This is a genomic window from Halomonas sp. MES3-P3E (assembly GCF_002836035.1).
GTDB lineage: Bacteria > Pseudomonadota > Gammaproteobacteria > Pseudomonadales > Halomonadaceae > Vreelandella > Vreelandella arctica.
In genome coordinates, this window is record NZ_PJBT01000185.1 from 57,343 (window position 1) to 172,685 (window position 115,343).

Sequence of the window (115,343 nt, forward strand, 5' to 3'; positions counted from 1 at the left end):
CCAGAGTCGTCCACCCAGATGAGCGATAATTCCACGGCTAATGGGTAGTCCCAAGCCGCTCCCTCTGGGCCGTCCTCTTGGTATATCATCGTCTTGCTGTATCTGATGAAATTTTTCAAATACCCGTTCACGCTCATCCGCGCTAATCCCGGCGCCGTTATCCTCCACGCTTAAACGGAAATGGTGGCGATGGCGGTAGAGCGACAGGCGCACTTTAGGCTGGTGGCGATCGGCAAACTTACTTGCGTTATCAAGCAGGTTAATAATCACCTGTTCTAAACGATCATGGTCACCAACCACCATTGCTGGGTCTGCTTCTAAATCAACCTCTAGTTGGATGCCCCGCTCTTGATGCAGGTGCGCGATGGCGTCAATGCTGTGTCGGGTAAGCGCGGCAAGATCCAGCGGCACCGGGTTAAGCGTTAAACGGCCACTTTCCAGACGGGCAAGGTCCAGTATTTCTTCGATTAAGCGTGAGAGCCGTTGGCTTTCGAGAACGATGACACCCAGAAAATGCTGGCGCTTTTCATCGGGTAGCTGGCCGCTATCGCGCAAAATTTCAGCAAAAGCGCGGATGGAGGTTAGTGGCGTACGGAGTTCGTGGCTGACCATGGCGACAAACTCATCTTTTAAACGATCCAGCTCCCGCAACCGTTCATTAGCGCTGCGTAACTCTTCGCCGATTTGGACGAGCTCTTGGGATTTCTGCTCTAAGCGGCGGTTGTACTCAAGGGTTTGCGAGGTGGTATCCAGAATACTAAGGATCGACTCAATATCCAGCGCCTCGCCGCGAACCACTGAGTTGATCAACACCCGCGCTGAAGAGCTGCCAAGGGCCCCCGCCAATGCCTGCTCTGCACGTGTAATCAACTCAGCGGCAGCGGGCTCGTCTGCCACAAATGCGTTTTTGATACTGCTATGGCTGAACACCCGTCGGGTAGTGTGGGCACCGAGATAGCGAACCAACAGCTCTTTGAGTGCCCCCTGGGTGGTTTGCCCGCGCCATAGTGACGTCGATAGTGATGTTGTTTGTAGATTGGGGTTCATCGCTTCGGTGAACAGCGCCGCCTGGGTTTGCTCCAGGGGCGTTGGGCGGGTAAACAGCGAAACACCGACCAGCAACCCGACGTTGACCAGCATGCTCCACAGCAACGAGTGGGTGTAAATATCCCAATTTTCGAGTCCAAACAACGCATAGGGTTTCAACCAGCCGATTCCCCATGGCCCTTCGGTAAGTAGCGTGGCGTCCAACCAGCCCGACTGGGCAAACCCCGGCAGCAGTAGTGTATAGCACCACACCAAAAAGCCAGCGATTAAGCCTGCCGTGGCGCCTTGGCGAGTCGCACCACGCCAGTAAAGGCCTATCAATAGCGCCGGTGCGAACTGTGCTGCACCTGCAAAAGAGACCAGCCCGATTGTGACCAGACTGTAGGAATCGCCAATCAGCGCATGGTAAAGATAACCCAGCAGCAGAATCAGCACGATAGCGACCCGACGAATTCCCAGTAGCCAGCCGGCAAGTTCGCCTTTGGTGCTGAGGTGCAAACGCCGTGAGCGCAGCAGCAGTGGCATCACCAGCTGGTTACTGACCATTGTGGAGAGGGCGATTGTCTCGACGATCACCATGCCAGTTGCCGCTGAAAGCCCCCCAATAAAGACCAGTAGCGGCAGCCCTTCTAAGCCTGCCGAAAGCGGTAGCGTCAGAACAAAACTATCGGGGTCGCCTGCGCTCGCACCTAGCAGCAGGCCCGCCAGGGCGATAGGGATTACGAACAGGTTGATCAACAGCATGTAAAGGGGAAATAGCCAGCTTGCTCTGGCTAAATGCTGCTCGTCGACATTCTCTACCACCAATACCTGAAACTGGCGGGGAAGCGTTAAAAAGGCCAGGAAGGCGAGCACCAGCATGCCCACCCAACCAGTGACGCCACCAGGAACGCTGTCCAACCGCATGCTATCGACCAGCGCTGGCGTGGCTGCTACCTGAGCAAACAGCGCCGCGGGGCCTTCAAACATCACAAAGACCACGAAAACACCGACGGCCATGAAGGCGACCAGCTTCACCAGGGATTCCAGCGCGATGGCGGCCACCATACCCTCGTGGCGTTCGCTGGCATCCAGGTGGCGAGTGCCAAATAGAATAATAAACACCGCCAGTACCAGAGCCACCCAGAGCGACTTATCCATCCAGAAGTGTTCATCCACCAGCGTGGTGTCGGCCGCTTGTGGGTAGTTAATGAGCACTGCATGGCTAACGGTAATGGCCTTTAACTGCAGGGCAATATAAGGCGTGATACTGATCAGCGCCATTAAGGCCACCAGGGCGCCTAAGCTGGTACTTTTGCCGTAGCGGGCACTGATAAAATCGGCAATGGAAGTAATGCGCTGGCGGGCGGCAATGCGCACCATCTTGCGGACCACGAAGGGTGCCAGCAGCATGGCGAGTGTGGGGCCAAGATAGATGAGCAAAAAGCTGGGGCCATACTCCGCAGCGCGGCCTACGCTGCCGTAGAAGGTCCAGGCAGTGCAGTAAACGGCAATGGAGAGGGCGTATACCGTGGGCGAGCCGATCAGCGATCGCCCCTGCTCGGCCCGCCGGTCGCCCCAGGCCGCGACCACAAACAGCAGTGCTAAATAGCCAAAGGCAGTGCCTAGGATGACGGCGTCAGTACGCATCATCAGCGATCCGCACGGTGTTCCATTAGCCAAGCCGTCAAACCGATGACGACTGCCCAAGCGCAAAACAGATAGAGCGGTAACCAGCCGACGTTAAAGGAGGGTAGACGGTCTACCACGATAATCAGTGGTGGGCAGAACAGCAGTAAGGCGACCGCTACCAGGGCCATTAAGCGTTCGGTTTGTCGCGATTTAGTGCCTGTCTTTTTCATGAGGCGAAATTTTTCATAAGACTAAGCCTTTCATAAGGCACTCGCATCCTGTCGGTCAAAAGCATTGGCTTGTAGCGTTAAAAGCTGTTCCAGGGTATCGACGCCGCGGGCCTCTAAGCGTGGCAGCAGGGCTAGCCAGAGTTCTGCGGTCACCCGAGCATCGCCTAAGGCAGTGTGGCGGGTGCCGGGGGGGAATGCCAGGTCGTAGCGCTGGGCAAGACTATCCAGGTCATGCCCGTCCAAGGCTTCGTCCAGTGCCCGAGAAATCAGCAGGGTGTCGATGACGGGAATATCAAAAACGACGCCTTTGTGGCTGATGGCGAGCAGATCAAACGCGGCGTTATGTGCCAGTAATACCGCTTCTCCTACAAAGTCACGAAAGCGGGTAAGTACGATATCCAGCGGTGGTGCACCTATGACATCGGCATCGGTAAGACCATGAATGGCCGTGCTGGCGGCAGGAATAGGTCGCTGTGGGTCGACTTTTTGATCGAAAGCCTCGCTTGCCAATAGCCGCGCGTTGACCACGCGGCAGGCACCAAGACTGATCACCGTGTCACCTCGACGCAGCTCAAGCCCGGTGGTTTCGGTATCAAACGCCACGACTTCCAAGCTGCGCAGGGAACGACTCGCAAGCGCTTCATCCGGCGGGGGCAGGTCGGCAATCCCAAAATCATGAAACTCGGGGCGTGGTGGTGCGGTTTCCCGCGGGGCACCGACGCGTTCAACGGCAGGGAGCGGAAGGCGCAGGCGGGCATGCACACCATCATCGTCGACCAAGCTCCAGAGGTCGCTGGCGTGTTGGCGCAATACATCGGCCACGCTGGGTGTTAGGGGCAGTGAGTTGAGCGGCTGCTGGCGCCATTCAGCCAGTTCATGTTCGGGGATCGCTTTGCCACGCCAAATTAGGTCTAAATAGACACGCTTATTGCCTAGACATATTTCACCTTCAAAGCCGCTCTCAGGAAGGTGGGTATTCAGATGCTTTACTAATGAGTCGAACAGCGCAATCAGGGCGGGGGCATCGCCTTTAAACCAAGCGGGCATGCCCACCGGGGTAATCAAACGATGCTCTGGGTCTAGGCGTTCATCCAGTGCTTGCCAGAAATCGTTAGACCACATCGGCGTTAAACGCTCGCCCTGATGCTGCATATCGTCGAGCAGTTGGCCGATTTTAGCCACGTTGTCGCCTAACGTGATGCCTTCCTCATGAATAACCCGCTCAAACCGTTGGCGTAACAATGACGTGCTATCGTCGTTTTGATGGCGCAGTTGGATCAGCGCATCGGCAGCGCTGGTTAGGCTGGCGGTATGCTGACGGAGAGGCGTCAACATATTGGCCAATTCGGCTCTTACGCCCATTTCACTCGACCACGATGCCGTTGCATCACCAAACGTCAGCAATGTTTCGCCATCGCTACCCGGCACGCGACGCAGAATAACTTTTAGCCACCGGTTATCACAGGGGGCAAGCAGTTCTCGTGGGGAGCCATCGTTAGGCAGTTGGCTAAGTGCTTGCTGTAAGCTAGCAACTGGAAGCAGCGCTTCAAGACGTTTACCTAAGCCTAGCCCGGTATTGCCGACAAAAAAGTCTTCAGCCGCCTGGTTAAACAGCATTACACGCCGGTGGTGGTCACATAAAAGTAGGGGTGTTTCGAGTACCTGCAGCAGTGTTTCCAGTTCCTGGCGGATGCGTGCCGCGCTGCGGGCGCCATCGGCGTGGGCGGTAGCGAGGCGGCTGCGATCTTCGCGCCAGCTTTCGCGCACACGGCGTAAATCTGGCCCCAGCCCTTTTAGCCAACCCTCGGGCGGGTGTTCGTCACGGGCGTCAGGATTGGCAACCAAGCGTGCCAGCTGCACCTGTAAATGGCGTAGCGGTGTAAACAGCATGCGTTCAAGCACTAAGCCCACCATAAATAGGGTCGCGCCGCCGGAAAAGCTGCCTAGCCATAGCGCTATTCGTGTTACGCCCGTGGGTGCGAGCTGAGCATCCAGCCAGGCGGCAAAAATAGCGCCACCCAATAGGCTGATGCCGCTTAGCGAGAGCCATAAGCCAATCAGGCGCTGGCGTTTGGGCAGCCCACCACGGGTCATGGCTGCTCCTTAATGAGTAGCGCTTTGACTTTTTCCACCAAGGATTGGGTGGAAAAAGGCTTGGTAATATAGTCATCAGCGCCCAGCGCCATGCCTTTTTCACGCTCGACATCGCGGCCGTGGGCAGTGAGCATAATAATCGGTAGTTGGGCGGTGCTTTCTTCGTTACGCAGGCGCTCTAAAACGTCAAAACCGCTAATCCCTGGCAGGCTGATATCAAGCAGGAGTAAATCGGGCTGGCTATCCTGGACACGTGCTAACGCCTGTTCACCATCTTCGGCAGTCACTACCTCAAATCCTGCTTGCTCCATCAAGAACTCAAGCGATAGCACAATGTTGGGTTCGTCATCGACGACGAGCACTTTGGCCATGGTGTTCTCCAGCTTTTATTTGTTTTAACGACGCATACTTGCAGTCTAGATAGATCGAGACAGTCAGCCAAGACGACCTTGGCCGAATGTACTAGCAATCCGCTAGCAGCGAGCAAATGCGATTGGTTTGGTACACTGGTGTCTCTATGCCATGGCATAACAAGCGATGGCTTACTACTGATCTGCTTGCTAAGGCTGTGAATGCGCGTACTACTGTTATCCGCCTACGAAGCGGTGAGTCATCGCTATTGGGCGCAAAGTTTAATGGCGCAGCTTGATGAAGTATCGTGGGCGATGTTGAGCCTGCCACCGCGTCATTTTGCCTGGCGAATTCGCGGCAACCCACTGAGCTGGATGTTGAAAGAGCAGGATACCCTTAGCCAGTCGTATGAGGTGGTGCTTGCCACGTCAATGGTGGATCTGGCGACGCTAATAGGGCTGTTTCCACACCTTGGCCGAGCCAAAAAGATCGTCTATTTTCACGAAAACCAGTTTGCCTATCCTGAGTCTAGCGATCAGATACCCCAGGTAGAGGCCAAAATGGTCAACCTCTACACGGCGCTAGCGGCGGATTGTGTGGTGTTTAACAGCGCTTACAACCGCGACTCTTTTATCGATGGCGCGCGAGCCTTTCTGAAAAAAATGCCTGAAAACCTACCTGCAGCGAAGCCATTGGAAGCGCTGCGCGAGCGGTCTCAGGTTTTACCCGTGCCCATTTCTGATAGCTCAATTTCTCACCAGCAAACGGCTGTGCAAAAAACAGTGCCACAGCGTATTGTTTGGAATCACCGCTGGGAGTATGACAAAAATCCTGATGACTTCTTTGCCGTGCTGTTCGCGTTAAGCGATGCCGGAGTGGCATTTGAGCTGGCCGTGCTAGGGCAGCGCTTCCGCCAAGCTCCGGCCATTTTTGACGAAGCCGAGCAGCGCTTAGCCAAGCATATTGTGGCTTGGGGGCCCCAGCCCGAGGGGAGGTATCGCGAATTGCTGGACAGCGCAGGCATCGTGGTATCGACCACCTGGCATGAGTTTCAAGGCTTGGCGATCATGGAGGCAGCTCAGCGCGGGGCGCTGCCCCTAGTGCCGGATCGGCTTTGCTTCCCGGCTTTATATCCACCTGACTACCGTTACGATGGCACTCAGGAAGGGCTTTATAAGCGACTCCATGCTTGGCTGACAAATCCAACTGCGCGTCCTATGAGCCTTGATACTGCGGCTTGGGAGTGGGCCGCTTGGCGCGAGGCCTATCGCCAGCTTCTTTCAGTCGAGCCGGTCTAATCGTCGTGTCGGCCAGTGCACCACGGCGGTATGGCGACGCATCTTTTGCGCAAGCATCGGGTGCTCACGGCGAATCACCTGCTCGGCAAAATCTGACAGAAAGTGGGATTTAAGCTCCGCGCGGGCGCGGTCGACGCCGCTGTGCTGGTAGGGGGTCGAAGCCAGCAGCATAAAGCCATCATCTGGGATGCGTCCGGCGCGCATATTGGTGTCAATGATGGTGGCTGCCGTGCCAATGGGCACTGCTAAGTCCGGCCCGTAAGGGCCAATAATCAGGGCGGTATTGGGTAGGTGCAGAAAATCAAAGCCCCGGCCGATGCAGATCACCCATTCGCGGTGCTCGATATCGAGCTCCCGCTCGACGCCATGCAATTCGCTAACGTGGGCAAGGTTACCTTCCAGCAGAGGCAACAAATCGCGCTGCATGTCATGGGGCATATCGGGGCAAAGGGCATTCAGTTGACTGCTTAGTCCTTCTGGGGCCCGGCCAATCCACTCGCTGACATCAAGGGTGGTGCCGTCTTGGCCATGAATCACCAGCGCATCGCTGTCGGTTTCAAAGCCGCACACCAGCGGGTAAACCTGCTGGTGGTCGTGGCCAAATAGCTTTCCAGCCTGTTCGGCAATGGCATAGGCGTGGGCTTTCGCGGCTTGGGTATCGCAGTTAAACCCGGCGCAGCCGCGGGCTGGGTTGCCATGGGAAAAGTGGTAGGTGATCAGCATTAGCGTGCTGCGCCCCGCCTGAGCGGCGTCGACTACCGTCTCGGTCAGCAGTTCCCCCAGGTAGGGCCAGCCTAGATCAAAAATGCCGCCCAGGTTACGAAACGGCGTAATGATACCTAACGGCGTGCGCGTGGCGTGGGGTATATGTATGCGCCCATCCATGCACTTCATGACGACGATGGATGTCGGGTGCTGTGCCGTATAACGCTGCCGCGCTAGCCATGCCCCTGGGCTACAGAAATGCTCGGCGTGTTGCCGTGACAGATCCAGTAGCGCATCAATACGCTGCTCAATGGGCTGATCATGCAGAAGCGTGGCAGGGGTAGGCATGGAGGACTCCGTCTAGGCGATTTCGGTTTTGTCTTTATAGTCGCACAGATCCTCAATAATGCAGCTACCGCAGCGCGGTTTGCGGGCAATGCAAGTATAGCGACCGTGCAGAATCAACCAGTGATGAGCATCTTGCAGAAATGCTTTGGGCACATGGCGCAGCAGTTTTTGCTCCACCTCCACAACATCTTTACCTTTGGCGATGCCAGTGCGATTAGAGACCCTGAAAATATGCGTATCCACGGCCATGGTGGGCTGGCCAAACGCCGTATTGAGAATCACATTGGCAGTTTTGCGGCCTACGCCAGGCAGGGCTTCTAACGCTTGGCGGGTGTTGGGCACTTCGCCGCCATGCAGGTTGACCAGCATATGGCAGGTTTTCATCAGGTTTTCGGCTTTGGTGTTGTATAAGCCGATGGTTTTGATGTGCTCTTTAAGTTCGTCGATGCCCAAATCAATGATCGCTTGGGGAGTATTCGCTACCGGGTAGAGCCGTGCTGTGGCTTTATTGACGCCCACATCGGTGGCTTGAGCAGAAAGCAGTACGGCAGCAAGCAGCTCAAAAGGTGAGCTCCAGTTAAGCTCGGTAGTGGGATGCGGGTTCTCTGCCTGAAGGCGAGCAAAAATTTCATGACGCTTTTGGGCATTCATGGCTGGTCTCGTTATTTAAAAGACAATGTTTTAAAAGACAGTGGTTAAAAACAGTATTTAAAAAAAAACAGTGACTTATGCGCAGTGATTAAAAACGCTATTTAATCGTACCGGTTACCCGCACACGGCGATCAACTCGGGTTTCAATGGCTGCCGGACGAGCGCGTGCTGCACTGCGTTGATCGATGGCATTTTTCAATGCGATCAACATGCCCGCCACAAAGAAAGCGCCCGGGGGCAGCACAAAAAACAGAAACTGGTAATCGTCGGCAATCGTCAGTTGCCAATTAGCGGCTTGGGGTCCAAACAGCAGCGCCATGTCGCTGAACAGCGTGCCCTGACCGAGTAGCTCGCGTAGGGCGCCCAGGAGTACCAGCACGGCGCCAAACCCCAGCCCCATCATCAAGCCATCGATAGCCGCTGGAATGACCGGTTGGCGGGAGGCAAAGGCATCGGCGCGGCCTAAAATAGCGCAGTTGGTGACAATCAGTGGAATAAAAATCCCTAGCACCTGATAGAGCGGGTAAGCATAGGCGGCCATCAGCAGTTCGGCGCAAGTCACAAAGGCGGCAATCACCATCACGAAAGCGGGCAAGCGCACCGCGCTGGGGACTTGGTGGCGAATCAGCGAGATCGCCGTGCTGGCGCCTACCATTACCAAAAGCGTGGCAAGTGCCAAGCCCAGCGCATTCACCACGCTGCCGCTAACGGCTAACAGCGGGCAAAGCCCCAGCAGTTGAACCAGCGCAGGGTTGTTTGACCACAGCCCATCACGGGCCAGTTGGCGCCATTGGCTCATCTGCTTGTTTTTCACGAGCGTGGCTCCTCAAATGTTATCGGTAATGGTGTATTAGCGGCGTACTCCAAGGCTTTATGAACGGCGTTAACCACGGCTCTGGGGGTGATCGTTGCGCCGGTAAACGCATCAAACTGGCCACCATCTTTAGTTACCGCCCAGCCCTCTGGTGGCAAACTATTTAGCCCCAGGCCATCAAAGTGAGTGATCCAGTCGCTGCGGCTGCGCTCAATATCATCGCCTAGCCCGGGCGTTTCCTGGTGTTGGGTGACGCGCACACCGCTAATGCGCTGCTGCTCATCAATCCCGATCAGTAGGCGAATTTCGCCGTTATAGCCTTGCCGGGTGACCACCGGAAAAATGACGGCACTGTGTTTATTACTGTTGTCGTTGTCGTTGTCGCTGCCGCTTACCCACCAGCCTTGGCTATCGCTTTTCAACCCCAGTGCTTCTGGGTTAGGAAGCGTAAAGGTGCTTTCTAGCACGCGTGCAACGGGCGTGTTGGCAAGCGTCTGAGGCAGTACTTCTTGAAGCTGACGGTGCTGGTAAGCCAACTGATGGGTCGCTATGCGCTCGGCGGTTAATGCGCGCGTGAGCGCAACGCTACCCGCGGTCACCAGAGCAAAAGTGCCCAATGCGAGAGCACCCCGCTGCATGGCTTGAAAGAGCGTCATGGCTGCTCACCCCGGGAGCTTTTTGGCTGCCCCGTCGGGCGTGGCACGCTGTACAGGTCTAGCAGCGGCACGCACAGATTCATCAGCAACACCGCAAACGCCACTGCATCCGGGTAACCGCCAAAGGTGCGAATAATGATAACCAAGGTGCCGATACCGGCTCCATAAAGTAGTTTGCCGCGGCGGCTGGTGGCGGCGGAAACCGGGTCGGTGGCGATAAAAAATGCCCCAAACAGCGTCGCCCCGGTAAGTAGGTGAAAAAGCGGTGAGGCAAAGTGGCTGGGGTCGCTGAGATAAAACAGCGTGGCCAGCACCACTAGGCTACCCAGCATAGCGGCAGGAATGTGCCAACTGATAATCCGCTTTGCCAGCAACAATACGCCACCTGCTAACCAAGCAAGGGCGACCCAGCGCCAAGCACTCAATGTGCTCTCGGGCAGTGGGTGGGTGGCCCAGAATTCGCTGGCAAGCACGGCCTCGCCTTTGTGCTTAAAGGCATCGAGCGGTGTGGCGCCACTTAGGCCATCTAGCTGGCCAGCTGGCAGCGTTCCTGTGATTTGTGCCCACAAGCCCTCCGGTAGTAGTTCTTGGGGGGGAGCCCAAAGCGTCATATAGGTTGGGAACGACACCAAAAGCAGCGCATAACCTACCATGGCGGGGTTAAACGGATTGTGGCCCAAGCCACCGTATAACTGTTTAGCGACGATGATCGCCGCGATCATCCCGACACCGATCAGCCACCAAGGGCTTGCGGGGGGCAGCGAAACGCCCAGTAAAACGCCGGTGAGTAGGGCACTTGAGTCATTCAACGTAATACGAACGGGGCGATTACGTAACTTAAGAATGGCGGCTTCTAGCCCAAGGCCAAACGCTGCCGCTAGCATTACATTGCTGAGTACCCCAAGGCCAAAGAAATAGCTCATAGTGGCGATGCCCGGCAGCGTGGCGATGATCACCCAGCGCATTAAATTTGCCGTGGGTGGCACGATAGTAGCGTTTGCACTGGTCACCTGTGAGGCGTGCATCATGCTCATGGTGATTCCTTGCTGGGCTGTTGTTCGCGTGCTTGGGTAAGCTGGACCTCGGTGGCGCGTAAATTTTCCTGGGCGGTGGCAAGCTGCATTTCGAGATCATCAAGAGGCTGTTTGGGGTCTTCCTGGGCAACGCGTGCCAGGGTTTTTTCAGCTTTTTTGACTGACGCCTTGGCGGCGGCATGGGCAATTCGTAGCCCGCGCAAGTCGACCTTTTCACTACTGGCTGCTGCACTAGTGGGCGTTTGACGCTGTTGCGATTTGCGGGCCTCTTTACGTGCCTGTTTCTCCGCCTCTTCCCGCGCCAACCGCGCTTGACGAAACTCAAAGCGGTGCTTGGCATGCTCTGCTTTTACCGTCTCGATTCGCTGCAGGCGGATTCGACTTTTTGCTTCACGATAATCGTCAACCAGGGGGATATGGCTGGGGCAGACGTAGCTGCAAGCGCCGCACTCAATGCAGTCGAAAAGATGATAACGCTCCATCTTGGCATCATCGTTGGCGCGAGCGTACCAGTGGAGCTGTTGGGGTAGCAGCGACACCGGGCAAACGCTTTCACACTCACCACAGCGTATGCAGGGGGATTCCACCGGGGCAGGTGGTAGTTCGGCAATAGTTGCAGCTATTAAACAGTTGGTAAGTTTGGTAACTGGCGTATCAAGTGTCAGCAGCGGCGCTCCCATCATGGGGCCGCCCTGAATCACTTGATTGAGCATGGGCTGATTAAGGCCTGCCTGTTCCAGCAGTGCTTTCACGGAGGTGCCTAGTCGCACCCAGCGATTGCCGGGCTGACTGATCGCTTCGCCCGTTAGCGTGACAACCCTGGACACCAGCGGCTGACCATCACGCACTGCATGTAATATTGCCAGCAGTGTGCCAGGGTTATGGCACAGCACGCCTACGTCAGCGGGTAAGCCGCCGCTGGGTACCGTTAGATCCAGCAGTTTTTTGATCAGTTGGCGCTCGCCGCCGCTGGGGTAGCGGGTAGAAATCACCTTGAGCTCAACGGTAATCGGGTGGCTATTCTGTATCGCCTGCCGCAGCGCTTCAATTGCCTCGGGTTTGTTATCTTCAATGCCGATAACGATATGCTGCGCGCCGCACAGTTTGGCGCTTATCTGGGCGCCTTCGAGTACGTCGTTAGCGTAGTGGCGTAGCGTGATATCGTCGGCGGTGATATAAGGCTCACATTCGGCGGCGTTGATCACCAAAGTATGAATGTCATGCTGTTCCACTACCCGCGCTTTAATATGGGTAGGGAAACCAGCTCCGCCGAGTCCGACAACCCCGCTCTCATTCAAGCGCTCAAGTAGCGCATTGAGTTCGCCGCGTTGCCAGTCGAGGCTGGGTAACCGGAGCCACTCATCCTGACCATCGCTATCAATGATGATTTGGATAGCGCTCACCTCGCTCACCGTGCCGCTAATGCTGGCGTGCAGATTACTGGAGATCATGCCTTCGCGCTTGGCAATGACGCTACCTACTTTGACTGTATCGCCCGGCGCGACACAGGGCGTGGCGGGCTGGCCGCTGTGCTGTTGCAGCGGCAGTGTCACTCGGCCAGGTAATGGCGCGTCAATCAGCTCGGCCTGATTCGATCGCTGTTTGCGCTCGGGCGGGTGAATTCCACCGGGGAAATCAAAGGTGTTCGACATCAAGACACCCCTGGTGCGGGTTGGCGGTCACTGGCAATCATGTTTGAAGAGTGCGCTGTTACCGGTTGCCATTGGGTGAGCGGTGCCGTGCGTGGCAGCATATCGATACAGTCTACGGGGCAAGGGTCAAGGCACAGATCACAGCCGGTACACTCATCTTCAATCACCGTATGCATTAACTTAGCCGCACCAATAATCGCATCGACCGGGCAAGCTTGGATGCATTTTGTGCAGCCGATGCACTCTGCTTCGCGAATAAACGCTACTTTGGGCTCACTTTGGGCTTCGCCATCGAGGGGCTCTGATTCGCGGCCGAGTAGATCGGCGAGGGCGTGAATCGTCGACTCGCCACCGGGTGGGCACTTATTCAGTGCATCGCCCTGGTTAATCGCTTCGGCGTAAGGGCGGCAGCCTGGGTAGCCGCACTGGCCGCACTGAGTTTGCGGCAGCAGGGCATCAATTTGTTCCACTAGCGGGTTATCTTCCCGCTTGAAGCGTTCGCTCACCACGCCCAGCAGGGCACCAAAACCCAGGCCTAAGCCGGTTAATACCGCAACGGCGCTAAGCATGCTGATAGCATCGAATGTGTCACTCATTATGCGCTACCTTCACCCTTGTACTAATCCGGAAAAGCCGAGAAACGCTAGCGACATAAGGCTAGCGGTCACCATGGCAATCGCCGCACCTTGAAATGGTTTAGGAATATCCGCTCCTGCCAAACGCTCACGCATGGCAGCAAATAGTACCAAAATAAACGAAAAACCCAGCGCCGCGCCCAAACCATAGAGGGTGGTATGAAAAAAGCTCAGTTCGCGGTTCAGCGACAGTAGCGCTACGCCCAATACCGCGCAGTTGGTGGTAATAAGCGGTAAGAATATTCCCAGTACTTGATGTAGTAGTGGGCTTAATTGACGCACCATAATTTCTGTAAATTGAACCACCGCGGCGATCACCACAATAAAGCTGATGGTGCGCAGGTATGTCACATCCAGCGGCACTAGCAGCCCGTGATAAACCACGAAGCTAGCAGCCGATGCCAGGGTTAACACAAAAGTGGTTGCCAGGGACATGCCCATGGCCGACTCCAATTTATTAGAGACGCCCATAAATGGGCATAGACCCAAAAATTGAACCAGCACGAAGTTATTGACCAGCGCCGTGCTGATCAAAATGATAAATAGCTCACTCATGATGGCGCATTGTGCGAAGAAATTGTGGCGTTGGCGAGCGAAGGTGTATAAACCTTGGCGCAGTGTCTGCCAGCTGCTTTAGCAGCGTAAAGCGCTTGGTCAGCGGCGGTCATTAATCCACTGAATGTCTGAATGCCTGCTATACCCAACTGGCTAATACCGATGCTTACGGTAACATGCGGTGCTACGGGCGACATATAGTGTAGATGCTGCAATTGATCAATAGCGTCACTAAGTGCTTGGCTTTTTTCCAATGCCTGGGTAGCTGATGTTGCGGACATCATGGCACTAAACTCCTCGCCGCCTGTACGCGCGATAAAGAAGCCATGCGCAGTGGCGACGTCATGCATGGTTTGTGCTACCCGCTGCAAACATATATCACCCTCGGGATGCCCATAATGATCATTAAACATTTTGAAGTGATCGATATCGAGCATCATGACCGACAACGGTTGGCCTGACGCCAAGGCGCTATTAACCACCTCTTGCAGGCGCTGATCGAATAATCGGCGATTGGGTAGACCGGTCAAGGGGTCGTGGGTAGAGAGTTCGATGAGCTCAGCGTTGAGCTGTTGTTGATGCTTGAACTGCTCTTGAAAGGCCCGCGCTAGGATGCCGATTTCATCTCCACGCCCTAATAGATGGCTTGATCCCTTTAAATCCACGCTGGCTTGCTGTGTAAACTGGGTCAGAGTTCTGAGTGGCTTCAGAATAATACGCTCCAGTAGCAGCAGAACAAAGCCAATCACTAATAGCATCAAGCAAGCTGTCCATAAAAGTACGTAGCGAAACGTTTCTAGACTAGCCAAATAACTGGTGCGATTAAGCTGGGTTCCCAATGCTAACTGCTCGTTATGCGGGTAGGTAGTCAAATAGCGCTGCGCCTGGATCGTATTGCCTGAGATGGTGACGGCTGTGTCATTATTGATACTGCCTTCCACCATCGAAAGCGTCGTTGGTAGCCCCGTATAGTCTTCTATGATCGTCAACCATTCATCGTCCATTGGCCTCACTTTGAATAGCCATCCTTGGGGGGGACCGCTCTCATCGGTTCTCACAATGGGGTTGGATGCTACCATTAGCGGCGTTGTGCCCGCATACAGGCTGCTTTTACCCTGTTCTGGAGCTTCTTTAATGGAAGCCTGCATCGTGCGAATAAGCCCCGACATCCAGCGGCACTCACGCTCTGCGGTATAGCAAGTGTGGTATTGGCCGGTAGCAGGATTGAGACCTGCCAAAAAATGTACATCGCCCTCCGCGTTGAAAAAGGCCATTAGTTGGTAGCGCATTTCTTCAAACATCTGTTGGCTAAAATTGGTATCCGTATAGCCAGGGTAGTTACCCTGAATAAATTCATAAGTATCGTCCCAGATCGCCCAGTCTCGCGCTTGCGCTAGTAGCTCCTGTTGGCTGATATTGAGGCTGCGTTCAATTTGCGCTAGCTCCTGGATTACTACCGCACGCTCTTCCTTATGAAGTGCGGGAAATATTACCCACTTGCTCAAGGCCGCTAAGGAAATAAGGGCTAGTAATAACACCCCGCCCAAGGCGGCCAGAAAACGAAAGCGCAAAGATCGAGAGAAGCGATGAACCATAGGGGTGCCTAAGCGAAACGGTGACGATGTACGACAGCTGCAAAAAATAAAAGGGGCAAAGGCGTTTAGCCTCTGCCCCTTTGACATGGCTTTTTAGTGATTAAGTGACCCGCTGGCCCGGTTCAGCACCGGTGTCTGGGGAGAGCAAATAGATGCCGTCTTCATTTGCTGAGGCTAGCACCATGCCTTCCGATACGCCAAAACGCATTTTGCGCGGCGCCAGGTTGGCGACCATGACCGTTAAGCGGCCTTCTAATGCTTCTGGCGCGTAGGCGGAGCGAATGCCTGAAAAGACATTGCGTGTTTCGCCGCCCAGGTCGAGGGTCAGTTGCAGCAACTTATCAGCGCCTTCCACGTATTGGGCCTTGGTGATACGCGCAATGCGTAGGTCGACCTTGGCAAAGGCCGCAAAGTCGATTTCAGCGGCAATGGGGTCTTCCGCCAGTGGGCCTTTGGGCGCTTCTTTCAGTTTTTGCTCTTCCACAAGATCTTCCTTCGACGCTTCAATCATCGCATCGATTTTATCTCGGTCAACGCGGGTCATTAGGGGCTTGAATTTATTGATCGAGTGATCGGTCAGAACCGTTTGGCTAGTGTGCCAGTCAAGAGACACGACATTCAAGAACTCACGCGCTTCTTCGGCCATCGTGGGAACGACGGGGGCTAGATACACCATCAACTGCCGGAACAGGTTAATACCGACCGAACATATCTCAAGCACTTCAGCGTCGCGGCCATCTTGCTTGGCCAATGCCCAGGGTTCTTTATCTGCAATATAGGTGTTGGCCTCGTCTGCCAATTCCATAATTTTACGCATTGCCCGGCTAAACTCACGAGCTTCAAAGTCTTCGGCAATATCATCACCGGCGGCAATAAAGCGGGCGACCATTTGCGGTTCTGCGCAGTGAGCCGAGAGAGTGCCACCGCCAATTTTTTTAACAAAACCAGCGCAGCGGCTCGCAATGTTGACTACTTTGCCGACTAAATCTGAGTTTACCCGTGCGGCAAAGTCTTCCAGGTTTAAATCCAAATCATCAACTTTGGAGGTAAGCTTTGCGGCAAAATAGTAGCGCAAGTATTCCGGGTTGAGGTGATCGGCGTAGGTGGCGGCTTTAATAAACGTGCCGCGGGATTTCGACATCTTGGCGCCGTCTACCGTGAGGAAACCGTGGCAGTTAACGGCGGTAGGTGTGCGCAGGTCAGCGCCATGCAGCATGGCAGGCCAGAACAACGCGTGAAAATAGACGATATCTTTGCCGATAAAGTGGTACACCTCGGCATCAGAGCCTTTCTTCCAATAGCTGTCGAAGTCGATACCTTCACGGTCACACAGATTTTTGAAGCTGGCTAAATAGCCTATCGGCGCATCCAGCCAGACATAGAAATATTTGCCAGGTGCATCAGGAATTTCAAAGCCGAAATAGGGCGCGTCACGGGAAATATCCCACTCATTAAAGCCGGACTCAAACCACTCCATCAACTTATTACGGATTTGCGGCTGAACGTGGCCGTCGTCAATCCAGCGCTGTAGGAAGTCGGCAAAGTCGGGCAGCTTAAAGAAGTAGTGGGTTGAGGTGCGTACTTCGGGCGTTGCGCCTGAAATTGCTGAGACGGGATTAATCAAGTCAGCGGGAGTGTAGGTAGCACCGCACTTTTCACAGTTGTCGCCGTACTGGTCCTCTGAACCGCATTTAGGGCAGGTACCTTTAATAAAGCGGTCGGCTAAAAACAAGCCTTTCTGGGGATCAAACATCTGCTCAATATCACGCGTGGCAATATGGCCTTTATCGCGCAAGCGCTTATAAATCATTTCGCTGAAGTGGCGATTCTCAGTGGAATGAGTCGAGTGATAATTATCGAACCCAACACCAAAACGGGAAAAATCGGTTTGGTGATCCTGGGAAACCCGCTCAATAAGCGCTTCGGGGGTTATGCCTTCTTGCTCGGCGCGCAGCATAATGGCGGTGCCATGGGCATCATCAGCACATACGTAGTAGCACTGTTGGCCACGGCTTTTCTGGAAACGAACCCAGATATCCGTCTGAATATATTCAAGCAGGTGGCCGAGGTGAATAGCTCCGTTGGCGTAAGGGAGCGCGCTAGTCACCAAAATATTGCGCGTGGCGGTAGTAGACATGGTGAAGGTTAATTCCGAGTGAATAAGGGTGCCGATCAGGCGGTAACTAAAAACACGGCGAAGTCACTGTAGGCTTCGCCGGTGGCTTTCCTTAGCAACGATTAATACGATGCTTTATACAACATTTAATACAGGGCTTGCTCTTCTTGAACCACTTCGCGCAGCAGTTCTAAAAAGAGCTTATCAGCCTCAGAGTGCTCAGCCGGATCTTCCGGAATATGCACGCTGGTAGTATCGGAAATTTCGTTAGCAATGCGTGCCATCGCCGCTGGGCTGTTGCCTTCGGTTAGCTGCTGCCGAGCAATCGCTAGGGATTGTTCAAGGATTTTTGGGTCTTGTAGCAATTTGCGAATAAAATCTCGTAGCTCATTGATGACACGTGTTTTCTGAATTTCTGAACCGGACATGGAAGTCTCCTTAGGATCGCGGTCGACGGCAGCGCCAAGCGGAACCAGTCAATGCTTTGACCATAGCATTTTTTACGCTAATGGGCATGAGTTGCCCGGTTAAAGCATTAGATTAAAGTGTCAATCGACCGGCCTTGTGTTTAACGGGATTTGCGTACTGGGCGAGCCAGTAGGGGCGCAATGCCTCAGGCACTTCAGCAAGCCGTGCATTGAAGCGCTCTCTGTCCTGTCGCGTAATGGCTTTGCGTGCGACTAATTCAGGTGCTTCACCCAGTGCCTCAAGGGCCAAATAGTGGCTGGGGAAAAGGCGATAACCGCCGATCACTTGGCGATCAATTTCAGCGGCCACTTCATCGGGCGTTGCCATATCAGCACCCACTGGCGTGCCAAAATGCAGCCGCACGCGTCCCTTAGAGCCGGTAATGCCCGCCACAATGGAGCGAATATCTTCAAACTCACCTTTGGCGTAACTGCCTTGGGTGTCAATATCGTACAGCTCCTGGGCTTTTTGCACGTCGCAGGGGTCATATTCATAGCTAATCGACACCGGCACCAGTTTTAGCTCAGCGATGGCCTCACCAAACACCATGTCGCGCTCTGAAGCACGTCTCGCCATGATTAGCATTTTGATGATCGCGGGCTCGGTATGGTCGATGCCATTCTTTGCCCGACCTTCACGTTGTGCCATCCAGATGGAGTGCTGGTCTTCGGTAATCGTGTGGCGAATATAGGCTGAAAGCTGTTGATACGCTGCCAGCATTGCCCGCTTGCCCCGTGCACTCCGTGGGACAATAAAGCTTTTATTGAGTCGCATTAGGTCGGTGACGTAGGGCTTTTTGAGCAGATTGTCACCGATGGCGATACGCACAGTATCGCGGTCCGCTTGATAGAGCGCATAGTTGACGAACGCTGGGTCAAGCGAAATATCGCGATGGTTGCCTATGAATAGGTAAGCGCCTTTGGGGTCGAGCTTATCAAGCCCCGTGACTTCAAACTCATCGGTGGTGGTGCGAATCATGCGCTCCATATAATGAGCAATACGCATTTGAAATTCGTAGATCGATGTAACACCTTTCACTTCACGCCGGACCGCGCGGCTGGCAAAGCCACGCGCCAGCGACGGCGCCCAGCGCGCCAAGCGGGGAAGCCGAAAGCGGGTGAGGGCATCGAGCAATTCGTTGTCCCGTGAGAGCCTAGCAAGAACATCGGCTACTTCATGATCCATAAAGGGCCGAATGTCGGCCCACGGGTCTGTCGCGGTAGAGACGTTGGTAGCGTTATTGTGATGAGTCATGCGAACCGTTGGATAATAAAAAAAAAGTATCGATTAATAGCATCGAGGTCGTAGGTCTATAGAGCCCTTACTGCGCCGCGGGTTCCCGCTGCGTTTCGCCCCCAAGCCACTCTATTAAGCGTGGAATATCGGTAGATAGCGCCTGCGCCATTAAAATAAAGTCTGTTTCCAGGCGGGCGAGCGCATCGTCACCATCGTCCGCATGGTCGGCCTCTTCAATGAGGGCATCGCCAAAGCGCAACGATTTCAGCGCCAAATCATCGTGCAGCACGAAGCTTAACCGGCCTTCTAAGCTCACAGCGAGTTTGCTGGCCTGGCGGCCGCTTTCGAGTAACTGCTGAATTTCATCACTGTCTAAATCGACTTGGCGCGCGCGAAGTACACCGTCATCGCCTTTCGCTTTGAGCTCGACTTGATCACCCAGCTGCAGATCGGCAGGGCGGCTAGCCACATCGCCCAGCCAAGTGGTCATGGCGCGAATAGGCAGCGTTTGCGAACTCAGCGGGGTGACTTTCAAGCTGCCCAGCGTCTCGCGCAGCAAGTCCAGGATATCCTCGGCACGGGTGCGCGAACTGGCATTGATGCCAATCATTTGGCCTTTTGTGTCCCACCAAAGGTCGACTTTCTGGCTACGTACAAAGGCGCGAGGCAGCAAATTTTCAGTGACCTGCTCTTTAAACGCGGTTTTCTCTTTGCGGGTAACTTTACGGCTTTCGCTGGCTTCGATGTCGGCGACGAGCTCGTCGACCTCTTCTTTTACAACCGAGGCAGGCAGTAGCCGCTCTTGGCGAAGGGCGGAAAGCAGGCGGTGCGATTGAATTTCGTGCACTAACTGCCCGCCGCCCATACGTCCAGCCGGGGCTGTCCAGCCCAGGCGGCGTGCATCAGCGTTACCGAGTGGTTTGGCGGCATGCTCTTGTAAAGCGCTAGCGAGCGCATCGCTGGATAACTCGGGCGCGTCGTGCAGGCGGTATAAATGCAAGTGCTTAAACCACATGAGGCCAATCCTGTTCAAAAGGTGGCACATTATGGCGAAAGAGGGGCATTCCTACCAGCGGCTGCCACCAATCGTCTCTGTTGCACGTGTTTCAAACTTGTGTTTGATTGAGAGTTTGCCAGCTAAATACTATCCGCCAATTAATTGCATTGTTTGACTGAACAGTAGGAGTGGTTATGAGTACATCGCTATCGCGGGTTCAATTGCGTGTTCGTGGCTATCACTTGGATGGCTATGGTCATGTGAATAACGCTCGCTACCTGGAGTTTATGGAAGAGGGGCGTTGGGATTACTTCGATCAACACCCAGCGATGATCAAAGAGCTCCATCAGGCTGGCCGGGCGTTTGTGGTGGTTAACTTGAATATTGATTATTTGGCCGCGGCGCGTCATGGAGATGATTTAGAAATTATGACGGGTATTGTCGACGTCGGTGAACGCAGCGGCCTCTGCCACCACCGTATCGTGCGTAAAGACGGTACCGTCATCGCCCAGGCAGATTTGACCTTCGTCCTTCTGGATATGCGGGCTAACAAGGCCGCTGCCATTGAGGGGGAGGTGCGTGACGCGTTGGCCGCATTAACGTTGGCGAAAGAGGCATTTACCCCCTAAACGGCTTTGGTGAGCTCCCTGGCTGCCCTTGCTGCTTTTGCAGTGGTATGATGGCGAAGTATTTGCGCGCCGTTCCACTAAGTTTTTCGGGGCGGTGTTTTTAAGCGCTTTCAACTCTCGCAGTGCCAATGCAGTGCAAAGGATCTGACTTTCATGGGTGACATCGCCAGAGAAATCTTGCCCGTCAATATTGAAGACGAGCTTAAACAGTCGTATCTCGACTATGCGATGAGCGTCATTATCGGCCGCGCGCTTCCAGATGTGCGGGATGGCCTTAAACCGGTTCACCGGCGTGTGCTGTTTGCCATGCATGAACTGGGTAATGACTGGAATAAACCGTACAAGAAGTCGGCGCGTGTCGTCGGCGATGTCATCGGTAAATACCATCCGCACGGCGATAGCGCGGTTTACGACACCATCGTACGTATGGCTCAGCACTTTTCGATGCGTCATGTGCTGGTCGACGGCCAGGGTAACTTCGGTTCTATCGATGGGGATAACGCGGCTGCCATGCGTTATACCGAGGTGCGTATGTCGCGCCTTGCCCACGAACTGCTCGCTGACCTGGAAAAAGATACCGTCGACTGGGTCGATAACTACGACGGTACCGAACGTATTCCCGCGGTATTGCCTACCAAAACGCCCAATTTGCTGATCAACGGCTCCTCGGGCATTGCGGTAGGTATGGCAACCAATATTCCACCGCATAATATGCGTGAAGTGATTGATGGCTGCTTAGCCTTAATCGACGACTACACGCTGACCGTTGATGACCTGATGGAGTATATCCCCGGGCCTGATTTCCCCACTGGGGCGATTATCAATGGTCGCGCGGGCATCTTGTCGGCATACCGTACCGGCCGTGGGCGTATTTATGTTCGCGCCTGCCACACCATTGAGCATCATGACAAAACCGGTCGCGATCACATTATTATTAGTGAGCTGCCGTATCAGGTAAACAAAGCGCGATTGATCGAGAAGATTGCCGAGCTGGTAAAAGAGAAGAAGATCGAAGGCATCGCCGAGCTGCGCGATGAGTCGGACAAAGATGGTTTGCGCGTGGTCATTGAAGTTAAGCGTGGCGAGTCCGGCGAAGTGGTGGTCAATAACCTGTTTGCTCAGACACAGCTGCAGAACGTGTTTGGGATTAACATGGTGGCGCTGGAGAATGGCCAGCCCCGTACGCTGAATCTTAAAGAGATGCTGGAAGCCTTTATTCGCCACCGGCGCGAAGTGGTGACCCGGCGTACGCTGTACGAGCTGAAAAAAGCCCGTGAGCGTGGGCATTTGTTGGAAGGTTTGGCCGTCGCTATTTCGAATATCGACGAAGTGATCGAGCTGATTAAAGCCTCGCCCAATGCGGCAGAGGCGCGTGAAAAGCTGCTTGCCAAGACGTGGCAACCCGGCCAAGTAACCGCCATGTTGGAGCGGGCGGGTGCTACTTCTTGCAAGCCAGAAGAGCTGGAAGAGGGCTTTGGTCTAAACACCGCGGCCACGTCGTATCGGCTATCGCCTGCCCAGGCACAAGCGATTCTTGAGTTACGTCTGCACCGTTTGACGGGCCTTGAGACCGAGAAGCTGCTCGATGAATACCTGACGATTCTTGAAAAAATTGCTGAGCTTACTGAGATTCTGGCATCGCCTGATCGGTTGATGGAAGTGATCCGGGAAGAGCTGCACGCCGTGCGTGATCAGTTTGGCGATGATCGCCGCACTGAGATCCAGGCCAGCCATTTGGATCTGTCGATTGAAGACTTGATCGCTGAAGAAGACATGGTGGTGACCGTGTCGCGCTCTGGTTACGCCAAGACCCAGCCGCTGTCGGATTATCAGGCCCAGCGCCGTGGTGGTCGCGGTAAGTCTGCCACCGCGATGAAAGATGAAGATGTGATTGAGCACTTGCTGGTAGCGTCTACACACGACACCGTGCTGCTGTTCTCCAATCGCGGCAAAGTGTACTGGCTGAAAGTGTATGAAATGCCCAACGCCAGCCGCGGCTCGCGTGGCAAGCCGCTGGTCAATATGCTGCCGCTGGAAGAGGGTGAGGCGGTTAATGCCATCCTGCCTGTACGTGACTACGATCCTGAGCACTATATCTTCTTTGCGACGGCTAAAGGCACCGTCAAGCGCACCAGTCTTGAACAGTTCTCGCGCCCGCGTAGCGTAGGCCTTATCGCCATTGACCTTGAAGAGGGTGATCGTTTAGTGGGTGCTGCCATTACCACCGGTAATGATCATGCCATGCTGTTGTCGTCTAACGGCAAGGCGATTCGCTTCGAAGAGGGTAAAGCCCGCGCCATGGGACGTACTGCTCGCGGCGTGCGTGGTATGCGCTTGACAGGCGATGCGGAAGTCATCAGCTTGATTATTCCCAAGAGCCAGCAAATCGACGCCGAAGCGGATGCCGAAGAAGAAACTCAGGATGGCGTGCAAGAGAGCGTCGTGGCCGAAACCGCCGATGGTCAGATCTACATTATGACCGCCAGTGAGAACGGTTACGGTAAGCGTACGCGCCTGGAAGAGTTCCCGCTGCGTGGCCGTGGTGGTCAGGGTGTTATCGCCATGCAAACCAGCGAGCGTAACGGTTCGCTAGTCGCGGCGATGCAGGTTTATGACAGCGATGAAATGATGCTGATCACTGACCGTGGCACGCTGGTGCGTACGCGTGTTGAAGAAGTCTCAACCACCTCACGTAATACCCAGGGTGTGATGCTGATTCGTCTGGGTAAAGAAGAAAAATTAGTCAAAACCGTTCGTGTTGATGAGCCTGCCGAAGTCGATCTGACCGCTCTTGAAGAAGGTGCCGAAGCTAGCCTTGATGAGCGACCTGAAGACGTTCAGGCGAGTGAATCATCCGATGACGCACAGGAACCGGGGACTGATGACACGTCATTATAATTTCTGCGCAGGGCCAGCGGCCCTGCCAGTAGCTGTACTGGAACGCGCCCGGGCAGAGTTGCTGGACTACCATGGGCGCGGCCTTTCCGTAATGGAAATGAGCCACCGCAGCGACGAGTTTGTTGCCATTGCTGAGCGTGCAGAAGCTGATTTTCGTGAGCTTCTAGGCGTGCCAGATAACTATAAAGTACTGTTTTTGCAGGGCGGCGCCAGTATGCAATTTGCCATGCTGCCGATGAACCTGCTGGGTCAGGGCGGTAGCGGCAACTTCATTCAGACTGGTATCTGGGGCAAAAAAGCGCTTAGCGAAGCAAAGCGCCTGGGTTTCGCTTGTCATGTGGCCGCAAGCAGTGAAGCTAATGGCCATATGGCGGTGCCTGCGCTGGATACCATTAGCGTTAGCGATGACGCGGCCTATTTGCACTACACGTCGAATGAGACGATTGGCGGCTTGGAGTTTGATTATACGCCCCATGTGCAGCGTGCCGATGGCGCTAGCGTGCCGTTGGTCTGCGATATGTCATCAAATATCCTTTCTGGACCGATCGACGTTAGCGATTTCGGCGTGATCTACGCCGGGGCGCAGAAAAATATCGGCCCCGCTGGTTTAACGTTGGCCGTCGTTCGTGACGATTTGCTAGGCAAAGCCCAAGCCAACATTCCTTCGCTGTTTGATTACAAAATGCTGGCCGAGGCGGGTTCGATGGTGAATACACCGCCCACCTATGCCTGGTATTTGGCGGGCTTAGTCTTTCAGTGGCTAAAAGACGACATTGGTGGGCTAGCAGCGATGGACGCCATTAATCAGCGCAAAGCCGATAAGCTTTATGCGGCGATTGATGACAGCGACTTTTATAGCAATCCGATTGCTAAGCACAATCGCTCGCGTATGAACGTGCCGTTTGTCTTGGCCGATGCGGCGCTGGATAAAGCGTTTTTACAACAAGCCGATGCGGCGGGGCTGCTCAATTTAAAAGGCCACCGCAGCGTGGGCGGTATGCGGGCTAGCCTATATAACGCAGTGCCTGAGTCTGCGGTAGATGCGCTAATCGCATTTATGGCCGATTTCGAACAAACAAGGGGCTAAACACCATGTCCGACACGTCGATCAATCTGGATGAGCTGCGCCAGCGAATCGATCAGCTCGATAGCGATATTCTGAATCTTATCAGCGAGCGCGCCAGTTGTGCCCAGCAAGTGGCGCATGTGAAGCTGGCCGAAGATAAAGATGCGGTGTTCTACCGCCCTGAGCGAGAAGCGCAGGTGCTGCGGCGCATCATGGCCTTGAATAAAGGCCCACTTGATTCAGAAGAGATGGCGCGCTTGTTTCGCGAAATCATGTCGGCGTGTTTGGCACTTGAACAGCCGGTTAAGGTGGCCTACTTAGGCCCTGAGGGCACTTTCACTCAGCAGGCGGCACTCAAGCACTTTGGTGAAAGTGCGGTTAGCCTGCCTATGGCAGCCATTGACGAAGTGTTTCGTGAAGTTGAGGCGGGCGCCGTGCATTACGGCGTGGTGCCGGTGGAAAACTCCACCGAAGGGGTGGTCAACCACACTCTTGACACCTTTATGGACTCTTCCATCAAAATTTGTGGCGAGGTGGTGCTGCGTATTCACCATCATCTGCTGGTCAGTGAAACGACCCGCCGCGATAAAGTCTCGCGTATCTACTCGCACCCGCAGTCGTTTGCCCAGTGCCGTAAATGGCTGGATGCTCACTATCCCCATGCGGAGCGAGTGCCGGTTTCCTCTAATGCGGAAGCGGCTAAGTTAGTCAAAACCGAGTGGCATAGTGCGGCGATTGCAGGTGATATGGCGGCCAAGCTTTATGGGCTTGAGCACATTGCCGAAAAAATTGAAGACAGCCCGGATAACTCCACGCGGTTTTTGATTATTGGCAACCAGGATGTGCCCATGGCAGGAGAGGATAAAACCTCTATTGTGGTTGCCATGCGCAATCAGCCGGGTACTTTGCACGCGTTGCTGGAGCCGTTTCATCGCCATCAGATTGATTTAACGCGCCTTGAAACACGTCCTTCGCGCACTGGTGTGTGGAACTACGTCTTTTTTATCGACTTTAAAGGCCATCGTGATGAGCCCAAGGTCGCGGCGGTGCTTGAAGAGGTGCAGCTGCGGGCGGCGGACTTACGTGTGCTAGGTTCCTACCCGATAGGCGTGCTGTGACGTTAATGGTCGAAGGCAGCGTAACAACATCATCTTGTCATGAGTCGCGCTTACTAATTGTGGGTCTGGGCTTGATTGGTGGTTCGCTTGCGGCAGCACTGCGCGCTTCAGGGTTTAAGGGGCAAATCGTTGCCTGTGATCCTGATAAAGATGAAATCGCCCGCGGTATAGAGATGGGGCTGATCGACTCAGGTGGCACCCATCTTACGGAGCAAGTGAGTGGCGCTACGATGGTGGTGCTGGCTGTGCCGGTGCTGGCAATGGAAAGTGTAATGGCCCATTTGGCGGGTGCCCTGGCATCTGCGTCACCGAGTGTGGTTATTACCGATGTCGGTAGTACCAAAGCCACTATCCGCGCCTGCGCCCAAAGAGTATTTGGTCAAGTGCCTACTAATATGGTGTTAGGGCACCCCATCGCCGGCTCAGAGAAAAGCGGTGTGGCGGCGGCGAATCCACGCCTTTATGTGGATCATAAGGTGATACTTACCCCCGAGCCCAACGTAGATGCCGACGCTTTGCAGCGCGTCCGTTGCTTATGGGAAGCCTGCGGTGCCGATGTTCTGGAAATGGACGTAGAACGCCATGATCAAGTGCTGGCGCGGACGAGCCATTTACCCCATCTGCTGGCGTTTTCATTAGTGGATACGCTGGCACGCCAGGATGAGCGGCTAGATATTTTCCGTTACGCAGCGGGCGGTTTTCGCGATTTTACCCGTATCGCGGGTAGCGACCCGGTGATGTGGCGGGATATTTTTATCGCTAATAAGCAGGCGGTATTGGCATCGCTGGATGATTTTGAAGCAGGGCTTGAGCGACTGCGTCATGCGGTAGAAACCGGTGACAGTGACGCGCTGATAGCCACCTTTGACCGGGCAAGCCATGCCCGGCACTATTTCGACTCTTTATTGAACAAAACCAGTTACCAGGCGGAATACCATATGCAACCACAAGGTAAGGTTACCTACCGTGTGCAGCCGGGCGGCCAAGCCCAGGGACGTTTGCGCGTACCCGGTGATAAATCCATGTCGCACCGATCCATTATGCTGGGGGCGCTGGCAGAGGGCGTCACTGAAGTTAAAGGCTTTCTGGAAGGCGAAGATAGTCTGGCGACGCTGCAGGCGTTTCGCGAAATGGGTGTGGCGATCGAAGGCCCGCATCAGGGTAAAGTCACCATTCATGGTGTGGGTATGCACGGCTTAAAAGCGCCCGCGGGTCCGCTCTATGTAGGCAACTCGGGCACCGCCATGCGGCTGTTTTCCGGCCTTCTCGCGGGTCAGGCGTTTGATAGCGAGCTGACGGGCGATGAGTCGCTGACCAAGCGCCCCATGGGCCGCGTGGCTGACCCGCTACGCCTAATGGGGGCCACCATTGATACTGCGGAAGGCGGACGCCCACCGCTGAAAATTCACGGCGGCGCTAATCTTAAGGGCATTCATTATGATATGCCCATGGCCAGTGCTCAGGTGAAATCCTGCCTGCTGTTGGCAGGGCTCTACGCTGAAGGCGAAACCCGTGTACGTGAGCCAGCGCCCACACGCGACCACACCGAGCGTATGCTCAATGGTTTTGGCTATACGGTTTCTCGTAAAGGCGATACCTGCTGGCTGCAGGGAGGCGGTAAGCTAACAGCGGGCCCGATTGATGTGCCTTCTGATATCTCTTCTGCAACGTTTTTCTTAGTCGCGGCGGCTATCACTCCGGGTTCTGATATTACCCTTGAGCATGTAGGCATTAATCCCACACGAATTGGTGTCATCAATATTCTTATCCTGATGGGCGCGGATTTGACGCTTGAGAATGAGCGCGAAGTCGGTGGCGAACCGGTAGCCGATATTCGGATTCGCTACGCACCGCTGAAAGGAATTGATATCCCAGAAGAGCAAGTGCCGCTGGCAATTGATGAATTCCCTGCACTGTTTATTGCCGCCGCCAACGCCGATGGCGTGACTCGCCTAAGGGGTGCCGAAGAGCTGCGTGTCAAAGAGTCTGATCGCATCCAGGCGATGGCCGATGGCTTGGCTGTGTTAGGTGTACAGCACACCGTCGTAGAAGACGGCATCGATATTGTTGGCAATGGCGATGCGCAAAAAGCGAGCTACGACGGCGGGCGTGTCGATAGCCTGGGCGATCACCGTATTGCCATGGCGTTCGCGATTTCATCACTGCGGGCGAGTGCAGAAATCGAGATTGAAGACTGCGCCAATGTGGCGACCTCTTTCCCTGATTTCGTTGAATTAGCCACACGCATTGGTATGAGCGTTAGCGTGGAGGGGGCGCATGAATGATCGCGCTTCCGCTGTTCCAGTGCTCACGATTGATGGCCCTGGCGGGGCGGGTAAAGGCACCATTAGTGGTTTAGTGGCGGAACGCCTGGGCTGGCATCTGCTGGATAGTGGCGCACTTTATCGGCTGACGGCTCAAGCAGCGGTTAAGCATAACGTAGCAGTTGACGATGAGGCTGGGCTTGCCCGCTTAGCGGAGCAGTTAGATGTCGCTTTTCCGGTTGAAGATGGTCAGCCACGAACGCTGCTAGAAGGTGAAGATGTTGGTCTGGTGATTCGTACCGAGCAGGCTGGGGAGCGTGCCTCGCAAGTAGCGGCGCTTCCTGCCGTGCGTCAGGCTTTGCTGCAGCGCCAGCGCGATTTTTGCCAAGCGCCAGGGTTGGTGGCTGATGGCCGCGATATGGGAACCGTGGTCTTTCCCGATGCCCCGCTAAAGATTTTTTTGACGGCAAGTGCCGATGAGCGGGCACGTCGGCGTCATCTGCAGTTGCAGGAAGCCGGGGTGAATGCTAGTCTTTCGAGTCTTTTAAAGGAGATTCAGGCACGCGATGCACGCGACACGCAGCGCAGTGTGGCTCCTCTCAAGCCGGCAGATGATGCCATTACGCTTGATACCACGCGCCTGAGCATACCGGAAGTGGTTGATCGACTGACCGAACTGCTCGCCCAAAGAGGGCTGGTAAGCGGCGTGTGATTCTCCCTTGCGGCGTTTTTGGATAGGTGTCACGACGTGGCAGGGCACTAAACTCACATCGGTGAGCCCGGTCAGGTCTAACCAGCGTTAACACCTCCAAAGGCTGAGTGACAATAGGCCCGCACTTGCTGGTGGTGCGGAGAAGGCATTTATGCCTCAACAACGTAATTACGTAGGAACACCATGAGCGAAAGCTTTGCTGAGCTGTTTGAACAGTCTCTTAACGACATCAACATGGAGCCAGGCGCTATTGTCGCGGCTCAGGTTGTCGACATTGACGGTGACTGGGTTACTGTCAACGCTGGCCTAAAATCTGAAGGTCAGATTCCGGCGTCACAATTCCGCGATGAACACGGTAACCTGAACATCGCTATCGGTGACGACGTGCACGTTGCACTTGAAGCCGTTGAAGATGGCTTCGGTGAAACTCGTCTGTCCCGTGAAAAAGCCAAGCGCGCAGAAGCTTGGAAGATTCTGGAAGCAGCCTTCGAGAAAGACGAAATCATCAAGGGCGTTATTAACGGTAAGGTTAAAGGCGGCTTCACAGTTGAAGTTGACTCTATCCGTGCCTTCTTGCCTGGCTCGTTGGTTGACGTTCGTCCGGTTCGCGACACTGCGCACCTGGAAAATAAAGAGCTGGACTTCAAAGTCATCAAGCTTGATCCGAAGCGCAACAACGTTGTGGTATCACGTCGTGCGGTTCTGGAAGCAGAGAACAGTGCCGAGCGCGAAGCGCTGCTGGCAACTCTGCAAGAAGGCCAGCAGATTAAGGGTATCGTTAAGAACCTGACAGACTACGGCGCTTTCGTAGACCTAGGTGGTGTTGACGGCCTGCTGCACATTACAGATATGGCGTGGAAGCGTATTAAGCATCCGTCCGAAATCGTTGCCGTTGGCGACGAGATCAACGTCAAGGTTCTGAAGTTTGACCGTGAGCGCAATCGCGTTTCACTGGGTCTGAAGCAGTTGGGCGAAGATCCGTGGGTCAACATTAAAGAGCGTTACCCAGAAGGTATGAAAGTACACGCAGTCGTCACTAACCTGACTGACTACGGTTGCTTTGCCGAGCTGGAAGAGGGTGTTGAAGGTCTGGTTCACGTGTCTGAAATGGACTGGACTAACAAAAACATCCATCCGTCTAAAGTCGTTCAAGTGGGCGATGATGTTGACGTCATGGTGTTGGATATCGACGAAGAGCGTCGTCGTATTTCTCTGGGTATCAAGCAGTGTACTGCTAACCCGTGGGAAACCTTCAACACTGACTACAACAAGGGCGATCGCGTTTCAGGTACTATCAAGTCGATCACTGACTTCGGTATCTTTATCGGCCTAGAAGGCGGTATCGACGGTCTGGTTCACTTGTCTGATATTTCTTGGACTGATACTGGCGAAGAAGCCGTACGCAGCTTTAAGAAAGGCGACGAAGCTGAAGCTGTTATCCTGTCTATTGATCCTGAGCGTGAGCGTATCTCGCTGGGCATCAAGCAGATGGATTCTGACCCCGTTGCTGAGTACTTATCAGTCAACGATAAGGGCAGCATCGTAACGGGTCGCGTCATTGAAGTTGATGCTAAAGAAGCTCAAGTTGAATTGGCGACTGACGTTATTGCTGTGCTGAAAGCCTCTGAAATTAGTGCTGATCGCGTAGAAGACGCGCGCAATGTACTGAATGAAGGCGACAGTGTAGAAGCCCGTATCGTGAGTGTTGATCGCAAGAGTCGTCAGATTAACCTGTCGGTAAAAGCGAAAGACCAGGATGATACGCGTCAGAACCTGAAGAAAATGCGTGAGCAAGAGCCGGAAACTGCGGGTGGCCCGACTACAATCGGTGACCTGATCAAGCAGCAGATGGGCCAAGACTAATTATCGATTAGTTATTGGTTGATAAAAGCGCCGCCCTTATGGGCGGCGCTTTTGTTTGTAAGTGTTGAATGCTGCTAATAGATGACACATAAATTCACATAGCAATGATGAGCTATTAGGGTTATAAAACACTTTAAATAGCAGTTGTGTTTTTAAAAAACGATTAGTAATTGAGTAAAAATCAACTAGACTGTTGTCAGTTACTCTTTTTACAGCAATAATGTCCCAGCATTCTGAACTAGTGGGTGTCAAGGTTGTCAAGTTAGCACCTAAGCCAGTTGAACCCCTTTCAGTTGGACCCCGTTCAGTTGGATACGATACTAAAGGAATCCCGATGTCATTACTTAACGAATATATCCAAAAAGAACAGCAGCTGAAGCAGCTTCAAGAAGACCTGCAGCGCTTAGAAGGCGATCAGCGCCTTAAAAGCGAGTTGGAATTCAAGGCCAAACTTGAAGCGCTTATGACTGAGTTCGGCAAGCGTCCTAGTGACGTCATTGCTTTATTAGATCCCGCTTCTGACCAGCGTGGTGTTAAAACGACGGCAAGTGGCAATGTGCGCCGTAAGCGTCGTCTGAAAATTTACAAAAACCCTAAAACTGGGGAAGTCATCGAAACGCGCGGTGGTAATCATAAAGGCCTGCGTAGCTGGAAGGATGAGTATGGCGATGAAGCCGTCGAATCCTGGCTGGTTCGCATGGAAGATTAAGAAACTTAATAACCGGCATTTCTTTACAGAAGTGCCGGTTTTTTTTATTACCTCTGACCAGCGGTGCCTCAAGAACGTTATCTTTCCTGCTCACCTATAAGCGGGAGCCGAAGCTCTAAATAATGTGCTTTCCATAAGACCTGAGGCGGTTGGCCGCTTACGTGGAAGCTATCCTGACTGTAAAGCAAGTGCGCGATGGTATGCGCCAATGCATCATAAAGATCAGTTAAATCGCCAAAGCGCGTACTTGAATAATAGTGGGTTGGAATGTCGACCCGCCGATAAGGCACCGGGAGGGCAATGTCTTGAGCGTTATCGGCTTGTTCAAGGTAAAGACCTACGTCTGTGCGGTTAGAATGAAAATAATCATTATTAAGCGCATCCACTTTGGCCGATAGTATATCAGGCAGTGAAATAGTGGTTGTCGATAGGCGTAATCGCGCCTGTAAGCAGGCTAGCTGCTTGTTGTGATAGCTTGCATCCCCTAGCCCTTTAATATGCTCGGGAGCTTGATAGAGGCGCATTAGGATCATTTGGCGGTCACTGGATTTTTGGATGTCAGTTTTGAAGCCCGGATTAGGCATTGAGCGTGACAATGCGCTTTTTAGTGATTGCCGAAAATCGCGTGGCCTGAGCTGATAGTGACGCTGAAATGCGCGTGAAAAGGATGAATGATTATGATACCCACAACGTATCGCAATTTGCGCTATATTGAGAGGCGTAAGGGCTAACAATACAGCCGCCCGCTCTAGCCGTCTCTTTTCGCGGTAGGCGCTAGGCGAAATGTGAAAGCTTTGGCGAAATTGGCGCCGTACTTGGGAAGACGAATAACCAATATGGTTAGCAAGGTTTTCAATACCGAGTGGCTTATCAAGTGTGTCCTGCAGCCAGATCTCAGCTCGTGTCATCGCGTTGAACATTATCTGGCCTCTCATGCGTGAATCGTACAGGTCGTTCTTATCTCGCCTGTAGTGCACTCTCCCAGTGCGTTAATGTTTGGTAACCTAGCTGAATAGCAAATGTTCAGCGTCTAGATGAGCGTTGAATCTCTATTCAGGCTACTTGTGGCTATGTTGATGCTAAGCATCAATTTTTGAGTTACCGCTGACTGTGGCGTATTTGATAAAGTGTTTGTCACCATCGTGTGCCTAATGATGTTGTCTTTATGCTGGCAACAGGGTGGCAAAGGCAAGTTTGCTCGTTATCTTTACGCGTTTGTGCACAGTTTTTGCAAAAAATGCTACGTTTGTAGCCATGTCGACCATTTCAAGTAAGGTGTAAATGAAACATCGATGAAATATCAAAAGGTTCAAAAGCCGGTAGATGAGCGTGAGAAACTGCGTAAATTCCGTGAATTAGACGATGCCTTTGCGCAGGCGTTACGTCAGTTAGACGATCCTGATAGCAACTTTGATATACCGACGGGGCCGCCGGTACGATCGCTTGCGGCATTGGAGCAAGATGATGTAGAAACAAAGCAGAAGGAACAACAAGACGAGCAGGAGCGTGTGTTTAAACAGCGCTTTGAGGCTCTGCTGAATGAGTATGGTATTGACCAGGGCGATCTGGCTGAACTGGTCGAAACACTACTTGGCTATGGGTTATGGCAGCAGGATCAAGTGCCAGGCAGGGAGTAAGGGCTAGGTAGTTAGCACCTCTACAATATCCTACGTGTGGTAATGCTAGCGGTAGCGGTAAACGCGCAAACTCGGCAGAAATACATCTGGCTCAAGCTTTTCATCGCGCCGTCGTGCCCGTGTGCGGGTAGTGGGGGGCTGTAAAGCGGGCACGTTTATGTGTGGCAGCCGCTGGTTATTGTCTGGCACGAAGATAGGCATGGCCGCATTCAGTGCTCGCCTTGTATGTCCATCATCGAGTGGCTCGGTAAAAAATAGATTTGCCCGCATAAGGGGAGCTTGCGTTTGCACCTGGGCGAGCACTTCGCCGCTTGGGATGCCTGCTAGTTTGCGTAGTTGAATACGGATATGCGGTGCATCGGTATCGAGCTTTAAAAGCTTTTGCTCAGCCTCTTGAACGGTCAGCCGCTTTATGGAGCGACCACTGCTATACCACGCAAAGCGAACCCGTGACACGGGCGCTTGCGCGATGGGCAGTTGACGCCAACTCTGCTTAAGGTGCAGGCGGGCAAGCCCATTGCGCCTTAACGCTTCATCAACGTAGGGATGTCGTTGTGGCAGACGGCTTTTGGCGTCGCTCAACGTTTGTGGAAAAGCCTGTTTAATATGTTGCAGCAGCTCAGCAAAACTTTTTTTGGCTTGATTAACGGCGTCTACCGCTGTCAGTAATTCATCATTAGCAGCCACAATGGCAATGTAATTTCGCGTTTCGCGACCATCCTGATCTTGTTCATGCCACATATCGAAAAGCGCTTCTCGCAGCCAGTGGCGAGAGAGTGTTGCTTGATGAAAGACCCACGATGCCGGTTGCTGCCGTTCAAAAAGCGAAACAGCGGTCTCAATCATGTCAATTAAAGTGTCAAACTGCTGCTCCAGCTGAAGCAGCAGATGATAGGCCGAGGGCGATGGTTGATCAGGCATTGTTGTAGCCATGTGGATTGCGGGACTTAAAACGTTGGTTGCTTGGTGCGTTATGAGAGCGGCGCATCCTTATCGGCTTGCGCCAACAGTGTTTCAATATCAGCTTCATCCATCGCCGATTCGCCCGATATACGGTGCGACTCATCGGCCCACGCACCTAAATCTAACAGTTGGCAGCGTTTGCTGCAGAAAGGCCGATAGGTGCTCTCAGGTAGCCAAGGCACGCGCTTAGCGCACTGAGGGCAACTAACTTCAAGCGGGGAATCGTTTGCAGGGCGAACCATAAAAACTCCAATTGCGTTAACAGGGGCGATATCTCAGTCGTTAAGCAGCTGACGGTAGCGTTGATCCAGCCGCACCACTTGCTCCATCATGCTGGCATGGTCACCGCGGTTATCTATCACGTCATCTGCTTGTGCTAGTCGTTGTTCGCGGGAAAGCTGGGCGGCGAGAATAGCATGCACTTGGCTTTCGCTCACCCCATCGCGTTGCTGGGTTCTCGATAATTGTAGCGCTTGTGGTACATCGACAACGACCGCTCGGTTGGCTAGCGCATTTTGGCCCGACTCAAATAGCAGCGGTGATACCAGTAGCACATAAGGCGCGCCTTGTGTTTTAAGCTGCGCTAAGTGCTGCAATAGACGTTCTCTTATTTTGGGGTGTGTGACTGATTCTAGCCATTGTCGCTGCTCTGGATCTTTAAAAATAATATCGCGTAGGGCCGCGCGGTTAAGCGTGCCATCATGATGCATGACCTGATCACCGAAGCGGTTTTTAATGGCTAATAGTGCCGGTTCGCCAGGTAGAACGATTTCTCTGGCGACATCATCAGCATCGACCGAGGCAGCACCAAGTGTTTCAAAGGCGCGCGCAACAGTCGATTTGCCCGACCCAATGCCACCGGTTAATCCGATAATCATCTGCTGCCTCATTTAGCTCGGTTTTCAATAATCCAAATTCACTAGCTCAGTTTTAATAGCCAGTTTTTAATAACCAAAATAACAATAGTTAAACTTTACATAAGCAGACTGAGATACAGCGCCATTAGCTCATCGCCAACTAATAACGCTACCCAACCCGCGAGGGCAAGAAAAGGCCCAAAGGGTAGCGGTTTGCCACGTAAGCGAGGCGCGCAGGCCTGAGCAGTCAAACCAACCACCGCGCCAAGCCCTGCGGAAAGTATCAAGATAAGCGGTAAAAAGCTCCATCCTAGCCAGGCACCCAACGCTGCCAGCAGCTTAAAGTCGCCAAAGCCCATACCCTCTTTCCCGGTGACGAGTTTGAACAGCCAATAAAAACTCCATAGAGAAAGATAGCCCACCATCACGCCAATAACGGCATCGGGGAGCATAAACGGCTGAAAGAGTAGCTGAAAAAGTAAGCCTGCCCATAGCAGCGGGAGCGTAATGACATCCGGCAATAACTGGGTACGAAAATCGATCACGGCGAGTGCTAACAGCATCAAGCAGGCGCCGTAAATAAACAATGACTCTGCAGTGAGACCATGGAGTGCCAGTACCGCTAATGCCAGTAGGCCACCGGCCATTTCCACCAGCGGATATTGAACACTGATGCTCGTTTGACACTCTGCACACCGCCCGCGGCGTTTAATCCAACCAATCAAAGGCAGGTTGTCGTGCCAGGCGATCGGGGTTTCGCAGCGGGGGCACAGAGAGCCTGGTGTGGCTAAATTGAAGCGTGGCGAGTGTTCGTTATCCAGTTCAAGCGCTGCACGCGCCTCCCGGCGCCAATGGCGCATCAGCATGACCGGTAGGCGCGTGATAACAACATTAAGAAAACTGCCTAAACAGAGCCCTAAAAGTAAAACGATAAACCACACGATAAGCGGAGGGTGGTGCATGTAGCTCCTTAGGTTTCTTTAATGTGATGTTATTGGCAAGCTTGAAGCTTAGAGAGCAGACCCTAAGTCGAAGATGGGTAGATACATGGAGACAACAACGCCGCCGACCAGCACACCCAGTACCACGATAATAACGGGCTCCATTAGCGAAGTGAGTGCATCGACTTTATTGTCGACTTCTTCTTCGTAATAATCGGCGACGCGGTTCAACATGGCATCCAGTGAGCCCGCCTCTTCGCCAATGCTAACCATCTGGATCGCCAGAGGAGGAAAGCGGTTAGTCATCCGCATGGCGAAGTGCAATTGCTGCCCGGTCGCCACGTCTTGACGCGTTTGAATCACCGCGCGTTCGTATACTTTATTCCCCGTGGCACCGGCGGCAGTATCTAAGCCCTCGACTAGCGGCACGCCTGAGGCAAAGGTGGTGGCTAATGTGCGCGAGAAGCGAGCAATGGCAGATTTATGCATAATATCGCCGATTATCGGTAAACGAAGCAGTAAGGCGTGCATGCGGTAAGCGACCTTAGCAGAACGCTGAATGCTCATTTTGAGCAGTAGTACTGCGCCAATCACCGCACCCAGCGCCACAAGCCAATAGCGCTGGGCAAGCTCGGACAAATTCACGGTCATCTGGGTAAGTGCGGGAAGCTCCGCGCCGAAGCTCTGAAACATGCTTTCAAATTCAGGCACCACTTTGATTAACAAGAGCATGGTCACTGCGATGCCAATGGTCATAACAGCAGTAGGGTACCAAAGCGCTTTCTTTACCCGTGCTTTGAGCGACTCTACTTTCTCTTTATAAGTCGCAACACGATCAAGCATCTGGTCGAGCGCACCTGACTGCTCACCAGCATTAACAAGATTAACAAACAGCCGGTCAAAGTGTTTAGGATGGCGGCGTAGTGCGTCGGAGAAACTAGATCCTGACGACACATCGCTCATTAAATGCTGTACGAGAGCAACCATGGCGGGTTTTTTTAAGCTCTCGGCCACTACCTGCAGCGCCTGTAGCAAGGGGATGCCCGCTCGAATCATGGTGGCCATTTGGCGCGCAAAGACCATGACATCATTAGGATTAATACGACCGCTGCCGCCCAGGTTGCCCTTTTTAGAAATGCGCCGGATAACGATGTTCTGCTTGGCAAGCTCAGCCGCTACTTCAGCTTTGCTGCGGCCAATCATTTCGCCGCTTAGCGGCCTATCTTGAGGGCCTTTACCTACCCATTTCCAGCGCGATAGTTTGATGGCGGGCGTTGGGCGTCGACGTGCCGTTTTAGCCATGCCTTACTCCTTGCTCACTCGGTTAACCTCTTCCAGGCTGGTAATGCCCTGCATGACTTTCAACAAACCACTGCGGCGAAGGCTGGGGTAACCTTCTTTACGTGCCTGATGATCAATATCTAACGCATTAGCGTCGCGCATAATTAACTGGTTCATTGCTTCGGTGATGGGCACCACCTCATAAATGCCAATGCGGCCTTTATAGCCCTGAGTGCAATGTTTGCAACCTACCGGCTTATAGATACTCGCTTGCTGTATTTCATCATTATTAAACCCCTCTTTACGTAGCGCTTCGTGAGGAATATCAATGGGCTCCTTGCAATGCTTGCAAAGTTTGCGAGCTAGACGCTGGGCGATAATCAGACTAACGGCGCTAGCAATGTTAAATGAGGAGACGCCCATATTAGCCAAGCGTGTGAGTGTTTCAGCAGCCGAGTTGGTGTGCACGGTAGAAAGCACTAAGTGGCCCGTTTGCGCGGCCTTAACGGCAATTTCAGCCGTTTCAAGGTCACGAATCTCCCCCACCATTACTACGTCAGGGTCTTGGCGTAGAAACGCCCTTAACGCACTAGCAAAATCGAGGCCGATTTTAGGCAATACATTTACCTGGTTGATACCCGCTACTTTGATTTCAACCGGGTCTTCGGCGGTACAAATATTGCGCTCAATTTTGTTAAGAATATTGATGCCGGTATATAGCGAAACCGTTTTACCGCTACCGGTAGGACCGGTAACCAGAATCATGCCTTGAGGCTGCTTCAATGCCTGCTCGTAATGACTACGCTGCTCATCGGTAAAGCCCAGCTGCTCAATGCCTAACTGAGCGGCGGTAGGGTCTAAAATCCTGAGCACCAGCTTTTCGCCATAAACAGTCGGCAACGAGTTAACACGAAAATCAAGCGAGCGGGTGCGCGATAACTTGAGTTTGATCGCGCCATCTTGTGGCAGGCGGCGCTCTGAAATATCAAGGCGAGCCATGATTTTTAGGCGGGCGGCAATGCGGTTGCGCATGGCAAAGGGTGGGCGTGCCACTTCTATCAGCATGCCATCCACACGAAATCGTACCCGATAGAGTGTTTCGTAGGGCTCGAAGTGGATATCAGACGCACCACGGCGAATGGCGTCTAACAATATCTTGTTAACAAACTTAACGATGGGGGCGTCTTCGCTATTTTGCGAGGACTCTTCAAGCGGGACTTCGCTACCATCGTTACTTTGTACTACGTTCAGCGAGCTTACCGCATCGTCAATATCATCAAGCTCATCGAACATGCCGCGTTCGTTTTGCGCAAGGTAGTTATTCAGCGCGACTGTAATTTGGTCAACAGGCGCAAGAACACCTTCAACGCTAAGGCCCGTGGCAAACTGTAATTCATCCAGTTGCGTTAACGTGGCGGGGTACGGCACCGCGACGGTAAGGCGATGACCATGGCGCGCTAACGGTAGAATATTAAGGTTCTGCAGCACTTTGATGGGATAGTCAGCGGCAGGTGGGAGTGTATTTAAGCGCAACGCCTCTAAATCAACGACCGGAAGCCCATACTCCCAGCCAGCTGCCACGGTGGCTTCGATAGCATCTACTAAGCCGCTCTCAATAACATGCTGAAGTAGCGATATTTCCAGATCTGACGCGGTTGTTTCCGCCGTTGCGGCTTGGGCATCGGTCAGCAAGCCGTGTTTCACCAAGCGCTGAGCAATGCCGCGTAGGCCACCACGAGCTGCGGCGTGGCTTAGGGTCGACTCAAAAGGGGGTTGGCTCATCAAAAAAACCTGTTTTACATCGGCGTAGGCGCACTACTTGTACCATAAACTAGCGGTTGCGGGCACTACATAACTGGTCATTCAAAACTGCTCAAGTAGTAGGCGACTGAGCCGATAGCGTTTAGAGAACCTGTTGTAAAAAGGGATCACGTAAGCTAGTGTAACTCTTATTATCTCTAACTCTTTTTAAGGCTTATCATTCCTTATAAAGGCTTGCCCTTTCCCCCTTAGGAGATGTCTTCATGCAGAAATCTGCACAACCCAACACCCGCAGCACGAAACAGGGCGGTTTTACGCTTATTGAGCTGATGATCGTGGTAGCGATTATTGGTGTGTTGGCGTCAATCGCTGTGCCGCAGTATCAGAACTACACAGCCCGTGCACAAGCGAGTGAAGGGGTTACTGCTACAGGTGGTGTAAGAACTGATATTGCAGAGCAATATTCTATGCGCAATAAACTCCCTACATATGAAGAAATGGGAACAGCTACAACTGGAGATAGCACGGGTGATTTGGATATCTCAGGTCGCTATATAGAATCAGTGGCCTATGGCGGGGGTAATACTGGCGCTATTGAAATTACATTTACACAAAATAGCGCTCTGAATGGAGCACAGATGAACTTATTGCCTGATGATGAAAATCCAAGCAATGGGTGGATATGTGAATGGGACTCAGCGGATGCTGAAGATAGCTGGCTGCCAGCTGGTTGTCGTCGTGAGTAGTAAATCATATATTTAATATCGTATCGATTAAGGGTCCTTCGGGCCCTTTTTTTATTTCCATACTTCCTGCTTATTCACTCAGTAGACTGTAGGCTCTTACCTTAAGCGAGGAGCTTACAGTGAACCCCATCAAATTGATTGCCATGAGTTCGCTTGGCGCACTGCTACTCAATAGTGCTGCCTTTGCACAACCTGACCATGCGCCGGCCCATGGCGCTCGTGACAAGGGCCAGCAGCATGAATCCTATCGGCCTGGAAACACCCGTGATGAGCGGGTTGATTTACCCCGTATTAATGAGCGTGAACTACGCCAACTACTGCGTCAGCATGATGCGCCGCGAGCCGAAGCATTGCCGCCGGGTATTCAGCGCAATTTAGAGCGCGGTAAGCCATTGCCGCCAGGTATCGCCAAGCGCTTTGATGGTCGGCTAGCTTCTCAATTACCTCAATACCCAGGCTATGAATGGGAGCGTGTAGGTGCTGATGTGGTCTTGATCGAAGCAGCCACACGCGTTGTGGTAGATGTTCTGGTCGATGTTTTACGCTAACGACCATGGTGGGAAGTCGGCATGACTCGAAAATTACGTCTCGGCGGCTTATGGTAGAAGCTCTTAGCATCATCGCCTTCTAAAGGGAGATTCAATGAGCGACTACACATTAGCTGCACGTCTTGAGCGGGCTATTTCTATCGCCGAAGAAGCCGGGCAGATGATCATCCAGGCGCGAGAGCGGCAAGGTTTTTCACAGCGGTTGAAAAAAGATAATGAGCTGGTCACCGATGTGGATGTCGCGGTTGATCAGCTCATTAGCCAGCGGCTTGAAGAGCATTTCCCTGGTGAAGCACGGCTGAGTGAAGAGCTCGCCCCCGAGAGCGCTGTGCATGTACAGGCGCCGCAGCTTTGGGTAGTGGATCCCATTGATGGCACTGTCAACTTTGCGCAGGGGTTGCGCCACGTGGCGGTGTCAATCGGCTGGATGGAAGAGGGCATTGCTAAGGTAGGTGTTGTTCACGCACCGTTTCTAGGCGAAACCTTTAGCGCCAGGCAAGGCGGTGGGGCTTTTTGCAACGATCAGCCCATTCAACCCAGCAGTGCGGATTCACTAGCGAACACCTTGGTAGGAACAGGTTTTCCCTACCGTAAAGAAGGGCGTAAGCACCTTTTAAAGCGGTTAGAAGCGGTGCTTATTGAATGCCAGGATATCCGTCGTAACGGGGCGGCGGCACTCGATTTGTGCGATGTCGCCTGTGGTCGCTTAGATGCGTATTACGAAAGTGTCTCGCCTTGGGATTTTGTCGCGGGCTGGGTCATTGCACGAGAAGCCGGGGCGCGTGTAGGACACTTATATGAGCCGCCTAAATCGGTGCCAGAAGACCTTTATCCCGAGCACTTGCTAGTGGCTGCACCTGGTGTCTATGACGCAATGGCCTATCTGCTGCTCGACGCTGACCAAAGCTAACGAGAAAGGGCGGATTGCATTAAGTTGGTGAATGACAAATACTTGAAAAGAAAGCGCTATAAAGGCTTTTCATTTATGCAAGAAACCGCTAGTATACGCACCGTCTTGAGGCAAAGATGTAGCGTCCAATAAAGACAGCGGAGCGTGGCGCAGCTTGGTAGCGCGTTGCAATGGGGTTGCAAAGGTCGCAGGTTCGAATCCTGTCGCTCCGACCAAGAACATATAAAACGGTCACTTAGCTAATTGCTGAAGTGGCCGTTTTTGTTTGGTTAGATTTTAGGTAGTAAATAGGTGACATTCGTCAGGAACTCTTTTCTGAGGCTTCTTCATTATCGTATTTTAATTTAAATGGTAAATTGCTTGTGACGCTTTCGTTTAGCTACAACTCAGACCTCATTGGTGGTGGATTGATGGTGCGTGAAAGCCGTGCAGTTGCAGCGCTATTGCTGGATGAGGTAGACGAAGCACACTGGCATCAAGCTATCATCGTTGAAAACCGGCTACAGAAGAATCGCCCAGCGACAGCCAAGCGTGCAGCGCAGGCCATCCGTAAACGCTTAGAGAAACTGGAACCCTCTTTTTGGAAAGCCCTGCACGATGGAGACGATCAGCTAGCGTCACAGGTATCGTTTTGTGCTGCCATGGCACGCAACCTGCTGATGGTGGAGTTTCTTGAAAGCGTGGTGGCCGATGCGTTTTTAACGCGGTCTGAAAAGCTTCAGTCCTATCAGTGGGATGAGTTTCTTGCCGAACGTGCTAACCGCGATGCAGCGATTGCTACCTGGGCAGAAAGCTCAAGGCGCAAAATGGGTCAGGTAGTGTTTCGGATGCTGACAGAGGTCGGCATATTGGATTCCAGTCGATCGCGTCGACTTCAGTCTTTCTTGCCCCGCCCCGAGCTGAAGATGCTGCTTGAAACCCACCGCCATACCCGATTGCAAAATTGTCTTCAAAAATTGCGCTAAGCATTTATCTGTTGGAAAAACTCATTATTGAACTAATGAAAACTAAGTAGACCTTGCGGCTATGACTGTAAGCAACGTAATCTTGCCCGCAATATGCCCAAAACAAGCCCGACATAGAGACGCTCCGCATGTCACATAATGAGCAGCACCTATCACCTACCAGCGTTATGTTCCATGAGGATGACCAGCTTCGGGCACGATTAAACCAAGTCGCCGAGAAAATCGCTCGGCCGGATTTTTTAGCAGGCCAAGGGTTAGGTAACGAAATTGGCTTCTGGATTTTTGATTACGCTCCAGAGCACGAGCTTCAGGTACGTGCCTATCTGAACTTCCTTCCTTCGTTAATGGCGCGCCAGTACGCCCATGTCAAGGTGGCGCAGGTTAACTTGCTTCAAGTGCTCAAAGACTATCTGACTGAGCGTGGCTTTCTTGATAAAGCCATTGCCATGCAGAAAAACAAAGGCGATGCAGCGCTGCTTAAGGCGCTGCGTGGGCCACTGCACATGGATAAGTTCGCCCCTTATCTGATCCGACATTCTTTGTCGCATGATCCTGATATCGTGCTATTAACCGGTGTCGGTAGCCTATGGCCAATGGTACGAGCGCATAGTTTGCTGAACGCTCTGCATGGCCCGTTAGGGCATAAGCCCTTGGTGCTGTTTTACCCAGGCCGCTACGATGGGCAAACGCTTACCCTGTTTAATCAGATTAAGAGCAATAACTACTATCGCGCTTTTGCGCTCGTGCCCTAGCACTGGAAACGAGCACCAGATAGCAAACCGTGCAGAGTGTTACGTTCACACGGTAATTGCTGTTACCAAGCTGCGGGATCTTCGCGGTTTAGGTAACAGTCTATTTTTAAAAAGTTTGTAGGGCTTATACATTTACAGGACTGATATGCGCATTCAAGAGCTTTTCCTCAAGCCGCTCAGCCGGTCAATCAATGGTGTTGTAAAGGCTGATCAGCGTGACCAGGAAACCATCTACCAAGAGCTAGATGAGTACGTGGTCACCAATGAGTTAGAAAAGCACTTCCGCGCCTTTTTTGAATCCTACACCACCCCGCTAGACGACCCCTCCATTGCTAACCGGGTAGGCGTCTGGGTTAGCGGTTTCTTTGGGTCGGGTAAATCCCACTTTTTGAAAACGCTCTCTTATCTGCTTGAAAACACCGAAGCTTTTGATGCCAACGGCCATGCCAAGCGGGCGGCGGATTTCTTTGATGAGCAGAAGCTGGTGGACAGCTCCATACGGGCTGATATCACCAACGCGGTACGCGAACCCGCCCATGTGGTGCTATTCAACATCGACAGTAAGGCCAGCTCTAACGACGATGGCAACCCCATCCTCAACGTCTTTCTGCGCGTATTTAACGAGTACCAAGGCTTTAGCTCGGATTACCCGCACATTGCCCACATGGAGCGCCACCTAGAGAAGCGCGGTGTGTATGAGACCTTCAAGCAGGCGTTTAATGACGCCAGCGGCATGGCGTGGGAAGAGGAACGGGACGGCTATCAGTTTTACCAAGATGACATCGAGCAAGCGATTAGCGTTGCGTTAGAGCTTTCCCCGGAAGCTGCCCATAAATGGTTTGAAGAGTCAGAAGCCAATTTTAGTGTTTCAGTGGAAAACTTCTGCCACTGGGTGAAAGAGTTTTTGGAATCCCGATCATCCACCCGGCGCATGGTATTTATGGTGGACGAAGTCGGCCAGTTTATTGGCAGCGACACGCGCCTTATGCTCACCCTGCAAACGCTCACCGAAAACCTGGGCACGATTTGCGGTGGTCGCGCTTGGATTGTGGTGACGTCTCAGGCGGATATGGACGCAGTGCTAGGCGAAATGACCGCCTCAAAAGCCAACGATTTCTCTAAGATCGCCGGACGCTTCAAAACCCGCTTATCGCTCTCAAGTTCCAACTCTGACGAAGTCATCCGCAAGCGCCTGCTGGTGAAAACCGACCCGGCACGCGCTGAGCTGGAAGGTGTGTTTGAAGCCAAAGGCTCTATCCTGCGTAACCAGCTGACCTTTGATCGTTCCGGCCCCACGCTGAAAAACATTGAAGGCGTGGATAGCTTTATCGCCAATTATCCCTTCGTGCCGTACCACTTCCAACTGGTACAAAAAGTCTTCGAAGAGATCCGCAAGGTAGGTGCCACCGGCGCGCATCTCGCTTATGGTGAGCGCTCAATGCTCGATGCTTTCCACATGGCCGCCAAAGCCGTGCAAGAAAAATCGATTGGCGCGCTGGTGCCGATGCACTGCTTTTATACGGCGATAGAAGGCTTCCTTGATACGGCCGTAAAACGCACCATCGACCAGGCCAGCGAAAACCCCGTGTTAGAGGCGTTTGATGTCGAAACGCTGCGCACGCTGTTTATGATCCGCTATGTGGATCTCGTCAAAGGCACGGTCGACAACCTCATCACGCTCTCGCTGACTCAAATTGACGACGACCGAATTGCTATTCGTGAGCAATTAGACGCGACCTTAGCGCGACTAGAAAAAGAGAGCCTGATTACGCGTAATGGCGATGAATACCAGTTCCTCACCAATGAAGAGCGCGACATTACCCGCAAGATCAAACAAACCGAAGTCACCAGCAGCGACGAGAACAAAGAGCTTTCCAGCCTGATCTTCAAAGACCAGCTGCGTGACCGCAACAAATACCGCTACCCGGTCAACAAAACCGACTACGGCATTGGCCGCTACCTGGATGGCCACACCCTGGATGGCCGCTATCAAAGCCAGCTAAGGGTGGAGGTGGTCTCACCGCTGGATGTGGAGTACGTACAGCTAAGCGAAGCGGGCTGCATCCACAAAAGCGGCGATAACGGCGGACAGGTGCTGATTAAACTGCCCGACGATAAGCGCTTTACCGACGAACTGCGCACGCTGTTAAAAACCGACAAGTTCATCCGCTTGAACCTATCGGCCAACGACCACAGCGTCGAGCGCATTCTGGCCGACCGTGGCCGGGAAAACCAAGAGCGTAAAAAACGCCTACGTGTTCGTCTGGAAGAAATGCTATTAGATGCAGACGCCTATGCGCTTGGCCAAAAGCTGGAACTCAACCGCAGCCAGCTAAGCACCCGCCTGGATGAAGCCTGCCGCTACCTGCTGGAAAACACCTACAACAAGCTGGGCCAGCTGACGGTGCTTAACCCAGAGCCTATGCGTGAACTGCAAGCCGTGTTAACAGCCGATGATATTGGTACGCAAAACCTTAACTTAGACGGGGAGGAGGGCAACGCCCAGGCAGTAAAAGAGGTGGAGCAGTATATCTCGCTGCACAGCGGCGAACCCGTGCCGCTTAACCCGCTTATCGAACGTTTCAGCAACCGACCTTTCGGCTGGCCGGAAGGCGAAACGCTGCTGATTCTAGGCCGCCTGCACGCCGCTGGCCGTTTGACCTTCCACACCGCAGGCCCCGCGCTCAGCGGTAAAGAAGCCTTCGAGCTGCTTAATAACGCCCGCCGACGCAGTGAAGTACGCATTCAGAAAAAGCGCCAAACTGAAGATGCAGTGCTGAACAAAGCCCGCAACCTCACCAAAGACCTGTTTGGCCAGCTAGGCCCCGCCAGCGAAAAAGAGCTATTCAGCTACTATGTGGATCGCTTATCTCGCTGGCGCCGGGAGCTAGACGCGTACAAAAGCAAAACCGATGTGGGCAATTTCCCAGGGCGAAAAGCCATTGAAAGCTCGCTGCTGGAAGTAGAGCGCCTACTGCGCCTAGACGACAGTTTCGACTTCTTTAAAGCAGTGGCCAGCCAGCAGGAGACGCTGCTCGATTTAGAAGAAGACTACCGCGACCTAAGCGACTTCTTCACCAAGCAGCTCACCACCTGGCAGCAGCTGGAACAGGCGCGCGTAAGGTTTGGGGTTAACCACCTGGAGCTAGAAAAACACCCCGAGGCCCAGCAGGCACTGGCCGAGTGTGAGTGCATTTATAGCGCCGATGCCCCCTACGCCATGTTGAACAAAGTAGATGGCCTGGTGCGAACGTTGGATGACATTAATACCCGCTTGGTCACCGAAAAACGCGAACACGCCATTGCCCGTATCGACACGCGCATCGCCAAGGTGAGCGCTGAAATTGCCAAAAGTGGCATTGGCAACGCCGAACTCAGCAACCGCTTGTTGCACCCGCTGCAGCAGCTCAAAGCGTCGGTCAATCAGTCGGTCAGCATCGCCCAGATCTACCAACTGCAAACAGAAACGGCCGTTGAGCAAGAAGAAGAGAGCCTGGATGCGCTTCACAACGCCCAGGCTGAGGTAGCCAAGCGGCAGCCGCCCGTGCCTACGCCTGCTGGAGGCGACTCCACCGCGCCGACGGCCACCCCAGGCAGCCAACCGCCCGCAGGGCACACGGCGGCAAGAGATAAAACTTACGATCCCCACACCGCAACAGCCCCAGCAGCAGTCAATGCCCCCAAACCCGTGGCAAGGGTACGCGTCAGCGACGTACTCAGCCGCGTGCATAGCGGTGTGTACCTGGAAAGCCAAGCGGAAGTGGATGCGTTTATGGAAGAGCTGAGAAAAGAGCTGGAAGGGTCGCTTTCAGCGGGCAAACGGGTACAGGTGCGGTAGTGTTCGATGATGTTTGTTGACAGTGGCAACGATTAACGCCAAGCCTAAGCATCCCGGTTGGCAGGGTGTCGACGAGCAGGTTACACTTTAAAAATAACCCGTTCAGCCGCGTCGGGTCTGAGCGATACCGCAGAGGTGAGTCATCATGCATGCCAACGTCAAGCAGCTGCGCTTGCAAACCAAAGCTTTGATTGCCGCTACCCAGCGTGGCGAGACCGTAGAGATCACCTTTCACGGCAAGCCCTGTGCCCGCCTGGTGGGGGTGGCGTCTGCCACGCCTGAAAAGCGCTCGGCCCCCAACCCGGCGTTCGGCCTCTGGGCGGATCAGGGCGAGGCAAGCGCCCAGGAGATCGACACCCAAGTCCGCCGTTTGCGCGCGCCTCGCTCCTTCGAGGGCACCGACTGATGCTGGTGGACACGGATGTACTGATCTGGAATCTGCGCGGCAACCCCGCCGCCGCCCAGCGCCTGGATGACGCGCCGGGTTTCTGGCTCTCTGCCGTCACCTATATGGAACTGGTGCAGGGCATGCGCAACAAGCAGGAGCTAAGGCAGCTACGTCAGGCACTGATCTACTGGCAAGCAAGCATCCGCCATCTGGAAGAGGGGATATCCTCGCGTGCCATGTTTCTGGTCGAAAGCTATGCGCTCAGCCATAACATGCAAATGGCCGATGCCCTGATTGCCGCCACCGCGATGGAGGCAGGGGTTCCTTTGCTCACCGCCAATGACCGCCATTACCGCTATATCGATGGCCTGGAGATCGACGTTTTTCGCCCTGAATAGTTTGCCCTGAGTAAATCATCACTTGGCGCAGTAATGCCCACAATAAGCTACCGTCGCGTGTTCCAGGACGCGGGACAGTGAGACGGAAAGCAATATAAAAAATCAACAGGCCACTCATGACTGCCACAACCATTGAACAGCGGCTCAGTGAGCCAGAAGGCAAGCAGCTTGAGTTCAAGCGTGATCTGTCATCGCCCAAGCCGCTGATGAAAACCCTGGTCGCTTTTGCCAACACCGCAGGTGGCCAACTGATCATTGGCGTTGATGACGACGGCACCGTGCTAGGTGTGGATGACCCGCTGGATATGGAAGAGCGCCTGACCAGCATGATCGCGGATGCCATTCACCCCCGGCTATTACCCAATATTGAATTGGTTAGCGTGGGTGAACATACCCTGGTGTGTATTGAGGTGTTCTTGAGTAGCGCGCGCCCACACTTTTTCAAGGCGCTAGGCGAAGAAAAAGGTGTGCTGGTGCGGCTCGGGTCCAGTAATCGGCAGGCGGGGTTGGCACTCATTCAGGAAATGCAGCGCCAAGCGAGCGGCACTACGTTTGATGTTCAGCCCATGCCCGAGCTGAGCCGTGACGACCTTGACCAAAACGCCATACAGCAAGCCTTCAGCAGCGAACAACCGTTTGATGACAACAAGTTACGAACACTACGGCTACTGGTGCCGTATCAAGGTCGCCTAGTACCCAGCGTTGGCGGAATTTTGCTGTTTGGCCGCGAGCGCCAATGGCACTTTGAAGACGCCTGGATTCAGTGCGGGCGTTTTCGCGGCACCGATAAGGTTGAGATTTTCGATCAGGCAGATATTCACGCGCCGTTACCCCAAGCGGTTGATGACATCGAGCTGTTTCTCAAAAAACATGCTTTCAAGCAGGCAGAGTTTGGCGCCATGCGTCGCCGCGATGTGTGGAGTATCCCGCTGACCATCCTGCGTGAAGCGATTATTAACGCCTTGGTACACAGCGACTACTCCCAACGCGGTAGCCCCATACGCATTGCGTTTTATGACGACCGTATCGAGATTGAAAGCCCAGGGCTATTGATGCCCGGCATGACCATAGAAGACATGAAACGCGGCGTTTCGATGATTCGCAACCCAGTGATTGCCCGCGTATTTCGTGAGCTTGGGCTAATTGAACAGTGGGGCAGCGGTGTGAAACGTATTTTCGAGGAAGCTCACGCCCAAGGGCTGCCAGAGCCGCATATTGAAGAAATTGCCAACCGCGTGCGGTTGAGTATCCGGCTGGCAGCGCCGGTTCCTATAGAAAATCCAACATCAGTGACCCAGTCAGTGACCCAGTCAGTGACCCAGTCTGAGAATATAGAACCACTGCTCCCGCTGCTGCAAATATTAAGCGATGGCCCGCTATCATCAGGCGAGCTACGTCAACACTTGCAGCTCAAGCATCGTGCTCATTTTCGCCAACACTACCTAACGCCTGCGCTTCAGGATGAATTAATCGAAATGACGCTGCCCGAGAAGCCCAACAGCCGCCTTCAGCAGTACCGCCTAACCCCTAAAGGCCAGCGCTTTTTGCAAGACACTCTCAAGGATTCACCATGAACACCGCCAACATCAAAAAATACGCCCCCAAAGCCCGCGCCCGCTTTATCGACACCATGATGCGCCAAGCGGCCCGGGTGGGCATTAGCCCGGATGGCAAAGGCGGTGTGGTGATTGCCCCCCTGGAGCTAAAGGGCGATGTGTTGGTGATGACCGCCCAGGATGGCCAAACCCACACCGTGCCCGCCCACCTGAAAGGCGCACGGGAAGCGCTGGCCGCGTGGGTGCAGCGCGATGGGTTTACCCAAGCGATAGAGCAGGCCGCCTATAGCTGGTTCAACCGCCTGTGCGCCATTCGCTATATGGAGATTCACGGCTACCTAGACCACGGCCGCCGCGTGCTGAGTGTGGCAGGGGGCGAAGCCGGGCAATTCCAGATTCTGGAGGAATGCTTAGAGGTAGATTTACCAGGGCTAGACACCGCCCGCGTGCGCGAACTTAAGCTCGACGGCACCCAGGATGAAACCCTCTACCGCGAGCTGCTGCTGGCCCAGTGCCACGCCCTGCATGAGGCCATGCCGTTCCTGTTCGAGCCGCTGGACGACGCCAGCGAGCTGCTGCTGCCCAACAACCTGACCAAAACCGACTCACTCATCCGCGAGCTGGTCGAGGCGATTCCCGAGGAAGACTGGCAAGATGTAGAAGTGATTGGCTGGCTCTACCAGTTCTACATCAGCGAGAAAAAAGACCAGGTGATCGGCAAGGTGGTGAAAAGCGAAGACATCCCCGCCGCCACCCAGCTATTCACCCCCAACTGGATCGTGCAATACCTGGTGCAGAACTCGGTAGGCCGCCAGTGGCTGCAAACTTACCCAGGCTCGCCACTCAAAGGCCAGATGCCGTACTACATCGAGCCCGCCGAGCAAGAGCCAGAGGTGCAGGCCCAGCTCGATGCCATCACCCCGGCCAGCCTCGACCCTGAAACCATCAAAGTGCTCGACCCCGCCTGTGGCTCCGGCCATATTCTGGTGGAAGCCTACAACGTGCTGAAGGCGATCTACGAAGAGCGTGGCTACCGTACCCGCGACATCCCCAAGCTGATTCTGGAAAACAACCTGTTCGGCCTAGATATCGACGACCGTGCCGCCCAGCTGGCGGGCTTTGCGCTGTTGATGAAAGCCCGAGAAGACGACCGCCGCATTCTCACCCGCAACGTGCGCCTAAACGTGCTGGCTATGCAGAGCAGTCAGCACCTTGACGCCAACACCCTATGGCGGGATCTCAACCTCACAGGCGATTGGCACCAAGGCCAATCTCAAGGCCTGTTTGACAGCGAACAGCAAGATCTTTCCAGCAACGATGTCACTTATAAGCTGATTGTCGACTTAATCGAGCGCTTTCAGGATGCCAAGACTTTCGGTTCGCTGATTGAAGTGGCTAATGAACTCGAAGTCCCGCTTAAGACACTCCTGGAAGAACTGTCCGAGCTAAGCAATAGCGGCGATATTATGCAAAAGGCCGCCGCCCAGCGGTTAGTGTCGATGGTGCAGCAAGCTTGGGTACTGGCGCAGCGCTACGATGCGGTAGTGGCGAATCCGCCCTACATGGGCAGCAAGTACCAAACGCCAGCGGTGAAGAAATACCTGAAAGATGCCTACAAAGGCTACGAAAAGGATTTGTTTTCCGCCTTTATCGTCCGCAATTTAGACTTTGCCAAAGATCACGGCCAGCTTGGCTTTATGACGCCTTTCGTGTGGATGTTCATTTCCAGCTACGAGCAGCTGCGCAAGCGCTTGATTGAAGAAGATGTCATCACCAGCCTTATTCAGCTGGAGTATTCAGGCTTTGATGGTGCAACAGTGCCGATTTGTACTTTTACGTTAAGCAAAGGTCATATCGCCAGCTACACAGGCAGCTATATCCGCCTATCGGATTTTCGAGGCGCTGTAAACCAAGGGCCGAAAACTCTGGAAGCCATTCAGAACCGTGACTGTGGTTGGTTCTATGAGGCCAAACCGGATGATTTTAAGAAGATTCCGGGGAGTCCGGTGGCGTATTGGACAGACGAGCATTTACTTGATGTCTTTAGTACGTATCCATTACTAAAAAATGTTGGCGAAACTAGAAAAGGGATGGTGACAGGAGATAATGAACGTTTCTCGCGGCGTTGGTATGAGGTTGATTTTAGTAATTTTGGGCTAGGCTTTGTTAGTAGAGATGAAGCTAGAGTAACAAAGAAAAAGTGGTTCCCTTATATCAAAGGAGGTGGATATAGAAAGTGGTATGGCAATGCTTTAGATGTCGTGCATTGGGAAAACGATGGCCAGATGATCAGGAATGCGAAGCATAAAAGTGGAAGCAGAGGTATAGCTTCTAACTTTAATCTTGATTTCATATTTAAGCCAAATATAAGCTGGGGCACGGTTACTTCATCTAATTTCTCAGCTCGCATTTCTTTCGGTGGAGAACTATTTGATCAAGCAGGAAATGCTTGCTTTCCTAATGAGGAAGACATAAGAAGCATCTTAGCATTTATGAATTCTAAGGTTTCTTCTGTCTGCCTAAAGGCACTAAACCCAACTTTGAACTTTGTTCCAGGAGATGTTGCTGAGCTCCCCTATAAAAGGCCTAAAGATACAAGGGCAGTAAATCTTCTTAGTGATGAAGCTATATCAATGTTCCAAAAAGATTGGGATTTTCAAGAGATTTCATGGAATTTCACCATTTTTCCATTGTGCAGTGCTGTCTATAGACAACCATCTTTGCAAGCTGCCTACCAGAAATTCCGCACTCATGGATGCGAAAGGATGCGAAAAATGCAGCAGCTGGAGGAAGAAAATAACCGGATATTTATCGACGCCTACGGACTGCAGGATGAGTTGACACCTGACGTCCCTATGGAAGAAATCACTCTAACTTATAACCCGCACTATCGCTATAGTGGCAACAAGGGTAAAGAAGAATTAGAGACGATGCTCCAGTGTGATACTTTGGAAGAACTGGTTTCCTACGCCATCGGCAGCATGGTGGGCCGCTACTCGCTGGATAAGCCCGGCCTGATTCTCGCTAGCCATGGCCAAACCATCTGCGATTACCTCGCCCAGATCCCCGAGCCAAGTTTTGTCCCAGATGATAACGCCATCATCCCGCTCACCGATCAGGAGTGGTTCCCCGACGACGCCACCAACCGCTTCCGCGATTTCGTGCGTACTGTATGGGGTGAGGAACATTTGCAAGAAAACCTCGACTTCGTCGCCGAAAGCCTTTGCCTGCACGCCATCAAGCCCAAGAAGGGCGAAGCTGCACTGGAAACTATTCGTCGTTATCTGAGCACCCAGTTCTTCAAAGACCACCTGCGCACCTACAAAAAACGCCCCATCTACTGGCTGTTTTCCTCCGGCAAGCAGAAAGCCTTCGAGTGCCTGGTCTACCTGCACCGCTACAACGAAAGCACTCTGGCCGAGATGCGCACCGACTACGTCATCCCGCTCACCACCAGGCTCGCCAGCTACGTGGAAAAGCTAGAGCAAGACAAAGACGTCAGTACCTCCGCCGCCGAAGCCAAGAGTATCGAAAAAGAGCTGAGCAAGCTCTACAAGCAGCAAGCCGAACTCAACACCTTCGATGAGAAGCTACGCCACTATGCCGACCAGCGTATCTCGCTGGATCTGGATGACGGCGTGAAGGTGAACTATGGCAAGTTTGGGGATTTGTTGGCGGAAGTGAAGCAAGTGGTGGGTAAGTAAATGAATAGTTCAACAGAGAGCCATCCTTCTTTGCAGAGGCGCATTCGTTATAGCACAGATGAGGTTTACAGTCGGTATCTAGGCATAAGCCTTCCAGTAGCTAACGTGAACAAGTTTTGCGAGGGGCGTTTTGGCCGTTTTCTTGCTGATAAATTGGGTATTAAGAAGCTGCCTTATAACATTACCTTGGTAGATTTGGTTTCTAGTGGTTGCATGACGCCAAATCTTGTAGTTAATTTGCCTTGCTATTACTTTGAAAGCTGGCTTAATTTTCCATGCTGTCCAAGGCAAAATTCTGACGAAGAATATGAGGAGATAGCTGGGCTATATAGCTACGAGGCTGTGTTGTCGAGCATTGATAATATTGAAGATATTATTCATCCTTATGACGAATTGAAAAGCGATTTTGTGGAAAGGTATAGAGCAAACTTGCCTCTGAAGTATATCTCTTTTCAGCATCCAAATGGTAGGCACTATAAAGCTGGAGAGTTTTATTTTTCTTATTGGCAGGGGATGGCACTAGCTAGTTCTATCCATAAAATTAATAATATTGAATTACACCTATCTCAACAAGAGGGTGTGAAGAGAGCAAAGGAGATAATAAAATCTAGCGTCGAAGAGTTCTGTGAGCGATATGGCGATTCGTTAGAAAGAGTTTCGTGGTATAGAACGGCTATTGCCGTAGAGCAGTTTTCTAATATCAATGCTACGTACGAAGATATTATTTCAGAACTTGGAAAGTATAGAGAAGTTGATCAAGGAGTTTTGATTAATGATCTTAAAAAATTGCTTTGCTTGTATAAAGAGTGGAGTAATTTGGTTGACAATATAGGCTGTACAGTTGTTGCTAAAGGCCTTGAGGTCTTGAGGAAAGACACATATCTCGTTTTTGAACAGCTGTGTGTTTTTGGAGTTGATAAATATAGTTTGTTCGAACAATTTTCTTATGGCCGTCACTCTTGTGAATGGGCACAGTTGCATGAAGTTGTCTACTTTGAAGACTATAAATTTAAAATTTTCTTTGAGAAGAATCTTGATTTATATTGCAAGAGAGTTAAGCCTTTGGGTTATGGGTGTAATTCAAAAATTTTTGAAAGTTTTTCTAAAATACAAGGCTTTTATCCTTGGGTAAGATCTCTATACGACTTACATGAAAAAATGAAGTGGGATGGGGAAGTTGATTTTTCTCACTCAAGAATCGTAGATTGCCTTATTGTTGCTTCGGTTAGGACTGAAATAGTTATCAGAGAGATGCTGAGAGTAAGTTTTAAGGGTTTAAATGACTATGATGCTGATGGTAATTTATCAAAAATTTTATTCCGTATAGGAGACTATATTGGAGAAGAAGACGGGGAAATTCTAAAAACAGTAAAATCTAAATCAAAAAGCACAAGACTTGATTCTCGACCAGAAGACATTTTTTCGGAAATAGACTCTATTGGCTTTAAAAAATGGTCGAAAAGAGATTGTCTTTTTTTTAAGTCAATATTGAAATTTGTGTGTGCTAGGAATTATTTTGCTCATCATGCTTATAAAGATGAAGAGTTTGATAGTTTTGCAAGTGAGCTGGCAGCTGAAACATTAATGTCATTAGTTGAAACGTTGTTGTTTTTTCATAGAATTTGCGACAAGAAAAATCGACTCGCTTCAGGTGGTGACCAAGTATGAACCTAAATCAACTCCTGCAAGGCTCAAAACACGCCTTCTTCACCGACCACGATCGGATTGTCTTCTGGTATGACGCCCTCGGCCACTTTGCCGAACCGCTGAGTGAGCTTGCGCTTGGCGGCTTTCAGGTAATCATAATGGCGGGGCAATCGTCCCTCGGCATGAAGTTGAATCATGGAGAATTTAAGACCTGTTAGCGGAAGTGAAAACTGTGACAGGTACAACATTGGAGCGCTAGTTATGAGAATTGGCAGAGTTTTCACTAACCAAGTTGGGCCACTGGCCGATGGCGCAATTTCATTTGAAAACGACTGGACTGAAGAAATTGAGACCAAGGTTTTGCTCACTGGGCCGAACGGTTGCGGCAAATCTACGCTAATACGTGGGTGTGCAATGCTTTGGGTCGCGCTTGGGTATTGGCTTGATCAGCGTAAGGCATTGCCGCAAAAGCATGAGGCGAAGCAGTGGCTTCAGCGTTGGGGTGGCATAGCGCTCATATTGGATGGTATGGAAGATGTAACAGGCAAACCAGAGGTCAAGGTAGGCCTGATATTCGGTTCCATGTCGTGGTGTGAGCAATTAAAGGCTCAAATGCCGGATATATTCTGGGTGGGTGAGGCGGTCGAGCGATCCGGGAAGCCTGGGCAGCCGAAAAGGTCGCTGTACCTACCTAAAGAGCCCTGGGTTGATGAGTGGTCGCAAAAGCGCAAAAAACTGATTCTGTCATCGGAAAAGATTGCAGCTCCTAACATGATGTATCTGGATGCGGAGGAACGGCGTTGGGTGACGCCCAAGCGAAATATTGCTGAGCCATTACCCGATGTTATGACTCAGCGGTGGTTGACCAAGTATGTGGTAACAGATGACTGGAAAGGCCAGCTTGAGGCCTCACTGATCAACCTAAAAACCACCCAACTGCACAAGTACCATGAAGTGATTCGTGGCCTTAACCAGTTTTTGGTAGGCAAGGAAATAGACCCCGATATTAAACCCGGCGAGGGCCGTTTAAGAGTGCGGATTAAGGGCGAACGGGGTGTGCATCATGGTATTGATGAGCTCAGTGCCGGTGAGCACCAAGTGTTGATTCTGCTTTTCCTGATGTTGCGCTGGCTGCAGCCCGGTGGTGTTGTGTTGATTGATGAGCCGGACTTGTACCTGCATCCCTCATTGGTTGATCCGTTGCTGGATGTATTGGAAAGAACGGCACAAGAGCTTGAGGCCCAACTCATCATCACCTCTCACTCTGTGGATATCTGGCGGCGCTACGAAACCTCAGGCATTCGCGTTGAACTCAAAACCGGCCGGGGTTAGGGATGAAAGGAATCAATAAGAAGATCCGTGAGATCAAGGAGCAGAAGGTCGGTAATAGTGAGCGACGGGTTTTGGTTGTTGAAGGCAGTGATGACGTTGACGCATTCGAGTTGATGCTGACAAAGCTCGCGCCAAGCTTTAGTTCTGGCTGGGTGTTAGCGGAGGCAGGAAAGAAGTCCGCCGTACTTGAAATGGTTCGCCGAGAGCCAGCATGGTTCGGGATAGTAGACCGAGATGAATGGGCCGACGAAAAAATCTTACAGCTTGAAGCCGAGCTGCAAAACCTAGCTGTATTGCCTAGATACTGCCTTGAAAACTACCTCATTGTTCCTTCTGAGCTTTGGGAGGCGCTACCCCCTAAACAAAAGGCAAAGATTCCCGGTGGGCACCAGGCGTTGCAGGATAAGATTCTGGAGGATCTGGATCGGTGGGTTAGGCATGGTGTGCTTTGGTCTGTTGTGAACCCTCTGTGGGAGGGGCTTCGCTCGCTTGGCTTTAAGGAAAAGCTGTTGGCGGTTGATATTGCTGAAGATGACGCTGAGATAAAACGAATTCTCCATGAGTGGCACCAGTTTCTGAATCCGAATGATATTTGGGATCGTTATTTGAATCGGTTGAATGTGGTGGCAGAGAAATCGGATGACGAAAAGCTGACGCTGCATGTGCATGGGAAGGAGTTCTATAAAACAGTAGTGAATCCAGCGTTGAATCAACTGTTGGGCCAAAAGAACGCAGAGGAACGGCAATTTTCGATCATTCGAACACTTCCCCAAGCGGAAGACCTTCGACCTATTTTGGACAAGCTTGGGCTTAATAAATAAATTGGGGCCTTGTTAATGAAACTAAACAATATCAAAGAGCTTATTGATAACGAGGGTGAAATCACCGTCGGTCGAATAGGGCCGGTTCGATGTGGTGCCTCTGCCTGTGATGAATCTAATTGTCTTGCGATGTTAGCTAGGCGGCCTGGCGAGTCCTTTGAGGATTTGCTTGAGCGACTTGATTCTGCGATTGAGGATGCTATCGAACACGACATCATCGTGGATGAAATCAATCAATAATGCGCTGACGTTAAGGAGCCACTATGACTAACCCCATCGGCCGCTGGCGTATCACCTGGATGGAAATGTGGGATCAGGACTTTGTCGATTTGATCGAGCCGGGGCACTTCCGGTTCGATGACAATGGCCTTGGATTTTTTGTCTTCGGTGCCGTTGAAGGCCAGATTGATTACCGCGTATCAGAGGGTGGAAAACGTATCGATTTCAGCTGGTCGGGTAATGATGAGGGCGATGAGAAATCTGGCCGGGGCTGGTTTAAGCTTTCATCCTCGCGTATTGCCAAAGGGCGCTTTTTTATTCACTGCGGGGATGAGTCAGCGCTGGAAATTGAACGCCAACCCTGAAGCGAAGCAAGCCGTTCTCCCGCCGCTATGTGGATAGGCGAGCAGCCGTGGCGAGCGCTATTGTGCTAGTTCCAGGGTCAATGTACTGTTCCATTGCTACTAATTTTTATATGATTAGTAGAAAATCCTGGTCGTCGCTCATATACTAATATTAAATAAATTAGTAGTTGGAGCAATGTGATGAAGGTGCCTGTCTCTCCACCACCTCAGGAAAGGCTGCTTGAGCTGCTCAAAAGTGGTGATGTCGCTAAAATGGCGTTGCTCTTTGGTCAGGCTGTTGGGCCGACGGACAGTAAAGGCCGTTACCTACACTGGGACAAGCTTAGGCACTTGGCCATGCCGGAAGGCTATGACGCTGAACTTTACTGGCTGGCCATGCGCAACGCGCGGGAGAAAATTTCCAGGGATCTGCCTTTTAAAGATAAGCAGGGGGCACCCTTTCGGTTTTGCATACCGGATACCGTGATGCGTGACATTCTCTGGATCAGTGAGAACGCAACGGGCGCTATCAAAGCGGACAGCCGGATCTCAGATCCGCAAACAAAGCAAACCTACCTGATCAACTCGCTGATTGAAGAAGCTATTAATTCCAGCCAACTGGAAGGGGCTTCAACCACCCGCCAGGTGGCCAAGGACATGCTACGTTCGGGAAGAACACCCAAAGATCATTCTGAAAAAATGATTCTTAACAACTATAATGCCATGCGTTTTATTCGTGAGTACAAGGATGAAACGCTCACGAAGTCAATGATATGCGAATTGCATAAGATTGTGACTGAAGATACGTTACCTATAGAAGACGCTGATAAAGCGGGTGTTTTTCGAGGGCGGGATGAAGATATAAGGGTGTACTCACTTGATGACAAGTTGTTACATACGCCGCCATCCTATAAAGAGCTTGATGGCCGTATTCAGCAGCTATGTGACTTTGTTAATGCGGAAAATGAGAGCGAGGCTAGCTTTATACCGCCTGTTATCAAGGCCATCGTTGTCCACTTCATGATTGGGTATGACCACCCCTTTGTTGATGGAAACGGCAGAACCGCGCGCGCGCTTTTCTATTGGATTATGGCCAAGGAAGGGTATTGGCTGATGGAGTATATCTCCATCTCACGGGTGTTGAAGCAGGCACCCGCACAATACATGGCGGCTTATCTGCATACAGAAACGGATGGCAATGACGTTACATATTTCATTATTCATCAGCTTGAAGTCATTAAAAAATCGATTGCTGATCTACATGGCTATCTTACTGATAAAGCCGGTGAGTACAGAGAGGCTGAAAAAATCCTCAAGAAATCAAAGCTCAATGGCTTGCTCAATCATCGCCAACTGGGGCTTTTAAAAAATGCGCTGGATAACCCCGGGATGGAGTACACCATCAAATCTCACCAGAATTCTCATGGGATTGCTTACCAGACCGCGCGAACCGACTTATTAGCGCTATCAGATGAGTACCATCTGCTGAAAAAATACAAAGTCGGTAAAAAAGACGTTTTTATCGCGCCTGCCAATATGCTGAACCTGATAAAAAATGACTGATCTATCTTGGGGGCAGCGCAGTGAGTGGCTAGGCAGCGCTGCCGTCTTTACTGACCTGAACGTGATAACATTTTAGAGTCTAGGTTTTAGAGTCTAAGCACACGTCGCTATCCATGAAATGGCAGTGTGATTGGCAGCAAGTTTTATGTTTATTGGGCAAGGAGGCTAGATGCAGCTCGACCAACTCCAGCAGGGCTTACAACACGCCTTCTTCACCGACCAACATCGGATTGTTTTCTGGTACGACGCCCCTGGCCACTTTGCGGATTCGCTTAGCGAGCTTGGGCTGGAAGGCGTTCAGGTGATCAATATGGCGGGGGAGTCCACCCTGGGCGTGAAGCTACGCCTGGAGCTGGAGGAGCCGGAAATGCCCACGTTGCTCTACTTTCCCTACGCCGAGCCAGCCCCAGAAGATGACTGGCTGTTGGATATCAAGCTGTACTCTGGCCGCTTCTACGCCGACCGCGTTTCGATGATTTTCAACGAGCTGGGCCTAACACGCCATGTGCTGCGCGAGCACTTGGCGCAGCGGCAGGCGTTTTTAGCCAGCCGCAAACGTATTGAGGCCCTGAAGCGTTTGGTTACGCCTTCCCTCAGTGAAGATGAGCTGGATTTGGCGATGCTGGCCGTGGTGGTCGGGGCAACGTCCCTCGATGTTGCCACGCTGCTGTTTCATCTGGCTGAAGAAGCGGTGGCCAATGAGCTGGGGTTAGAGACGAACCCAGCGGCGTTGATTGAAGCGGAAAAGTACGCCTTGGTGCCTGCGCTGGTGCACGCCCTGCAAGCCGAAGTGGGTTACCCCGCCAGTCAAGCAGAGCTTAGCGGCGAAGCGCCGCTTAACTTCGGCCAGCTAATGCTGCGGTTATTGATTACCGGCTACTGCGAGAGCATTTCTGATATTCCTGACTGGGCGCGTCAGGTGGCCATTCCCTCTGTTAATGCGCGTGCATCTTCGCGGGCGCTGCTCACTCGCTGGCGGGATAGCTCGCGCTTTTACCCCGCGTTCGATGTGATCTCCGGTTGGGTGGCGGATGCCCAGCGCATTGATGACAAGCTGCAGGGTGTGCCGCTAGAGCAGCTAAGCCATGTGGCGACGTTTGAGGTCGTGGAGAAGCAGATCATTGTCGATCTCTGCCAGGCGATTCCCTCGGCGGATGCCCGCGACCTGAAGCTGTTCGACAGCATCATTGTGGCGCGCCTGGACGGCTACTGGGCATCTCGGCATAAAAACGATGCCCGCCGCGAGCGCTATCGTCAGCTGTACGCCGCGCTTACCGCGGCGATTGCGCTGTTTAGCCTGCGTCATCAGCATGCCAAAGGCTTTCATTACGAGAGCGTTGAAGCGCTTTATCACGCGTACCAAACAGACCTCTACCGTTTTGATACCGCCTATCGCCATTATGCCGTGGCGTCTGATGCCACTGGCGTTGAGCTGCTAAAAAACCTGGATGCCGCCGTTGAGCGCTGTTATGACGAGTGGTTCCTGGGCCAGCTCACCCGTAACTGGAGCGAGCGGGTAGAAGCCGAGCAGCGGCTCACCCACTGGAAGCTACCCAATATCCCCAGCCAGCAGCATTTCTACCGTGACTGGGTGCAGCCCCAGCTAGCCGCTAGCCGCCAAAAGCGTGTGGTGGTGGTGATTAGTGATGCTTTCCGCTATGAGGCGGCGGAAGAGCTGCGTGAGCGCATTAATGCTAAGCGCTACAGTGAAGCGACGTTAAAAAGCCAGTTAGGTGTGGTGCCTAGCTACACCACGCTGGGGATGGCCTCGCTGTTACCGCACCGAGAGCTCAGCTATCAGCCGGGCAGCGATACGGTGCTGGTGAATGGCCAATCCACCCAAGGCACGGCGAACCGCAGCAAGTTACTTAAAGCCGCGCTAGGCGGGGAGGCGTTAGCCGTCACCGCCGAGGACGTAAAAGGCTGGAGCCGTGAAGAGGGGCGCGAAAAGATCAAAGGCGTGCAGCTGATGTACGTTTACCACAACGTGGTGGATGCCCGTGGGGATGCCGCTAACACTGAAAGCGAGACGTTCGCAGCGGTGGAGGATGCCATTGATGAGCTGGATCAGCTGACCCGTAAAATTCTCATGCACCTGAACACCAGCACGGTGCTGGTCACCGCCGACCACGGTTTTCTGTTCCAGCGCAGTGCGCTGGATGCTACCGACCGCACGGCGCTGTCAGACAAGCCAACGTCGGCCTTCAAAAGCAAAAAGCGCTATGTGCTGGGCGAGTCGCTGCCCGACAACCCCAGCGTGTGGCACGGCCATACCCGCGATACGGCAGGCACCGCCTGCGACACCCAGTTCTGGATACCCAAAGGCGCACACCGTTTTCACTTTGTCGGCGGGGCGCGCTTTGTGCATGGTGGCATCATGCCCCAAGAAATCGTTGTGCCGGTGCTCACGATACAGCAGCTGCGTGGCGAAAAAGCCGAGAAACGCAGTACCCGCAAGGTCGAAGTAATCTCACCGAAGGCATCGTTGAAGATGGTCAATAACATTCAGCGCTTCGACCTGCTGCAAACCGAAGCGGTGAGTGAACGCTTGCGGCCTGTCACCCTTTCAGTCGCGATTTATGAAGGCAGTAACGTGGTCTCCAGTGAAGAGGTAATCACCTTCGATAGCGCCAGCGACAAAATGAACGAGCGCATGAAGTCGGTACGCCTTTCGCTCTCGGGTACATCGTTTGACCGTAAAAATGACTATTTCCTGGTGCTACGCGATAAAGACTTAGGCACCGAGCGAGAGCGCTACCGGGTAGTGATTGACTTGGCGTTTACGGATGATTTCTTTTGAAACAAGGGTATGTATGCAGTTAGCTAAAGATAACATGGGCGTCAATATTAATGGGGTGCAAGTCAGTTGTAATGATAACGGCTTTTATAACGCACACGCCTTGCACAAATCTTCATCTGGTGAAAGAGCTAAAGGGCCAGAAGAGTTTTTGATACATTTCCCTGAATATGAGGCAGAAGCTAAGCATCTTGAAAGAAAGTTTGGTAGTAGACCAGGACTGTTTTTTTCGCAGTGGTTGTCAGTCGTATATGCTTCATGGATATCAATTAAGTTCTTCAATTTAGTGGTAAATAAAATTGAAGAAAATATTGTGACGCAAGCATATACGTTAGGTGTACAGAGTAATGAGAGCGAAGATATTAGGCACCAAGTCTTTAATAAAGGCTTACTTAGAGGGCAAGAAGTTGAAAGAGAGAAGCTGAATCAAAAATTTGCAAATATGCCTGATCATCCTGTGCAGAAAAAATCGATCAATACGCTTGAACTTTGGAAAGAGGCTACATCACAAGAAGAAAGCACTCCCTCTGACTTTGTGAACTATATGCTTTTGGCTGCACAAGTGTATAGAGATTTAGGTCGAGATGATGTTCTCTCAAACTATGACTGGAATGCTGAAAGCTACTGGGTAACGCCGGAGTTTGCTTTCTACATACTATCTTATTTTCCTTTTGGTTCGTCACAGCGAGCTAATGGGCTAAGTTACTTGAACAAGATGTCCAATGGACGAGTGTGGGCCAACTCTGTTGGATAGTAGCGTGTACTGACAAAATAATGGAATTTTTCTTATGGACAACGAATCGCAATATGATCTCGACACGCTACTCAACACTCACTTTGCTGGCCGCGTGGTGCGCAAAGACCTTACCCAGCGAGTGAAAGAGGGCGCCAACGTGCCGGTGTACGTGCTGGAGTACCTGCTGGGTATGTACTGCGCGTCTGATGATGCGGAGGTAATTGCGAAAGGCCTGGAAAACGTCAAAGCGATTTTGACCAATAACTACGTTCGGCCTGATGAAGCGGAGAAGGTGAAGTCCATCGTTCGGGAGCGGGGCAGCTTCAAGGTCATTGATCGTGTAACGGTGCGACTGAACGAGAAGAAAGACCGCTATGAAGCAGCTTTTAGCAACTTAGGCATCAAAGATGCTGAGATCGCCGCAGGCATCGTCAAAGAGAACGAAAAGCTGCTAGTGGGCGGTATTTGGGTAATTGCAACGCTAAGCTACTTCCATGAAGAGGGGCAGACAACATCACCATTCGGCGTCAGCCTGCTCAAGCCGATTCAAATGCCGCACATGAATATGGACGAGCTATTTGAAGGGCGGCGTGGGTTCACCGATTCACAATGGCGTGAAGTACTGATCCGCTCGATTGGCATGGAACCCGTTGAGCTAGACGAGAGCGTGCAGTGGCATTTGCTGGCCAGGATGATCCCGTTTGTTGAAAACAACTATAACGTTTGTGAGCTAGGGCCACGCGGCACCGGCAAAAGCCATATCTATAAGGAGTGCTCCCCCAACAGTATTCTGGTCTCCGGCGGGCAGACAACGGTAGCTAATTTGTTCTACAACATGAGCTCACGGCGCATTGGTTTAGTCGGCATGTGGGACTTGGTGGCGTTCGATGAAGTAGCGGGTATCTCGTTCAAGGATAATGACGGGGTGCAGATCATGAAGGATTATATGGCGTCTGGTTCATTCGCCCGTGGGCGTGAGCAGATGGAGGCATCGGCCTCGATGGTGTTTATAGGCAACATCAATCAGAGCGTTGAGTCGATGGTGAAAACCAGCCATCTGTTGACGCCATTTCCTGATGCGATGATTGATGCAGCATTCTTTGATCGCTTTCATGCCTACATTCCCGGCTGGGAAATCCCCAAGATGCGGCCATCGTTCTTTACTCAGCGCTATGGGTTTATCGTCGATTATCTGGCTGAATTTTTTCGCGAAATGCGCAAGCGCAGTTTCGCCGATGCGATTGATCGCTATTTCTCCCTGGGTGACAACCTCAATCAGCGTGATGTGATTGCGGTTCGAAAAACGGTTTCTGGCCTGCTCAAACTGATGTTCCCGCATGGTGAGTATGCGAAAGTAGAGGTGAGGGAGTGCCTGGAATACGCCATGCAAGTGCGACGCCGGGTGAAAGAGCAGCTGAAAAAAATTGGTGGCATGGAGTTTTACGATGTCCATTTCAGCTACATCGACAAGGAGACCCTGGAAGAGCACTTTGTGTCGGTGAAAGAACAGGGCGGCGGTGGTCTGATTCCAGAAGGCCAAGGTAAGCCGGGCGTAGTACATACTATTGGCCTAAGCGACAAGGGTATGCCAGGTGTTTACCGCATCGAAATGCAGGTAACCGCAGGCAGCGGCAAGCTGGCGATGTCGGGGTTGTGGAATTCCACCGGAGCCAAAGAGCAGGTCAAAATGGCATTTGATTACTTCAAGGCCAACGCCAGCCGTATCAGCGGTGCCCGTAAGGTCATGGAGCATGATTTCCACCTCCATGTGGTAGATCTGCAAAATAGCGGTGTCCTGCGCGATTTGTCGTTAGCCAGTTTGGTGGCGTTTTCATCAGGCCTTGTCAGCAAGCCGACGCAAAGCCAAATGGTGGTGCTAGGCGATATGAGCCTGGGCGGAAGTTTAAAACCCGTTCAAAACCTCGCTGAGTGCCTGCAGGTCGCCTTCGATGCCGGCGGCAAGCGAGTCACCCTGCCGATGAGCAGCGCCATCGATATTCCCACCATCCCGGGAGAGCTATTTACCAAGTTTCAGACCAGCTTCTATGCAGAGCCAATCGACGCAGTCGTGAAGGCGTTGGGAGTGGATTAGTAGAAACCCTCGCTATGCCCACAACTTCAACATCGGGTACAAGCCGCTACGATAAAGCTACCCGCTTTGGCAACGACCACAAAATAGACAATGATACGTGGATTGTTAGGGAAGGTCTGAATAACTGCCGATATTCATCACCGCTCACTTGAGCCGAGAAAAAATCGAAAATTCAGACATTCTTCTCCCGTTCTTTGTGTATTTTTGCCCGTTTCCCGCTCATTGAGCGGAAAACGGGCGCAATCGCCCTATTCCCATAGGTATTTCTCACTGATCAGCAGGTTGCTGAACGCCGCCAGCAAGTGCAGGCGCTGAGTGTTTTTGGCCAGTCCACGATAGCGAGCCTTGCCATAACCAAAAACTTGTTTGATGTACCGAAAGGGGTGCTCCACCTTGGCACGGATACTGGCTTTGATTTTTTCGACTTTCTGTCGCCTGGCATCTAGCTGCTTGCGGGTGCCAGGCCGTTTGGCAATATACCAAGAGACATCGTTGCGGTGCTTGTGCTCGTCTCGTTTTTGAATACCAAGGTAACCGGCATCACCGAAGACGCGTTGCTCTTCACCGTGAAGGAGCTTATCGGCAGGCACAATGTCATGGACATTGGCAGCCGTGGTCTCAATGCTGTGAATCAACCCAAGCTTATCGTCGACACCTATGTGCATTTTCATGCCAAAGTGCCAAGAGCTACCTTTTTTAGTTTGGTGCATTTGCGGATCGCGCTCGCCTTTTTTGTTTTTGGTGGAACTAGGCGCAGAAATGATAGTGGCATCGACAATGCTCCCTTCGCGCAGCATCAGGCCATTTTTCTCCAGGTGGTTGTTCACTTCCTGGAACAGCACCTTGCCAAGGCCGTGGCGTTCCAGAAAATGGCGAAACTTGAGAATCGTGGTTTCGTCCGGCAATCGGTCCAGTTTCAAACCGGCGAATTGGCGCATGGACTCGATCTCGTAGAGGGCGTCTTCCATGGCCGGATCGCTCAGGTTGTAAAACAATTGCATGCAATGGACGCGGAGCATGGCAGACAGTTGATACGGAGGCCGCCCGCTCTCGCCCTTGGGGTAATAACGGGCTACCTTCTTCTCCAACTGCGTCCAGGGGATCAGCTTGTCCATCCGCTCCAGAAAGAGTTCGCGGCGGGTCTTTCGCTTCTTGTTCTGGTACTCGGCTTCTGAGAAGGTGATTTGATCCATGGCAGCACTGAATCCTATGCAGTTGACGATAGCCGTATTATCGCTGATGGCAGTGACTTTTTCAGAGCTTCCTTAGATAAATGCGCTTACCTGTCCGGCGAACGACTATCACTACGAGGAAATAATGATGAACACCGCACCAGATATTTTATTCCTCTCCCACGGCGGCGGGCCTCTGCCGCTATTGGGCGACCCGGATCACCAAGAGATGGTCGAGTCGCTAAAAGGGATAGCCAATGTGATCAGCAAGCCGTCAGCTATTTTGGTCATTAGCGCCCACTGGGAAGCGTCTGAGCCCACGATCACTTCCGGGACCGCGCCAGAGCTGATTTATGACTACGCTGGCTTCCCACCCGAAGCTTATCAAATTCAATACCCCTGTCAGGGTGAACCTAAGCTGGCGCAACAGGTGAAGCGGGCGCTTGAAAACGCCGGTATTCCAGCCCAGCAAGATACTCAACGGGGCTTTGACCATGGCGTGTTTGTCCTGCTCAAAATCATGTACCCGGAGGCCGATATTCCCTGTGTACAGCTTTCGTTGGTTAATAACCTTGACGCTGATACTCACCTTGCCATCGGCCGCGCGCTCAAATCTTTGGAGCGTGAGAACCTCTTGGTGATCGGCTCAGGTTTTTCATTTCATAACATGCGGGAATTTTTTAGCCCTATTACGCAAGAGAGCCAAGCAAAAAATAAGGCATTTGAAGACTGGCTAGTGACTACGTGCTCCAGCCAAGACATTGATGAAACAGAGCGCAACCGTCGCTTGGCTCACTGGGGTAGTGCTCCATATGCACGCTTTTGTCATCCGAGGGAAGAGCACCTTTTGCCACTGCATGTATGTTACGGCCTAGCGAACAGGCCGAGTGATAAGCAGTTATCAGCCATTATATTGAACAAGACATCAGGCATGTTCTATTGGTCACGAAAAAGCGCCTAAACGTGCTACTGGAACCAAGCGTTTTGACGCCTGGATGATTTTCTACAATGACCAGAAAGTAGGGCACGTCAGGGTGGCCACCGACAACGATATCACCTGTACATACATCCCGCTTAATGGGTGGGCTTCGTGGCGAATACGCTGTCGGCCAGCCAAGCATCTAGCTATAAAAATCGGAACGGTGACTTATAAGCCTAAAGTCTACTGCTACTAAACCCAGTGTGTCGTGGTCGCTCTAAAAATTAGTATATTTTTATGAATCACTTATCTGTAGCTAGCTAAGTAAGAGGTATGGCTTTCTGGAATCGTCTGTCTCTTAGTCCGGTGTTCGACAACCAAGACGTTTGTACCCATTACATCGGCATCCAGCAAGACATCACTCAGTATCGCGAGCAGGAGGCGCAGATCGCCTATCAGGCGACACATGATCTGCTGACCGGCCTACATAACCATACCGCACTGGATAAATTCCTGGGGGAAGCCTTCGAACGTGTCGAGCAGGCGCAAGGCCTGTTAGTGGTCATGCATCTCGATTTGGACGGCTTCAAAGCGGTCAATGATGGGCTGGGGCATCATATTGGTAACTTGCTGTTGGTCGCGGTGGCTGAGCGCCTGGAGCAACTGGTTGCTCCAGGGGATACGGTGGCTCGGCTGACTGGCGATGAGTTTGCACTACTTCTTCCGAGTGTCGATAGTATCCAGGCTGGTAAAGCATTTGCCGAGCGGGTGCTGGAGACGCTGTCTACTCCCGTGCTGGTCACGGATAAGCCCTTGCACATCACATTGGCATTGCTTGCAACCGCGATACAGTAGAACACCCCCATGAGCTGATGCAGCGTGCCGACCTGGCGATGACTGAAGCTAAGCAGCAGGGCCGTAACACGTGGCATTGGTACCAGGGTGACATACAGCGACACACCGAAAAATCGGTATTGTTGCGACACGACCTGCATACAGCATTGGGTCATGATCAGTTCGAGTTGTATTACCAGCCCATTGTGGAAGCTGTGAATGGCCGAATTCGTGGCCTGGAGGCCTTGATTCGTTGGCATCATCCTGAGAGGGGCATGATTTCGCCGATGGTGTTCATCCCGCTCGCTGAACAAACGGGGCAAATCATTCCGCTCGGGCGTTGGGTGCTTCGTCGCGCCTGCCAAGATGCCGCCGCCATGCACGCTGCAGGTGAGCGTGTGGTGCCCATCGCTATCAATATTTCATCCTTGCAGTTTAGGCGCGACGGCTTCTTGGAAGATGTCCATCAGGTATTAGCCGATACAGGCCTACCGCCAGAGCTACTGGAATTTGAGGTTACTGAGAGTGTGCTGCTGGATGGGGCCGAGCAGGCCATCGAACTGATCAAACGGCTCAAAGTAATAGGCATCAAGGTAGCGCTTGATGACTTTGGTACTGGTTTCTCAAGCCTTAGCTATCTACGCGACCTGCCCATTCATAAAGTCAAACTGGACCGGGCGTTCATCAAAGATATCACTACCAGTCGTAGCAATGCCGCTATTGTGCAGGGAATCATTACCATGGCGCATCACATGGACTTAGAGGTAGTTGCCGAGGGTATTGAAGAGCGAGAGCAGCAGCAAGATCTGATCCGCCGTCATTGCGATCTGCTGCAAGGCTACCTATTCGCTAGGCCCATGCCATGGGAGGAAATCATAATGCTTCCTAACCTGCTGCCCATGACCAAAGCGTAAGTTCTGGAAGAAGCGTCGAATGTAAACATCCTGCTGCTGAAGCTGGGGTAACGCCAGAAGCATCAAATTTCGCACCACAGGCGTTCTTTCAAATCTTCGCTAAGCTCTGCCACCTTTTGCATGCGCTTCAATGTACCTTCAGTCATGTCACTAGCCATATCATGGTAACAAGACATTATTGAAAATGGTGTCTGGACTCCTTCAAGACCTAGCATACAGCTTGTTAGCTTGCTGTATGAGGCAGTGATAGTCGACAAAAACTCGATTTCGTGACGCATGGCATCATTAAGTGCATCAAACCAAATATGCTGTAGCTTGACTGTCGAGTCGCTGGTGGCCATCCAAGGCTGATACCACCCGATGAAGACACCCTCGTAATTGGTCGCATTCAAAGCTTTTTGGGGAGATTGTAGTGTTGTCATTGTCTTGGCTCCTCCTGTGAAGTTATACCTCTTGTGAGGTTAAAAAAGTATAGTCGTTGACGACCTAACTACCTTGTGTAATACACGATAGCTTGACGGTCATCATGGTCCGTTTAAATAATTTCAAGTTAAATGATAAGTAGCTATCTCAATATGCTTCATTAGTTTATTAGCAAGTACTTGACGGCTTTTCTATGCGGCGAATGAGAAAAGCGATTAGTAGGGAAAACTTCATCTTCATCTAACGTTGAGTCCTTCGCGATACGCCGCACTGACCTGCCATTGCTAAACGGAGATGTTCAATGTCAATTCGCAATTTAGATGCGTTGTTTTCTCCCACCACGATCGCTTTGATTGGTGCCAGCAATCGCCCAGGCTCAGTAGGTGCTGTGCTGGCGCGCAACTTGTTTGATGCCGGATTCGAAGGGCCGATCTTGACCGTAAACCCAAGAGAGCGGGCTATCCGCTCGGCTCTCAACTACCACTCGGTAAGTGAGCTGCCGTTAGCGCCTGACTTGGCCATTATTGCGACGCCACCAGATACGGTTCCTGGGCTTATTCGCGAGCTCGGGGAGCGTGGGTGCCGGGCTGCGGTGGTTATTACTGCGGGCTTCGGTGAAGGTGAGCATGCCGATGGCCAAGTGCTCAAACAGGCGATGCTCGATGCAGCCAAGCCTTACTTGATGCGTATTGTTGGCCCTAATTGCTTGGGGATTTTGGCACCGCACCGGGGGATCAATGCCAGCTTTGCGCATATCATGCCCCAAAAGGGGAATGTTGCCTTCGTGACGCAGTCTGGCGCGGTGGCCACTTCTATTCTCGATTGGGCATCAGCGCGGGGGATCGGCTTTTCGCATGTGGTGTCCCTCGGTTCGATGAGCGATGTCGATTTTGGCGATATGCTCGACTACTTAGCCCTCGACCCCAAGACGCATTCCATTCTGCTTTATGTTGAGGCCATTACTGAGGCACGAAAATTCCTATCCGCAGCTCGCAAGGCCTCTCGTAATAAACCTGTGGTGGTGGTCAAAGCAGGGCGCAGCGACGCTGGCGCCAAAGCCGCGCTGTCACATACCGGGGCGCTGGCGGGTGCTGATGCCGTTTACGATGCAGCGTTTCGGCGTGCAGGTATGCTGCGGGTCAATACACTTGATGAACTGTTTCAAGCTGCAGGCACCCTGGCCACCGGTATCCACGTTAAAGGCGACCGGCTAGCTATTCTCACCAACGGAGGAGGAATTGGTGTGCTGGCAGTTGATGAGCTGGCCGAGATGCAGGGGCGCTTGGCCGAGCTTTCTGAAGTGACACTTGCGCGTTTGGATAGTGTGCTGCCATCCACGTGGTCGCATGCCAATCCCGTCGATATCCTCGGTGATGCGCCAGGGGAGCGCTACACAAGTGCACTTGAAGCCTTACTCAATGAGAAGGAAGCGGATGCGATTCTTGTTATGAACTGCCCCACAGCGGTCGCAGATAGCCTGGACGCCGCCCAAGCGGTGGTTGATACCCTGGGGTCAAAACGCCCGGCAGTTCTTACCTGTTGGCTGGGAGAAGGGGCGCCAGCTAAGGCCCGCCGTTTGTTTGCTGCACAAAAAATTCCAACTTACGAAACGCCTGAGCAGGCCATCCGGGCCTTCTGGCACTTATCCAGCTACTGGAGAAACCAGCAAACGTTGATGGAAACGCCACCGCCCATTTCCACTGGCGGTACCATCGATAAAGCCAGCGCGAACGCCATTATTGACCAAGTCCTTAAAGATGAGCGCAACGTGCTAACCGAGCCAGAGGCCTCGGCAATATTGTCAGCTTATGGGATTCCAACCGTCCCTGCCATCGCTGTGCATACACCGGAAGAGGCGAGTGAAGCAGCAAAGCAGTTGGGCTTCCCGGTCGTGTTGAAGATCCTCTCGCGTGATATTTCGCATAAGTCTGATAGCGGCGGAGTGCAGTTGAACTTGGCCTCGCCCGGTGCGGTGGCACAGGCGGCCGAAGATATGCTGGCGACGCTTCGCCAAGTGGCGCCTGAGGCGCGGTTAGATGGTTTTAATGTACAGCCGATGATTCGTCGCCCTGGGGCGCATGAGCTGATTTTAGGTGTCGCGGAAGATAGCGTTTTCGGGCCGATTATTATGTTTGGCCAGGGAGGCACGGCAGTAGAGCTAATCGGTGACCGGGTGGTGGGTCTCCCGCCACTCAACCCGCTGCTAGCACAAGAAATGATCCAGGCGACACGTATCTCACGTTTGCTGCGCGGCTACCGTGACCGTCCTGCGGCCGACTTGGAGGCAATTTCTCTCACCCTCATTAAACTGTCACAGTTGATCAGCGATCTGGATCGCGTGGTTGAACTGGATATCAATCCGCTACTGGCCGATGCCAGCGGAGTGATTGCCTTGGATGCGCGCATCGTGGTCAAGGCCGACCGTGAACAGCGGCCTCCGTTTGCTATCCGCCCATATCCGCAGCAACTTGAGCAAACTATCGAAACACGCAATGGGCAATGTTATTCACTGCGCCCCATTCGACCCGAAGATGAAGGTTCGCTGGTGGAAATGCTTCGTCATTCCACGTCCGATGATGTGCGGCTACGCTTCTTTGCCGCCATCCGGCGGTTCGACCATGCCTTCGCCGCCCGGCTGACTCAGATCGACTATGATCGGGAAATGGCGTTTATTGCGATGCCGCCAGATAAACAGGAAATCGTGGGTGTTGTCCGCTTATCTGCCGATCCCGACAAAGAAAAGGCGGAGTTTGCGATCATGGTGCGTAGTGACATGAAGGGAACCGGGCTTGGCTATCGGCTTATGCAACAAATGATCGATTATGCCCGTGAAAGTGGTCTTCAGCAGGTCTTTGCCGATGTTCTGCGAGAAAACCATGCCATGCGGGAAATGGCGAAAGAGTTTGGCTTCGTGGTTCAGCCAGCCAATGATGAGACGGATACCGTCATGGTCGTGCTTAATCTGTAACGCCACTACCTCATTAACTGGGGTGTAGAGAAGATTCCCGCGTTAGCGCCAAGCAATCAGTACCGCTAGTACGCAAACGCCCCGCTGGATATGCCAGCGGGGCGTTTGCGTACTAGCGACTTAATCTTCTGTGGAAGTGTCAGATATCCCACCTATGCAAACCAAGTTGCCTAGCGTTTAAGGACGATTATCGAAGGTATTGCCAGGGCGCTTTGCTGTTGTATCGCGCGGGGTAGCCTGCGGCTGTGGCGGCGTCCGCTTTGCATCATTGCGACCACGAACATCTTTCCAAGCGTCCTTGGCTTTCTGTCTGTTTGCTGGCTTACGCAGCCAATTGACGACTGCCATTACGATCCATTTTCTCATGCGAACCTCCTGGTACCTAATTGCTTAGGGGCATATTCGTTATAGCATTGGTGTTAAGTCCAAGCCGTTCAAGACGGACTAGGGTATGTAACGATATTCGACGCGCCGCATTCCTCTGAGTTCCTAATTTTCTACTTCAATCTACCTCAGGCTAAGTGTTCAGCCATCCATGTGCTATTTCACTATTCTCTATGCGGTCATGCCCTTAATCCTCCTTTTTTGCTCCTTAAGCGTAGCAGAGAACTCATTTGATACCTGTGTGGATAACCAGATTTATCGCTCTGTTTTATAGCTATCGACATGCGCTTCGGGAGAAAGTAAACTGACTTTGATTGAATATTGCACACAATGATCATTAACTCGACGATAGTCTAATATGCCCAGTACAACAATTCTAAACGCGCTGGCGAAAGGGCTGATGGCGGGGTACTGAGTGATTTGCAAACGTCTAAGAGGCTAGGGAGAAAATAATGGAGCTTATCAATAGTGTACCTGCGGTCATTAGGTTGCATCATCATGACAACGTTGGCGTGGCGAGCAGGGCTGTTCCAAAGGGCTACCCCATTGACGATGATCAGCATACTGCCCATGAGAATATTGATGCTGGTCATAAGGTTGCGTTAACGGTCATTGAGCCAGAACAGCCCATCTTCAAATATGGTCAAATTATTGGGCTGGCAACGCGGCGTATCGAGGCAGGTGAACATGTTCATACGCACAATATTGTTATGTTGGAACGTGACACATCACTTGAGCATTTCAAGCCAGCGCCAAGAACATCAGTGGCTGACAGTCAGCGCACCTTTAATGGCTACCATCGTGCAAATGGCCAAGTAGGTACCCGCAACTATATCGGCATTCTTTCCACCGTGAACTGTTCAGCCACGGTCTCAAAAGTGGTTGCCGAGCGTCTCAATGCCAGCGGTGAGTTTGAGGCATTAGGCTTTGATGGCGTCGTGCCGGTCACCCATGGTTCAGGCTGCGCAATGAATACGGAGTCTGAGGGGTTTGCATTCCTTGAACGGGTATTGAATGGCTATGCGATCAATCCGAATTTTGCTTTTGTGCTTATTATTGGTTTAGGTTGCGAAGCTAATCAGGTTAAGCAACTGGTTGAAAAGTATGGACTGACCGATACATCAAGAATATTTTACTTTAATATTCAGAGCGCTGGCGGTACCCGAGCGAGCATTGAGAAGGCGTCGGAAAAAATCCGTCAAATGTCGAATGACTACCGTGATGCCGAGAGACGCCCGGCCCCGTTGAGCCACCTTACCGTGGCACTGCAGTGTGGTGGGTCAGATGGTTATTCTGGCATTACCGCCAACCCCGCTCTGGGACATGCGGCTGATCTTATCGTCCAACATGGCGGTAGCGTTATATTGAGTGAAACGCCTGAAATCTATGGTGCCGAGCATTTGCTGCTAGATAGAGCCATCAATGAAGACGTGGCGCGTAAGCTGCTTGAAAGGATCGAGTGGTGGAAGCACTACACGCAGATCAATGGGGCTGAATTAAACAATAATCCTTCGCCGGGAAATAAAGCAGGGGGCTTGTCCACCATTCTTGAAAAATCGCTGGGCGCCGTGGCTAAGAGTGGTTCTTCGAGCCTTAATGACGTGCTTGAGTATGCCCAGCCGTTGAAAGAGCCAGGTTTTAATTTTATGGATAGCCCCGGCTATGATCCGGTATCCGTCACGGGTCAGATTGCTTCAGGCGCAACCGTTGTGTGTTTTACCACGGGGCGCGGCTCTGTCTCCGGGTTTAAGCCCGCGCCGTGTATTAAGCTGGCCACCAATACGCAGATGTATGAAAGTATTCTCGAAGATATGGATATTAACTGTGGCACCATTGTGGATGGTACCGCCACAGTAGAAGAAGTGGGCGAGCATATTTTTGAGAAGATCATTTCGATTGCCTCGGGCGAGCAGAGTGCCAGTGAATCGTTGGGTTATGGTAACAATGAATTTGTGCCGTGGATGGTGGGTGCCGTTACTTAACAGCCCTATATAGCCCTTAACTAACACCTATGTAATGAGTGGCTTGAATGTCGCAGTCGTTAAAAGACCAGCTTTACGAGGCGCTTAAGCGAAGTATCAACAGTGGCCACCTTGAGTCAGGTTTAGTGCTACTCGAAGGCAATATTGCAGAAATATTCGGAATGAGCCGCTCTCCTGTTCGTCAGACGTTAGGACGACTGTATGATGAACAGTTAATTTGCCGTTTCGATGGCCGTGGTTACTTGGTGGGGGCAACAGCCGTTGAGCCTATCAGGCGGAATCTAACCACGGCCGATTTCAGTGCGTTGGGAGAGGATGCCAAGATTGAGCGCACAGACACTTGGCGCGCTATAGCCGATGTTGTGGAACACGATGTTGTCTTGAGTTCGATGAAGGGCAGGTTTGAACTCAACGAGCTCCAACTGGCAAGAAAATACAGTGTCAGCCGTACGATTACGCATCGAATTCTACTCTATCTGCAGTCCATTGGGGTGGTTGAAAAAGTGAAGTACACCAGTTGGTCCATTGTGCCGCTGGACAATGATCGACTGCATAACCTTTATGAAGCGCGTAGGCAGTTGGAGCCCTTTATGATTGCCAGGGCTACGCAGAGTATGCCCGAGCAACAAATCTCCCATTTCATTGAGAAGTTAGAGCAGACAGCGGCGAAATATCCTAATGTCGAAGGCGCGACACTGGATGAACTTGAAAGCGACCTGCACTACAGAACCGTGAGCATGGGGGGCAATCAAGAAATTTTTAACATGCTAAGACGCACTCATCCTGTCCTGCTTATGAGCAAGCACCTGCTGGGCTCGAGCATGGCACTGCCAGACAAAGATCCGTTCTTTCATGACCATCTAAAAATCTTCGACAGAATGCGTCATAAAGAGGGCGAGCAAGCTAGCCAAGCGCTCTCTGCTCACTTGGCAGGCTCCGAAGCCAAGGTTCAAGAGCGTCTTAGCGATTTTCGTGACCACGGCGTTCTCGACATTCCCGATTACTTGCGTTAACGATAAAGGTAGTTTGCGTCGTTAATCGAGGGGCATTTCGTTTCGGCGTCTGAGTTCTCGAATCAAGGCGCTATGGTCGAGCTCTCCGTCGCCATGGGCAACAAGGTCCGTGAACAAGCTATTCACCAGCGATGTTACGGGCAGGTCAAGCGACAGCTCTTTGGCGAGCGCAATGGCCGTTTGGGTATCTTTGAGTTGCCATTTGGCGGGGCCACCCGGTGCGAAGTCATTGGCAATCATACGGGGGGCATGAGCGCGCAGTACGGTGGAGTCCGCAAAACCACCTAACAGTGCCTCGCGAACTTTAGCGGGATCAGCGCCGCCGCGCTCTGCAAGAAGCACCGCCTCTGAGACAGTGGCGATCGTATTGGCGACGATTAATTGATTGGCTAACTTCGCTAGCTGCCCGGTACCCGCCGGGCCAACATGAACCGGGTTGCCCATTACCTGAAGTAGGGTACTTGTGCGCTCGAATGTGGCCACTTCACCGCCGACCATAATCGCCAAATTACCCGCTTGAGCACCTTTTTCGCCTCCTGATACGGGGGCATCCAGATAACCAATCCCGCGCTCAGCCGCGGCCTTGGCCTGCTGCTGTGCAGTCTCAACCGGGATCGAACTCATCACTACCAGCGTGCTGTGCGGCTTCATGGCTGCTAATAGACCGTTGGGGCCCAGGATCACCTCATCGCAGACAGGCCCTGAACTGAGCATGACCACCACAACGTCTGCTTGCTCAGCCGCATGCTGGAAAGTCTCGCTTACCTCTATGCCCAGTGAGGTAAGAGCGTGCGCTTTATCCGGGGTGCGATTCCAGACGCGCACCTGATGGCCAGCTTTGGCGAGATTGGCGGCCATCGGCCCACCCATAATGCCTGTGCCAATAAAGCCTATTTTTGTTGGTTCGCTCATGATAGATGCCTCACTGCTCTGGTCCTACGATGATCAATTATTTGCCGCAGCTATCTTTAATAACGGCCCTTTAGTGATGAGTCATCAATAGCCTTTTGTAGCTCAGTCACCACATCGTCCGGCAGCGGAATACCTTGTTCCAAGTACTTATCTTGACGACTAAGCCCGGCTTGTCCAGGCATTCGCACCGGATGCTGTGGGTTGACCGGCTTGGAGCTCAGGCATGCTTCGATTAAATGATCTGTTTCATCAAGGAAAGCACTCTGCCCCGAGAAAAGGGTGGGGTCGATCACCATGACTGTCACCGAGGCCCCCCAGCCAGTGGGCGCATCTTTACGACCAAACCCGCCTAATGCGGAGGTCAGTGCTTCCACCATCAACCCCATCGCAAAACCTTTATGACCGAATTCCTGGCCGCCGAGCGGCAGGATGCTACCTTGCGGGTCGCTAAAGAAGTCCGCTGGATCGTCGCTGGCAACACCTGTATTCGTCAGGATGACAGGATGCGCCATTTTGGTTTTCTCAGCATGTGCTTTTCCTACGCTGCCGTTAGTGACGGTCGACATGCTGACGTCCATTATGATCGGTTGGACGCGACTGGGGATGCCCATTGCAATAGGATTCGGTGTGTAAACTGGCGAAACGCCTCCATATGGAGCGACCGATTTCACCGCTGGATCCGAGGTCATAATGATCGGCATCAACCCTTGCTCAACAAAAGGCTGTAAATACGAGGCCAAGCAGGCGATATGGTGCGAACGTTTTATGGTCACAATACCAATGCCCGACTCTCGTGCTGCATCAGCACTTCGCTCAAGCGCTTTTTGCACTAAGTAGGGGCCAAGAATATAGTGGCCATCAACAAGGGCAGCGACTGAGCTGATCTCTTTTGAGGTCATCGCGTTGTGGTCACCGCACGCATGCCCCGATTTCAAATCTCTTAAGTAACCATTAGCCAGTTTGACGCCATGGGTATGGTGCCCCAATAAATCGCCTTCAATAAGAATACTGCTGGTCGTCTCACTTACTTCACGTGAAGCGCCGGCCTCCATGAATAGGGTAACCAGTACCTCTTCCAACCAATTTCTTGTATAGCGTTTCATGGAATCCTCGGCGCTTTGTGCTGACTATTATGTTTGAATTTTTTGTAGGCCATGGTGATTAGCGGAGAGAGCCATAGCAAAATAACGAGGGCACCTAGACCTGCACTAATAGGGCGGGAAAAGAAGCTAAGTAGATCGCCATTGCTTTTTAGCATTGAGCTCATAAAACTGTTTTCCAATGTCGTGCCTAACACCAAGCCAAGAATCGCTGGCGCCATGGGAAAGTCACATCGGGCGAGAATTGAGGCGATAAAGCCGATCAGCAACATAATCCATACATCAGTAATCGAATTATTGATGGAGAAGGCGCCTACAATGCAGAAGCATAAGATGATCGGCATTAGGATTTTGCGGGGCGTTAAGATGAATACCTTGGCGGATTTTATCGCCGCATAGCCAATCGGTAGCATGATTAAATTGGCAAGAAAGAACACGATGAAAAGGGCATAGATCAAGCCGGTGCCATCCATGAAAATGGTGGGGCCAGGATTCATACCTTTCATATAGAGTACGCCGATCACTATGGCGGTTATCGAGTCACCCGGAATCCCGAATACCAAGGCCGGCACCCAAGCGCCGCTGATTCCCGAGTTATTAGCGGAGCTGGCATCGACAATGCCTTCAACATGACCGGTACCATAGTTCTGTTTCTGTTTAGAGCGGCCTTTGCCAACGGCATAAGAAATCCACGCCGCAATGTCAGCCCCCGCGCCGGGAAGTGCGCCAATCAGGGTTCCAATCGAGCTCCCTCTTATCATGTTCGGCCAATAAGCTTTTATATGCTTTGGTGCCTGCTTGAAAACGCTATCTTTGGATAAATAAGGCAGCTCTCTGCCCTCATTGCGTGAACCATAAAACAGCATTAGTTCGTTGAGTGCGAACATGCCGATCATTACCGGAATAAAGTTAACACCTCCCATTAAGTCTGGAATGCCGAAGGTGAAGCGGGGGGCGCCACTCATCATATCCAGACCAACCGTCGAGAGCAGTAAACCGATCATCAAAGAGAGAAATGCTTTAACCCTGGAGCCAATAGAGATAAAAATCGAGCAACTTAGCCCCAGTAGCGCCAGCCAGAAATATTCAAAAGAACTGAACTGGAGTGCCACTTCAGCTAATGAAGGTGAGACAAAGACCAGTATTAGTGTTCCGAATAGACCGCCAAATACCGAACAGATCAAGTTCATTCCCAGCGTTTCTCGTGCTCGCCCTTTATGTGCTAACAGATGTGAATCGTTAACATAGGCAGCTGAGGAAGGGGTGCCGGGGATATTTAAATACGTAGCTGGGATATCACCAGCAAAGATAGCCATGGCCGATGTGGTAACAATGGCAGCGATAGCGGGGGTCGGATCCATGTAGAAGGTAATCGGTACCAAGAGTGCAACCGCCATTGTGGCGGTTAGCCCTGGCACCGCTCCCACGAACACACCAAATATGGCGGCCGCAAAGATAACCAGCATTGTTTCTACATTAAAGACGAGCTGCAGCCCTAACAGGAATGCTTCCATAATCTAACCCCAGAAATTCAGTAGCCCTTCAGGAAGGGGGATCAGCAGGTATCGCGAGAATAGGAAATAAATTGTGAGCGACGCGACGAAGGAGACCAGCAGTGCTAAAGGTAGGGAAGTTTTTCTCACCAGCATAAGCACGAACATAATGATGGCTAGGCAGAGGGCCGCACCAAGAAACTCGCTCGTGAATATATAAAAAATAATGAGTGCTATTGGGAGAAGTGAGACAAGCACGGAACGTAAGTCGAAGATATTCCCCACATTTGCATCGGTGCCTGACAGTTGACGTTTTAGCGTAGGTAGCTGCGTTGCCGAAAGTACCAGGCCCCCTATGAGAAACCCTCCCCCAATGAGGGAGGGAAACAGAGATGGACCATATTGAAGACTTGCCATCGTCGGGTACTGACTAGCGACAGTTAACACAACGGCGCCAAGCAGCATAAAGGCTAGTCCCAAGAGGAGATCTCTCATTGCTTAGCCCCTTATTGACTCAGCCCAACGTTCTTAACAATTTCTCCATACACCGCATCCATTTCGACCATCAGCTCACCAAACTCTTCGGCATTGCGCCACTCAGTACCAAAGCCTTGTTTAGCCATGAAGTCTTGATAGGTATCGCTGTTGTAAGCGGCCTCTAGCGCTTCCTCAAGGGTCGCTACGATTTCCTCATCCATACCCTTAGGGCCGGTGATGCCACGCCATTCACCGACGAGATAATCGCTTCCGATCGCTTCATTAATCGTAGGGACGTCGGGGAAGCTGTTAATACGCTCTGGTGCCATTACGCCAAGGCTTTTGGCACGCCCGGCTTCGATCATCGAACGACCTTCGGGAACAGAACTCGGCACAATATCGATACCACCGGCAGCGAGTTCCGTCATTGCTGGCGCCGCGCCCTGGCTGGGGATCCAGGTAACACGGTTGGCTTCAAGCCCCTGATCCATTAAGAAGCCTGCAAAGGCTAGGTGCCATACGCCACCTTGACCTGTACCTGAGGCTTTAAAGGTGCCCATGGGTTGCTCAGCAATAGCATCTACGAGTTCTTGGACTGAATCGTAAGGCGCATCGGCGGCTACTTGAATGCCGGCGTAATCAAAGTTGATCTGGCCGATTGGGGTGAAATCTTCATAAGTCAGGTCGGTCAGGCCTTGCCAGTGCATCATATTGAGCTCACCGGTAGCCAAACCCAGGGTATAACCATCCGGTTTTGCACTCGCCATGGCACTGTGGCCGACAACACCGCTACCACCGGTACGGTTAACCACATTCACCGTTTGGCCCAATTGTTCTTCTAACGCAGCGGCAATAGTGCGCGCGGTTGCATCGGTGCCGCCACCTGCGGCCCATGGAACGATGATAGTGATGGGTTTTTCAGGGTAGGCCGCCAGCACCGAGCTGGATGCCGTGAGTAGTAGTAGAGCAGTAATGCGCTTGAGCGATTTAGTTTTGGTGATTGTTTTCATGTGAGCCTCGGGTTTTTGTGTATTTGTAGGTTGGCAAAACAAATCTAGCATTAACGACCATTGTGTTCAATAATCATATTTTGTAGACTTTAGTTCAATTTTGACGCGACTTCTCTAGCTTGATTGAGCTGGAATTGGTCGAAATTACGCTCCGCGATATCTGCTTGTGGCGTTGCATCAACAGGCTTGTTAGCAGGGCGAGAGTAAGTTATTACTTAAAAACACTAACAATTCCAAAGGTAATGAAATGGCACTAATCAACTATGTCACTCAAATTCAATTTGATTTCGGGGCCGCCTCGTTGCTACAGCAGGAGTGCGACCGGCTGGGTATTCGACATCCCATGGTGGTGACCGATGCGGGAGTGCGGGCCGCGGGTATTGTCGACCAAGTGCTAAAGCATTTAAGTGATCCTAATCCGGCCATTTATGATCAAACGCCTCCCAACCCCAATGAGGCCGCCGTGCGTCAAGCCGTTACGCAATACCGCGAGGGTGGTTTCGATGGCATCATTGCCATTGGTGGCGGCTCCTCCATTGATCTTGCTAAAGGCGTGGCTATTTGCGGTACCCATGAAGGCTCTTTGAAATCCTTTGCGGTGGTTGAAGGAGGCTCAGAGCGAATTACCGCTGCCACGGCACCTGTTATCGCAATTCCAACGACGGCAGGCACCGGGAGTGAAGTAGGCCGCGGGGCGATTCTGATCCTGGAAGATGGGCGTAAAGTTGGCCTGTTATCACCCCACCTGGTACCTAAATCTGCTATTTGCGACCCTGAATTAACGTTGAGTCTGCCCGCTCAAATGACGGCAGCCACGGGGATGGACGCCTTATCTCATTGCCTTGAAACGTTCATGTCGGCGGCCTTTAATCCTCCTGCCGACGGCATCGCGTTGGATGGACTGCGCCGCGGCTGGCTGAATATTGAGAAGGCGACGCGCAACCCCGGTGATCGGGAAGCACGCATGAATATGATGAGTGCCTCAATGCAGGGGGCGATGGCTTTTCAGAAAGGATTAGGCTGCGTACATAGCTTGAGTCATTCGTTAGGCGGTATTAATCCGCGGCTTCACCACGGCACGCTTAACGCCATTTTCCTGCCAGCAGTGATCGAATTTAATTCCAGCTGTGAGTCTGTAAAGCATGAGCAAAAGCTCGAGCGCATTGCCCAGACGATGCAGCTCAGTAGCCCCGCTGATATTGGCCCGGCTATTACAGACATGACTAAGCGCCTCGATTTACCCATGGGGTTAGCGGAATTGGGCGTGTCTGAAGCGTTATTCCCTCGAATCATTAAAGGCGCCTTGGCTGATCACACCCACAAAACGAACCCGCGCATTGCGAGTGAACAGGATTATCAGTGGATGCTTGAGCAATCCCTCTAAATCGATCACTGGCGAAACAGGAGTAGAAAATGGAACTAGGTATTGCAGGTCGTTGGGCACTGGTGTGTGCCGCAAGCAAGGGGCTTGGAAAGGGGTGTGCCGAGGCGTTGGTAATGGAGGGAGTGAATGTGGTTATCAACGCACGCTCCTCCGAGTTACTGGAAAAGACGGCGGTGCATTTACGGCAAATGAACCCTGATGTGACGGTGCTCACTGTGACGGGGGATATTTCACAAGAAACGACACGCCAAGCGGTGCTAGCCGCTTGTCCGCAAATAGATATCTTGGTGAATAATGCCGGTGGCCCTCCACCAGGAGACTTCCGAGATTGGTCACGACAGGACTGGTTAGACGCTGTCGATGTCAATATGGTCACGCCTATTGAGCTCATCAAGGCAACGGTAGACGCCATGGCGGAACGGGGCTTTGGCCGGGTGATTAATATCACCTCAGCAGCCGTTAAAGCACCCATCGATATTTTGGGGCTATCCAATGGTGCCCGCAGCGGGTTGACGGGCTTTATCGCGGGCTTGGCTCGTCAACCGCAGCTTGCTGGTCGCAACGTAACGATCAATAACTTGTTACCAGGCTCTTTTGATACTGATCGATTAAAGAGCACTCATCAAAACGTCGCAAAATCCTCCAACCAGGAATACGAAAGCGTTCGGGATTCCTTTCGCCAAAAAGTTCCTGCGCAGCGTTTCGGCACGGCGGAAGAGTTTGGCGCCTTCTGTGCGTTTCTGTGTAGCGCTCAGGCCGGTTATATGACCGGACAAAATATACTGTTGGATGGTGGCAGTTACCCAGGAACGTATTGAGCAACACGTGTGGTGAATAGCGCAATCCAATAACATCGACGTGGCGAGCTTCTTTAAAGTGTAATCGGCACGTCGATGTTGCGCCTGCTCTTAATTAGTAGCCTTCCAATGTCGACTCGCCGAATGAGGCGGTTTACAGATCTTGCTTATTTCGCAACATGCTGGCGTCGTAAAGCCGAGGCACATACTGGTCGTTGCCCAGTGTGTTTTCAGCTTGCTTCAATACCTCGCGTAAGGCAGGCAGCATCATGCTCTCGAAACCAGATGCCGTGATCGTTTCGCTTAAATAACCCATGTCCTTACCGGCATTGCCCAAACTAAAGCGCAAGCGCGTTTCATCTGCTTCAAGCACCCAGGGCATCACAGCGTTAAACATGGCGCTATTGGCGCCGCCTTGTGAACACACTTCAAATAATTTTTGCTGATCAACCTCCATGTTGGCCGCCATCGCCGCGGCTTCTGCCGCCAGGGTAGCGGCGCCAAGCGAGAGATAGTTGTTGATCAGTTTGAGTTTGTGGGCTGAACCAAGCTCACCGATATGAAAGATATTTTCAGCGAATGACTCTATGGCTGGCCAGGCCTGATCGACTACTTTTTTGCTACCTCCCACCATGACATTCAGCCGTCCTTCGCGGGCCTCCTTTGGTGTTCTTGCTAATGGGGCGTCCAACAGGTGGCATCCTGCGGCTTCGATACTCGCGGATAACCGTTGTGTCGATTGAGGTAGCGATGTCGAGCAATCGACGATAATCAAACCAGGATTCGCGCCAGCAAGTAGACCCTCAGAGCCCAGAGTGATGGTTTCCATTTGTTCACTAGTACTGACACAGACAAAAACTAAATCACTGCGTGAGGCAACTTCAGCAGGTGTTCCTACCTCGTTTGCTCCCAACTGACATAGTGCTTCGATTGGTGCACGATTTCGATGCGCCATGATAGTCAAAGGAAAATTATGTTTAATAAGGTTTGTGGCCATACCCTGGCCCATCAAGCCAAGTCCTATAAAGCCAATATTTAGCATTTTCTTACTCCCTTTTATAAGGTTGTTAGAGTGGCATAAGAGTAAAAAGAGAAGGCGATTGTGCATCGCTATGAATTCAGGTTACACCCTCTTAGGTAAGCCAGCATCTCACTTTGATTTTGTTCGTTCTGCATCGTAACTACTAGTAAAGAGAATACGATGACGGTGTGCCACTATGGTGATGGCAAATTTAACTCGCTAGCACCAAAGGGTAGTGATAAATAGTACTTTCCGTTAAGCTCCTCAGCAATTTTTACCATTGTCTGCGTTGAGGTGTGTGTATGTGTAGCCCTCTAAGGCTGTCTGCAATAGCACTATCAGTACTCATGATGGCGGGTTGTTCAGACCCCAAAATTGACACAAGCTCCATGCCCGCGTCAGTCGTCTCGGTCGAAAAAGTGCGCAACTCGCTGCCTACTTATAAGCGCGACGATTTTGATCAAGGGCTCATTATTATTTCGACGGCATCGACATTTAACAGCATTGATATTCTTAATCCTAACCGTATGAACGCGGCAGAGATCGCTGAGTCAGCCAATGTGCAAATGCATGGATTGACTGGCGATCAGGTTATTCAGCGCGCCGATCAAATACTTCGCGAGCGCCGGTCACGAGAGCGTGAGCAGGCAATTCGCACGTTAACACGATTGGAAGAGAAGCAAGCTAAGGCGAAAAGCGACCAGCAGCAGTTAGCGCGTTTCAGTATTGATAGTGCTCGCTATTACATGGGCGAGAGCCCTTATGGTGCTCCTGAGCCGGTGATTGATCTTGAAGTAACGAATGCCACTGATAAGGTCATTACCGAGCTGTCTTTAAGAGGTATCGTTACCAGTCCTGAACGCTCACAGCCTTGGGTCGATGAGCAATTCTACTACGTTGTGCCGGGCGGAATTGAGCCGGGAGAGACGCTGGCCTGGAGTCTTGCGCCTAATCGTTTTGGCCCCTGGGGAGAACCTCAAATACCCAGTAATGCAGAACTGACAGTTAGCTTGGAAGGCCTGCGAGGAGCTGATGAGCAGCCATTATGGGACTCCCCGGCGCTGAGCGAAAGCGAAGTTACCAAGCTAGAGCGTCTTCGGACAGAGTATGGCGGTGTGGCGTTATCGAACGTGGAATAAGCATCGTGTGGAATACATAAGGGAGGCTGTACTATAAAACGCCCTAACGTTTGGCTGTTAGGGCGCATGTGTTATAGCAGTTACCCGCTATTTGAAGTTATTTACTCTTTGGCTTCATGATCCGCCAACGCAGCCACTATGGCTTCTTCCCACTGTCCTTCCGTTAGCCCCCAATGTTCCATTTCTGCTTGGTCGGGACTGCCTTCGGCGGCATCGCGTAATTTATCGACGCTACTGCTTTCATAGCAGTGTTTGGCGAAATCCTTTGTTTTTACATCTTGTAACTGATTAATCATCGACATGTGAGTTCCTTTCAGTAGTGATTAGGGCAATAGTGACAGGTGCATTGCCCACGCTAGTGTAGCTAATCAGGCCACTTATTTCTGGAATGGTTCCTGTTGTCTGGGGCTGATCGCGCCTGTAGCACACAGCCGCCACCTAATCGTCAGCTGTGGTGCGGTGTTGCGGTTTATTTAAGTACGTAGCAGGGTGTGTAATGCTGACCATCTAGCTTCATGCGACCTTGTGCCACAAATGAGGTCAATAGTTCATCCAAGCGCTGCATCAGTTCAGGCTCAGCCGTCAGCACAAAGGGACCATGGGCTTCAATGGCGCGAATACCGTCTTCTTTAACATTGCCCGCTACAATCCCGGAGAACGCCCGGCGCAGGTTAGCGGCTAGCTCATGAGTTGGTTGTAAGCGGTGAAGCGCTAGCGATCGCATCGCTTCATGGGTCGGTTGAAACGTTGCCTGAAAATCGCGTGCAATGGTTAACCGCCAGTTGTAGTAGAACGCATCCTGGTGTGTGCGCCTAAATTCAGCAATTTCGTCGATGCCATGGCGCATGGTGCGAGCAACCGCCACCGGGTCGCCTGTAATAATCGTGTAGTAGCGACGAATTTCTTCACCGAGCGTATAGACCAGGAATTCATCGATTTTCTGAAAGTAGGCGGCAGAATCGGCAGGGCCAGTGAAAATTAACGGGAATGGGATATCTTTATTGCTTGGGTGCAGCAAAATACCCAATAAATAGAGAATCTCTTCCGCCGTGCCAACACCGCCAGGAAAAACAATAATGCCGTGGCCGAGGCGCACAAATGCTTCCAGGCGTTTCTCAATGTCCGGCATTACCACTAGTTCATTAACGATGGGATTGGGCGCTTCGGCGGCGATAATGCCGGGTTCTGAAATACCTAAATAACGACCCTCTTTACGGCGCTGTTTTGCATGGGCGACGTTGGCGCCCTTCATGGGGCCTTTCATAGCCCCTGGCCCACAGCCGGTACAAATATCTAAATCACGCAGACCTAAGTGGTAGCCGACGTCCTTGGTATACTCATACTCTTCACGAGAAATAGAGTGACCGCCCCAGCAGACCACTAGGCTAGGGTCGCGGCCAGGTTTCAACGTGCCCGCTTTGCGCAGGATATGGAAGACCGCATTGGTAGTGCCTTCGCCAGTGCTAAGGTCAAAGCGGTTGTGATGTTGAATTTCGTTATAGACGTAAACGATATCGCGAATAATTGAGGAGAGATGTTCGCGGATGCCGCGGATCATACGGCCATCCACAAACGCTTCCGCTGGCGCGTTAGTCAGCTTTAAGCGAATGCCGCGATCTTGTTGCAATACTTCAATATCAAAATCTTTATAGGCTTCTAAAATCGCCAGACTGTCGTCACTTGGGTTACCACAATTTAAAACCGCCAGTGCGCAACGCCGAAGTAAATCATGAAGGCCACTTTGAGAGGTTTTATGCAGGCGATTAACTTCATGCTGAGAAAGTACTTCCAGGCTTCCTTCTGGGGAAATGATACTGGAAAGGGTGGCGCGGGGTTGAGCAGTTGCGGTCATTAGTGGGGCTGTCCCTGGTCGTTTGAGTGCTATTGGCAGTTTACCATGCCCAGGCAGCCGGTACAGCGGTACAGCGGCGCAACGACTGCCCGGGCCGCTGTGCTACTATGAACCCTGTTTAAAAGGATGGCTGCTAAAGACAATGGTTCTTTACTATGTTTAACGCTCAATATTTCCGTACGTTTATTACGTTAGTGGAAACAGGCAGTTTTACCCGTACCGCTCATCGCTTGGAAATGACGCAGCCCGGCGTAAGCCAGCATGTTCGCAAGCTAGAAAGCTACTTAAATAAAGAGCTGCTTGAGCGCAAGGGGCGCAGTTTTACGCTAACGGAAACGGGGCGGCGAGCTTATGATTATGCGTTGAAGCTGTTTGCTGAGCATGAACAGTTTCGTCATGGCTTAGATGACGACTCACTCGATAGTGGCGATTGCCGTATTGCATCACCTGGAAGCGTGGGTCTGATGTTTTATCCGTATATTTTGGGCCAGCAGCAAATGCACCCCAATTTAACGGTCAACTATAGTTTCGCTTTTAACCATGAAATTGTGAATGATCTGTTAGATGGCCGCTATGACATTGGCATTGTCACGGAGGCAATGAGTCACCCTGAACTTCATTGCTCTATTTGGCATCAGGAGCCTCTCTGTTTAGTGGTGCCCGCTGATTTTGCCGGTAGTACGCTGTCTGATTTGATGGGGATTGGCTTTCTCAATTATTACGACGGCATTAACCACGCTAATGCGCTATTACGGGCTAATTATCCGGATGAGTTTCGTTCAATGACGCATTTCCGCCATCAGGGCTTTACCAATGAAGTCAGCATGGTGCTGGATGCGGTCGCCAGGGGGCTTGGCTTTACCGTGGTATCGAGATTGGTGTTGGAAACGTCTCCTTGGCAGCGCCAAGTCAAAGCACTCAATCTGCCCAATGCGGTCAATGAAGTGCTTTATCTACTTCGCCGTCGCGACTCGGTACTGCCTAAACGCTACGAAAAGCTGTTAAACGGCTTTCACGCCCAGCGTGTGCAAGAAAAAACGCCCCTGATGCCATCGAACGGTTAAGGCAGCAGGGGCGTTTAAGTGGCGTTTAGTCGCGATACTCGTCAATGCTGGGGCAAGAGCAGATCAACTGACGGTCGCCAAACACGTTGTCAACGCGGTTAACGGCAGGCCAGTATTTAGCGGCTTGTACAGCAGCGGTGGGGAAGGCAGCTAACTGACGGTTATAAGGCCGTTGCCAGTCACTATCCATCAGGTCCGCCTGAGTGTGCGGCGCATTGACCAGCGGATTATTGTCCAACGGCCATTCACCGCTTTCCACCCGGGCAATCTCGTCACGAATGGCGATCATGGCATCGCAGAAGCGGTCAATTTCATACAGCGACTCCGACTCGGTCGGCTCGATCATTAGCGTGCCTGGCACCGGGAATGACATGGTCGGTGCGTGGAAGCCGTAATCCATTAAGCGCTTGGCTATATCCTCTTCGCTAATCCCGGAGGCCGCTTTGAGCGGACGAATATCGATGATGCATTCGTGGGCGACGGTGCCGTTCTGGCCACGATAGAGAATAGGGAATGACGCTTCCAAACGCTTGGCAATGTAATTGGCGTTAAGGATGGCAAGCTCTGTTGCCTCACGCAGACCGCGCGCGCCCATCATTTTAATATAGGCCCACGAGATCGGTAAGATTGAGGCGCTGCCAAAGGCGGCTGCGGATACCGCACCGCTATCGCTATTCACACCGTTGATCGGCGTAACCACGTGGTTAGAAACGTAGGGCGCTAGGTGCGCTTTAACGCCGATGGGGCCCATGCCTGGGCCACCGCCGCCATGAGGTATACAGAACGTTTTATGCAAATTGAGGTGGGAAACATCGCCACCGAAGTCGCCGGGACGCGTCAAGCCCACCTGAGCGTTCATATTGGCACCATCAATATAAACTTGGCCTCCATTGTCATGCACTACTTTGCACGCTTCGCGCACGCTGGTTTCAAACACGCCGTGGGTCGACGGGTAGGTCAGCATAATGGCAGACAGCTGATCGCGGTGCTGCTCGGCTTTCGCGCGTAAATCAGCCATATCAATGTTGCCGTTTTGATCGCATTCAACCACGACCACTTTCATCTGCACCATCGCCGCTGAGGCAGGATTGGTGCCGTGAGCAGAGCTAGGAATCAAGCAGACATCACGATGACCTTCGCCCTGGGCCGCCTGGTAACGGCGAATCGCCACTAAACCTGCATATTCCCCCTGCGCGCCGGAGTTAGGCTGCATGGAGAGATGATCATAACCGGTGACTTCAACCAAAAAGGCTGAGAGCTCATCAATCATCTGATGATAACCAGCCACCTGGTCGCGAGGGGCGAACGGGTGAAGATGTGCAAACGACGGCCAGGAAACGGGGATCATTTCGCTGGTGGCGTTGAGCTTCATGGTGCAGGAGCCGAGCGGGATCATCGCGTGAGCAAGCGACAGATCCTTATTCTCCAGGCGCTTCAAGTAGCGCAACATTTCGGTTTCGCTGCGGTAGCGGCTGAAGGTAGGGTGGCTCAAGAAGTCGCTTTCGCGTTGGCAGCTAGCGGGAATACCCGAGGCGCCGTTAGCCACTACCTGCTCGTCCAGCACTGCAACGGCAAGGCCGTGCTCATCGCCCAGCAGCACATCAAATAATGCGGCTACGTCGTGAGCGGTGGTGGTTTCATCGAGGCTGATGCCCACATTGCCATTGGCGAAGTAGTGCAAGTTAATATCGTGGGTCATGGCGCGGCCATGAATCTTGCCTGCATCAACGCCTGTCAAGCATAGCGTATCAAACCAGCTGTCATGGGCGAGTGTGACGCCTGCCTGCTTAAGGCCTTCAGCAAGTAGGGTGGTCAAACGATGAACGCGGCCCGCAATTTTGCGCAGACCCTCAGCGCCGTGATAGGTCGCATAAAAACCGGCAATATTGGCCAGCAATGCCTGGGCGGTACAGATATTCGAGGTCGCTTTCTCGCGGCGAATATGCTGTTCGCGAGTTTGCATCGCCATGCGCAGGGCGGTATTGCCGCGGCTATCTTTGGAGACGCCGATAATCCGCCCTGGGATTGAGCGCTTGAGCTTATCTGATGTGGCAAAGAACGCTGCATGAGGCCCACCAAAGCCCATGGGTACGCCAAAACGCTGGGAGTTGCCCACCACGATATCCGCGCCAAACTTGCCGGGCTCTTTCAGCAGCACCAAACTCAAAAGGTCGGTCGCCACGCAGGTCATGATGTTGCGGTCGGCGGCTGCGTTCAACAGCGGCGCTAAGTCACGAACTTCACCGCTGGCAGACGGGTACTGTACCAGGGCTCCAAAAACATCGTGGGCTGCCAGTTCTTCAGCCGGTCCCATAATCAGTTCGAAACCAAAGAACTCCGCACGGGTTTTAACCACGTCCAGCGTTTGTGGGAATACATCGTCGGCGACGAAGAAAGCGTTGGATTTGCTTTTCTTATTGCCGCGCTTACACAGCGCCATGGCTTCGGCGGCAGCAGTGGCTTCGTCAAGCAGTGAAGCATTCGCAAGCTCCATGCCGGTTAAGTCCATTACCACTTGCTGGAAGTTCAGTAGGCCTTCCAGGCGGCCTTGAGAGATTTCCGGTTGGTAAGGCGTATAAGCCGTGTACCAACCTGGATTTTCCAGCACATTGCGCTGAATGACCGCTGGCATGTGCGTGCCGTAATAGCCTTGGCCAATGTAGCTTTTAGCCACGCGATTTTGCCGCGCCAACTGAGCTAAGTACTCTAACGCTTCGGATTCACTGCGCGGATCGTCTAGCGACAGTTCGCGCCCCAGGCGGATATCGCTCGGCACGGTCTGCTCGATCAGATCTTCCATGTGCTGCATATTGAGCGCTTTTAACATCGTGGTAACGTCATCACTACTTGGACCATTATGACGTTTGATAAAAGCATCGTGGTCGGCCAGCTCGGCCAGGCGGCGTGTTTCAAGAGACATGAAGAAGATTCCGAACGTTAAGAGAGAGCCGTGCAGGATAATAAGCGAAGCGCCTGCCAGAAAAGGCAGGCGCCTGAGTATGCTTTATTCGTCAGCGCTGAGTGTTGCCTGGTAGGCATCGGCGTCTAATAGGTCATCAATGGCATCGCTGTCTAGGCGAACTTTCATAATCCAGCCGCCTTCATAAGGCGCGTCATTGACTGTTTCGGGAGCGTCTTCAAGGGCTTCATTCACTTCAATCACTTCGCCCGCAACGGGGGAGTAAAGATCAGAAGCGGCTTTAACCGATTCAATCACACCAAACTCTTGGCCTTTTGTCAGCGCCGCGCCCACTTCCGGCAGTTCCACAAAGACGACATCACCCAGTGCTTGTTGGGCGTGATCGGTAATGCCGACGGTAACGGTGCCATCTTTGTGGTCAAGTACCCACTCGTGGCTTTCAGCGTAACGGAGATTGGCAGGAAGGTTGCTCATGATGTTTTCCTATATGAAACAGTTTTCTGGACCCGGGCATACTAGCGATTGTCGCTCACCTTGGCGACTGTCGGCTAGCGGAAAGCGAGCGAATAAAGATGTATGTTAACGTGTTTCCAATCGGAAACAAATTTCTTATCTGCTCCCTTCGACCGTAGTAGAGCGAGGTATTTTGATTCCGTTATTCCTTTGTGTTTGGTTATGAAAAAAGTGGCATCCTCTATGCGCAAGCGACATCACCATAGAAGACCACTAGCCACATAGTGTAAAACATGCAGATTCTGGGTTAACAAATGCAACAAACTAACAGGGTGAGGAGAAGCACATGGAAACATTAACTAGCCTCTTGGGGGCAATCAACGGCGTGGTGTGGGGACCCATCATGTTGATCTTGCTCCTGGGGGTAGGTATCTACCTGCAGATTGGCTTGAAACTGATGCCGATTAGAAAGCTCGGCATGGGTTTCAAGCTAATGTGGGCAGGACGAGCGCCAAAGCCAAGCGCTGATAAAGCGGTTAGTAAAGAGGGCGATGAGGGGGAAATATCTCCCTTTGATGCGTTGATGACAGCGCTGTCGGCGACCATCGGTACCGGTAACATTGCCGGTGTAGCCACAGCGATTGCGCTAGGTGGCCCAGGCGCGGTTTTTTGGATGTGGATTACCGCGCTAGTAGGGATGGCGACGAAATTTGCCGAAGCAGTATTGGCTGTCCGTTACCGTGAAACCGATAGCACTGGTTTCCATGTCGGTGGGCCGATGTTTTATATCAAAAACGGTTTGGGCAAAAAATGGCTCTGGCTGGGCGGTGTCTTTGCTTTCTTCGGCGGCGTGGCTGCTTTCGGTATTGGTAATACCGTACAGTCGAACTCAGTGGCAGATGCTATGGATGCCACATTTGGTGTGCCGCACTGGGTCACGGGCGTGATCATTATGGTGCTGGCAGGGGCGGTAATTCTTGGTGGTATCAAGCGTATCGCTAAGGTGGCGGGTAAGCTGGTCCCCATCATGGGCATTGCCTATGTGGTGGCAGGTCTGCTGGTATTGATCATTAACGCCGGACAGATTGGCGAAGCTTTTGGCTTAATCTTTTACTATGCCTTTAATCCAATGGCGGCGGCCGGTGGTTTTGCCGGTGCAGCAGTTATGGCGGCGATTCGCTTTGGTGTGGCGCGAGGCATCTTCTCTAACGAAGCGGGTTTAGGTAGTGCGCCGATTGCCCACGCAGCGGCAAAAACCAAAAATCCGGTGCGCCAGGGCTTAATCGCGATGCTGGGTACTTTTATCGATACCATTATTGTCTGCACGATTACCGCACTGGTGATTTTGACTTCTACCGTATGGATCGACGGTGAAGCCGGCGCGTCGCTGACTGCGCTCTCGTTTGACGCCGCGCTGCCAGGGTTCGGTAATCAAATTGTCGCGGTCGCCTTGGCTGTCTTTGCCTTCACCACCATTCTTGGCTGGTCATTTTATGGTGAGAAATGTTGCCAGTTCCTGTTTGGCACGCGTTCTATCATGATCTATCGCGTGCTGTTCGTGTTGGCGATCCCGCTAGGCGCCATCGCGCAATTGGGCTTTATCTGGTTAATGGCGGATACCTTCAATGCCATGATGGCCATTCCCAACCTGATTGCCTTGGCACTGCTTTCGCCGGTAGTCTTTAAGTTAACCAAGGACTATTTCGATGGCAAAGATGTACTACCGGGTGAAGAACTGGAACACGATCAATAAAACCTTCAGCTTGTTACGTGAGCTGCAAGTGAATGTTTGATGTATAGCTAAATGGAGTCGGGAAGGCACACAGGTGGCTTCCCGTTCTCTTTTGTGAGTGAAGAATTTCTAAGTGAGGAATCCCCCATGTCTGAATTAAAGCAAACGCCGCTGCATGCGCTGCACCTCCAATTGGGTGCCAAAATGGTGCCTTTTGCTGACTACGAAATGCCTGTGCAGTACCCGCTGGGGGTCAAAAAGGAGCATGAACACACTCGCCAGAAGTGCGGCCTGTTTGACGTCTCTCACATGGGCCAGATTAGTGTGTCTGGCGATAATGTCGCTGAAGCGCTGGAAACATTAATACCCGCTGATTTAGTGGGGCTTGAAAAGGGCGCTCAACGGTATGGGCTATTCACCAGCACTGAAGGTGGCATTATTGATGACCTGATGGTGGTCAATGCAGGCGATCACTTTTATCTCGTAGTGAACGCTGCCTGTAAAGATCAGGATTTAGCGCATTTGCGTTTGAATTTAGCATCAACCCATGAGGTTGAGACATTAGATCGTGGCTTGCTGGCGCTCCAAGGGCCTCAGGCGCGAGATGTGATGCAGCGATTGTGTCCTGAAGCGTGCGAGTTAGTGTTTATGCAGCATGGCCGCTTCACTATTGCGGGGCAGGAAGTGTGGGTGAGCCGCAGTGGCTATACTGGTGAAGATGGCTTTGAAATTTCAGTCGCGGCTGATGCCTGCGAAGCTTTCGCCGAGCGGTTGCTGGCAGAACCTGAAGTAGAGGCTATTGGCTTGGGCGCACGGGATTCATTGCGTCTGGAAGCAGGGTTATGCCTCTACGGGCACGATATGGATATGCAAACGACGCCTGTTGAAGCCGGGCTGATTTGGGCGATTGGTAAACCGCGTCGCCATGGCGGCGAGCGTGCAGGCGGTTTTCCTGGGGCTGACGTTATCCTGCATCAAGTTGATGCCAAAGATCATACCCGCAAGCGCGTCGGTCTGTTAGCCGACGGGCGTGCGCCTGTAAGAGAGGGGGCAACACTGGTAGACGAAGCGGGCAATGAGATTGGGGTGGTGACATCGGGCAGCTTTGGACCGAGCATCGGTAAACCGGTGGCGATGGGTTATGTGACCCGTGAGCTGGAGGCACCGCAAAGCACTGTGTACGCGGTAGTGCGCGGTAAGCAGTTACCCATGGTGGTTACCCCTATGCCGTTTGTAAAACCTGGCTACTATCGCGGCTAACAAGACGGCTGACATTAGCCTAAACCCCACGGCCTCTGTCTAAGCAGGGGCCGCATGGTTTTTAACCAGTGCTTTAACAAGTGCTTTAGCGCAGCACCTGCCTTGGATCGATGGGTTTACCACCCTGGCGCAGATCGAAGAGAAGATCGTAGCGCTGGGTTGCATCACTTTGACCGACCTCGCAAAGCGCATCACCCGCGTTCACCTGCTTGCCTACCTCGACCAATATACGATCACAAAGCGCGTAGACGGTTTGGAGATTGTCGGCATGATGCACGATCACGACCTCACCCAACTGACGCATTCCATCGGCGAAACGTACCTCACCCGGGGCGACAGATTTTGCTTGGGCGCCCGGTTGTGTTGCCAGCAGCATTGGCTGCAGAGTGCCACGGCTATCTGGGCCAAAGCGGCGAACCACACGATAATCATCCAATGGCCAGGGCCAGCGTCTAGCTGAAGCGGGCAGCGCCTGACTGGGTGCACTACTGGGCGCGGCAGCGGGTCGGTTAGGGCTAGGTGAACCACTACTGCTCGCAGCGGTTCGAGGCGCAGAGCCGCCAAGCGGAACGCTAACGACTTGGCCTACTCGTAAGTTAGTGGGCGTGGCGCTAGGGTTGGCGCTCTGAATACGGCCGCTGGTGGTACCAAAATGGCGGGCGACACTCGAAAACGTATCGCCGGGGCGAATTTGGTAACGATAAGGACCGCCGGAGGGCGCGCGCTCTTGCTGAGTGGGGATCAATAACCGTTGGCCTACCTTAAGCCGTCGTGCATTCACGCCTGGGTTAAATCGTTGTAACCGTTCTAGCGGCACATTAGCGCGGGCCGCCATCTGCCCGAGTGTGTCACCGCGCTGTACCTGCACCCAATTGCCACTAATCTGCGTAGCACTAGGGGCCGCCGCACGCTGGTATGACGATTGAGGCGCATTGGCACAGCCGACAAGCATTCCGGCTAATAGGCAGGTGCTTAGCAAACCAATCAGTCGTGATCGGTTTGGCCGTCCAACAAACCATCTTTTGCCCGCCAGAGTGAATTGATCCATGTGTGGAAACGTTCCTTATGCTGCTTTTCGTCGTGGTTATTAGGTGCGTACATCCACTGAGGAATATCTAGTTGCCGTGCGTATAGCGTAATGGGTGCTTCATTACCGCACAAAAAACCCCAAAAAGTGGGGGATGGGTTGGTATAGCTAATGGTTACGTCCAGAATACCATCTAATTGACTGCCTAGCAGGCTAAGTACCTGGGCAACGCCACCTGCTTTGGGGCGCAACAAGTGACGATAAGGGCTTTGCTGGGCATCGCGCTTAGCGACGCTAAAACGCGTGCCTTCGACGAAATTAAAAATCGCAATCGGGGTATTACGTGCCTGTTGGCACATACGCTCGGTAGACGTGCGGTCTATGGTGGCAAGTTTGGGGTTTTTAGCTATTTGTTCACGGCTAAAGCGGCGCATGAAGGGGAATTCGAGTGCCCAAAAAGCCAAGCCAACGATAGGAATCCAGATTAATTGACGTTTGAGGAAAAAACGCGGCATCGGAATACGGCGGTGTAACGCCATGAATAGCATAAAGATATCAGTCCAGCTGCGGTGGTTGGATATTACCAGCCACCACTGATGGGGGCTCAACTGCTCGGGAACGGTGATTGATACGTCAGGCTTAAGCCAATGCCGCATCCACCACAGATTAAAGCCAATCCAGTTGAGTGCCACGGCATTTAAACCCAGCAGCACCTTCTGTTTCAGTCGCTGCCCGGGAGCAATGAGTTTGAGTAGCGTCAACAGAATTAGAGGTACGCCCCAAAATAGCGTGTTGAGCGTTAGCAGCAGAGCGCTGACAAGCCCCTTGAAAATAGGCATACCACGTTTCCTTACCGTCAGACGAATAGCTTAATACTGAATGCTAAATGATCCTAGCCACGCTGCCCAGCAGAACCCCAGTTCGTCTCATCAACTTAGCAGAGGGTTAGTCGAGAGGGAGCGAAGGCGCTTGAACGGTATTAAGCAGTACAGTGCGAAGCGCATGGGCGGCAACGGAAAGCTCTTGGTGTGTCAAAATACCTACACGGCAAGAGATGGCTGGCGCTGTTAGCGGTATGCACCGGGCGCCCAGCTCATGCATTTGTCGAATACACATAGAAGGCACTGCGCTCACCCCTAACCCGTCAGCAACCATTCTTCCGACGGTGGAGAGCTGGTGGCTTTCAAACGCCACAGGCAGTTCCATGTGTTGTTTCCGCAGCTCCTGTTCCAGTAAGCGGCGCACCATAGAAGGGCGCTGCAGCGTAATAAAATCGTGATTGAGAAGGGTCGACCAAGCGAGCTGTGAGGCTTGATTTAGCGAGGAAGTCGGTGGTACCACCGCGACAAAATGATCTTCAAACAGGGGTGTAAACAGCAGGCTGCCCGCGCCTTCCGGTGAGAAAGCGATTCCCATTTCCACCTGCCGAGAGCGCACCATTTCAGTGACTTCTTCATTGATCACGTCGTGGACTGTGATATTGATCTTGGGATATTGCTGGCGAAACTTAACTAACGCTGCGGGTAACAAGTTACAGGCGAAAGCAGGCATGGCGGCGACGCTTAACCGGCCCAGCTGAAGCGTGAAGCGTTGACGCAACCGTTCTTCGGTATTATCCCATTGGGCCAGCAAGTGTTTGGCCAGCGGTAGCAGTGACTCGCCTTCTGGGGTTAGCCTAACGCTACGGGTGCTCCGGATTAACAATTTGCCCCCCAACGACTCTTCTAACCCTTTGATCGCCAAGCTGAGCGCTGGTTGGGATAAATACAGCCGCTCACAGGCCTGAGTAAAGCTAAGCGTTTGGGCGACCGCGAGAAAGGCGCGCAACTGTTTGACGGTCATAAAGTGCCTTTTATAAGTTTTATCAATGAATTGATAAGAAAAACAAACTTAACAAATATATCATCTGGCACAACACTGGCACTATCTTAAGGGGCGGTCTATGTATTATTGACAGCTCATATCAATGACCACTCATATTTAATGACAACAACGTGAGGCACAACAATGGCAGGATTCGATAAGCGAGTATCTTCCTACGAAGAAGCGATGGAAGGCATCGAGAGCGGTATGACCGTCATCGCTGGCGGCTTTGGCCTATGCGGCATTCCCGAAAATCTGATCGCTGAAATCAAGCGTCGCGGCGTTAAAGACCTTACCGTGGTTTCAAATAACTGTGGTGTGGATGGTTTTGGCTTGGGGATACTGCTTGAAGATCGTCAAATCAGTAAAATTCTGGCCTCTTACGTCGGTGAAAACGCGTTATTTGAGAAGCAAATGCTCAACGATGAAATTGAGGTGGTGTTGACGCCTCAAGGCACGTTGGCGGAAAAAATGCGCGCAGGTGGCGCGGGTATCCCTGCTTTTTACACTGCCACCGGCTACGGCACGCCGATTGGCGAAGGCAAGGAAGTGCGTGTCTTCAATGACCGGCACTATATTTTAGAAGAAGCCATTATAGGTGACTTTGCCATTGTGAAAGGCTGGAAAGCGGATCGCTATGGCAATGTGATGTATCGCCATACAGCACAAAATTTTAATCCCATGGCCGCTACTGCAGGAAAAATCACCGTGGTAGAAGTTGAAGAAATTGTGGAGCCGGGTGAGCTTGAGCCTAGCCAGATCCATACGCCAGGCATTTATGTGGATCGGATTATTCAAGGCACGTTTGAAAAGCGCATTGAAAAACGCACGGTGCGCAGTTAAGTCACCGCTTTTCAAAGACTTAAATTTCAAATATCTCACTCGCTTCTCATTTAACGATTCAACAAGAGGTAGTCACCATGGCTTTAACACGAGAACAAATGGCCCAGCGTGTCGCTCGCGAACTTCAAGATGGCTTTTACGTCAATTTGGGCATTGGTATTCCCACCCTGGTTGCCAATTACATTCCAGACGGCATTGATGTCATGCTGCAATCCGAAAACGGACTGCTGGGGATGGGCCGTTACCCCACCGAAGAAGAGCTTGATCCAGATATGATCAATGCGGGTAAAGAGACCGTGACGGCGCGCCCAGGTGCGGCGATTTTCTCTTCAGCTGAGTCCTTTGCCATGATTCGTGGTGGACATGTGGATTTGACCGTGCTGGGCGCCTTTGAGGTTGATCAACAAGGCAATATCGCCTCGTGGATGATCCCCGGCAAGCTTATCAAAGGCATGGGCGGCGCCATGGATCTGGTGGCTGGCGCTGATAATATTATTTGCACCATGACGCATGCCTCTAAACATGGCGAATCCAAACTGCTGGAAAAATGTGAGCTGCCGCTGACGGGGGCTGGTTGTATTAACCGTGTTTTGACCGATCTCGCTTATCTGGAAATCAAAGACGGTGCTTTTATCCTCAAAGAGCGTGCGCCCGGCGTTAGCGTTGAAGAAATCGTCGAAAAAACAGCGGGCAAACTAATCGTGCCAGACCACGTGCCTGAAATGACCTTTGACGCTTAATAAGGCACCCCGTCAGCCTTTAAGCCGAGTGGCATTAAAGATAGTGGGATAGTGAGACACTAACTGAAAAAAGTTAGCGTCTCACGCCATTTCACAGCGTGTGTGATGGGGCAGAAGTACGTCGGCTAGGCGCTCGTGACTATGCTCTACATGTTTTTGGACGAGCGCCAGCCCTCCTAAGCAGAGGCGATGCTCATCGCCATCGGCGAATACGGCTTTCTGCGGTGTCGTTGGGTAAAAACGATGGTCGAGCAGTGCTGACACCGTAAAAACACCGTTCTGCTGCTCTTTCAGGCTCAGCATGCCTACCTCTTGGAGACGTTGATCCAAAACGGCTAACGGTTCGCCAAGCTGACCACAATCAAAGCCCGCGTGGTGCAAGCGGGGTCCCATGACCGCAAGCCATGCGGCTAGCGGATGGGCCTGTTGCAACTGCTGGTAAAGCGCCCAAGAGGGCATTGGCCAGGGTCTGCCGCGGCAAAGTAAATTATGCCCTTTGCAATCCTGGGGATGCGATTGGCGCACCAGTCCTTCAATCGCTTCTCGCGGCGCTTTAGAAAGGGTGCCTATTTGCAATTCGGCAAGCACTAGCCAGCTACTGCCATCGCTGGGGGCTAGTAAATGCACGAGTAGGCCTTTGTCTGCCATGGCGTAGTGGCTAATAGCGCGATAGCCCATGTGGGCTAAATTGCTGCTAAGCGCGGTAGCGGAAAAAGGGCCGTAGTTGAGCGTAACTAAGGTTAAATATTCGGCTGCGGCCGAGAGTGGCCACAGCCTCAATGCCCCAATATCGGGGTGTGTATGTACATAGTCTAGCCACAGCTGCTGAACAAACTCCTGACGCTGCATGGTGAACTCCTTGCCTAAAAGTGGCACACCTCGCGTGGGCCATGAGTAACTGCACAGTATAGGCAAGCAAGGCAGGCATGGGTTCAACGGGTATTAACGAGCGTTTTAACGGCAGCGCAGTGGCAATCGCCAATTACTATTAAACGGCGAGGAGCTGTTTGTCGCGGACAAACTGATCAAACTCGGTAAAGCCACCGACATGGGTTTGATCAACAAACACTTGCGGTACGGTGTGAATGGGTTTGCCAGCGGTCTTGGCGATATCTTCTTTAGTAACGCCTTCAGAAGGCATATCAACATAGCGGTACCCTTCAATTTTTCCGGCTTTTTCCAAGTGATCCGCAAGGTGTTTAGCGCGTACACAGAAGGGGCAGGACATCCGACCAAAAATAACCACAAACATAGGTGGCGCTCCTTTACGATAAGCAGAATAAGTTACAAAGTGGAACGTAACCGAGTGAAAAGTCTTTGCGGCACGATAATCTGCGCCCATTGTGGCTTAGCAACACTTATTTCGCCAATAGCAGCTCGCTACATTGCCCATTAATGCCTGTTATCACCTGGAAAAAATTCACACGTTTATGTATATGCTGACTGCTGACGAATACGCCTCTCTTGCTGAACTGGCGAAGGCCTATCGAGATGTGCATTTACCTTCCATGAAACAACAGGAGGGATGGAACCCACGGTTAGGGGTTGATGCGCTATGCTTTCAGCATCATGGTGCTGGAAACATGGTGGGTGCGTTGATTACACCCTGTGAGCTTTGGCTGGTCGTGGTGCCTGATCACCCCCGTCTCACGGAACCTTTGGTAGATTCGCTGACGCTTACCTTGCCTTCAGGCGCCTATCAGCTATTTCTTGAGCGCCTGCCAGGTGGATATGGGCTCTATAAGCGCGCAATCTTGCGCAATTTAGAAGAACTCGAGAACATGCAGGAGGCTGCTAGGTTGGCGCAGCAAATGATGGCGCGTTTAATGCAACCTGCCGATGAGTCTGACGCTTAACCACGTACCGCTATACTGAAAACACCTTCTGACCACTTATGCCAAGGAAATGCCTATGACTTCCTCATCAGTTTCAACGCCGCGTGTAGCGCTGGTCACCGGGACCAGCAGTGGTATCGGTGCTGCGGTTGTTAAGCACTTTTGCGAGCTAGGCTATCAAGTGCTTGCTGTCGATTTTAACCCGGCGGGAAAAGCGATTGCTGAACAGGCTGGCGCTGCCTTTTTTGAAGCCGACCTGACCGACCCAGATGCCTGCCGTGCGGCGGTAGCCGATGCGGTTAAGCGTTTTGGCGGGGTTGATATATTGGTCAATAACGCCGGTATCCAGCATGTTGCGTCGATCGAGACGTTTCCCGAGGAAAAGTGGCGGCAGATTATGGATCTGATGCTGACCGCTCCCTTTCTGCTCACGCAAGCGGCCTGGCCGCACATGCGCGAAAAAGGCTGGGGGCGCATCGTTAACGTGGCTTCAATACATGCCCAGGTGGCCTCGCCCGGCAAAGCAGCTTACATCAGCGCCAAGCACGGGATGATTGGTCTGACTAAAACCGCAGCGTTGGAAGGTGGCGAGCAAGGGATTACCGCTAACGCTGTTTGCCCTGCCTATGTAAAAACGCCACTGGTGGATAATCAGATCGCCGACCAAGCTAAATTGCACGGTATGGATGAACAGGAAGTGATTGAGAAAGTCATGCTCAAAGAGGCGGCGATCAAACGCCTGATCGAGCCTGAGGAAGTGGCGCAATTAGTCGCCTACTTGGCGTCCGATGCTGCCGGTGCAGTGACCGGATCAAGCTTTAATATTGATCTAGGCTGGACGGCGCATTAAGCGTTGAGGCCCCCGCCTAAACGCTTAAGTGGGGACGGGGGGTTGAGCTGGCGAGCAGTTAGCCAACAATCTAACGCCGCACTGGGCGTTTTTGTAATTTGCGCTGCAGGGTACGGCGGTGCATGCCCAGTGCTCGGGCGGTGGCCGATATATTGCCGTCGTGCTCCTGGAGTACCTTCTGAATATGCTCCCAGGTGATGCGGTTAATCGAAGGTGGGTTATCAGCCAACTCAATATCAGGGTCGCCACTTTGGCGCTCAAAGGCCGTGAGGACGTCGTCTGCATCTACCGGCTTGCAGAGATAATTAACTGCACCAAGCTTAATGGCCTCAACGGCAGTTGCAATGCTGGAGTAGCCTGTCAGCACCACAATGCGACACTGGGGCGAAATGGCCAGTAGCTCGGGAAGCAGCTTTAAGCCCGAACTATTTTCCAGTTTTAGATCAAGGGTCGCCATCGTGGGTAAGTACTGGGCGGCCATTGCCAGGGCCTGATCGGCATCATGGGCAACAATGACTTCGTAACCACGCCGCGTTAAAGCGCGATTTAGCACATGACAAAACATTTCATCGTCATCAACAATCAGCAGGCGTTGGTCTCGCGTTTGCATGTTGTCCTCAATCCATAAAAGGCGATGCTTGGGCAGCCGGGTTTAATGCGGTGCCGCGCAGCGGGGCAGTGTAACTTCCGTTAGCGTACCCCCTTCCGGGTGATTATACAGGCTTACCCCGCCTCCAAAGCGATTGATAGTGGCATGGGTTAAAAACAAACCAATACCCATGCCTTTGCTTTTTGTGGAGATAAACGTTTCCCCTAGCTGGTCGGCAATCGACATGGCCACCCCTGGGCCATGGTCGCGTATATCAATGACCACATTTTCATCCTGCCAATCTAAACGAATCGAAATTTGCTCAGGGTTGGCGTCGGCGGCGTTGTTCAAAAGATTCGTTAACGCTTGGTCAAGCGTGGCATCAACCGCAAGCCATGGCCTGCTACGCTTCTCAGCCACCTCGAACTGATGGCTCACATCAGGCCTTAGCACTAGCCAGCGCTGCACAACGCCTGCTAGCCAAACTTCTGCATCAAGTACTTCAGGCTCTGCCATTCGGCGCCTATCCGCATTAGAGACTAAGTTTTGCAGCCGTGATTTGCAGACGTCCACCTGCTGACGCAGGAGGGTGATGTCCTCATGCAGTTCAGACTCAGGTAGCGCGTCGGCCTGCATTTCTTTGAGTAGTACCGCCATGGTAGAGAGCGGCGTTCCCAATTCATGCGCTGTGCCGGCGGCTTGAGTGGCGACTGCCAATACCTGTTCATTACGCAACGCGGCTTCCCGGGTGCGGGAAAGTGCCTGGTCCCGGCTACGCAATGCGTGGGCCATTTTGTAGATAAAAAAGGTCACCAAACCCGCTGAGAGGCCAAAGTTAAGCCACATACCCAATATGTGCAGGCTCAAGGGGCTGTCGCTATTAATATGACCCAATTGCGGGATTGGGTAGTAAGAGAACATTAAAGAGGTATACCCCGCCATAGCGCAGGCTGCAATGATCCAGGCGTGGCGCCAGGGCAGGGTGGCGGCGGCAATAGTAACCGGGACTAAGTAGTAGGTAATAAAAGGGTTGGTGGAGCCCCCGGAAAAGTAAAACAGCAGTGTAAGGCCTGCAATATCGGCCAGTAGGTGCAGTAGATACTCCAGGTGGGTAACGGCCCGTGGACGACCCAATCGCCACCAAGTGGCGATATTCAGTATGCCCATGGCTATCACCACGCTTACCACAGCAGTCACTGGTAAATCGAAGGCGAGCAATTCGACACCCACAATAATTGCCAGTAAAAAACCGGTCCAGGTAATACCGCGCACGATAGTGAGCCGCACTAAATTACGGTTGGGCGTAGAGAGCGGAAGTGGTAGAGCCGTTGGCATGATGAGCTTACTTAGTCCTGGTTTTTAGGCCATGAATAACAAACTTAATAAACAACGTCATGACGTAGGTGGCCCAGCCAGCAGAGGCCAGGATATTAAATAGCAGCATTTTCGGCGGCAACCAGGCGCTGCCTAAAAGGGCTTCCAGCATGATGTGGAAGAACATCGCCAGCAGCAGTGGCAGGGCTAAAATATGTATCCACATATCGGTTCGGCGTTTGCGAATATGGTAACGACCCAACAAATAACGCAGCGGGCGATGCGCCCAACAGAACACCACGAGAGCACCAATCACTAACAAACTGGCGAGGGTAGGTTCCGTGCTGCCCATATGGACAGACAGCGAAATTGACCAAGCCAGGCTTAGCCATAACACGCCCTCCAGGCTGGCAATGACATCCGCATAACGCCGCACATTCTGCATAAACAATCGGGCCCTTAACGTTAACCGCGAGCTATCAACCCTAGTCGTTAAGACGGGTTCATTAAGAAAAGTGCCGCCATGATACGACACTTGGGCAAATGTGTGGTGCTCGAAGAGTGGATTTATCCAATCGCGCAATTGCGTATACTGTCGCTATCATTTTTCCGACATCACTCCAGTACAGGACTCGCCGTGGACACTGTAACACTGACCCGCCCCGATGATTGGCATCTTCATTTACGCGATGGTGAAGCGCTAAAGGCGGTGGTAGGCCATACCGCCGCACAGATGGGGCGGGCCATCATTATGCCTAATCTAACCCCGCCGATCACCACAACCTCCCAGGCGATTGATTATCGTCAACGTATCCTAGACGCCTTACCCGCGGGCAGTGCTTTTGAGCCCTTAATGGTGCTTTACCTTACCGATACCACGCCCCCCGAAGAGATTGAACGCGCAGCGCGGAGCGGCATCGTCAAAGCGGTCAAGCTTTACCCAGCGGGTGCCACTACAAATTCTGACTCAGGTGTGACCGACTTAGCCCATTGTGATGCCACTATTGCCAAGATGGTTGAAGTAGGCATACCCCTGTTAGTACATGGCGAGGTCACTACCGCTGAGATTGATATTTTTGATCGCGAAGCGGTATTTATTGAAAACGTGATGAAGCCGTTACTGGAGCGCCACCCCACGCTGAAAGTGGTGTTTGAGCATATCACTACTCAGCAGGCCGCAGAGTTTGTCGCGCAAGCGCCGGACAATGTGGCTGCAACGATTACGGCCCATCACTTACTGTTCAATCGCAATAAAATGTTGGTCGGTGGTATTCGCCCTCATTACTACTGCTTGCCGATTCTCAAGCGTGAGCAGCATCGTCAGGCGCTTTTGAAAGCAGCCACCAGCGGTAGCCATAAGTTCTTTTTGGGCACCGATAGCGCGCCTCACTCTCAGGGTGCTAAAGAGTCAAGCTGCGGCTGTGCGGGTGCTTATACCGCCCCCGCCGCCATTGAACTTTACGCTACTGCTTTCGATGAAATGAATGCCTTGGATAAACTGGAAGCCTTTGCCAGCCTTAACGGGCCGCGCTTTTATGGCCTGACGCCTAACGCTGACACCATGACGCTAGAACGACGCGAATGGCGACTGCCAGAGAGCTACTCCTATGCCCAAGGCGAGGCGATTATTCCGCTATTGGCGGGCGAAACGCTTGGATGGGCCATTAAGAAGGCGTAGCCCTGAGGTACCAGCTAGCCTTGGCTAAGCTGCTTCAGCATTTGATCTACCATGCGCGATGAGTGGTCGGCAGCTACTTCCAAAAACTCATCAAAAGAGAGGTGGTTGTCGCCGCTGCCGGGAATGTCAGAGAGCGCGCGAATCACGACGAAAGGGCACTGATAGAGATAGCATGTCTGAGCAATCGCAGCGCCTTCCATCTCGACCGCCAGCATGGTGGGAAACTGGGCGCGGGTTGCTTCTACGCGCGCGGGATCGGCCATGAAAGCGTCTCCCGTGGCGATCAGTCCTTCGCGTACGTTGGCCTCACCTAATGATGCAATGGCGTTACGGGCAATGTCTCGTAGCGCCGTATCGGCCTGATAGGCGGCGGGCATCCCAGGTACTTGGCCCATCTCATAGCCAAATACGACGGCGTCAACATCATGATGGCGTACTTCATCAGAGATGATCACATCGCCAATCTTTAAATCGGTGGCAAATCCACCCGCCGAACCGGTATTAATAATGGCGTCGGGTTGGTGGCGCTCCAATAAAATAGCGGTGCCCACTGCCGCGTTGACTTTGCCAATCCCTGACTGCAAGACAATGACCTCAAGGCCGTAACGCGTGCCAGTATGAAAAACAAAGCCCGCATGCTCATAGCGTTCTGCATTATCTAACTGAGCTACCAAGGTGCTTACTTCCTGCGCCATTGCGCCAATAATACCAATACGTTGCACTGCGCCATGCTCCTGCATAAAAAAGGGGGGTATATGAATCAGGCGTGATCCTGGGGCGTCAAATCGTGCCATTCGGCGGCTTCAAGCGTATTTTCGAGCAGCGTTGCGACGGTCATGGGTCCCACGCCGCCCGGAACCGGGGTGATAAAGCTGGCGCGTTCAGCGGCGGCGGCGAAATCAAGGTCGCCTTTTAGCGTGCCATCTTCCTGGCGATTAATACCTACATCAATCACAACAGCCCCTGGCTTAATCCATTCCCCTTTAACGATGCCTGGCTTGCCGACGGCTACCACCACAATGTCAGCGCGGCTAACGTGGTCTTTAAGGTTCTGGGTAAAACGGTGGCATACGGTAGTGGTACAGCCCGCCAGCATCAGTTCAAGCGCCATAGGGCGGCCGACAATGTTAGAAGCGCCGACCACGGTGGCATCCAGGCCACGTAGCGCGATATCGCTTTGCGCCAGTAAGGTCATGATGCCTTTAGGGGTGCAAGGGCGTAGCGCAGGCATGCGCTGTGCTAAGCGACCAATGTTGTAAGGGTGAAAGCCATCAACATCTTTATCAGGACGAATACGCTCTAAAATAGGGCCGGCATCTAAGTGCTTGGGTAGTGGCAGTTGAACCAGTATGCCGTCTACGGCCGGGTCGCTGTTGAGCTGATCAACCAGCGTTTCTAAGTCATGCTGAGAGGTCGCAGTGGGCAGAGTATGCTGGAAGGAAAGAATGCCTGCCTGTTCACAGGCGCGGTGCTTATTACTGACGTAAACGTGAGAGGCGGGATCATCTCCTACCACAACTACGGCTAGGCCCGGTGCTCGTGCGCCTGCATCTTTACGTGCGGCAACCTTCTCGGCAACCTGTTGGCGAACAGTAGCAGCGATGGCTTTGCCATCGATTAGTTGGGCAGTCATGTAGAGAAATCCCTGTGGACGTGGAAAAGGGCTAGGCGGTGTCTCGAAGCCTTTTGACGTAATGGCTTTTAAGGCAGTACCTAGTGCTGCTAGCGCAGTTGGCTACGCTTTCTAAGGCGGCAATTTTCGCACGCTAGGGCACCCAGGCAAAGCGCCTTCACGAACAATCACTTTAATGGTTGACTTTAAAATTAAAAATAGTAATATATGCCTCGCTTGAGACGGACCAAGCGGTAGCGTCTAGGGTGATGAAAAATCGGGATGTAGCGCAGTCTGGTAGCGCGCCTGCTTTGGGAGCAGGATGTCGGGGGTTCGAATCCCTCCATCCCGACCACACCTAAACGTGAAAGGTAGTAGCTTGCTTTTTCAAGCTTTGGTTGTGGTCTAGTGCTCATCAGTATTCGTTATTTCTGAATGCTTTTTGTGCGCCCATAGCTCAACCGGATAGAGCAACGGCCTTCTAAGCCGTAGGTTGCGGGTTCGATTCCTGCTGGGCGTGCCACCTAATTTCAGTGGTAACAACCCGTCAGAGAATCATATCTTCAAGTGTGTAATACCTGTTTTTACGTAAGATTGTCTATGGTGGGTGTAGCTCAGGGGTAGAGCCCCGGATTGTGACTCCGGTGGTCGTGGGTTCAAATCCCATCATCCACCCCAGTGACAATATTTGCGTTTCCAGTTTTAGGTTGTGGTGGGTGTAGCTCAGTGGTAGAGCCCCGGATTGTGACTCCGGTGGTCGTGGGTTCAAGTCCCATCATCCACCCCATTACCCCGCATACTTCCTTCTTGTTATTTCCTCTTTTTTAGCGTTTACCTCCCAGCGATTATGCCCTTTTTAGGGATTTTTTCGTTTCTGAATTTTATATCGCTACGTTCTTGTTAACACGTTCCTGCTAGCGCGGCATTACTTTAATGCGATTGCCGACCATGTTGGTAAGCGGTTCAGGCATGCCGAGTAAATATCCTTGTGCATAGTCAATTCCCATCTGATGTAACGTATCCAATGTTGCCTGGGTTTCAACAAACTCAGCAATGGTCTTAACGCCCAGTGCTTTACCGACGGCATGAATCGCCTCAACCATTGCTCTATCAATCGGATCTTGATGCACATTGCGGATAAAATTACCGTCAATTTTTAGATAATCGACGGGTAGCTGCTTCAAGTAGCTGAAAGAGGAAAGCCCGGTGCCAAAATCATCCAATGCAAACCGGCAGCCGTAGCCTTTCAGGGTATGAATCAATGTTTTGACACGTGAGAGCTGTGCGATCGCGGTGCTTTCAGTGATTTCAAAACAGAGTGTGCCGTGAGGCAGATAGGCAGTGGACACCTGAGCAATAAGATCCTGACAAAATTCAGCGTCAGAAAGCGATGCCCCGGATAGATTGATGCCCCATAGGCTATGCGCTGACGGAACAGAGTGGCGGTTTTGATCCCCTAGCCAGGCCAGAGTATTGCGAATTACCCAACGATCAATGCGTCCCATAAAGTGGTAGCGCTCAGCGGCAGGTAAAAAACTTCCTGGGGCGATGAGTTCACCATGCTCTTCGAGCCGAAGTAATATCTCACGGTAGGCGGGGGCGTCAGCACAAATGGCTTTGATCGGTTGAGCAAAAAGGCGAAAAGCATCATTGTCCAGGCCATTTTGCAAGCGCTGAACCCACTGTAGCTCACCGTGCTTTTCCAATAAAAAATGATCATCAGGCTGATAGCAGTGGATACGATTGCGGCCTGCCTCTTTGGCGGCGTAGCACGCCGCATCAGAGGCGTGGAGTGCTTGGCTAAGCTGCATAGGCTGAGCAGCATGGAGTTCTACCAAGCCAATACTGACCCCAATCCCAAACGTATGCTCTTGCCAGGCAAAACGATAATTCTCTATATCGCTGCGTAGTGCCTCGGTAATCACTAGTGCTCTTTCTATCCCGCAATCTGGTAGCAGTAGGGCGAACTCATCGCCACCGAGACGCGCGGCAATATCGCTGCTGCGTACATGGGATTTCAGCTTTAATGATACTTGGCGCAACAGTTCGTCACCCGCAAGATGACCGCAGGTATCATTGACGATTTTGAACTGATCAAGATCCAGGTAGCACATCACGTGCTGGCCATCCTCCCGATTGAGAAGCGCTGTAAGTGCTGTTTCAAAGGCGCGCCGATTCAACAGGTCGGTTAGGTTGTCGTGGCTGACCTGATAGCTCAACTGTTCAGTAAGCTGGCGTGTGAGGCTAACATCTTGAAAAACCACAACAGCGCCCAGGGTAATGCCGCTGCGTGAACGAATGGGTGAGGCGCTGTGCTGGATGGGGGTATGCGTGCCGTCATGGTGGACGAGCATGCAATGTTCGGTTGATTGCACTGGCGTTAGCTGTGTCAGTACTTGCCGGGCTGGATTACTTATGGAGTCGCCGCTGATTTCCTCAAGTAGTTGGTAAACCACATGAATAGGTTTATCCATGGCCTCTTCAAGGGTCCAGCCGGTCAGTCGCTTGGCTTCCGCATTGATAAACGTGACATTGCCGCTGGCATCACAGGTAATTACGCCATCTCCGATGGAGGCTAGAGTGGTGCGAGCAAGATCACGTTCGCGATTTAACTGCTCTTGAAGCTGTCTGCGCTCGGTGATGTCGCGCACCATGCCAGAGCGCTCTGATGCGGAGCCGCTGGCGCCTTCGCTCACCTGTATTTCGAGATAACGCACTCGCTTATCGGCTGTACGTCGTTTGATTTCATGGCGTGCACCGGGTGTCAGCTTGAAGTTCGGTAGCAGCGTGGAAACGGGTTGGCCGATGAGAGTGGCGGCGTCGACATTAAAGAGCATCTCAGCGCCGGGGTTAAGGCTTGTCAGCGAGCCGTCTGCTTGCCAGGTGATTACTCCATCGCGCAGGTTACGCAGCATCACGCGGGTGTGGCCGAGGGCGGTTTCAAGGGCCGCTGTTACCCGATTATAGCTGGCCGCTATTTCGCCCACTTCAGTAAACGGGTCGGCTTCAATTCGCCGGCGAATATCGCCTTGCTGTTCGTGCTGGCGCATATGTTCGAGTAGCTGGTTCAGCTCATTATTGGCGCCATGCTCGGCTAAATTAAGACCCATTTTTTCAGCTTCAGGCGAGACCCTTAAGGGCAGAAAGCGACGAGTGATACGAAATAGCAGCCATGCGCTGCCAAAGCTCCAGATGCCACAAACGACAACACCAAGAAGCTGAATGCCGAATTGAGCGGGTCGGGACAGGCCACTATCCAGCATTGTCATATCCGCCACCCAGGGTAGTGCGAGTGTGCCCCAAATGCCTGATACTAAATGGGCAGGTATGGCGCATACGGCGTCATCAATACGCTTACTCAGCAGCCATTCGCTGGTCAGTACCATTAGCACGCCGCTAACCGCCCCCAAGCCAAATGCTGCTGGGAGCGAGATCACATGCGCACTGGCGGTGACGGCGACTAGACCAGCAATGGCGCCATTAATTGCGTACATCACATCGGCGTAACGACGTGTGCGCATTCCCATGAGCATGCCGGAAAGGATGCCGCCAACGGCTCCAAGCACGGTATTAGCCAATATGCCGGGTATCTGGTCAGTAACAGCCAAGGTGCTACCGCCGTTAAAGCCGAACCAGCCTAATATCATAAACAGCGCGCCAAGCATCGCGAGTGGAAGGTTGCCAGAGGGAAAAGCGGTAGGAGGCTTGTCGTGTGCGAAACGACCACTGCGGGGGCCGATGCAGAGTACTGCTGCCAGCGCTACCCAGCCACCTACACTGTGAACCACTGTGGAGCCGGCAAAATCAACAAACCCTAGAGCCCCTAACCAGCCTGCGGCACCACCTAGTAGCCCGCCCCAAGCCCAGTGGCCGAATACGGGGTAGATGATTAACGCGATCCAGAGCGCCGTCCAGATATATGCCAGAAAGGGCATGCGTTCCGCCACCGCACCCGACACAATGGTCGCGGCGGTCGCGCAGAACATTGCCTGGAAGATGAATACCGTAATCACCCAGCTGCCCGAAGCGTCTAACTGCCAGCCGAATAACGTTGTACCTACAACACCGCCCAACGAATCACCAAACATGATGCCGAATCCGATGAGCCAAAAAACACTGACGGCAATCGCAAAGTCCGCTACGTTTTTCATAGCAACATTAATCGCGTTCTTGGTACGCGTTGTGCCAGCCTCTAAGCATAGAAAACCAGCTTGCATCACAAATACCAGAGCGGCTGCCCAGAGTACCCAGAGCGTATCGATCAGCGAGCTATCCAGATTTAGCGTGGCAGGCATGGTGTTTTCCTTTGTCACTAGTACGAGGGCATCTTTTGGTGCGAGCGCTTCTTTTTGGTGCTTTATGTGTTTTTCGCAGAGGAGGAGAGGCCGTTACGACGTCGTCAATTGCATACCGTTCAGGTTACCTAATAGAAACTAAGCAATTGTTATGCCGCTAATAGTGTTGTCTTCCTTTTTAGCTCGCTATGGAGCATTAATTACTTATTTTTGGCTCTAAAACAGCGTTTTCTACTATATTAATGCAGTTGGTTTGGTGATATTTTTCAAATAGTTATTAATTACCAATCATGGTGCTGAATCGACAGCGGGGAGTGCATCAACATGGCGCGTCAAACGGTAGTTTTAGGAGCAGGGATGGTAGGTGTCAGCATTGCCTGGCATCTGCGTCAGCGCGGTCATGAGGTCACCGTGGTAGACCGCCTCCAGCCTGGTCGAGAAACCTCGTTTGGCAATGCAGGCATTATTCAGCGTGAAGCCGTTAGGCCTTACCCATTTCCACGGGATGTTAAAACGCTCTTGAGCGTATTGCCTAATCGCCGGGTTGATATTCGCTATCGTCCTGCGGGCATGGTGAATGCCGCTTCTCCGCTGTTGCGCTACTGGATGAATTCAGCGCCGAAGGCTTACCAGAAAATCGTGCCGGAATATGCATCTTTGATTCAGCAGTCACTGAAGACTCATGGCCCGATGATTGAGGCTGCCGGAGCGGAACACTTAGTGCGCAGGCAGGGATGGCTTGAGCTTTACCGTACCCCTGAAAAGTTGGCCGCACGGTTAAAAGATGCCGAAGAGGCGCGCCGTCTTTATGGTGTTCAATTTGAGCAACTGGATCGGGCTGCGCTGATGGAGAAAGAGCCTTCTCTTAGCGAACATATTATTGGCGCAATTCACTGGCTCGACCCTTGGACCGTGGCCGACCCCGGTGCGCTGGTCGCGGCTTATGCCCAAGCATTCAGCAATGATGGCGGGCGCATTCTGCAGGCGGATATCACCTCGGTTCAGCAGGTGGGTGGCCGGTGGCAGGTAAGTACTGCCGCTGAAACGTTAGAAGCAGACGACGTCGTGGTGGCGCTAGGGCCTTGGGCGGGTAGCTGGCTGAAGGAGCTTGGCTACCATTTCCCTACCTTTGTGAAGCGTGGCTATCACATGCACTACGCCCCACAAGCAGAGGCCAAGCTAAATTACTGGGTCATGGATGCTGAAATTGGCTACCTGCTGGCGCCGATGAATGCGGGTATCCGCTTGACCACCGGGGCAGAGTTAGACCGCCTTGATGCCCCCGCCGACGTTAACCAACTGGGCGCGGCAGAGAAAGTGGCGCGCAGTGTGTTTCCGTTAGGGGAGCGCCGCGATGAAGCCCCTTGGAAAGGTGCGCGGCCGTGCCTGCCCGATATGAAGCCAGTGATTGGCCCAGCGCCACGCCACCCAGGTTTATGGCTCGCCTTTGGGCATGGGCATCAAGGGTTTACTCTTGGTCCTGCAACGGGTCATTTGCTGGCAGATATGATGGAAGGGCAGCCTACCGCAATTGATATGAAGCCGTTTCGCGCTGACAGGTTTTGAACGGGCGCTATATTCGTTAATGATTCGGCGAGTTAAGCCGATAGTAGTAGATGCTGGCATTAGTAATAGTGACGATATCTTTGCGCGTGATCTAATGCTTTGCTAGTTTGTAAGTACATTTGCATACCATTAGGTGAAAATATGGATGTAGGCATCAGCAGTTCAGTCAGTGCCTCGCTTTATATGAATCAGGCGCAAACAGCCGAACAGGCGCAGATGCAGGTGTTCAAAGAAGCCTTGGACACCCAGGCTGAGCAGGTGACGGAAGTTTTAGCCTCTGCCAACACCGGTGCACAACCGGACTTGGCCAAAGAAGGCAGCGTCGGTACTCAGGTGAACACCTACGCATAACGCCTAGAAGCAGCATCTCGTTGCATGCTTCGTTAAAAACGCTGAATTCGTCAGCGTTTTTTTTGGCCTCTCCAATTGCTTAGTCACTCATAAAGCCAGCCGCGACAAAAGCGGTCTCCAGGCGTTACAATTGTCTCAATGGACATTGCTCACCGCGTGCTAATCAATCACTGGAAAGCGGCGCGGAGTAAACATTTTCAAAGAGGCACAATGAAAGAGACTCAGTTAGCCCATGAGGCGGGGCTTAGACGCACCTTTGCGATCATTTCGCACCCTGACGCTGGTAAAACCACCATTACTGAAAAGATGCTGCTGTTTGGCAACGCCATCCAGTTGGCCGGTTCGGTCAAGAGCAAGCGTAACGATCGGCACGCAACGTCGGATTGGATGAAAATGGAGCAGGAGCGGGGTATCTCTGTCACTACCTCGGTAATGCAGTTCCCCTATGGCGGGCGCATCGTCAACCTGCTGGATACACCTGGCCACGAAGACTTCTCCGAAGATACCTACCGTACGCTTACAGCGGTAGACTCTGCCTTGATGGTGATCGACGGCGCAAAGGGCGTCGAGGATCGTACTATCAAGTTGATGGAGGTATGTCGTCTGCGTACAACGCCGATTCTGACCTTTATCAATAAAATGGATCGTGATATCCGTGACCCCATTGAAGTAATGGATGAGGTCGAAACGGTACTCAATATTCAATGTGCGCCGATGACCTGGCCGATTGGCATGGGGCGTCACTTTAAGGGCGTTTATCACCTCTATAACGATGTGGTTCACCTCTACACCCAGGGGCAGGGTAGCCGAATCCCTGAAGACAAGCGTATTGAGGGCCTGGATAATCCCGAGGTCGATGCTGTGCTCGGGGAAGAGCAGGCGGAAGAGCTGCGCATGGAAGTGGAGCTGGTGCGCGGTGCATCCCATGAGTTTGATCTGGACGCCTATCGCCGTGGTGAGCTTTCGCCGGTCTATTTCGGTACTGCAATGGGTAACTTCGGCGTGCGCGAAATGCTAGACGGCTTTGTCGAATACGCGCCGCCGCCCCAGGCCCATGAAACCGATACCCGGGTCGTCACTTCTGATGATGATCGCTTCACCGGTTTTGTGTTTAAAATCCAGGCCAACATGGATCCCAATCATCGCGATCGTATCGCCTTTTTGCGGGTCTGCTCAGGCAAGTACGAAAAGAACATGAAAATGCGCCATGTGCGTATTGGCAAAGACGTCAAAATTGCCGATGCGTTGACGTTTATGGCCTCTGACCGCTCGCAGGTCGAAGAAGCGTGGCCCGGCGACATTATCGGCCTGCACAACCACGGTACCATTCAGATCGGCGATACTTTTACCGTCGGTGAAGATATGCGCTTTACCGGTATACCGCACTTTGCGCCAGAACTCTTTAAGCGCGTGCGGTTAAAAGACCCGCTCAAGATGAAGGCGTTGCAAAAAGGCTTGCAGCAACTTTCTGAAGAGGGTGCTACCCAGGTCTTTATGCCGATGGACAATAATGACCTGATTCTTGGCGCCGTGGGTACCCTGCAGTTCGATGTGGTCGCTCATCGCCTGAAAGAGGAGTATAAGGTCGACTGCTTGTACGAAGGCGTCAATGTGCAGACTGCCCGCTGGGTCTACTGTGAGGATGCTAAAAAACTCGAAGAGTTTAAGCGTAAAGCCAGCGCTAATCTGGCGATTGATGGCGGTGGCTATCTCACTTATATCGCGCCGACTCGGGTTAACCTGCAGATGACCCAGGAGCGCTGGCCGGACATTCGCTTCCAACCCACCCGCGAACACTAAGTTTTGTATGTTAATCGACGCGCACTGCCATCTCGACTTTTCTGAGTTCGATCATGATCGCACTGAGGTGTTTGAGGCTGCCAAGGCGGTGGGTGTGGCGCGCTTTGTGGTGCCGGGTACAACCCGGGCCCGCTGGCAACAGGTGCTGGCGCTGGGCGAGCGGGATGACACCTCGGTTTGTCTGGGGCTTCATCCGCACTTTATGCAACAGCATCAAGAGGCCGACATCGAGGCGCTCGACCAATCGCTGAGCGAGCACCCTGAGGCCGTTGCGTTGGGCGAGTGTGGCATTGATGGCCGCTTTAGCGACACGCTGGACGCGCAGTGGCATTACTTTGATGCTCAATTGAGGCTCGCTAAGCACCACTCACTGCCGGTAGTGGTGCACTGCGTCCATGCTAACGATAAGGTCGCCAAGCGACTTCGCCAACTTGCGCTACCTCAAGCTGGGTTAATTCACGCTTTCTCAGGCTCTATTGAGCAGGCGACGAAGTTTCTCGATTTAGGTTTCAAACTGGGATTGGGCGGCGCGGTAACTTATGAGCGTGCCAAACGGTTGCAGCGAACCGTTAAGGCACTGCCGGATGACGCTTTTGTGCTTGAAACCGACAGCCCTGATATGCCGCTAAGCGGCTACCAGGGCAAGCGTAATGAACCGTGCCGGGTAGCGGAAGTATGTAGTGTGGTGGCTGCCCTACGCGGGCAAACGGCGGAACAGGTAGCGACCATAAGCAGCCATAACGCCACGACGCTGTTTGGCTTACCTCACGCTTAGAAGGCGGAAAGGCTAGTTATTAAGGCCAACCGCCAGCTGTTCGGGGTCAACTCGCTCAATCGTATAGGGTAATGGTAGTAAAGTGGCTGGCGCCCCTGCGAGAAATACGGGCACTGTTTCTTCCACGACCTTGGTACTCATTACTGCAAGCAGCTCGACGCCGCCTTGCTCGTTAAAGGCGCTGACCACGACTTCGCCCACCGCTTTATCGTCACCGTTCGTCAGGCTGGCGCCTACCTCGGGTAGCGCTTCGGATAGTGCTTGCGCCTCTACGCTAATATGCATCAGACGCTTTTTAACCTGACCGCGAAAGTGGGCGCGGGCGACGACTTCCTGGCCGGTATAGCAGCCTTTCTTGAAGCTAATCCCGCCCAACGCTTCCCAGTTAAGCATTTGCGGTAAAAAGTGATCCTTCTGCGCATCGGTCAACCACGCCAAGCCACTGCGAATATCCTCAAGCTGCCATGCGTTACGGTCTTCGTCGTCGTCCTGGAACGATATTTCGTCGCCATGGATATCGTGATCGAAACACAATAGCCAACGCGGTGTCTTACCTGGGTAGCGCAGCGCACAGAGCTGATCATTGTTGCTGTGAGTGCCAACCTGCTCTGGGAATTGCAGGCCAAGTTGGTCAGCGAGTGACTGGACGCCCTCATCGGTGCCGATGAACGTAAGGTTAGGCAGTGCCGTCAGTTCGGCCTTATAGAAGGCGGCGAATTTTTTAAGATGGTTGGCTAAACTATCTAACAGGGTGCTGCTTAGTAGCAGCCGAAAATGGTTTTCCCCCATGCGCAGCAACTGAGCATTGGCTAACATGCGGCCCTTAGGTGTGCA

Annotated in this window: 99 protein-coding genes, 5 tRNA genes and 2 pseudogenes (2 of these 106 only partly in view); 55 read left to right on the forward strand and 51 right to left on the reverse strand. The window is 52.5% G+C overall.

Annotation, left to right across the window (positions count from 1 at the left end):
- The 4 genes in view from CXF87_RS15140 to CXF87_RS15155 are tightly spaced (at most 30 nt apart) and all read right to left on the reverse strand, a layout consistent with a single transcriptional unit that may run on beyond the window.
- On the reverse strand, positions 1–2,676 hold the 5' portion of the coding sequence (locus CXF87_RS15140) for a sensor histidine kinase (RefSeq protein WP_101147280.1). Its footprint begins 78 nt before the window's first position; the window shows 2,676 of its 2,754 coding nt (coding positions 1–2,676); it begins with the start codon at positions 2,674–2,676; the stop codon falls past the left edge of the window.
- Between the two features lie 2 nt (positions 2,677–2,678).
- On the reverse strand, positions 2,679–2,888 hold the full coding sequence (locus CXF87_RS15145; RefSeq protein ID WP_008957305.1) for a hypothetical protein: 210 nt from the start codon (positions 2,886–2,888) through the stop codon (positions 2,679–2,681).
- A gap of 30 nt (positions 2,889–2,918) precedes the next feature.
- On the reverse strand, positions 2,919–4,982 hold the full coding sequence (locus tag CXF87_RS15150) for a 3'-5' exonuclease (protein ID WP_101147178.1): 2,064 nt from the start codon (positions 4,980–4,982) through the stop codon (positions 2,919–2,921).
- Positions 4,979–5,353 (reverse strand): response regulator transcription factor, encoded by a 375-nt coding sequence (locus CXF87_RS15155; RefSeq protein WP_101147179.1) that lies wholly within the window; start codon positions 5,351–5,353, stop codon positions 4,979–4,981. Before CXF87_RS15155 ends, CXF87_RS15150 begins: the two co-directional genes overlap by 4 nt.
- A gap of 201 nt (positions 5,354–5,554) precedes the next feature.
- On the opposite strand from CXF87_RS15155, the gene CXF87_RS15160 reads away from it, so the two are divergent.
- The gene (locus CXF87_RS15160) at positions 5,555–6,631 is read left to right on the forward strand and encodes a tRNA-queuosine alpha-mannosyltransferase domain-containing protein (RefSeq protein ID WP_101147180.1); all 1,077 of its coding nucleotides are present in this window, start codon (positions 5,555–5,557) and stop codon (positions 6,629–6,631) included.
- Here CXF87_RS15160 and CXF87_RS15165 read toward each other — a convergent pair.
- From CXF87_RS15165 to CXF87_RS15225, 13 genes are all read right to left on the reverse strand, one after another.
- A complete protein-coding gene (locus CXF87_RS15165; protein ID WP_101147181.1) occupies positions 6,614–7,684 on the reverse strand; it encodes a carboxysome shell carbonic anhydrase domain-containg protein in 1,071 nt (356 codons plus the stop codon). The genes CXF87_RS15160 and CXF87_RS15165 overlap by 18 nt on opposite strands.
- A gap of 12 nt (positions 7,685–7,696) precedes the next feature.
- Positions 7,697–8,335 (reverse strand): endonuclease III, encoded by a 639-nt coding sequence (gene nth / locus CXF87_RS15170; RefSeq protein WP_101147182.1) that lies wholly within the window; start codon positions 8,333–8,335, stop codon positions 7,697–7,699.
- Between the two features lie 97 nt (positions 8,336–8,432).
- Entirely contained in the window at positions 8,433–9,134 is a 702-nt protein-coding gene (locus tag CXF87_RS15175; RefSeq protein WP_101147281.1) for an electron transport complex subunit E, read from the reverse strand.
- Between the two features lie 11 nt (positions 9,135–9,145).
- A complete protein-coding gene (rsxG, locus tag CXF87_RS15180; protein ID WP_101147183.1) occupies positions 9,146–9,805 on the reverse strand; it encodes an electron transport complex subunit RsxG in 660 nt (219 codons plus the stop codon).
- Positions 9,802–10,839, reverse strand: coding sequence for an RnfABCDGE type electron transport complex subunit D (locus CXF87_RS15185; RefSeq protein ID WP_101147184.1), 1,038 nt, complete (start codon positions 10,837–10,839; stop codon positions 9,802–9,804). Before CXF87_RS15185 ends, rsxG begins: the two co-directional genes overlap by 4 nt.
- Positions 10,836–12,491, reverse strand: a complete 1,656-nt coding sequence (rsxC, locus tag CXF87_RS15190) for an electron transport complex subunit RsxC (protein WP_101147185.1) — start codon at positions 12,489–12,491, stop codon at positions 10,836–10,838. Before rsxC ends, CXF87_RS15185 begins: the two co-directional genes overlap by 4 nt.
- Complete coding sequence (gene rsxB / locus CXF87_RS15195; RefSeq protein WP_101147186.1) at positions 12,491–13,087, reverse strand: electron transport complex subunit RsxB; 597 nt, start codon at positions 13,085–13,087, stop codon at positions 12,491–12,493. Before rsxB ends, rsxC begins: the two co-directional genes overlap by 1 nt.
- A gap of 12 nt (positions 13,088–13,099) precedes the next feature.
- Positions 13,100–13,681 (reverse strand): electron transport complex subunit RsxA, encoded by a 582-nt coding sequence (gene rsxA / locus CXF87_RS15200; RefSeq protein WP_101147187.1) that lies wholly within the window; start codon positions 13,679–13,681, stop codon positions 13,100–13,102.
- Positions 13,678–15,276 (reverse strand): sensor domain-containing diguanylate cyclase, encoded by a 1,599-nt coding sequence (locus CXF87_RS15205; protein WP_101147188.1) that lies wholly within the window; start codon positions 15,274–15,276, stop codon positions 13,678–13,680. Before CXF87_RS15205 ends, rsxA begins: the two co-directional genes overlap by 4 nt.
- A 100-nt stretch (positions 15,277–15,376) precedes the next feature.
- The gene (gene metG, locus CXF87_RS15210) at positions 15,377–17,413 is read right to left on the reverse strand and encodes a methionine--tRNA ligase (RefSeq protein ID WP_101147189.1); all 2,037 of its coding nucleotides are present in this window, start codon (positions 17,411–17,413) and stop codon (positions 15,377–15,379) included.
- Positions 17,414–17,538: 125 nt separating this feature from the next.
- Positions 17,539–17,820 (reverse strand): hypothetical protein, encoded by a 282-nt coding sequence (locus CXF87_RS15215; protein WP_008957318.1) that lies wholly within the window; start codon positions 17,818–17,820, stop codon positions 17,539–17,541.
- A gap of 112 nt (positions 17,821–17,932) precedes the next feature.
- Positions 17,933–19,114: a 1-acyl-sn-glycerol-3-phosphate acyltransferase gene (locus tag CXF87_RS15220; RefSeq protein ID WP_101147190.1), complete on the reverse strand. Its 1,182-nt coding sequence runs from the start codon at positions 19,112–19,114 to the stop codon at positions 17,933–17,935.
- A 67-nt stretch (positions 19,115–19,181) separates the two neighbouring features.
- Positions 19,182–20,111 carry a recombination-associated protein RdgC gene (locus CXF87_RS15225; RefSeq protein WP_101147191.1) on the reverse strand — a complete coding sequence of 310 codons (930 nt, stop codon included), beginning with the start codon at positions 20,109–20,111 and terminating at the stop codon, positions 19,182–19,184.
- 176 nt (positions 20,112–20,287) lie between these two features.
- Here CXF87_RS15225 and CXF87_RS15230 point away from each other — a divergent pair, with 176 nt between their 5' ends.
- From CXF87_RS15230 to CXF87_RS15265, 8 genes are all read left to right on the forward strand, one after another.
- Positions 20,288–20,722: an acyl-CoA thioesterase gene (locus CXF87_RS15230; protein WP_008957321.1), complete on the forward strand. Its 435-nt coding sequence runs from the start codon at positions 20,288–20,290 to the stop codon at positions 20,720–20,722.
- A 153-nt stretch (positions 20,723–20,875) separates the two neighbouring features.
- Entirely contained in the window at positions 20,876–23,620 is a 2,745-nt protein-coding gene (gene gyrA / locus CXF87_RS15235) for a DNA gyrase subunit A (protein ID WP_101147192.1), read from the forward strand.
- Entirely contained in the window at positions 23,604–24,707 is a 1,104-nt protein-coding gene (gene serC / locus CXF87_RS15240; protein ID WP_101147193.1) for a 3-phosphoserine/phosphohydroxythreonine transaminase, read from the forward strand. Before gyrA ends, serC begins: the two co-directional genes overlap by 17 nt.
- A gap of 5 nt (positions 24,708–24,712) precedes the next feature.
- Positions 24,713–25,804: a prephenate dehydratase gene (pheA, locus tag CXF87_RS15245; RefSeq protein WP_008957324.1), complete on the forward strand. Its 1,092-nt coding sequence runs from the start codon at positions 24,713–24,715 to the stop codon at positions 25,802–25,804.
- Positions 25,805–25,809: 5 nt separating this feature from the next.
- A complete protein-coding gene (locus CXF87_RS15250; RefSeq protein WP_101147282.1) occupies positions 25,810–28,089 on the forward strand; it encodes a bifunctional prephenate dehydrogenase/3-phosphoshikimate 1-carboxyvinyltransferase in 2,280 nt (759 codons plus the stop codon).
- A complete protein-coding gene (gene cmk, locus CXF87_RS15255) occupies positions 28,082–28,780 on the forward strand; it encodes a (d)CMP kinase (protein WP_101147194.1) in 699 nt (232 codons plus the stop codon). Before CXF87_RS15250 ends, cmk begins: the two co-directional genes overlap by 8 nt.
- 183 nt (positions 28,781–28,963) lie before the next feature.
- A complete protein-coding gene (rpsA, locus tag CXF87_RS15260; protein WP_008957327.1) occupies positions 28,964–30,643 on the forward strand; it encodes a 30S ribosomal protein S1 in 1,680 nt (559 codons plus the stop codon).
- A 334-nt stretch (positions 30,644–30,977) separates the two neighbouring features.
- The gene (locus CXF87_RS15265; protein WP_101147195.1) at positions 30,978–31,352 is read left to right on the forward strand and encodes a histone-like nucleoid-structuring protein, MvaT/MvaU family; all 375 of its coding nucleotides are present in this window, start codon (positions 30,978–30,980) and stop codon (positions 31,350–31,352) included.
- A gap of 77 nt (positions 31,353–31,429) precedes the next feature.
- Here CXF87_RS15265 and CXF87_RS22140 read toward each other — a convergent pair whose 3' ends face one another.
- Together CXF87_RS22140 and CXF87_RS22145 are read right to left on the reverse strand one after the other, a co-directional pair.
- Complete coding sequence (locus CXF87_RS22140) at positions 31,430–31,885, reverse strand: hypothetical protein (RefSeq protein ID WP_232774944.1); 456 nt, start codon at positions 31,883–31,885, stop codon at positions 31,430–31,432.
- Between the two features lie 90 nt (positions 31,886–31,975).
- Positions 31,976–32,287, reverse strand: a pseudogene (locus CXF87_RS22145) (helix-turn-helix transcriptional regulator); the annotation flags it as partial.
- A gap of 357 nt (positions 32,288–32,644) precedes the next feature.
- Here CXF87_RS22145 and CXF87_RS15275 point away from each other — a divergent pair.
- Positions 32,645–32,989 carry a hypothetical protein gene (locus CXF87_RS15275; RefSeq protein ID WP_101147197.1) on the forward strand — a complete coding sequence of 115 codons (345 nt, stop codon included), beginning with the start codon at positions 32,645–32,647 and terminating at the stop codon, positions 32,987–32,989.
- A 45-nt stretch (positions 32,990–33,034) separates the two neighbouring features.
- Here the strand turns inward: CXF87_RS15275 and CXF87_RS15280 are convergent, their stop codons facing one another.
- The 6 genes from CXF87_RS15280 to pilB form a co-directional block, all read right to left on the reverse strand.
- Positions 33,035–33,910 (reverse strand): DNA replication terminus site-binding protein, encoded by an 876-nt coding sequence (locus CXF87_RS15280; RefSeq protein ID WP_442906375.1) that lies wholly within the window; start codon positions 33,908–33,910, stop codon positions 33,035–33,037.
- A gap of 50 nt (positions 33,911–33,960) precedes the next feature.
- Entirely contained in the window at positions 33,961–34,194 is a 234-nt protein-coding gene (yacG, locus tag CXF87_RS15285; RefSeq protein ID WP_008956862.1) for a DNA gyrase inhibitor YacG, read from the reverse strand.
- Positions 34,195–34,227: 33 nt separating this feature from the next.
- Positions 34,228–34,830 carry a dephospho-CoA kinase gene (coaE, locus tag CXF87_RS15290; protein WP_101147199.1) on the reverse strand — a complete coding sequence of 201 codons (603 nt, stop codon included), beginning with the start codon at positions 34,828–34,830 and terminating at the stop codon, positions 34,228–34,230.
- Positions 34,831–34,925: 95 nt separating this feature from the next.
- Entirely contained in the window at positions 34,926–35,771 is an 846-nt protein-coding gene (locus CXF87_RS15295) for a prepilin peptidase (protein WP_101147200.1), read from the reverse strand.
- Positions 35,772–35,819: 48 nt separating this feature from the next.
- Positions 35,820–37,052 carry a type II secretion system F family protein gene (locus tag CXF87_RS15300; RefSeq protein WP_101147201.1) on the reverse strand — a complete coding sequence of 411 codons (1,233 nt, stop codon included), beginning with the start codon at positions 37,050–37,052 and terminating at the stop codon, positions 35,820–35,822.
- Between the two features lie 3 nt (positions 37,053–37,055).
- Positions 37,056–38,813: a type IV-A pilus assembly ATPase PilB gene (gene pilB, locus CXF87_RS15305; protein ID WP_101147202.1), complete on the reverse strand. Its 1,758-nt coding sequence runs from the start codon at positions 38,811–38,813 to the stop codon at positions 37,056–37,058.
- Positions 38,814–39,055: 242 nt separating this feature from the next.
- On the opposite strand from pilB, the gene CXF87_RS22300 reads away from it, so the two are divergent.
- The 12 genes from CXF87_RS22300 to CXF87_RS15365 all read left to right on the forward strand — a co-directional run bounded on the left by CXF87_RS22300 (position 39,056) and on the right by CXF87_RS15365 (position 54,265).
- Positions 39,056–39,538, forward strand: a complete 483-nt coding sequence (locus CXF87_RS22300) for a pilin (RefSeq protein WP_101147203.1) — start codon at positions 39,056–39,058, stop codon at positions 39,536–39,538.
- 119 nt (positions 39,539–39,657) lie between these two features.
- Entirely contained in the window at positions 39,658–40,086 is a 429-nt protein-coding gene (locus tag CXF87_RS15315; protein ID WP_101147204.1) for an anti-virulence regulator CigR family protein, read from the forward strand.
- A gap of 94 nt (positions 40,087–40,180) precedes the next feature.
- Positions 40,181–40,996: an inositol monophosphatase family protein gene (locus CXF87_RS15320; protein ID WP_101147205.1), complete on the forward strand. Its 816-nt coding sequence runs from the start codon at positions 40,181–40,183 to the stop codon at positions 40,994–40,996.
- 138 nt (positions 40,997–41,134) lie between these two features.
- Positions 41,135–41,211, forward strand: a tRNA-Pro gene (locus CXF87_RS15325).
- A gap of 147 nt (positions 41,212–41,358) precedes the next feature.
- Positions 41,359–41,961, forward strand: coding sequence for a DUF1819 family protein (locus CXF87_RS15330; RefSeq protein ID WP_035586310.1), 603 nt, complete (start codon positions 41,359–41,361; stop codon positions 41,959–41,961).
- Between the two features lie 128 nt (positions 41,962–42,089).
- Positions 42,090–42,713: a DUF1788 domain-containing protein gene (locus CXF87_RS15335; RefSeq protein ID WP_198556115.1), complete on the forward strand. Its 624-nt coding sequence runs from the start codon at positions 42,090–42,092 to the stop codon at positions 42,711–42,713.
- Between the two features lie 145 nt (positions 42,714–42,858).
- Positions 42,859–46,551, forward strand: coding sequence for a BREX system P-loop protein BrxC (gene brxC, locus CXF87_RS15340; RefSeq protein ID WP_101147206.1), 3,693 nt, complete (start codon positions 42,859–42,861; stop codon positions 46,549–46,551).
- A gap of 145 nt (positions 46,552–46,696) precedes the next feature.
- Positions 46,697–46,957, forward strand: coding sequence for a type II toxin-antitoxin system Phd/YefM family antitoxin (locus CXF87_RS15345; RefSeq protein WP_008956850.1), 261 nt, complete (start codon positions 46,697–46,699; stop codon positions 46,955–46,957).
- Positions 46,957–47,337, forward strand: a complete 381-nt coding sequence (locus CXF87_RS15350) for a type II toxin-antitoxin system VapC family toxin (RefSeq protein WP_101147207.1) — start codon at positions 46,957–46,959, stop codon at positions 47,335–47,337. Before CXF87_RS15345 ends, CXF87_RS15350 begins: the two co-directional genes overlap by 1 nt.
- Positions 47,338–47,453: 116 nt before the next feature.
- On the forward strand, positions 47,454–48,911 hold the full coding sequence (locus CXF87_RS15355) for an AlbA family DNA-binding domain-containing protein (protein WP_101147208.1): 1,458 nt from the start codon (positions 47,454–47,456) through the stop codon (positions 48,909–48,911).
- The gene (gene pglX, locus CXF87_RS15360) at positions 48,908–52,597 is read left to right on the forward strand and encodes a BREX-1 system adenine-specific DNA-methyltransferase PglX (RefSeq protein ID WP_101147209.1); all 3,690 of its coding nucleotides are present in this window, start codon (positions 48,908–48,910) and stop codon (positions 52,595–52,597) included. The genes CXF87_RS15355 and pglX overlap by 4 nt, the downstream gene beginning before the upstream one ends.
- The gene (locus CXF87_RS15365; RefSeq protein ID WP_101147210.1) at positions 52,598–54,265 is read left to right on the forward strand and encodes a hypothetical protein; all 1,668 of its coding nucleotides are present in this window, start codon (positions 52,598–52,600) and stop codon (positions 54,263–54,265) included.
- A 23-nt stretch (positions 54,266–54,288) separates the two neighbouring features.
- On the opposite strand, the gene CXF87_RS21680 is transcribed toward CXF87_RS15365, so the two are convergent.
- Positions 54,289–54,441, reverse strand: coding sequence for a hypothetical protein (locus CXF87_RS21680; RefSeq protein WP_157826558.1), 153 nt, complete (start codon positions 54,439–54,441; stop codon positions 54,289–54,291).
- A gap of 64 nt (positions 54,442–54,505) precedes the next feature.
- On the opposite strand from CXF87_RS21680, the gene CXF87_RS15375 reads away from it, so the two are divergent.
- The 8 genes from CXF87_RS15375 (at position 54,506) to brxL (ending at position 64,148) form a co-directional block, all read left to right on the forward strand.
- The gene (locus CXF87_RS15375) at positions 54,506–55,576 is read left to right on the forward strand and encodes an ATP-binding protein (RefSeq protein WP_101147212.1); all 1,071 of its coding nucleotides are present in this window, start codon (positions 54,506–54,508) and stop codon (positions 55,574–55,576) included.
- 2 nt (positions 55,577–55,578) lie between these two features.
- Positions 55,579–56,397, forward strand: a complete 819-nt coding sequence (locus CXF87_RS15380) for a DUF4435 domain-containing protein (RefSeq protein ID WP_101147213.1) — start codon at positions 55,579–55,581, stop codon at positions 56,395–56,397.
- Between the two features lie 15 nt (positions 56,398–56,412).
- A complete protein-coding gene (locus CXF87_RS15385; RefSeq protein ID WP_101147214.1) occupies positions 56,413–56,637 on the forward strand; it encodes a hypothetical protein in 225 nt (74 codons plus the stop codon).
- 23 nt (positions 56,638–56,660) lie between these two features.
- The gene (locus tag CXF87_RS15390; protein WP_198556116.1) at positions 56,661–56,981 is read left to right on the forward strand and encodes a hypothetical protein; all 321 of its coding nucleotides are present in this window, start codon (positions 56,661–56,663) and stop codon (positions 56,979–56,981) included.
- Positions 56,982–57,161: 180 nt separating this feature from the next.
- Positions 57,162–58,523, forward strand: a complete 1,362-nt coding sequence (locus CXF87_RS15395) for a Fic family protein (RefSeq protein WP_101147215.1) — start codon at positions 57,162–57,164, stop codon at positions 58,521–58,523.
- 169 nt (positions 58,524–58,692) lie between these two features.
- Positions 58,693–61,323 (forward strand): BREX-1 system phosphatase PglZ type A, encoded by a 2,631-nt coding sequence (pglZ, locus tag CXF87_RS15400; RefSeq protein WP_101147216.1) that lies wholly within the window; start codon positions 58,693–58,695, stop codon positions 61,321–61,323.
- A complete protein-coding gene (locus CXF87_RS15405) occupies positions 61,310–62,074 on the forward strand; it encodes a hypothetical protein (RefSeq protein ID WP_157826559.1) in 765 nt (254 codons plus the stop codon). Before pglZ ends, CXF87_RS15405 begins: the two co-directional genes overlap by 14 nt.
- A gap of 34 nt (positions 62,075–62,108) precedes the next feature.
- Entirely contained in the window at positions 62,109–64,148 is a 2,040-nt protein-coding gene (gene brxL, locus CXF87_RS15410) for a protease Lon-related BREX system protein BrxL (RefSeq protein ID WP_101147218.1), read from the forward strand.
- Between the two features lie 248 nt (positions 64,149–64,396).
- On the opposite strand, the gene CXF87_RS15415 is transcribed toward brxL, so the two are convergent.
- On the reverse strand, positions 64,397–65,341 hold the full coding sequence (locus CXF87_RS15415; RefSeq protein ID WP_101147219.1) for an IS5 family transposase: 945 nt from the start codon (positions 65,339–65,341) through the stop codon (positions 64,397–64,399).
- Between the two features lie 124 nt (positions 65,342–65,465).
- Between CXF87_RS15415 and CXF87_RS15420 the strand changes: the two genes are divergently transcribed.
- The 3 genes and pseudogenes from CXF87_RS15420 to CXF87_RS22165 all read left to right on the forward strand — a co-directional run bounded on the left by CXF87_RS15420 (position 65,466) and on the right by CXF87_RS22165 (position 67,987).
- Positions 65,466–66,281 (forward strand): DODA-type extradiol aromatic ring-opening family dioxygenase, encoded by an 816-nt coding sequence (locus CXF87_RS15420; protein WP_232774938.1) that lies wholly within the window; start codon positions 65,466–65,468, stop codon positions 66,279–66,281.
- A 291-nt stretch (positions 66,282–66,572) separates the two neighbouring features.
- A pseudogene (locus CXF87_RS22160) lies at positions 66,573–67,102 on the forward strand (diguanylate cyclase domain-containing protein); the annotation flags it as partial.
- A gap of 9 nt (positions 67,103–67,111) precedes the next feature.
- Positions 67,112–67,987: a putative bifunctional diguanylate cyclase/phosphodiesterase gene (locus CXF87_RS22165; protein WP_232774941.1), complete on the forward strand. Its 876-nt coding sequence runs from the start codon at positions 67,112–67,114 to the stop codon at positions 67,985–67,987.
- 62 nt (positions 67,988–68,049) lie between these two features.
- On the opposite strand, the gene CXF87_RS15430 is transcribed toward CXF87_RS22165, so the two are convergent.
- Positions 68,050–68,409, reverse strand: coding sequence for a hypothetical protein (locus tag CXF87_RS15430; protein ID WP_101147221.1), 360 nt, complete (start codon positions 68,407–68,409; stop codon positions 68,050–68,052).
- Positions 68,410–68,711: 302 nt separating this feature from the next.
- On the opposite strand from CXF87_RS15430, the gene CXF87_RS15435 reads away from it, so the two are divergent.
- Positions 68,712–71,378, forward strand: a complete 2,667-nt coding sequence (locus tag CXF87_RS15435; RefSeq protein ID WP_101147222.1) for a bifunctional acetate--CoA ligase family protein/GNAT family N-acetyltransferase — start codon at positions 68,712–68,714, stop codon at positions 71,376–71,378.
- 177 nt (positions 71,379–71,555) lie between these two features.
- On the opposite strand, the gene CXF87_RS15440 is transcribed toward CXF87_RS15435, so the two are convergent.
- On the reverse strand, positions 71,556–71,744 hold the full coding sequence (locus CXF87_RS15440; RefSeq protein ID WP_101147223.1) for a hypothetical protein: 189 nt from the start codon (positions 71,742–71,744) through the stop codon (positions 71,556–71,558).
- A 470-nt stretch (positions 71,745–72,214) separates the two neighbouring features.
- Between CXF87_RS15440 and CXF87_RS15445 the strand changes: the two genes are divergently transcribed.
- Together CXF87_RS15445 and CXF87_RS15450 are read left to right on the forward strand one after the other, a co-directional pair.
- On the forward strand, positions 72,215–73,744 hold the full coding sequence (locus CXF87_RS15445) for a UxaA family hydrolase (RefSeq protein WP_101147224.1): 1,530 nt from the start codon (positions 72,215–72,217) through the stop codon (positions 73,742–73,744).
- A gap of 47 nt (positions 73,745–73,791) precedes the next feature.
- Entirely contained in the window at positions 73,792–74,757 is a 966-nt protein-coding gene (locus CXF87_RS15450) for a GntR family transcriptional regulator (protein ID WP_101147225.1), read from the forward strand.
- Between the two features lie 21 nt (positions 74,758–74,778).
- On the opposite strand, the gene CXF87_RS15455 is transcribed toward CXF87_RS15450, so the two are convergent.
- Genes CXF87_RS15455 through CXF87_RS15475 form a run of 5 tightly spaced genes read right to left on the reverse strand, consistent with a single transcriptional unit; the run spans position 74,779 to position 79,749 of the window.
- Positions 74,779–75,669, reverse strand: coding sequence for an NAD(P)-dependent oxidoreductase (locus CXF87_RS15455; RefSeq protein WP_101147226.1), 891 nt, complete (start codon positions 75,667–75,669; stop codon positions 74,779–74,781).
- 56 nt (positions 75,670–75,725) lie between these two features.
- On the reverse strand, positions 75,726–76,772 hold the full coding sequence (locus CXF87_RS15460) for an Ldh family oxidoreductase (protein ID WP_101147227.1): 1,047 nt from the start codon (positions 76,770–76,772) through the stop codon (positions 75,726–75,728).
- Complete coding sequence (locus CXF87_RS15465; protein WP_101147228.1) at positions 76,769–78,283, reverse strand: tripartite tricarboxylate transporter permease; 1,515 nt, start codon at positions 78,281–78,283, stop codon at positions 76,769–76,771. Before CXF87_RS15465 ends, CXF87_RS15460 begins: the two co-directional genes overlap by 4 nt.
- Before the next feature lie 3 nt (positions 78,284–78,286).
- Entirely contained in the window at positions 78,287–78,757 is a 471-nt protein-coding gene (locus CXF87_RS15470; RefSeq protein WP_101147229.1) for a tripartite tricarboxylate transporter TctB family protein, read from the reverse strand.
- 11 nt (positions 78,758–78,768) lie between these two features.
- On the reverse strand, positions 78,769–79,749 hold the full coding sequence (locus CXF87_RS15475; protein WP_101147230.1) for a tripartite tricarboxylate transporter substrate binding protein: 981 nt from the start codon (positions 79,747–79,749) through the stop codon (positions 78,769–78,771).
- 247 nt (positions 79,750–79,996) lie between these two features.
- Here CXF87_RS15475 and CXF87_RS15480 point away from each other — a divergent pair, with 247 nt between their 5' ends.
- Together CXF87_RS15480 and CXF87_RS15485 are read left to right on the forward strand one after the other, a co-directional pair.
- Complete coding sequence (locus tag CXF87_RS15480; protein WP_101147231.1) at positions 79,997–81,133, forward strand: iron-containing alcohol dehydrogenase; 1,137 nt, start codon at positions 79,997–79,999, stop codon at positions 81,131–81,133.
- A gap of 29 nt (positions 81,134–81,162) precedes the next feature.
- Positions 81,163–81,951 carry an SDR family oxidoreductase gene (locus tag CXF87_RS15485; RefSeq protein ID WP_101147232.1) on the forward strand — a complete coding sequence of 263 codons (789 nt, stop codon included), beginning with the start codon at positions 81,163–81,165 and terminating at the stop codon, positions 81,949–81,951.
- Between the two features lie 133 nt (positions 81,952–82,084).
- On the opposite strand, the gene CXF87_RS15490 is transcribed toward CXF87_RS15485, so the two are convergent.
- On the reverse strand, positions 82,085–82,972 hold the full coding sequence (locus CXF87_RS15490) for an NAD(P)-dependent oxidoreductase (RefSeq protein WP_101147233.1): 888 nt from the start codon (positions 82,970–82,972) through the stop codon (positions 82,085–82,087).
- 281 nt (positions 82,973–83,253) lie between these two features.
- Between CXF87_RS15490 and CXF87_RS15495 the strand changes: the two genes are divergently transcribed.
- Positions 83,254–84,090, forward strand: a complete 837-nt coding sequence (locus CXF87_RS15495) for a DUF6694 family lipoprotein (protein WP_332870662.1) — start codon at positions 83,254–83,256, stop codon at positions 84,088–84,090.
- Positions 84,091–84,191: 101 nt separating this feature from the next.
- On the opposite strand, the gene CXF87_RS15500 is transcribed toward CXF87_RS15495, so the two are convergent.
- Positions 84,192–84,392: a hypothetical protein gene (locus tag CXF87_RS15500; RefSeq protein ID WP_008958028.1), complete on the reverse strand. Its 201-nt coding sequence runs from the start codon at positions 84,390–84,392 to the stop codon at positions 84,192–84,194.
- Positions 84,393–84,559: 167 nt separating this feature from the next.
- On the reverse strand, positions 84,560–85,942 hold the full coding sequence (gene ppnN / locus CXF87_RS15505; protein ID WP_101147234.1) for a nucleotide 5'-monophosphate nucleosidase PpnN: 1,383 nt from the start codon (positions 85,940–85,942) through the stop codon (positions 84,560–84,562).
- A gap of 155 nt (positions 85,943–86,097) precedes the next feature.
- On the opposite strand from ppnN, the gene CXF87_RS15510 reads away from it, so the two are divergent.
- The gene (locus CXF87_RS15510) at positions 86,098–87,006 is read left to right on the forward strand and encodes a LysR family transcriptional regulator (protein WP_101147235.1); all 909 of its coding nucleotides are present in this window, start codon (positions 86,098–86,100) and stop codon (positions 87,004–87,006) included.
- A 25-nt stretch (positions 87,007–87,031) separates the two neighbouring features.
- Here CXF87_RS15510 and gcvP read toward each other — a convergent pair whose 3' ends face one another.
- Both gcvP and gcvH read right to left on the reverse strand, forming a co-directional pair.
- A complete protein-coding gene (gene gcvP / locus CXF87_RS15515) occupies positions 87,032–89,926 on the reverse strand; it encodes an aminomethyl-transferring glycine dehydrogenase (protein WP_101147236.1) in 2,895 nt (964 codons plus the stop codon).
- Between the two features lie 84 nt (positions 89,927–90,010).
- Positions 90,011–90,400: a glycine cleavage system protein GcvH gene (gene gcvH, locus CXF87_RS15520; protein ID WP_101147237.1), complete on the reverse strand. Its 390-nt coding sequence runs from the start codon at positions 90,398–90,400 to the stop codon at positions 90,011–90,013.
- A gap of 325 nt (positions 90,401–90,725) precedes the next feature.
- Here gcvH and CXF87_RS15525 point away from each other — a divergent pair, with 325 nt between their 5' ends.
- Together CXF87_RS15525 and gcvT are read left to right on the forward strand one after the other, a co-directional pair.
- Positions 90,726–92,132 (forward strand): alanine/glycine:cation symporter family protein, encoded by a 1,407-nt coding sequence (locus CXF87_RS15525; protein ID WP_101147238.1) that lies wholly within the window; start codon positions 90,726–90,728, stop codon positions 92,130–92,132.
- A 126-nt stretch (positions 92,133–92,258) separates the two neighbouring features.
- On the forward strand, positions 92,259–93,371 hold the full coding sequence (gene gcvT / locus CXF87_RS15530; RefSeq protein WP_101147239.1) for a glycine cleavage system aminomethyltransferase GcvT: 1,113 nt from the start codon (positions 92,259–92,261) through the stop codon (positions 93,369–93,371).
- A gap of 85 nt (positions 93,372–93,456) precedes the next feature.
- On the opposite strand, the gene CXF87_RS15535 is transcribed toward gcvT, so the two are convergent.
- From CXF87_RS15535 to CXF87_RS15545, 3 genes are all read right to left on the reverse strand, one after another.
- Entirely contained in the window at positions 93,457–94,323 is an 867-nt protein-coding gene (locus tag CXF87_RS15535) for a LysM peptidoglycan-binding domain-containing protein (RefSeq protein WP_101147240.1), read from the reverse strand.
- A gap of 32 nt (positions 94,324–94,355) precedes the next feature.
- Complete coding sequence (locus CXF87_RS15540; RefSeq protein WP_101147241.1) at positions 94,356–95,237, reverse strand: acetyltransferase; 882 nt, start codon at positions 95,235–95,237, stop codon at positions 94,356–94,358.
- Positions 95,238–95,343: 106 nt separating this feature from the next.
- Positions 95,344–96,240, reverse strand: coding sequence for a LysR family transcriptional regulator (locus CXF87_RS15545; protein ID WP_101147242.1), 897 nt, complete (start codon positions 96,238–96,240; stop codon positions 95,344–95,346).
- A gap of 165 nt (positions 96,241–96,405) precedes the next feature.
- Between CXF87_RS15545 and CXF87_RS15550 the strand changes: the two genes are divergently transcribed.
- Complete coding sequence (locus CXF87_RS15550; RefSeq protein WP_008958017.1) at positions 96,406–97,104, forward strand: CoA transferase subunit A; 699 nt, start codon at positions 96,406–96,408, stop codon at positions 97,102–97,104.
- 77 nt (positions 97,105–97,181) lie between these two features.
- Positions 97,182–97,844: a CoA transferase subunit B gene (locus tag CXF87_RS15555; protein ID WP_101147243.1), complete on the forward strand. Its 663-nt coding sequence runs from the start codon at positions 97,182–97,184 to the stop codon at positions 97,842–97,844.
- An 81-nt stretch (positions 97,845–97,925) separates the two neighbouring features.
- Here CXF87_RS15555 and CXF87_RS15560 read toward each other — a convergent pair whose 3' ends face one another.
- Both CXF87_RS15560 and CXF87_RS15565 read right to left on the reverse strand, forming a co-directional pair.
- Positions 97,926–98,693, reverse strand: coding sequence for a DUF1338 family protein (locus CXF87_RS15560; RefSeq protein WP_101147244.1), 768 nt, complete (start codon positions 98,691–98,693; stop codon positions 97,926–97,928).
- 139 nt (positions 98,694–98,832) lie between these two features.
- A complete protein-coding gene (locus CXF87_RS15565; RefSeq protein ID WP_035558335.1) occupies positions 98,833–99,096 on the reverse strand; it encodes a GrxA family glutaredoxin in 264 nt (87 codons plus the stop codon).
- A 184-nt stretch (positions 99,097–99,280) separates the two neighbouring features.
- Here CXF87_RS15565 and hybE point away from each other — a divergent pair, with 184 nt between their 5' ends.
- Both hybE and CXF87_RS15575 read left to right on the forward strand, forming a co-directional pair.
- Positions 99,281–99,700 (forward strand): [NiFe]-hydrogenase assembly chaperone HybE, encoded by a 420-nt coding sequence (gene hybE / locus CXF87_RS15570; RefSeq protein WP_332870663.1) that lies wholly within the window; start codon positions 99,281–99,283, stop codon positions 99,698–99,700.
- Between the two features lie 55 nt (positions 99,701–99,755).
- Complete coding sequence (locus CXF87_RS15575) at positions 99,756–100,529, forward strand: 3-hydroxybutyrate dehydrogenase (protein WP_101147246.1); 774 nt, start codon at positions 99,756–99,758, stop codon at positions 100,527–100,529.
- Between the two features lie 70 nt (positions 100,530–100,599).
- On the opposite strand, the gene CXF87_RS15580 is transcribed toward CXF87_RS15575, so the two are convergent.
- Genes CXF87_RS15580 through CXF87_RS15590 form a run of 3 tightly spaced genes read right to left on the reverse strand, consistent with a single transcriptional unit; the run spans position 100,600 to position 102,877 of the window.
- Complete coding sequence (locus CXF87_RS15580; protein WP_101147247.1) at positions 100,600–101,139, reverse strand: response regulator transcription factor; 540 nt, start codon at positions 101,137–101,139, stop codon at positions 100,600–100,602.
- 42 nt (positions 101,140–101,181) lie between these two features.
- Complete coding sequence (locus tag CXF87_RS15585; protein WP_101147248.1) at positions 101,182–102,453, reverse strand: ATP-binding protein; 1,272 nt, start codon at positions 102,451–102,453, stop codon at positions 101,182–101,184.
- Between the two features lie 7 nt (positions 102,454–102,460).
- On the reverse strand, positions 102,461–102,877 hold the full coding sequence (locus tag CXF87_RS15590) for a hypothetical protein (RefSeq protein ID WP_008958009.1): 417 nt from the start codon (positions 102,875–102,877) through the stop codon (positions 102,461–102,463).
- A 192-nt stretch (positions 102,878–103,069) separates the two neighbouring features.
- Between CXF87_RS15590 and pyrC the strand changes: the two genes are divergently transcribed.
- The gene (gene pyrC, locus CXF87_RS15595; RefSeq protein WP_101147249.1) at positions 103,070–104,110 is read left to right on the forward strand and encodes a dihydroorotase; all 1,041 of its coding nucleotides are present in this window, start codon (positions 103,070–103,072) and stop codon (positions 104,108–104,110) included.
- A 14-nt stretch (positions 104,111–104,124) separates the two neighbouring features.
- Here pyrC and mtnN read toward each other — a convergent pair whose 3' ends face one another.
- Positions 104,125–104,832: a 5'-methylthioadenosine/S-adenosylhomocysteine nucleosidase gene (gene mtnN, locus CXF87_RS15600; protein ID WP_101147286.1), complete on the reverse strand. Its 708-nt coding sequence runs from the start codon at positions 104,830–104,832 to the stop codon at positions 104,125–104,127.
- Positions 104,833–104,870: 38 nt separating this feature from the next.
- Entirely contained in the window at positions 104,871–105,743 is an 873-nt protein-coding gene (folD, locus tag CXF87_RS15605; RefSeq protein WP_101147250.1) for a bifunctional methylenetetrahydrofolate dehydrogenase/methenyltetrahydrofolate cyclohydrolase FolD, read from the reverse strand.
- Between the two features lie 257 nt (positions 105,744–106,000).
- Between folD and CXF87_RS15610 the strand changes: the two genes are divergently transcribed.
- The 4 genes from CXF87_RS15610 (at position 106,001) to CXF87_RS15625 (ending at position 106,509) form a co-directional block, all read left to right on the forward strand.
- Positions 106,001–106,077 (forward strand) — tRNA-Pro (locus tag CXF87_RS15610).
- Positions 106,078–106,168: 91 nt separating this feature from the next.
- Positions 106,169–106,245 (forward strand) — tRNA-Arg (locus CXF87_RS15615).
- 80 nt (positions 106,246–106,325) lie between these two features.
- Positions 106,326–106,400, forward strand: a tRNA-His gene (locus CXF87_RS15620).
- A 34-nt stretch (positions 106,401–106,434) separates the two neighbouring features.
- Positions 106,435–106,509: transfer RNA gene (locus tag CXF87_RS15625), tRNA-His, on the forward strand.
- Between the two features lie 127 nt (positions 106,510–106,636).
- On the opposite strand, the gene amt is transcribed toward CXF87_RS15625, so the two are convergent.
- Complete coding sequence (gene amt, locus CXF87_RS15630) at positions 106,637–110,017, reverse strand: ammonium transporter (RefSeq protein WP_101147251.1); 3,381 nt, start codon at positions 110,015–110,017, stop codon at positions 106,637–106,639.
- 324 nt (positions 110,018–110,341) lie between these two features.
- Between amt and CXF87_RS15635 the strand changes: the two genes are divergently transcribed.
- From CXF87_RS15635 to CXF87_RS15650, 4 genes are all read left to right on the forward strand, one after another.
- On the forward strand, positions 110,342–111,583 hold the full coding sequence (locus CXF87_RS15635; RefSeq protein WP_101147252.1) for an NAD(P)/FAD-dependent oxidoreductase: 1,242 nt from the start codon (positions 110,342–110,344) through the stop codon (positions 111,581–111,583).
- A gap of 141 nt (positions 111,584–111,724) precedes the next feature.
- A complete protein-coding gene (locus tag CXF87_RS15640) occupies positions 111,725–111,934 on the forward strand; it encodes a putative motility protein (protein WP_101147253.1) in 210 nt (69 codons plus the stop codon).
- A gap of 210 nt (positions 111,935–112,144) precedes the next feature.
- Positions 112,145–113,734, forward strand: a complete 1,590-nt coding sequence (locus CXF87_RS15645) for a peptide chain release factor 3 (protein WP_101147254.1) — start codon at positions 112,145–112,147, stop codon at positions 113,732–113,734.
- A gap of 7 nt (positions 113,735–113,741) precedes the next feature.
- On the forward strand, positions 113,742–114,509 hold the full coding sequence (locus CXF87_RS15650; RefSeq protein ID WP_101147255.1) for a TatD family hydrolase: 768 nt from the start codon (positions 113,742–113,744) through the stop codon (positions 114,507–114,509).
- Between the two features lie 12 nt (positions 114,510–114,521).
- Here the strand turns inward: CXF87_RS15650 and ygfZ are convergent, their stop codons facing one another.
- Positions 114,522–115,343, reverse strand: partial view of a CAF17-like 4Fe-4S cluster assembly/insertion protein YgfZ gene (ygfZ, locus tag CXF87_RS15655; RefSeq protein WP_101147256.1) — the 3' portion only. Its footprint extends 162 nt past the window's final position; the window shows 822 of its 984 coding nt (coding positions 163–984); the start codon falls outside the window, past its right edge; the stop codon is at positions 114,522–114,524.

Excerpts from the sequence above, each read along its gene's own strand:
- amt (WP_101147251.1), bottom strand. The coding sequence starts at position 110,017 with ATGCCTGCCACGCTAAATCTGGATAGCTCGCTGATCGATACGCTCTGG.
- rsxC (WP_101147185.1), bottom strand. The coding sequence starts at position 12,491 with ATGTCGAACACCTTTGATTTCCCCGGTGGAATTCACCCGCCCGAGCGC.
- CXF87_RS15250 (WP_101147282.1), top strand. The coding sequence starts at position 25,810 with ATGGTCGAAGGCAGCGTAACAACATCATCTTGTCATGAGTCGCGCTTA.
- serC (WP_101147193.1), top strand. The coding sequence starts at position 23,604 with ATGACACGTCATTATAATTTCTGCGCAGGGCCAGCGGCCCTGCCAGTA.
- CXF87_RS15550 (WP_008958017.1), top strand. The coding sequence starts at position 96,406 with ATGGCAGGATTCGATAAGCGAGTATCTTCCTACGAAGAAGCGATGGAA.
- CXF87_RS15145 (WP_008957305.1), bottom strand. The coding sequence starts at position 2,888 with ATGAAAAAGACAGGCACTAAATCGCGACAAACCGAACGCTTAATGGCC.
- CXF87_RS15385 (WP_101147214.1), top strand. The coding sequence starts at position 56,413 with ATGAAACTAAACAATATCAAAGAGCTTATTGATAACGAGGGTGAAATC.
- CXF87_RS15500 (WP_008958028.1), bottom strand. The coding sequence starts at position 84,392 with ATGTCGATGATTAATCAGTTACAAGATGTAAAAACAAAGGATTTCGCC.
- rpsA (WP_008957327.1), top strand. The coding sequence starts at position 28,964 with ATGAGCGAAAGCTTTGCTGAGCTGTTTGAACAGTCTCTTAACGACATC.
- CXF87_RS15450 (WP_101147225.1), top strand. The coding sequence starts at position 73,792 with ATGTCGCAGTCGTTAAAAGACCAGCTTTACGAGGCGCTTAAGCGAAGT.
- CXF87_RS15225 (WP_101147191.1), bottom strand. The coding sequence starts at position 20,111 with ATGTGGTTTAAGCACTTGCATTTATACCGCCTGCACGACGCGCCCGAG.
- CXF87_RS15205 (WP_101147188.1), bottom strand. The coding sequence starts at position 15,276 with ATGGTTCATCGCTTCTCTCGATCTTTGCGCTTTCGTTTTCTGGCCGCC.
- CXF87_RS15635 (WP_101147252.1), top strand. The coding sequence starts at position 110,342 with ATGGCGCGTCAAACGGTAGTTTTAGGAGCAGGGATGGTAGGTGTCAGC.
- CXF87_RS15405 (WP_157826559.1), top strand. The coding sequence starts at position 61,310 with ATGATTTCTTTTGAAACAAGGGTATGTATGCAGTTAGCTAAAGATAAC.
- CXF87_RS15525 (WP_101147238.1), top strand. The coding sequence starts at position 90,726 with ATGGAAACATTAACTAGCCTCTTGGGGGCAATCAACGGCGTGGTGTGG.
- CXF87_RS15300 (WP_101147201.1), bottom strand. The coding sequence starts at position 37,052 with ATGGCTAAAACGGCACGTCGACGCCCAACGCCCGCCATCAAACTATCG.
- rsxA (WP_101147187.1), bottom strand. The coding sequence starts at position 13,681 with ATGAGTGAGCTATTTATCATTTTGATCAGCACGGCGCTGGTCAATAAC.
- CXF87_RS15580 (WP_101147247.1), bottom strand. The coding sequence starts at position 101,139 with ATGCAAACGCGAGACCAACGCCTGCTGATTGTTGATGACGATGAAATG.
- CXF87_RS15510 (WP_101147235.1), top strand. The coding sequence starts at position 86,098 with ATGTTTAACGCTCAATATTTCCGTACGTTTATTACGTTAGTGGAAACA.
- CXF87_RS15165 (WP_101147181.1), bottom strand. The coding sequence starts at position 7,684 with ATGCCTACCCCTGCCACGCTTCTGCATGATCAGCCCATTGAGCAGCGT.
- nth (WP_101147182.1), bottom strand. The coding sequence starts at position 8,335 with ATGAATGCCCAAAAGCGTCATGAAATTTTTGCTCGCCTTCAGGCAGAG.
- CXF87_RS22140 (WP_232774944.1), bottom strand. The coding sequence starts at position 31,885 with ATGATCCTAATGCGCCTCTATCAAGCTCCCGAGCATATTAAAGGGCTA.
- CXF87_RS21680 (WP_157826558.1), bottom strand. The coding sequence starts at position 54,441 with ATGATTCAACTTCATGCCGAGGGACGATTGCCCCGCCATTATGATTAC.
- CXF87_RS15320 (WP_101147205.1), top strand. The coding sequence starts at position 40,181 with ATGAGCGACTACACATTAGCTGCACGTCTTGAGCGGGCTATTTCTATC.
- CXF87_RS15220 (WP_101147190.1), bottom strand. The coding sequence starts at position 19,114 with ATGACTCATCACAATAACGCTACCAACGTCTCTACCGCGACAGACCCG.
- CXF87_RS15155 (WP_101147179.1), bottom strand. The coding sequence starts at position 5,353 with ATGGCCAAAGTGCTCGTCGTCGATGACGAACCCAACATTGTGCTATCG.
- CXF87_RS15415 (WP_101147219.1), bottom strand. The coding sequence starts at position 65,341 with ATGGATCAAATCACCTTCTCAGAAGCCGAGTACCAGAACAAGAAGCGA.
- CXF87_RS15455 (WP_101147226.1), bottom strand. The coding sequence starts at position 75,669 with ATGAGCGAACCAACAAAAATAGGCTTTATTGGCACAGGCATTATGGGT.
- CXF87_RS15485 (WP_101147232.1), top strand. The coding sequence starts at position 81,163 with ATGGAACTAGGTATTGCAGGTCGTTGGGCACTGGTGTGTGCCGCAAGC.
- gcvH (WP_101147237.1), bottom strand. The coding sequence starts at position 90,400 with ATGAGCAACCTTCCTGCCAATCTCCGTTACGCTGAAAGCCACGAGTGG.
- CXF87_RS15650 (WP_101147255.1), top strand. The coding sequence starts at position 113,742 with ATGTTAATCGACGCGCACTGCCATCTCGACTTTTCTGAGTTCGATCAT.
- pheA (WP_008957324.1), top strand. The coding sequence starts at position 24,713 with ATGTCCGACACGTCGATCAATCTGGATGAGCTGCGCCAGCGAATCGAT.
- CXF87_RS15395 (WP_101147215.1), top strand. The coding sequence starts at position 57,162 with ATGAAGGTGCCTGTCTCTCCACCACCTCAGGAAAGGCTGCTTGAGCTG.
- gyrA (WP_101147192.1), top strand. The coding sequence starts at position 20,876 with ATGGGTGACATCGCCAGAGAAATCTTGCCCGTCAATATTGAAGACGAG.
- CXF87_RS15435 (WP_101147222.1), top strand. The coding sequence starts at position 68,712 with ATGTCAATTCGCAATTTAGATGCGTTGTTTTCTCCCACCACGATCGCT.
- brxC (WP_101147206.1), top strand. The coding sequence starts at position 42,859 with ATGCGCATTCAAGAGCTTTTCCTCAAGCCGCTCAGCCGGTCAATCAAT.
- pilB (WP_101147202.1), bottom strand. The coding sequence starts at position 38,813 with ATGAGCCAACCCCCTTTTGAGTCGACCCTAAGCCACGCCGCAGCTCGT.
- CXF87_RS15645 (WP_101147254.1), top strand. The coding sequence starts at position 112,145 with ATGAAAGAGACTCAGTTAGCCCATGAGGCGGGGCTTAGACGCACCTTT.
- CXF87_RS15535 (WP_101147240.1), bottom strand. The coding sequence starts at position 94,323 with ATGCTTGTCGGCTGTGCCAATGCGCCTCAATCGTCATACCAGCGTGCG.
- pglZ (WP_101147216.1), top strand. The coding sequence starts at position 58,693 with ATGCAGCTCGACCAACTCCAGCAGGGCTTACAACACGCCTTCTTCACC.
- CXF87_RS15215 (WP_008957318.1), bottom strand. The coding sequence starts at position 17,820 with ATGTCCGGTTCAGAAATTCAGAAAACACGTGTCATCAATGAGCTACGA.
- CXF87_RS15440 (WP_101147223.1), bottom strand. The coding sequence starts at position 71,744 with ATGAGAAAATGGATCGTAATGGCAGTCGTCAATTGGCTGCGTAAGCCA.
- CXF87_RS15465 (WP_101147228.1), bottom strand. The coding sequence starts at position 78,283 with ATGGAAGCATTCCTGTTAGGGCTGCAGCTCGTCTTTAATGTAGAAACA.
- pglX (WP_101147209.1), top strand. The coding sequence starts at position 48,908 with ATGAACACCGCCAACATCAAAAAATACGCCCCCAAAGCCCGCGCCCGC.
- CXF87_RS15480 (WP_101147231.1), top strand. The coding sequence starts at position 79,997 with ATGGCACTAATCAACTATGTCACTCAAATTCAATTTGATTTCGGGGCC.
- metG (WP_101147189.1), bottom strand. The coding sequence starts at position 17,413 with ATGTCTACTACCGCCACGCGCAATATTTTGGTGACTAGCGCGCTCCCT.
- CXF87_RS15185 (WP_101147184.1), bottom strand. The coding sequence starts at position 10,839 with ATGAGCATGATGCACGCCTCACAGGTGACCAGTGCAAACGCTACTATC.
- CXF87_RS15365 (WP_101147210.1), top strand. The coding sequence starts at position 52,598 with ATGAATAGTTCAACAGAGAGCCATCCTTCTTTGCAGAGGCGCATTCGT.
- CXF87_RS15275 (WP_101147197.1), top strand. The coding sequence starts at position 32,645 with ATGAAATATCAAAAGGTTCAAAAGCCGGTAGATGAGCGTGAGAAACTG.
- CXF87_RS15375 (WP_101147212.1), top strand. The coding sequence starts at position 54,506 with ATGAGAATTGGCAGAGTTTTCACTAACCAAGTTGGGCCACTGGCCGAT.
- rsxG (WP_101147183.1), bottom strand. The coding sequence starts at position 9,805 with ATGACGCTCTTTCAAGCCATGCAGCGGGGTGCTCTCGCATTGGGCACT.
- CXF87_RS22165 (WP_232774941.1), top strand. The coding sequence starts at position 67,112 with ATGCAGCGTGCCGACCTGGCGATGACTGAAGCTAAGCAGCAGGGCCGT.
- CXF87_RS15540 (WP_101147241.1), bottom strand. The coding sequence starts at position 95,237 with ATGCCTATTTTCAAGGGGCTTGTCAGCGCTCTGCTGCTAACGCTCAAC.
- CXF87_RS15545 (WP_101147242.1), bottom strand. The coding sequence starts at position 96,240 with ATGACCGTCAAACAGTTGCGCGCCTTTCTCGCGGTCGCCCAAACGCTT.
- CXF87_RS15640 (WP_101147253.1), top strand. The coding sequence starts at position 111,725 with ATGGATGTAGGCATCAGCAGTTCAGTCAGTGCCTCGCTTTATATGAAT.
- CXF87_RS15590 (WP_008958009.1), bottom strand. The coding sequence starts at position 102,877 with ATGCAGAATGTGCGGCGTTATGCGGATGTCATTGCCAGCCTGGAGGGC.
- CXF87_RS15265 (WP_101147195.1), top strand. The coding sequence starts at position 30,978 with ATGTCATTACTTAACGAATATATCCAAAAAGAACAGCAGCTGAAGCAG.
- CXF87_RS22300 (WP_101147203.1), top strand. The coding sequence starts at position 39,056 with ATGCAGAAATCTGCACAACCCAACACCCGCAGCACGAAACAGGGCGGT.
- cmk (WP_101147194.1), top strand. The coding sequence starts at position 28,082 with ATGAATGATCGCGCTTCCGCTGTTCCAGTGCTCACGATTGATGGCCCT.
- CXF87_RS15575 (WP_101147246.1), top strand. The coding sequence starts at position 99,756 with ATGACTTCCTCATCAGTTTCAACGCCGCGTGTAGCGCTGGTCACCGGG.
- yacG (WP_008956862.1), bottom strand. The coding sequence starts at position 34,194 with ATGGTTCGCCCTGCAAACGATTCCCCGCTTGAAGTTAGTTGCCCTCAG.
- brxL (WP_101147218.1), top strand. The coding sequence starts at position 62,109 with ATGGACAACGAATCGCAATATGATCTCGACACGCTACTCAACACTCAC.
- CXF87_RS15150 (WP_101147178.1), bottom strand. The coding sequence starts at position 4,982 with ATGACCCGTGGTGGGCTGCCCAAACGCCAGCGCCTGATTGGCTTATGG.
- CXF87_RS15350 (WP_101147207.1), top strand. The coding sequence starts at position 46,957 with ATGCTGGTGGACACGGATGTACTGATCTGGAATCTGCGCGGCAACCCC.
- hybE (WP_332870663.1), top strand. The coding sequence starts at position 99,281 with ATGCTGACTGCTGACGAATACGCCTCTCTTGCTGAACTGGCGAAGGCC.
- CXF87_RS15160 (WP_101147180.1), top strand. The coding sequence starts at position 5,555 with ATGCGCGTACTACTGTTATCCGCCTACGAAGCGGTGAGTCATCGCTAT.
- CXF87_RS15585 (WP_101147248.1), bottom strand. The coding sequence starts at position 102,453 with ATGCCAACGGCTCTACCACTTCCGCTCTCTACGCCCAACCGTAATTTA.
- folD (WP_101147250.1), bottom strand. The coding sequence starts at position 105,743 with ATGACTGCCCAACTAATCGATGGCAAAGCCATCGCTGCTACTGTTCGC.
- CXF87_RS15390 (WP_198556116.1), top strand. The coding sequence starts at position 56,661 with ATGACTAACCCCATCGGCCGCTGGCGTATCACCTGGATGGAAATGTGG.
- CXF87_RS15460 (WP_101147227.1), bottom strand. The coding sequence starts at position 76,772 with ATGAAACGCTATACAAGAAATTGGTTGGAAGAGGTACTGGTTACCCTA.
- CXF87_RS15560 (WP_101147244.1), bottom strand. The coding sequence starts at position 98,693 with ATGCAGCGTCAGGAGTTTGTTCAGCAGCTGTGGCTAGACTATGTACAT.
- CXF87_RS15420 (WP_232774938.1), top strand. The coding sequence starts at position 65,466 with ATGATGAACACCGCACCAGATATTTTATTCCTCTCCCACGGCGGCGGG.
- CXF87_RS15380 (WP_101147213.1), top strand. The coding sequence starts at position 55,579 with ATGAAAGGAATCAATAAGAAGATCCGTGAGATCAAGGAGCAGAAGGTC.
- ppnN (WP_101147234.1), bottom strand. The coding sequence starts at position 85,942 with ATGACCGCAACTGCTCAACCCCGCGCCACCCTTTCCAGTATCATTTCC.
- rsxB (WP_101147186.1), bottom strand. The coding sequence starts at position 13,087 with ATGAGTGACACATTCGATGCTATCAGCATGCTTAGCGCCGTTGCGGTA.
- CXF87_RS15175 (WP_101147281.1), bottom strand. The coding sequence starts at position 9,134 with ATGAGCCAATGGCGCCAACTGGCCCGTGATGGGCTGTGGTCAAACAAC.
- CXF87_RS15280 (WP_442906375.1), bottom strand. The coding sequence starts at position 33,910 with ATGCCTGATCAACCATCGCCCTCGGCCTATCATCTGCTGCTTCAGCTG.
- coaE (WP_101147199.1), bottom strand. The coding sequence starts at position 34,830 with ATGATTATCGGATTAACCGGTGGCATTGGGTCGGGCAAATCGACTGTT.
- CXF87_RS15430 (WP_101147221.1), bottom strand. The coding sequence starts at position 68,409 with ATGACAACACTACAATCTCCCCAAAAAGCTTTGAATGCGACCAATTAC.
- gcvT (WP_101147239.1), top strand. The coding sequence starts at position 92,259 with ATGTCTGAATTAAAGCAAACGCCGCTGCATGCGCTGCACCTCCAATTG.
- CXF87_RS15495 (WP_332870662.1), top strand. The coding sequence starts at position 83,254 with ATGTGTAGCCCTCTAAGGCTGTCTGCAATAGCACTATCAGTACTCATG.
- CXF87_RS15295 (WP_101147200.1), bottom strand. The coding sequence starts at position 35,771 with ATGCACCACCCTCCGCTTATCGTGTGGTTTATCGTTTTACTTTTAGGG.
- CXF87_RS15470 (WP_101147229.1), bottom strand. The coding sequence starts at position 78,757 with ATGAGAGATCTCCTCTTGGGACTAGCCTTTATGCTGCTTGGCGCCGTT.
- CXF87_RS15355 (WP_101147208.1), top strand. The coding sequence starts at position 47,454 with ATGACTGCCACAACCATTGAACAGCGGCTCAGTGAGCCAGAAGGCAAG.
- CXF87_RS15555 (WP_101147243.1), top strand. The coding sequence starts at position 97,182 with ATGGCTTTAACACGAGAACAAATGGCCCAGCGTGTCGCTCGCGAACTT.
- CXF87_RS15490 (WP_101147233.1), bottom strand. The coding sequence starts at position 82,972 with ATGCTAAATATTGGCTTTATAGGACTTGGCTTGATGGGCCAGGGTATG.
- CXF87_RS15345 (WP_008956850.1), top strand. The coding sequence starts at position 46,697 with ATGCATGCCAACGTCAAGCAGCTGCGCTTGCAAACCAAAGCTTTGATT.
- CXF87_RS15445 (WP_101147224.1), top strand. The coding sequence starts at position 72,215 with ATGGAGCTTATCAATAGTGTACCTGCGGTCATTAGGTTGCATCATCAT.
- CXF87_RS15475 (WP_101147230.1), bottom strand. The coding sequence starts at position 79,749 with ATGAAAACAATCACCAAAACTAAATCGCTCAAGCGCATTACTGCTCTA.
- CXF87_RS15565 (WP_035558335.1), bottom strand. The coding sequence starts at position 99,096 with ATGTTTGTGGTTATTTTTGGTCGGATGTCCTGCCCCTTCTGTGTACGC.
- gcvP (WP_101147236.1), bottom strand. The coding sequence starts at position 89,926 with ATGTCTCTTGAAACACGCCGCCTGGCCGAGCTGGCCGACCACGATGCT.
- CXF87_RS15230 (WP_008957321.1), top strand. The coding sequence starts at position 20,288 with ATGAGTACATCGCTATCGCGGGTTCAATTGCGTGTTCGTGGCTATCAC.
- CXF87_RS15335 (WP_198556115.1), top strand. The coding sequence starts at position 42,090 with ATGTCACATAATGAGCAGCACCTATCACCTACCAGCGTTATGTTCCAT.